Origin of the sequence: Paraburkholderia sp. EG286A, from assembly GCF_040965375.1 — a bacterium.
Taxonomy (GTDB): Bacteria; Pseudomonadota; Gammaproteobacteria; order Burkholderiales; family Burkholderiaceae; genus Paraburkholderia.
In genome coordinates, this window is sequence record NZ_JBFRCB010000007.1 from 1 (window position 1) to 115,343 (window position 115,343).

The 115,343-nt window shown below is 64.3% G+C and carries 96 protein-coding genes and 4 pseudogenes (1 of these 100 running past the window's edge); 43 read left to right on the forward strand and 57 right to left on the reverse strand.

Annotation, left to right across the window (positions count from 1 at the left end; all coding sequences use genetic code 11):
• The 6 genes and pseudogenes from AB4Y35_RS29945 to AB4Y35_RS29970 form a co-directional block, all read right to left on the reverse strand.
• A pseudogene (locus AB4Y35_RS29945) lies at positions 1-463 on the reverse strand (type VI secretion protein VasK); the annotation flags it as partial.
• Positions 460-1,704 carry a hypothetical protein gene (locus tag AB4Y35_RS29950; protein WP_368707236.1) on the reverse strand — a complete coding sequence of 415 codons (1,245 nt, stop codon included), beginning with the start codon at positions 1,702-1,704 and terminating at the stop codon, positions 460-462. The gene AB4Y35_RS29950 and the pseudogene AB4Y35_RS29945, both read right to left, overlap by 4 nt.
• A gap of 97 nt (positions 1,705-1,801) precedes the next feature.
• Positions 1,802-2,092: a PAAR domain-containing protein gene (locus tag AB4Y35_RS29955; RefSeq protein WP_368707237.1), complete on the reverse strand. Its 291-nt coding sequence runs from the start codon at positions 2,090-2,092 to the stop codon at positions 1,802-1,804.
• Between the two features lie 291 nt (positions 2,093-2,383).
• Positions 2,384-3,616, reverse strand: coding sequence for a WD40/YVTN/BNR-like repeat-containing protein (locus AB4Y35_RS29960; RefSeq protein WP_368707238.1), 1,233 nt, complete (start codon positions 3,614-3,616; stop codon positions 2,384-2,386).
• Position 3,617: 1 nt separating this feature from the next.
• Positions 3,618-4,502 (reverse strand): hypothetical protein, encoded by an 885-nt coding sequence (locus AB4Y35_RS29965; protein WP_368707239.1) that lies wholly within the window; start codon positions 4,500-4,502, stop codon positions 3,618-3,620.
• Between the two features lie 3 nt (positions 4,503-4,505).
• Positions 4,506-7,031 carry a DUF2345 domain-containing protein gene (locus AB4Y35_RS29970; protein WP_368707240.1) on the reverse strand — a complete coding sequence of 842 codons (2,526 nt, stop codon included), beginning with the start codon at positions 7,029-7,031 and terminating at the stop codon, positions 4,506-4,508.
• 234 nt (positions 7,032-7,265) lie between these two features.
• Here AB4Y35_RS29970 and AB4Y35_RS29975 point away from each other — a divergent pair.
• A pseudogene (locus AB4Y35_RS29975) lies at positions 7,266-7,415 on the forward strand (epoxide hydrolase); the annotation flags it as partial.
• Between the two features lie 60 nt (positions 7,416-7,475).
• On the opposite strand, the gene AB4Y35_RS29980 reads toward AB4Y35_RS29975, so the two are convergent.
• The 3 genes from AB4Y35_RS29980 to AB4Y35_RS29990 form a co-directional block, all read right to left on the reverse strand.
• The gene (locus AB4Y35_RS29980; protein ID WP_368707241.1) at positions 7,476-8,594 is read right to left on the reverse strand and encodes a WD40/YVTN/BNR-like repeat-containing protein; all 1,119 of its coding nucleotides are present in this window, start codon (positions 8,592-8,594) and stop codon (positions 7,476-7,478) included.
• 58 nt (positions 8,595-8,652) lie between these two features.
• Positions 8,653-8,922 carry a MoaD/ThiS family protein gene (locus AB4Y35_RS29985; RefSeq protein WP_368707242.1) on the reverse strand — a complete coding sequence of 90 codons (270 nt, stop codon included), beginning with the start codon at positions 8,920-8,922 and terminating at the stop codon, positions 8,653-8,655.
• A 162-nt stretch (positions 8,923-9,084) separates the two neighbouring features.
• Positions 9,085-9,888: a hypothetical protein gene (locus AB4Y35_RS29990; RefSeq protein ID WP_368691361.1), complete on the reverse strand. Its 804-nt coding sequence runs from the start codon at positions 9,886-9,888 to the stop codon at positions 9,085-9,087.
• Positions 9,889-10,045: 157 nt separating this feature from the next.
• Here AB4Y35_RS29990 and gcvA point away from each other — a divergent pair, with 157 nt between their 5' ends.
• Positions 10,046-10,975: a transcriptional regulator GcvA gene (gcvA, locus tag AB4Y35_RS29995; RefSeq protein WP_368707243.1), complete on the forward strand. Its 930-nt coding sequence runs from the start codon at positions 10,046-10,048 to the stop codon at positions 10,973-10,975.
• A 20-nt stretch (positions 10,976-10,995) separates the two neighbouring features.
• Here gcvA and AB4Y35_RS30000 read toward each other — a convergent pair whose 3' ends face one another.
• Together AB4Y35_RS30000 and AB4Y35_RS30005 are read right to left on the reverse strand one after the other, a co-directional pair.
• A complete protein-coding gene (locus AB4Y35_RS30000; RefSeq protein WP_368707244.1) occupies positions 10,996-11,802 on the reverse strand; it encodes a sulfite exporter TauE/SafE family protein in 807 nt (268 codons plus the stop codon).
• Between the two features lie 70 nt (positions 11,803-11,872).
• Positions 11,873-13,006: pseudogene (locus tag AB4Y35_RS30005) on the reverse strand (cysteine desulfurase family protein); the annotation flags it as partial.
• A gap of 325 nt (positions 13,007-13,331) precedes the next feature.
• Between AB4Y35_RS30005 and AB4Y35_RS30010 the strand changes: the two are divergent.
• Entirely contained in the window at positions 13,332-14,447 is a 1,116-nt protein-coding gene (locus tag AB4Y35_RS30010; RefSeq protein ID WP_368707245.1) for a Kelch repeat-containing protein, read from the forward strand.
• Positions 14,448-14,484: 37 nt separating this feature from the next.
• Here the strand turns inward: AB4Y35_RS30010 and AB4Y35_RS30015 are convergent, their stop codons facing one another.
• Entirely contained in the window at positions 14,485-14,748 is a 264-nt protein-coding gene (locus AB4Y35_RS30015) for a DUF6723 family protein (protein ID WP_368707246.1), read from the reverse strand.
• Between the two features lie 215 nt (positions 14,749-14,963).
• Between AB4Y35_RS30015 and AB4Y35_RS30020 the strand changes: the two genes are divergently transcribed.
• Positions 14,964-16,229, forward strand: a complete 1,266-nt coding sequence (locus tag AB4Y35_RS30020; RefSeq protein WP_368707247.1) for a multidrug effflux MFS transporter — start codon at positions 14,964-14,966, stop codon at positions 16,227-16,229.
• A 23-nt stretch (positions 16,230-16,252) separates the two neighbouring features.
• Here AB4Y35_RS30020 and AB4Y35_RS30025 read toward each other — a convergent pair whose 3' ends face one another.
• From AB4Y35_RS30025 to AB4Y35_RS30050, 6 genes are all read right to left on the reverse strand, one after another.
• A complete protein-coding gene (locus AB4Y35_RS30025) occupies positions 16,253-17,881 on the reverse strand; it encodes an FGGY-family carbohydrate kinase (protein ID WP_368707248.1) in 1,629 nt (542 codons plus the stop codon).
• Between the two features lie 18 nt (positions 17,882-17,899).
• On the reverse strand, positions 17,900-18,628 hold the full coding sequence (locus AB4Y35_RS30030) for an SDR family oxidoreductase (protein WP_368707249.1): 729 nt from the start codon (positions 18,626-18,628) through the stop codon (positions 17,900-17,902).
• 34 nt (positions 18,629-18,662) lie between these two features.
• Complete coding sequence (locus AB4Y35_RS30035; RefSeq protein WP_368707250.1) at positions 18,663-19,970, reverse strand: sugar ABC transporter permease; 1,308 nt, start codon at positions 19,968-19,970, stop codon at positions 18,663-18,665.
• 11 nt (positions 19,971-19,981) lie between these two features.
• On the reverse strand, positions 19,982-20,812 hold the full coding sequence (locus AB4Y35_RS30040; RefSeq protein WP_368693874.1) for an ATP-binding cassette domain-containing protein: 831 nt from the start codon (positions 20,810-20,812) through the stop codon (positions 19,982-19,984).
• 60 nt (positions 20,813-20,872) lie between these two features.
• On the reverse strand, positions 20,873-21,931 hold the full coding sequence (locus AB4Y35_RS30045; RefSeq protein WP_368707251.1) for a sugar ABC transporter substrate-binding protein: 1,059 nt from the start codon (positions 21,929-21,931) through the stop codon (positions 20,873-20,875).
• 135 nt (positions 21,932-22,066) lie between these two features.
• Positions 22,067-23,035 (reverse strand): AraC family transcriptional regulator, encoded by a 969-nt coding sequence (locus tag AB4Y35_RS30050; protein WP_368707252.1) that lies wholly within the window; start codon positions 23,033-23,035, stop codon positions 22,067-22,069.
• Between the two features lie 467 nt (positions 23,036-23,502).
• Here AB4Y35_RS30050 and AB4Y35_RS30055 point away from each other — a divergent pair, with 467 nt between their 5' ends.
• On the forward strand, positions 23,503-24,909 hold the full coding sequence (locus AB4Y35_RS30055; protein ID WP_368707253.1) for an MFS transporter: 1,407 nt from the start codon (positions 23,503-23,505) through the stop codon (positions 24,907-24,909).
• A gap of 79 nt (positions 24,910-24,988) precedes the next feature.
• Here AB4Y35_RS30055 and AB4Y35_RS30060 read toward each other — a convergent pair whose 3' ends face one another.
• The 3 genes from AB4Y35_RS30060 to AB4Y35_RS30070 form a co-directional block, all read right to left on the reverse strand.
• Complete coding sequence (locus tag AB4Y35_RS30060) at positions 24,989-25,417, reverse strand: nuclear transport factor 2 family protein (protein WP_368707254.1); 429 nt, start codon at positions 25,415-25,417, stop codon at positions 24,989-24,991.
• 98 nt (positions 25,418-25,515) lie between these two features.
• On the reverse strand, positions 25,516-26,037 hold the full coding sequence (locus AB4Y35_RS30065) for a hypothetical protein (protein WP_368707255.1): 522 nt from the start codon (positions 26,035-26,037) through the stop codon (positions 25,516-25,518).
• A gap of 49 nt (positions 26,038-26,086) precedes the next feature.
• On the reverse strand, positions 26,087-26,923 hold the full coding sequence (locus tag AB4Y35_RS30070; protein WP_368707256.1) for an MFS transporter: 837 nt from the start codon (positions 26,921-26,923) through the stop codon (positions 26,087-26,089).
• A 138-nt stretch (positions 26,924-27,061) separates the two neighbouring features.
• Here AB4Y35_RS30070 and AB4Y35_RS30075 point away from each other — a divergent pair, with 138 nt between their 5' ends.
• Positions 27,062-27,997, forward strand: a complete 936-nt coding sequence (locus AB4Y35_RS30075) for a LysR family transcriptional regulator (protein ID WP_368707257.1) — start codon at positions 27,062-27,064, stop codon at positions 27,995-27,997.
• A gap of 22 nt (positions 27,998-28,019) precedes the next feature.
• Here the strand turns inward: AB4Y35_RS30075 and AB4Y35_RS30080 are convergent, their stop codons facing one another.
• Positions 28,020-29,015, reverse strand: coding sequence for a Gfo/Idh/MocA family protein (locus AB4Y35_RS30080; protein ID WP_368707258.1), 996 nt, complete (start codon positions 29,013-29,015; stop codon positions 28,020-28,022).
• Positions 29,016-29,315: 300 nt separating this feature from the next.
• On the opposite strand from AB4Y35_RS30080, the gene AB4Y35_RS30085 reads away from it, so the two are divergent.
• Positions 29,316-30,965, forward strand: coding sequence for an alkaline phosphatase family protein (locus AB4Y35_RS30085; RefSeq protein ID WP_368707259.1), 1,650 nt, complete (start codon positions 29,316-29,318; stop codon positions 30,963-30,965).
• A gap of 80 nt (positions 30,966-31,045) precedes the next feature.
• Here the strand turns inward: AB4Y35_RS30085 and AB4Y35_RS30090 are convergent, their stop codons facing one another.
• From AB4Y35_RS30090 to AB4Y35_RS30140, 11 genes are all read right to left on the reverse strand, one after another.
• Positions 31,046-31,702, reverse strand: coding sequence for a helix-turn-helix domain-containing protein (locus AB4Y35_RS30090; RefSeq protein ID WP_028203801.1), 657 nt, complete (start codon positions 31,700-31,702; stop codon positions 31,046-31,048).
• Between the two features lie 362 nt (positions 31,703-32,064).
• A complete protein-coding gene (locus AB4Y35_RS30095) occupies positions 32,065-33,456 on the reverse strand; it encodes an aspartate aminotransferase family protein (RefSeq protein WP_368707260.1) in 1,392 nt (463 codons plus the stop codon).
• A 21-nt stretch (positions 33,457-33,477) separates the two neighbouring features.
• Positions 33,478-34,956, reverse strand: coding sequence for an NAD-dependent succinate-semialdehyde dehydrogenase (locus AB4Y35_RS30100; RefSeq protein WP_368707261.1), 1,479 nt, complete (start codon positions 34,954-34,956; stop codon positions 33,478-33,480).
• Positions 34,957-35,085: 129 nt separating this feature from the next.
• Positions 35,086-35,568, reverse strand: a complete 483-nt coding sequence (locus AB4Y35_RS30105; RefSeq protein WP_368707262.1) for an Lrp/AsnC family transcriptional regulator — start codon at positions 35,566-35,568, stop codon at positions 35,086-35,088.
• A 7-nt stretch (positions 35,569-35,575) separates the two neighbouring features.
• Positions 35,576-36,604, reverse strand: coding sequence for a N(2)-acetyl-L-2,4-diaminobutanoate deacetylase DoeB (doeB, locus tag AB4Y35_RS30110; protein ID WP_368707263.1), 1,029 nt, complete (start codon positions 36,602-36,604; stop codon positions 35,576-35,578).
• Positions 36,605-36,609: 5 nt separating this feature from the next.
• Complete coding sequence (gene doeA, locus AB4Y35_RS30115; protein WP_368707264.1) at positions 36,610-37,818, reverse strand: ectoine hydrolase DoeA; 1,209 nt, start codon at positions 37,816-37,818, stop codon at positions 36,610-36,612.
• A gap of 9 nt (positions 37,819-37,827) precedes the next feature.
• Positions 37,828-38,853: a cyclodeaminase gene (locus AB4Y35_RS30120; protein ID WP_368707265.1), complete on the reverse strand. Its 1,026-nt coding sequence runs from the start codon at positions 38,851-38,853 to the stop codon at positions 37,828-37,830.
• Complete coding sequence (eutB, locus tag AB4Y35_RS30125) at positions 38,843-39,835, reverse strand: hydroxyectoine utilization dehydratase EutB (RefSeq protein ID WP_368707266.1); 993 nt, start codon at positions 39,833-39,835, stop codon at positions 38,843-38,845. Before eutB ends, AB4Y35_RS30120 begins: the two co-directional genes overlap by 11 nt.
• A gap of 109 nt (positions 39,836-39,944) precedes the next feature.
• A complete protein-coding gene (locus tag AB4Y35_RS30130) occupies positions 39,945-41,357 on the reverse strand; it encodes a PLP-dependent aminotransferase family protein (RefSeq protein WP_368691386.1) in 1,413 nt (470 codons plus the stop codon).
• A gap of 223 nt (positions 41,358-41,580) precedes the next feature.
• Positions 41,581-43,080 carry a non-homologous end-joining DNA ligase gene (gene ligD / locus AB4Y35_RS30135; RefSeq protein WP_368707267.1) on the reverse strand — a complete coding sequence of 500 codons (1,500 nt, stop codon included), beginning with the start codon at positions 43,078-43,080 and terminating at the stop codon, positions 41,581-41,583.
• 45 nt (positions 43,081-43,125) lie between these two features.
• Positions 43,126-43,986, reverse strand: coding sequence for a Ku protein (locus tag AB4Y35_RS30140; protein ID WP_368707268.1), 861 nt, complete (start codon positions 43,984-43,986; stop codon positions 43,126-43,128).
• 244 nt (positions 43,987-44,230) lie between these two features.
• Here AB4Y35_RS30140 and AB4Y35_RS30145 point away from each other — a divergent pair, with 244 nt between their 5' ends.
• The gene (locus tag AB4Y35_RS30145; protein ID WP_368707269.1) at positions 44,231-47,167 is read left to right on the forward strand and encodes a PAS domain S-box protein; all 2,937 of its coding nucleotides are present in this window, start codon (positions 44,231-44,233) and stop codon (positions 47,165-47,167) included.
• 18 nt (positions 47,168-47,185) lie between these two features.
• On the opposite strand, the gene AB4Y35_RS30150 is transcribed toward AB4Y35_RS30145, so the two are convergent.
• From AB4Y35_RS30150 to AB4Y35_RS30160, 3 genes are all read right to left on the reverse strand, one after another.
• A complete protein-coding gene (locus AB4Y35_RS30150) occupies positions 47,186-48,334 on the reverse strand; it encodes a branched-chain amino acid ABC transporter substrate-binding protein (RefSeq protein WP_368693859.1) in 1,149 nt (382 codons plus the stop codon).
• Positions 48,335-48,410: 76 nt separating this feature from the next.
• Complete coding sequence (locus AB4Y35_RS30155) at positions 48,411-49,643, reverse strand: NAD(P)/FAD-dependent oxidoreductase (RefSeq protein ID WP_368707270.1); 1,233 nt, start codon at positions 49,641-49,643, stop codon at positions 48,411-48,413.
• Positions 49,643-50,974, reverse strand: coding sequence for an amino acid permease (locus tag AB4Y35_RS30160; RefSeq protein ID WP_368707545.1), 1,332 nt, complete (start codon positions 50,972-50,974; stop codon positions 49,643-49,645). The genes AB4Y35_RS30155 and AB4Y35_RS30160 overlap by 1 nt, the downstream gene beginning before the upstream one ends.
• Positions 50,975-51,341: 367 nt before the next feature.
• On the opposite strand from AB4Y35_RS30160, the gene AB4Y35_RS30165 reads away from it, so the two are divergent.
• Both AB4Y35_RS30165 and AB4Y35_RS30170 read left to right on the forward strand, forming a co-directional pair.
• Complete coding sequence (locus AB4Y35_RS30165; protein WP_368707271.1) at positions 51,342-52,769, forward strand: PLP-dependent aminotransferase family protein; 1,428 nt, start codon at positions 51,342-51,344, stop codon at positions 52,767-52,769.
• A 334-nt stretch (positions 52,770-53,103) separates the two neighbouring features.
• Positions 53,104-53,640, forward strand: a complete 537-nt coding sequence (locus tag AB4Y35_RS30170; RefSeq protein ID WP_368707272.1) for a hypothetical protein — start codon at positions 53,104-53,106, stop codon at positions 53,638-53,640.
• Between the two features lie 136 nt (positions 53,641-53,776).
• On the opposite strand, the pseudogene AB4Y35_RS30175 reads toward AB4Y35_RS30170, so the two are convergent.
• Positions 53,777-54,211: pseudogene (locus AB4Y35_RS30175) on the reverse strand (EAL domain-containing protein); the annotation flags it as partial.
• Between the two features lie 199 nt (positions 54,212-54,410).
• On the opposite strand from AB4Y35_RS30175, the gene AB4Y35_RS30180 reads away from it, so the two are divergent.
• Entirely contained in the window at positions 54,411-55,877 is a 1,467-nt protein-coding gene (locus AB4Y35_RS30180) for an MFS transporter (protein ID WP_368707273.1), read from the forward strand.
• Positions 55,878-55,887: 10 nt separating this feature from the next.
• Here the strand turns inward: AB4Y35_RS30180 and tssJ are convergent, their stop codons facing one another.
• From tssJ to tssB, 13 genes are all read right to left on the reverse strand, one after another.
• Positions 55,888-56,418 (reverse strand): type VI secretion system lipoprotein TssJ, encoded by a 531-nt coding sequence (tssJ, locus tag AB4Y35_RS30185; RefSeq protein WP_368707274.1) that lies wholly within the window; start codon positions 56,416-56,418, stop codon positions 55,888-55,890.
• A gap of 13 nt (positions 56,419-56,431) precedes the next feature.
• Positions 56,432-57,544, reverse strand: coding sequence for a type VI secretion system baseplate subunit TssG (tssG, locus tag AB4Y35_RS30190; protein WP_368707275.1), 1,113 nt, complete (start codon positions 57,542-57,544; stop codon positions 56,432-56,434).
• Positions 57,541-59,352, reverse strand: a complete 1,812-nt coding sequence (gene tssF, locus AB4Y35_RS30195; protein WP_368707276.1) for a type VI secretion system baseplate subunit TssF — start codon at positions 59,350-59,352, stop codon at positions 57,541-57,543. The genes tssG and tssF overlap by 4 nt, the downstream gene beginning before the upstream one ends.
• Before the next feature lie 18 nt (positions 59,353-59,370).
• On the reverse strand, positions 59,371-60,954 hold the full coding sequence (gene tssA / locus AB4Y35_RS30200) for a type VI secretion system protein TssA (protein WP_368707277.1): 1,584 nt from the start codon (positions 60,952-60,954) through the stop codon (positions 59,371-59,373).
• The gene (locus AB4Y35_RS30205; protein WP_368707278.1) at positions 60,951-64,514 is read right to left on the reverse strand and encodes an ImcF-related family protein; all 3,564 of its coding nucleotides are present in this window, start codon (positions 64,512-64,514) and stop codon (positions 60,951-60,953) included. The genes tssA and AB4Y35_RS30205 overlap by 4 nt, the downstream gene beginning before the upstream one ends.
• Positions 64,511-65,746 (reverse strand): hypothetical protein, encoded by a 1,236-nt coding sequence (locus AB4Y35_RS30210; protein WP_368707279.1) that lies wholly within the window; start codon positions 65,744-65,746, stop codon positions 64,511-64,513. The genes AB4Y35_RS30205 and AB4Y35_RS30210 overlap by 4 nt, the downstream gene beginning before the upstream one ends.
• A 3-nt stretch (positions 65,747-65,749) precedes the next feature.
• The gene (locus AB4Y35_RS30215) at positions 65,750-66,013 is read right to left on the reverse strand and encodes a PAAR domain-containing protein (protein WP_368707280.1); all 264 of its coding nucleotides are present in this window, start codon (positions 66,011-66,013) and stop codon (positions 65,750-65,752) included.
• A 281-nt stretch (positions 66,014-66,294) separates the two neighbouring features.
• Complete coding sequence (locus AB4Y35_RS30220) at positions 66,295-67,080, reverse strand: hypothetical protein (protein ID WP_368707281.1); 786 nt, start codon at positions 67,078-67,080, stop codon at positions 66,295-66,297.
• Positions 67,081-67,204: 124 nt separating this feature from the next.
• A complete protein-coding gene (locus tag AB4Y35_RS30225; RefSeq protein ID WP_368707282.1) occupies positions 67,205-68,092 on the reverse strand; it encodes a tetratricopeptide repeat protein in 888 nt (295 codons plus the stop codon).
• Between the two features lie 11 nt (positions 68,093-68,103).
• A complete protein-coding gene (locus AB4Y35_RS30230) occupies positions 68,104-70,851 on the reverse strand; it encodes a glycoside hydrolase family 19 protein (RefSeq protein WP_368707283.1) in 2,748 nt (915 codons plus the stop codon).
• 8 nt (positions 70,852-70,859) lie between these two features.
• On the reverse strand, positions 70,860-73,199 hold the full coding sequence (locus tag AB4Y35_RS30235) for a type VI secretion system Vgr family protein (protein WP_368707284.1): 2,340 nt from the start codon (positions 73,197-73,199) through the stop codon (positions 70,860-70,862).
• Positions 73,200-73,281: 82 nt separating this feature from the next.
• Positions 73,282-74,814, reverse strand: coding sequence for a type VI secretion system contractile sheath large subunit (tssC, locus tag AB4Y35_RS30240; RefSeq protein ID WP_368707285.1), 1,533 nt, complete (start codon positions 74,812-74,814; stop codon positions 73,282-73,284).
• A gap of 67 nt (positions 74,815-74,881) precedes the next feature.
• Entirely contained in the window at positions 74,882-75,394 is a 513-nt protein-coding gene (gene tssB / locus AB4Y35_RS30245; protein WP_368707286.1) for a type VI secretion system contractile sheath small subunit, read from the reverse strand.
• Positions 75,395-75,902: 508 nt separating this feature from the next.
• Between tssB and tssK the strand changes: the two genes are divergently transcribed.
• The 12 genes from tssK (at position 75,903) to AB4Y35_RS30305 (ending at position 89,646) form a co-directional block, all read left to right on the forward strand.
• Positions 75,903-77,255: a type VI secretion system baseplate subunit TssK gene (gene tssK, locus AB4Y35_RS30250; RefSeq protein WP_368707287.1), complete on the forward strand. Its 1,353-nt coding sequence runs from the start codon at positions 75,903-75,905 to the stop codon at positions 77,253-77,255.
• Positions 77,252-77,983, forward strand: a complete 732-nt coding sequence (locus AB4Y35_RS30255) for a DotU family type IV/VI secretion system protein (protein WP_368707288.1) — start codon at positions 77,252-77,254, stop codon at positions 77,981-77,983. Before tssK ends, AB4Y35_RS30255 begins: the two co-directional genes overlap by 4 nt.
• Entirely contained in the window at positions 77,980-79,758 is a 1,779-nt protein-coding gene (locus tag AB4Y35_RS30260; RefSeq protein WP_368707289.1) for an OmpA family protein, read from the forward strand. Before AB4Y35_RS30255 ends, AB4Y35_RS30260 begins: the two co-directional genes overlap by 4 nt.
• A 92-nt stretch (positions 79,759-79,850) precedes the next feature.
• A complete protein-coding gene (locus AB4Y35_RS30265; protein WP_266229202.1) occupies positions 79,851-80,336 on the forward strand; it encodes an Hcp family type VI secretion system effector in 486 nt (161 codons plus the stop codon).
• Between the two features lie 153 nt (positions 80,337-80,489).
• The gene (tssH, locus tag AB4Y35_RS30270; protein WP_368707290.1) at positions 80,490-83,216 is read left to right on the forward strand and encodes a type VI secretion system ATPase TssH; all 2,727 of its coding nucleotides are present in this window, start codon (positions 80,490-80,492) and stop codon (positions 83,214-83,216) included.
• Between the two features lie 13 nt (positions 83,217-83,229).
• Positions 83,230-83,661, forward strand: a complete 432-nt coding sequence (gene tssE, locus AB4Y35_RS30275) for a type VI secretion system baseplate subunit TssE (protein WP_368707291.1) — start codon at positions 83,230-83,232, stop codon at positions 83,659-83,661.
• 155 nt (positions 83,662-83,816) lie between these two features.
• On the forward strand, positions 83,817-84,887 hold the full coding sequence (locus tag AB4Y35_RS30280) for a LysR family transcriptional regulator (RefSeq protein ID WP_368707292.1): 1,071 nt from the start codon (positions 83,817-83,819) through the stop codon (positions 84,885-84,887).
• Between the two features lie 100 nt (positions 84,888-84,987).
• Complete coding sequence (locus AB4Y35_RS30285) at positions 84,988-85,644, forward strand: hypothetical protein (RefSeq protein WP_368707293.1); 657 nt, start codon at positions 84,988-84,990, stop codon at positions 85,642-85,644.
• A gap of 63 nt (positions 85,645-85,707) precedes the next feature.
• Positions 85,708-87,027 carry an MFS transporter gene (locus AB4Y35_RS30290; RefSeq protein ID WP_368707294.1) on the forward strand — a complete coding sequence of 440 codons (1,320 nt, stop codon included), beginning with the start codon at positions 85,708-85,710 and terminating at the stop codon, positions 87,025-87,027.
• A gap of 68 nt (positions 87,028-87,095) precedes the next feature.
• Positions 87,096-87,797, forward strand: coding sequence for a DUF2848 domain-containing protein (locus tag AB4Y35_RS30295; protein WP_368707295.1), 702 nt, complete (start codon positions 87,096-87,098; stop codon positions 87,795-87,797).
• Positions 87,798-87,844: 47 nt separating this feature from the next.
• Complete coding sequence (locus AB4Y35_RS30300) at positions 87,845-89,227, forward strand: amidase (RefSeq protein ID WP_368707296.1); 1,383 nt, start codon at positions 87,845-87,847, stop codon at positions 89,225-89,227.
• Positions 89,228-89,307: 80 nt separating this feature from the next.
• Positions 89,308-89,646: a DUF2322 family protein gene (locus AB4Y35_RS30305; protein ID WP_368707546.1), complete on the forward strand. Its 339-nt coding sequence runs from the start codon at positions 89,308-89,310 to the stop codon at positions 89,644-89,646.
• Positions 89,647-89,695: 49 nt separating this feature from the next.
• On the opposite strand, the gene AB4Y35_RS30310 is transcribed toward AB4Y35_RS30305, so the two are convergent.
• The 3 genes from AB4Y35_RS30310 to AB4Y35_RS30320 form a co-directional block, all read right to left on the reverse strand.
• The gene (locus AB4Y35_RS30310) at positions 89,696-91,135 is read right to left on the reverse strand and encodes an MFS transporter (RefSeq protein WP_368707297.1); all 1,440 of its coding nucleotides are present in this window, start codon (positions 91,133-91,135) and stop codon (positions 89,696-89,698) included.
• A 162-nt stretch (positions 91,136-91,297) separates the two neighbouring features.
• Positions 91,298-92,449: a CaiB/BaiF CoA-transferase family protein gene (locus tag AB4Y35_RS30315; RefSeq protein WP_324151328.1), complete on the reverse strand. Its 1,152-nt coding sequence runs from the start codon at positions 92,447-92,449 to the stop codon at positions 91,298-91,300.
• A gap of 16 nt (positions 92,450-92,465) precedes the next feature.
• Positions 92,466-93,416: a hydroxymethylglutaryl-CoA lyase gene (locus tag AB4Y35_RS30320; protein ID WP_368707298.1), complete on the reverse strand. Its 951-nt coding sequence runs from the start codon at positions 93,414-93,416 to the stop codon at positions 92,466-92,468.
• A gap of 127 nt (positions 93,417-93,543) precedes the next feature.
• On the opposite strand from AB4Y35_RS30320, the gene AB4Y35_RS30325 reads away from it, so the two are divergent.
• Entirely contained in the window at positions 93,544-94,473 is a 930-nt protein-coding gene (locus tag AB4Y35_RS30325; RefSeq protein WP_368707299.1) for a LysR family transcriptional regulator, read from the forward strand.
• A 9-nt stretch (positions 94,474-94,482) separates the two neighbouring features.
• Here AB4Y35_RS30325 and AB4Y35_RS30330 read toward each other — a convergent pair whose 3' ends face one another.
• Positions 94,483-95,430: a LysR substrate-binding domain-containing protein gene (locus tag AB4Y35_RS30330; RefSeq protein WP_368707300.1), complete on the reverse strand. Its 948-nt coding sequence runs from the start codon at positions 95,428-95,430 to the stop codon at positions 94,483-94,485.
• A gap of 180 nt (positions 95,431-95,610) precedes the next feature.
• Here AB4Y35_RS30330 and AB4Y35_RS30335 point away from each other — a divergent pair, with 180 nt between their 5' ends.
• The 10 genes from AB4Y35_RS30335 to AB4Y35_RS30380 all read left to right on the forward strand — a co-directional run bounded on the left by AB4Y35_RS30335 (position 95,611) and on the right by AB4Y35_RS30380 (position 104,816).
• Positions 95,611-96,678, forward strand: a complete 1,068-nt coding sequence (locus AB4Y35_RS30335; protein ID WP_324140556.1) for an ABC transporter substrate-binding protein — start codon at positions 95,611-95,613, stop codon at positions 96,676-96,678.
• 49 nt (positions 96,679-96,727) lie between these two features.
• A complete protein-coding gene (locus AB4Y35_RS30340; RefSeq protein WP_368707301.1) occupies positions 96,728-97,798 on the forward strand; it encodes an ABC transporter ATP-binding protein in 1,071 nt (356 codons plus the stop codon).
• Complete coding sequence (locus tag AB4Y35_RS30345; RefSeq protein WP_368707302.1) at positions 97,785-98,657, forward strand: ABC transporter permease; 873 nt, start codon at positions 97,785-97,787, stop codon at positions 98,655-98,657. The genes AB4Y35_RS30340 and AB4Y35_RS30345 overlap by 14 nt, the downstream gene beginning before the upstream one ends.
• A gap of 12 nt (positions 98,658-98,669) precedes the next feature.
• Complete coding sequence (locus AB4Y35_RS30350; RefSeq protein WP_324140553.1) at positions 98,670-99,467, forward strand: ABC transporter permease; 798 nt, start codon at positions 98,670-98,672, stop codon at positions 99,465-99,467.
• Positions 99,464-100,606: an NAD(P)/FAD-dependent oxidoreductase gene (locus AB4Y35_RS30355; protein ID WP_368707303.1), complete on the forward strand. Its 1,143-nt coding sequence runs from the start codon at positions 99,464-99,466 to the stop codon at positions 100,604-100,606. Before AB4Y35_RS30350 ends, AB4Y35_RS30355 begins: the two co-directional genes overlap by 4 nt.
• Positions 100,607-100,613: 7 nt before the next feature.
• Positions 100,614-100,988 carry a (2Fe-2S)-binding protein gene (locus tag AB4Y35_RS30360; RefSeq protein ID WP_368707304.1) on the forward strand — a complete coding sequence of 125 codons (375 nt, stop codon included), beginning with the start codon at positions 100,614-100,616 and terminating at the stop codon, positions 100,986-100,988.
• Positions 100,978-102,408, forward strand: coding sequence for an FAD-dependent oxidoreductase (locus AB4Y35_RS30365; RefSeq protein ID WP_368707305.1), 1,431 nt, complete (start codon positions 100,978-100,980; stop codon positions 102,406-102,408). Before AB4Y35_RS30360 ends, AB4Y35_RS30365 begins: the two co-directional genes overlap by 11 nt.
• Positions 102,401-103,582: an NAD(P)/FAD-dependent oxidoreductase gene (locus AB4Y35_RS30370; protein WP_368707306.1), complete on the forward strand. Its 1,182-nt coding sequence runs from the start codon at positions 102,401-102,403 to the stop codon at positions 103,580-103,582. The genes AB4Y35_RS30365 and AB4Y35_RS30370 overlap by 8 nt, the downstream gene beginning before the upstream one ends.
• A 55-nt stretch (positions 103,583-103,637) precedes the next feature.
• On the forward strand, positions 103,638-103,991 hold the full coding sequence (locus tag AB4Y35_RS30375) for a RidA family protein (protein ID WP_368707307.1): 354 nt from the start codon (positions 103,638-103,640) through the stop codon (positions 103,989-103,991).
• A 159-nt stretch (positions 103,992-104,150) separates the two neighbouring features.
• Positions 104,151-104,816, forward strand: coding sequence for a DUF2278 family protein (locus AB4Y35_RS30380; protein ID WP_368707308.1), 666 nt, complete (start codon positions 104,151-104,153; stop codon positions 104,814-104,816).
• A gap of 62 nt (positions 104,817-104,878) precedes the next feature.
• On the opposite strand, the gene AB4Y35_RS30385 is transcribed toward AB4Y35_RS30380, so the two are convergent.
• A complete protein-coding gene (locus AB4Y35_RS30385; RefSeq protein ID WP_368707309.1) occupies positions 104,879-107,089 on the reverse strand; it encodes a TonB-dependent siderophore receptor in 2,211 nt (736 codons plus the stop codon).
• A 352-nt stretch (positions 107,090-107,441) separates the two neighbouring features.
• Between AB4Y35_RS30385 and AB4Y35_RS30390 the strand changes: the two genes are divergently transcribed.
• Complete coding sequence (locus AB4Y35_RS30390; RefSeq protein ID WP_368707310.1) at positions 107,442-107,747, forward strand: hypothetical protein; 306 nt, start codon at positions 107,442-107,444, stop codon at positions 107,745-107,747.
• A 129-nt stretch (positions 107,748-107,876) separates the two neighbouring features.
• Here the strand turns inward: AB4Y35_RS30390 and AB4Y35_RS30395 are convergent, their stop codons facing one another.
• The gene (locus AB4Y35_RS30395) at positions 107,877-108,359 is read right to left on the reverse strand and encodes a hypothetical protein (protein ID WP_368707311.1); all 483 of its coding nucleotides are present in this window, start codon (positions 108,357-108,359) and stop codon (positions 107,877-107,879) included.
• A gap of 205 nt (positions 108,360-108,564) precedes the next feature.
• Between AB4Y35_RS30395 and AB4Y35_RS30400 the strand changes: the two genes are divergently transcribed.
• Positions 108,565-108,849, forward strand: coding sequence for a hypothetical protein (locus AB4Y35_RS30400; protein ID WP_368707312.1), 285 nt, complete (start codon positions 108,565-108,567; stop codon positions 108,847-108,849).
• Between the two features lie 155 nt (positions 108,850-109,004).
• On the forward strand, positions 109,005-110,120 hold the full coding sequence (locus AB4Y35_RS30405) for a linear amide C-N hydrolase (protein WP_368707313.1): 1,116 nt from the start codon (positions 109,005-109,007) through the stop codon (positions 110,118-110,120).
• A 21-nt stretch (positions 110,121-110,141) separates the two neighbouring features.
• Here the strand turns inward: AB4Y35_RS30405 and AB4Y35_RS30410 are convergent, their stop codons facing one another.
• Positions 110,142-110,567, reverse strand: coding sequence for a VOC family protein (locus AB4Y35_RS30410; RefSeq protein ID WP_324156224.1), 426 nt, complete (start codon positions 110,565-110,567; stop codon positions 110,142-110,144).
• A gap of 102 nt (positions 110,568-110,669) precedes the next feature.
• Between AB4Y35_RS30410 and AB4Y35_RS30415 the strand changes: the two genes are divergently transcribed.
• The 6 genes from AB4Y35_RS30415 to AB4Y35_RS30440 form a co-directional block, all read left to right on the forward strand.
• Positions 110,670-111,563 (forward strand): LysR family transcriptional regulator, encoded by an 894-nt coding sequence (locus AB4Y35_RS30415; RefSeq protein WP_368707314.1) that lies wholly within the window; start codon positions 110,670-110,672, stop codon positions 111,561-111,563.
• 37 nt (positions 111,564-111,600) lie between these two features.
• Entirely contained in the window at positions 111,601-112,203 is a 603-nt protein-coding gene (locus AB4Y35_RS30420) for an alpha/beta fold hydrolase (RefSeq protein WP_368707315.1), read from the forward strand.
• Positions 112,204-112,341: 138 nt separating this feature from the next.
• Positions 112,342-113,463, forward strand: a complete 1,122-nt coding sequence (gene alr / locus AB4Y35_RS30425; RefSeq protein ID WP_368707316.1) for an alanine racemase — start codon at positions 112,342-112,344, stop codon at positions 113,461-113,463.
• Positions 113,464-113,594: 131 nt separating this feature from the next.
• Positions 113,595-114,665: a fatty acid desaturase family protein gene (locus tag AB4Y35_RS30430; RefSeq protein WP_368707317.1), complete on the forward strand. Its 1,071-nt coding sequence runs from the start codon at positions 113,595-113,597 to the stop codon at positions 114,663-114,665.
• 43 nt (positions 114,666-114,708) lie between these two features.
• A complete protein-coding gene (locus AB4Y35_RS30435; RefSeq protein ID WP_133179390.1) occupies positions 114,709-115,017 on the forward strand; it encodes a non-heme iron oxygenase ferredoxin subunit in 309 nt (102 codons plus the stop codon).
• A gap of 177 nt (positions 115,018-115,194) precedes the next feature.
• Positions 115,195-115,343: the start of a SpoIIE family protein phosphatase gene (locus AB4Y35_RS30440; protein WP_368707318.1), read on the forward strand. Its footprint extends 1,084 nt past the window's final position; the window shows 149 of its 1,233 coding nt (coding positions 1-149); it begins with the start codon at positions 115,195-115,197; its stop codon lies beyond the right edge, outside the window.

Here is a 115,343-nt window from a genome sequence, read left to right on the forward strand (position 1 = left end):
CCTGCTTGAGCCCGGGCGCGACCTGATCGACCCGCTCGTCGCTGCCGTCGACCATCAGCCAGCGCAGACGGTAGCGCCAGAACCAGCCATGAGCGACACGTAGTTCCTCGGCCATGCGTTGCAGCCGCGCGTCGCGCTTCGTAACTGGCGCTGCACTCGTTGATTTACCATCTTTTCCGTTGTCTTGACGGAAAACGACACCCGCAACGTAGTGTGCGCCGACCCGTGTTGCGAACACGTGCAGCAGCACCACGACAAGCAGAATGCCGAGAATCCAAAGGCTGAGCGTTTTCTGCCTGTCCAGGGTCGTTACATTGACCACTTCACCAAAGACCCACACGATCACCAGCGCAACTGTGGCCATCAACAGGGCAAATGCGGGAATCGCCCAGGTCAGAAGCGAACGTGCCGCTGGAGATGGCGGGACGACGCTCTCGGGAGTTACAAGAGGTTCGGTACTCATGACGTTTGTGGATGAGCTTGCAGGATAGCTGCCTGACAGGTGGCAGACGTACGGTTCAGGATGAATTGCGGCGCGTCCGAGTCATGCTCGGTTGCTGCCGTAATGGCAAGCCAGTCGGCCGCCAGGCCCGCATGACCGAGGACACTGTCAGGCAAGCGACGGGCTTCGAATTTTGTCAACTGGTCCAAACCGGCGCGGCGGCATGCCTGGGTAACGTGCGTCTGCTCCTGGGCGTCGAAACCGGTTAGCCACGCGTGCTTGATTGCCGGCGAAGTTACGCGCCCCCAGAGCGTCGCAAAGGCGAGACCTTCGGGCAGTTCCAGCGGCGGCACGGCAATCGGTCGGTGAAGCGTTGCGCAAAGCGTTAGCCCATGAGGCAACGCGACAGTCTGCGGCAGGAAAAGCAGAGCTACGCCCGCCTCGGCGCTATCCTCCGGCGGTTTTTCGTGCAACTGAACCGCGACTACCAGCAGCGGACGCGCTTCTTGTGCATCGAGCCACGCGTCGACGGGCATCAGCCCGTCGGCAGCGGCCACCGCTTTGCAGTCCGGCAGATACAGGTTCATCGCGCCGATAACCGTGCGTAATTGTTTTAGCGCGTCGCCGGGAGTTGAGGGGTCTGCCACTACCAGCCGTACGGCGGGAGGCATTCCAGCCTGTAGCAGAGGTCGTATCGTCCTCACGAGCGGCACAAGTAGTTGCGCGTAAAGTCTGCCAACGCGATCAAGCGGTACCTGCTGAAGCACCTGAACAAGCAACGGATCGGCTGAGGCGGTATCGGAATCGTCAGATAGCCGCGTATGCCTCGCAGTAGCAGAGCCGTCCCTGAGCGGCTGGGCCTTGAGTAGCGGTTTCCCTTCCGCAATTGTGCTCGCGAGCGTACCGTTCTCGACGGGGAGCTGGTAGCTATAGTCGAGTACGCGAACTGACATCTGCCCGCGCTCGATAAGGCTGCGACGACGCTGCTCGCGATGGTCGTTGTAGAACATCGCATGCAGATAGGCGCCCTCGTAGCCCGAGCGGGCGACGATGAGGATTGCAAGGAACAGGACATGAGGAAGGCCCGCAACTGGAAGCCAGAACATCGCCCCCCGCGCGGGCCGGTTATGCGGCCAAAGCAGGAGTATCGCGCCATCGACAACGACGACGCAGACGAGCCATACGACGAACCATGTGCGTAGTCCCGGGCCGCGCGGAGGATAGGGCTTTGGCGGCCCAAGCTGTTTCAGGTCAACCGGCATCGACGGGCGTCTCTCCTGTGCCGGTCGTATCCAACGACCCAAACGCGCGGCAACCGCGCGCGCGGCGCGGGTAATATTCAGCGGTCTGCATGGTTGATCAGGCGCAGGAGACCGAGGTCGTCTGTGACGGAATCAGCACCGGCGGCGGATCGCATCGGCACAGACACAGATCGTCGGCAAGCGCCGGGCGTTTTCCGTCAGGACCGATCTCGTTCGCCCGCGCGCCTGCGCAGCCAATACGCCCGTAGGTACTGCACTTCGGACACCAGACTGGATCGTCCTCGTAGGCCGCGATCTTTCCATCGAGCATGTCTTTACGCGCAGGCGTCTCGACCTGGCCGCCGACGTTCGTCTCGTCGCCGTTTCGGATATAGGGGCGGTTGCTCACGGACTGTTTTCGAATATAGGTGAAGGGGTTGCCGAGTTGTGGTCCGGGTCGAGTAGCAACGTTGCATTACTTGGCAACCTGCTCAAACAAATATGCGCAACGCCCTTACCATCTGTACGCCCACGATAGAGTTGGTGACCGTCGTGATCGTAAACGGCGTACGGAGTATTCGCTGCTGGAATGTCCCCGGGGACAGCCCACGTATTGTTTATTTCAAAGCAGGCCTTGTCTGTCTTGGCATGACCCAGTGTCGGAACTAAAACCAAAGCGGCGACAGCCAATCCTAGCGGGCTAAAAAGTACGTTTTTTGAGGGTGTAAGCATAAAGGGCATATTGTGTATTGGTCTGCGAATCGAACCAGCCGCCTTGAGGCATCCCGTCATCAATATCTTTCCATGACTTGCCGTAGTCCTGGCTGTAGAACGTGATGCTGTGCGGTGCCCCGGCGCGGCTGGAGTCTGTCGCATGGACAAGCAGGACGCCGTGCTTACCCACACTGAGGCCCTCGACGCCATAACGCTCGTCAAAGGTGTGCAACTGCTCGACGGTTGGAGTCTTGTAGCTCGCCCATGTCGAGATTGCGCCGGTTCGCTTACCTTTGTCGTTGCGGTCGTCGTAATTCTGTGGAGGACCGAGGCGCGACAAGACGTAGACGGAATACGTCCGGCCAGGCTGCTCGTCGACTGAAGCAAGACTGTTGACCACCCGATTCGGCAGTACGACGTCTGGCTCGAAGCGCGTCTCGTCCCACTGAAGCCGGTAGACGACGCTGGACAGACGTACTTCGCCAAGCATCCCGACGTAATAGGCAACCCGCAGCGTTCCGTCGGGGCCAAGGTCCACGGCATCGAACGTTTTGCGCGGCTGGCGATAGTCGGTCGCCATCGGCGGCAGCGCGATCTCCTGCCACGTCTGGCCGCCGTCGGCGGTGCGCCACACATGCGGTCGCCAGCCGATTGCATAGCCGCGCTGCGAATCGAGAAATTTGAGGTTGCTGATATTGCGATCTTCAGGCCACTTCAGTTGCGTCCACGTCTTTCCACCATCGATCGAGCGCCAAAGCTTCGCGATTTGCGGCGAGAGGCCATTGTCAGGCACGGGAATCTTGTAATCCATCCATCCCGTACTAACGTAGTGCGTGTTCCAGTCCTTCGAGTGCCACCATGCGCTGTTCTGTGCCTGCTGCTGGAAAGAACTCGTCAGGCCACCGTCCAGAGTCCCACGGTAAAAATTTACCGTTTCCCGGTTGAGCAATTCTGACGTGTCGTTCATCCACAGCTCTGTCGGCTCAGCAACTTCCGGATTTTTTCGCTCACTCCTAGGCTTGAATGTGATTTCTGGTGCGAGAGATTCGAGGGCCATCACCTCGTTGCCGCGCAGCCGGAATGGTTCGTCGAAATTAGAGTTGCTGTTCTTTGCGACAGTTTCCCAGCGAGGTGTTGTCATTGCCTGATATCCATAGGTTGCGGCAGCCGCCAATACCAGGCTGCCGAGAAGCAAACTCCAGCGCTTGTGATTGCGCATATTATTTCGCCATCAGACGGCCAAGCGCCTTGCCAACAGGATCGTCTATGTCAGAGTCCCGGAGTTGCTGCGGAAGGACAACCTTCGCGCTGTCGTACGCCTGCCCCCACGTACGGCCATCGCCCCATTCCTGTATGTTCGGCTGCATCAGGATGTTCGCCAGGTCGTATGACGGCAGGTAGGCAAGGCCACCATCGAGATAGGCCAGCGGGTGCGTCTTGAACGCAAACGTCTTGAAGGTCTCGTCGTCCAATTCAAGCTGAAACTGCCGAACATGTGGGTACTGCTGAACATCCATTTTGAAGCTGCCATTGCCGGGCTTCTGGCTTTTCAACTCGATCACGTTTCCTCGCATATTCTGCTCCAGCCCCCGCTCCATATTCTTCTGTAACCACCATCGCGCGTTATCCAACCAATCCTTTCCCGAATCGCTCAATCTCGGTTTTAGCTTTGCGCCATAGTTCGAACAGTAGTAGTAGCCGTAGCTAACGTAGTACCCAGGCGGTTTGTGACCACAGCCGATATGGCGCATCATGAAATTGCTATGGCGCGACCAGTCCGAATCGGTACATTTCGGCGGAATCAACTGCTCGCGACGATGGAGAAGGCGGTGAACAAGTTCCTTGTCCGTCCAAGGGTCCCACGAGGTCGCGAATGCCTTTACGGTTTGCCACGCGCTGGACGTGCTGACCTTCTCTACCGTTTCCGGATACGCGCATCCGAGCGGACGATAGTAATACTCGCACGTGCCGATAATCGAATCTGCGGCTGGCGTTACGTGCAAATCGCACTTTCCTTTATCGGCCTGGGCGCGCTGCGTATAGCCAGACGGCGTCATATAGGACCGGAAAACACCTGTAACATTGGTATCGTCGCTTTCAGCCATGGTTCAGTTATCCAGAAGTTTGAGTACCGCGTCCTGCGGGACGTGGCTTTGCGCGAGCGACGTTTCACCCTTTTCGTTCGTCACGCCTTCGGCGATCAGTTTGCCCTCGGAGAACAACTGGTATTTAGAATTGCTCGCGGGAATTCTCGTGCCGCTCCAGTTGACTACGAACGCCTGATTGAATGCGCCGCCTGAACCTGGCAGAGCAGGTATGGCCGCTGAGACGCTCTGTGGCCCGAGCTTCGCGTAGGATGCCGAATGGATTGTCCGGTCGCCTGTGGTACCGTCCTCGATACCCGACGGCGTAATACGGAAATAGGACCCGCCGCAGACGAACAGGATTTCTTCCTTCGCCGTTACCGTCACTCGACCATTGGCACTCGAAATGCTCATCCCGTCGTGCGAGATCAGGCTCATTTCGCCTTGTTGCGCCTGCACGTCGACCTTACCGTTTGCAGCCAGCGCCTTGATGCCGTTCTGCAACGCGAAAAGGGAGACGCTTTTTCCCGACGCTATAGTGAAGTTATGACCAACGCTAAAATCCGTATTCCCCCCGGAGGTCGCGGCGATATGCTCACCTCCGGCGAGCTGAATGGTCTGCGGTGTGACCAGGCCGATTCCCTTCGGGGCCGACAGTAGAATGACGGCCTGCTTCAGGTCCCGAAACGCGCTTTCGAGCTGCTGCTGCTGTGCCTTGAGTTCGGCCAGCTCCGCCGTTGCCTGCTGCGCCCCTTCGCGAAGGGAGGCCGCTTCCGCCTGGGACGCTTCGAGCTGACGGATAGCCGCTTCCATCTCCAGGTGCGGCGTATCCGGTCCGGCCGCCGCGTCCGCAGAGAAGAACAGCCCCTTCGCCGCGCGCATCGTCGCCCAGTCCCGGGTTGTAATCTCGGTCCCCGTACCGCGAGGGAGCTTTTCGCCGTTGAGCAGATATCCCTGGTTGATCGCAGACTGGCTGTAGACCGTCGCGATACGCGCGCTTTCCTTGCCCTTCAGGTCATTGAAAACGATCTCTGCCCCGAGAAGCGGCGAGCGCCAGATCGCGTAACTAAACAGCGCGTCGGTGCTTCGTACGACATCAGGGTGCGAAAAATCGTGCAGGGCTCCAGTTATATGGAGACGATCGATATCGCCGTGGGCCCCGTCGAGCAAAACCTCGGTGGTGGGAAGCAGCGGCGAATGGAAGCCGCCCTGGTAGGACGATGACGGACGCAGCAGGCGCAGGTTCAGCAGCTTGTTATTGGCATTTCTCGAGCCCTGCAGGAACTTCGGTACAACGGGATAACGCCCGTATTCGTCCACGTATGCGTAGGGGGTCGAGTCCAATGTCGTGACCACGCCGACGACAGGCCCCGTCAGAAATCGCCAGTCCCGCTCGTAGTCAAACACCGGCCGGTAGGTCAGTTGCGCGGGCATCGCCTTGAAGCGCGCAAAGGCGGGCTTCGTGCGGCTTCCCTTCATCTTGAACGACGTCACCACGAAGCCGTATTCGGCACTGGGCATCTTCGTATTGGTCAGCTTGATCACCACGCCCGGCGCAATGCCCTTCGCGTCGCTAGCGCCAGCGAGCGTCACTTGACGCGCGATCTGCTCGTCGCGTCGCGCCTGAGCGAGCGTCTCGCCCTGCTGCTGCGTGAGATGGAACTCCGCGCTGCGGCTGATCTGCCCGAACACCGAACGGTCGTCCGCCTCCGCGGAGACTTTCGCCATGGCCCTGAGTGGGTCCTCCGGCGTCCGGTAGTTCCGCTCCCAAACTTCAATCGCCGCGGGCACCAGGGCGCGCTGCTCGTGAACTTCCTGCGCCGCCTCGTGCAAGTTGCTGTGCAGTCCCGCGCTGGCCAGCAGCGGCAGGTTGATCGACCGGATATAGGCACGCGGGTTGTCCGCGAACACGAGGATGTCCAGCAGCCCGTTCTCGCCGCGCTCCTGCCGGTAAAACCAGAAAACGCCCTTGCGCTTCGCATGACGTGCGATGAAGTCCCAGACGGACTCCTCGTACATTACGATCTGCTGCATCTTTTCCTGCGGCCCTTCGAGATGGAACTCGACATCGAAGGCGTCAAAGTTTTGCCCGTCGACCAACTTCTTCCTGACCATCTCCTCGAACGTGACATCGTCGAGCACATCGGAGTGGACCATGCGCTTGCCGAGCGCGGCAAAGCGCGGCTCGATGCGCAGCTCGTAGGCCGCCTCGTCGCGGCTTGTGCGGATACGCTTCCAGCGCGTCACCACCCCATTGAAGGTGGCCCCCGCATGATCGACGGGCGTCGTCCAGCTCGCCGAGGGCACCGCGGCGCGCTCGTCGACCTGCAGGCCCGCGCGCCGCCCGACGTAGTCCTTGCCGTCAATGTCGAGGCGCGCAGACGTGACCGTGACAATGACGACGTAGTCCTTGCAGAATCCGCCGCGCACCTTGAAGTCGAGCACATCGAGATCATTCTCCTGCTTGCCGATCCACAGCCTGAAATGCTGGGTCAGGCGCACGCTCGGGTGACGCAGCGCATCGGTAAAATTCTTCGAGAGAGCATTCATTCGACGCTTTCCTGTGCGGTTGAAAGGAACGAAAAAACAAAATCGTTGCGTCCGCAGCTATCGAGCGAAAAATCTAGGACTGCTCCCACAGTCCGTCAATCGCAAAGACCCGACTCCATATGAAATTTCCGGCACTTTTGCCTGGCATCATCAAATAGGATTCCTTCTCTTTTTTGAGATTCGAATGCGCGATAGGGAAATCGGTAGCTAATGGCGCTCAGCGGGTGTGACTCAATCGCGCTGGCGAGCTGTCTGTTCGATCACGGCGATGGGTGTATCCAGCCGACGGCGGCGCTGACTTCGGCTGTATACGGGCGCGACGTCGAAGGTGAAGCGGCGGGAGCGATGACGCGCGACGATCTGCTCGACGACATCACGGCGTGGGACAGCCCCAACTGTTCGCTGCGCGCGTAGCGAGGCGGGTTCGGATGCGCCCGCTCACCGTCACCCGAACCGCACGCAATACACCGGCGGCAAGTGCGCCGAAACGAGTTGCCAGTTTTCGCCGCCGTCGTCCGAGGTCCAGAGCGCGCCCGTGGTCGAGCCCATGGCGAGGCGCGTGCCGGAGTCGTCGATATCGAGTCCATGCCGGTACACGAGGTCGTACGCCGGGGCCGCCGGCAAGCCGTTCGACAAGCGCTCGAAGGTGCGCCCGCCGTCGCGCGTGCGCGTGACGACGAACCGGCCATCCACAGGAACGCGGTACTGGTCTTTTTGGGCCGGCACGAACCACGCGGTATCGGGCTCGCGCGGATGCACCACGACCGCGAAACCGAAGCTCGACGGCTGCGCTTCGATGCGCCGCCAGTGGGCCGCGCCATCGGTCGAGCGGAAGATCGCGCAGTGATGCTGGGTCCACAGCACATCCGGATTCGCCGCGCATTGCACCACGCGGTGCGGGTCCTGCGCGTTGGGCTCGCCGCGCCGCTCGGGTGGCATGTAGTCGGCTTCCATGCCCTCGGCCGTGAGACGCCAGCTCGCGCCGCCGTCGCCGGTCTGCCAGACGCCGCCGCACGACACGCCCACCGTCACATGCTGGCTGTCGCGTGGATCGACAATCACCGAGTGAATGCCCGGCGCGTCGTAGCCGCCGCCCGCCCATTCGCGCCGCTCCGGGCGGTCCCACAGCGGCCGGTTGAGTTCCCAGCTGTCGCCGCCGTCGGCGGAGCGGAACAGGCCGCCAGGGATCGTGCCCGCCCACAGCACGCCCGGCTCGTCCGCGCCGCCCGGTTCGAGCGACCAGATCTGCTGGAGCGACCACGGCGCGGGCAGCCGGCCCAATGCGTCCGGCTCGCTGGCCGCAAGCTCCTCCGCAGGCTGGGGCGGATAGACGGGCACCGCGCATTCTTCCCAGTCCGCCACGCCCGCACGCCGGCGATGCAGCTTCACGCCGAAGTGGCCCAGGTTGAGTGCGGCATAGAGCGAGCCGTCGCGCGCGTCGGGCATCACCATGCTCACCGGCTCGCCGACGAATTCGGGTTCGCCGATTGTCCAGCCGCCCACTCCATCGGCTTGCAGTACGAACAACCCCTTGCGGGTTGCGATCAGCAGTCGATCGCTCATCTCGTGTGCCCTCCTGTCGAGCCAGAGTCAGCGCTCTGGTCCCATGCAAAGCGGCGGCTCATCCGCCGGACAGCGCCTGCACGACGTACACCCGGCTCTGCTCGCCGAGCACGTCGCTCAAATGCTCCCGGTCGCGCAGGCGAACGCCGTCCACGAACACCGCCAGATGCTTACGCAACGCGCCCTGATCGTCGAGGATATAGCCGCGCAAACGAGGCTGCTCGGCAAACACGGCATCGAACGCTTCGCGAAGCGTGTGCGCGTCGATCTCGCGCTCGGGCGTCGCGACGTGCCGCTGAATCGAAGCTGCGAAGAAGAGGTGCGCCATGGCGGGCCGACGGTGCGGAAACGGCCGCATCCGCCGGTTCTGTAGTGTAGGCCATCCGCCGTGGGCGTCGAGTCGTTGGCGCGGCCCGCAGCCAACTTCCCGCGATGCGGCGCAGCACGCGCGGCGCGGCCCATCCAGGCCCGCCGGATGTAAAGCCGGCCGTTACGGCGCGCTGCCTTCGGGCTTGGACTTGCCGTGCAGGCACGGCGTCGGCAGGCGCATGCGATACAGGGAAATCGCCTGGATCGTGAGCACGCAGAGAATCGCGGTCCCGTAGGCCGCCAGCAGATTCCAGTGCGTGAGCGTGAGGCTCAGCACGAAGAAGAACGACGCGAAACCCAGCAGTCCCGTGGTCATGCCGCGCATCAGTTGCTGCGCTGCCTCATGACCGATCAGGCGGTGCGCGAACACCGCGAGGATGATCGCCATGAACGGGAACGACGCGAGCACGCCGCTCGCCTCGGGTCCGACGTAAGGCGCGATCAGTGTCACGCTCACCACGAGACCGGCGATGAGCACCATGCGCGACGGCAAATCCCACCACGGCGGCGTGAGGCGCACCGTTCTTGCCGGCTTGTTGGGAATCAGGTTGAGCGCAAGAGCAATGGCCAGAATGGCGAACAGATAAAGACCATGCGTAGGCAGCGCGCCCCATTGCAGCACGAGGGCCACGAGGGCGAACGTGGCGCCTGCGCCCGCTAGCGCCACCTTCCACCCGCGCGCCGCGAGCCGGCAATAGACGACGCAAAACGCCGCCTGCGCAGCCGTTGCGACGAGCGAACCCGCCGTCGCTTGCGCGGCGAACGCCGGTCCGTGCTCCAGCGCGAGAAAAACCGAGACCGGCCCCGAGGTGAGCGGCAGCCCCACGAGCAACCCGCCGACCGCTTCGCCCCAGCGGCGAGCGGCGAGACTGGCGGCCAACAGCAACAACGGCGTAAAGACGAGCTTGAAAAGCAGAAGATCCATGATGAGCGACGCAATGCGGAAAATGCCAACTGTCAGGAATGCGCCGCGGGCATAACACGGGTTACGTTACGTCCTGCGGCTTTGTGCCCATATTGAAGCCCGTCAACGTGGCTGACAAACCATTTGTCGTCATATAATGCGTGAGCAAAACTCACACGTGACGCACCTACCCGGCTCCATGTTCGACCGCCTTCCCCCGCTGCAAACCCTGCGCGCCTTCGAAGCCACCGGGCGGCTCCTCAGCATGACGCTGGCGGCGCACGAGCTGCACGTCACGCATGGCGCCGTGAGCCGGCACATCAAGACGCTCGAAAGCCATCTGGGCGTGGCGCTGTTCCAGCGCCTCACGCGTCGGATCGTCCTGACCGAGGCGGGCGCCGAGTTCCTGCTGGCCGTGAACCACGCGCTCGCCGAACTGACCAAGGAGTCCGAGCGCCTGCGCACGCACGACAGCGTCACGCGCCTGAAGATCAACGCCAGCGTGTCCTTTGCGAACCGCTGGCTGGCGCCGCGCCTGCATCGCCTCAAGGCCCGCCATCCGGAACTCGACGTCCACCTCGACGTGACCGACAAATACGTCGATCTCAACGACTCGGATGTCGACGTAGCGATTCGCTACGGCAGCGGACGCTATCCGCGCGTGCTGGCCGAGCGCATTCTCGACGAAACCGTGACGCCGGTTTGCAGTGCTGACTATCGAGCGAAGATGGGCGGCATGGCATCGGTCGAGAGCCTCGCGCGCTGCACCTTGCTGCACGAGGGCGGCATGCTCGCGAACTGGGAACAATGGCTGGCGCTGGCGGGATTGAGCGGCGTGCGCAGCGATCGCGGCACGGCCTACAGCCATGGGAGCCTCGCAATCGAGGCGGCGATCCGCGGAGAAGGTGTCGCGCTGGGGCGCAGTGTGATCGTGGCGGATGACATCGCGGCCGGCCGGCTCGTCGCGCCGTTCCCGCAGTTGCGTCTCGAGTCCGAGCGCGGCCATGACCTCGTCTATCGCATCGGCAGCCGCGACGACCCCAAGGTGCGCGCCGTGCGCGACTGGCTCGCCGACGAAATCCGCGTCTTTCTCGCCGAGGCCGGTTGAGCGCGAATCGAGCGCAAGGCTCAGTAGCCGAGTGCCACCTTGGCGAGCATGCCGCACGCCACGCACACCAGAATGGCGGCGAAGCCCATCTGCGTATGCCGCGAGGAAACGCGGTGCGAAACGTGACGCCCCAGCATCATGCCGGCGACGGTCGCGACGCTGAACCACAGCGTGAGGTCGAGCCGCAGCGGCACGCCGTGCAGCACCGTCGCCGCCACGCCGCCGGAGCCCACTAGTGCGATGACCATCAGCGACGTCGCGACGATGCCGTGCATGGAAATATTCGTGAGCTTGCGCAGCATGGGCACGATGATAAAGCCGCCGCCCACGCCGAGCAGGCCCGTCATCAGACCCGTCAACGCGCCGGTCGAGGCCAGCGCGAGCGCCGTCGCCTTCGACCACACGAGTCGGCCGGTGTCGGGATTGACGCGGCCCACGCAAAGCGGCGACGCTTCGGGCAGCGCGCGCTTTTTCCCGATGGTCTGACGCAGCAGCCGCACCGCCACGAACAGCATCACGCCGGCAAAGAGCGCGAGCAGCAGGCGCTGCGGCATGGCTTGCGCGAGGCGCACGCCGAGCCACGTGGTCGGCACGCCCGCGAGCGCCATGCAGAACGCCGCGCGATAGCGCACGAGACGCTTGCGGAAGGCCTCGAGCGCGCCGATCCCGGCGCTGCTCGCCACGGCGATCAAGGCGACCGGCGTGGCCTGCTGCATGGGCCAGCCCATTCCCACCACGATGGCCGGCACGGCCAGAATACCGCCGCCCGCGCCCGTGAGTCCCAGCATCGCGCCGATCATGGCGCCGAGTACGAGTGAAACGATCATCGGGTTTCGGTGTTCATCGTGACCTTGTCCGTCAGGCTCAGGCGGGCACAGCGGCCGGCAGACACGGCGCCACGGCGCGACGAATGCAGTCCACCGCGAAATCGACGTCTTCCGGCTTCGTGAAGCGCCCGAGGCTCAGGCGCACCGTGCGATTTGCCGCCTCTTCGCCAACCCCGATGGCCGTGAGCACGTGCGACGGCGTGCCCGCCGCCGAGTTGCAGGCCGAAGTCGACGAGATCGCGAGGTCGCCGGTCAGCAGGAACGGGAAGAAGCCCGGCAGATCGATCGTGAGGCTCAGCGTGTGGGGAATGCGCTGCGCGCGCGCGGCGTTGAGCGTGACGCCCGGCAACGCGAGCACTTCGGCCAGCAGGCGCTCGCCCAGCCGCGCAATGCGCTCGCTGTCCGCTTGCAGCGCTTCGCGCGCAATCACGCACGCCACGCCCATGCCGACGATCTGATGCGTGGCCAGCGTGCCCGAGCGCAGACCGCGCTCGTGGCCGCCGCCATGCATTTGCGGCGCGATGCGCTCGAACGCCTCACGGCTCACGTAGATCGCACCGATGCCCTTCGGCCCGTACACCTTGTGCGCCGACATCGAAAGGAGGTCGATGCCCATCGCCTTCACGTCGATGGGCGTCTTGCCGAGCGCCTGCGCCGCATCGACGTGCAGCAGCGCGCCGGCGGCATGCACCACGCGCCCAATCGCCGCGACGTCCGTGAGCGTGCCCAGCTCGTTGTTGACCAGCATGAGCGAGACGAGCCCGGTGTCGGGCGTGAGCGCTGCGGCCACGGCCTGCGCCGTGATTTCGCCGTGCACGTCCGGTGCGAGCCGCGTGACGGTCATGCCGCGCGCTTCGAGACTCGTCATCGTATCGAGAATGGCCTTGTGCTCGAGCTGGCTCGTGATGAGATGGCGCTTTTGCGTCGCGCGGTCCGCATAGCCCTTGAGCGCGAGATTGTTCGACTCGGTCGCGCCGGACGTCCAGACGATCTCTTCTGCATCGGCGCCGATGAGCGCCGCCACGTCCTTGCGCGCCTGCTCGACGAGCCGCCGCGCCCGCTGGCCCGCGCCATGCGAGCTGGAGGCAGGGTTGCCGAAGTCGCCTTCCATGCCCAGACAGCCGAACATCGCCTCGATCACCCGCGGGTCCGCCGGGGTGGTCGCGGCATAGTCAAAGTAACGCAAATCGCCCTTCTCGCTCATCTTCGTTTCTCGCACAACGGAATTTCGAAAAATGCTACGCGTCGGGCGCTAAAAAATGGTTCCAAAATTAAGCGGATTCTCCAAATGGCGGAGTATCCAATTCTCCCCGACCGGCCCGTCGCGAAATGAAATTCTCGACACGCCCGACGATGCAGCGTGGCGACGCGGAGACGATCGCGCCCTCAATCGGGCATGCACACTCACGCAAGGTGGGCGACAGCGTAAGCGAGTACCGTGTCCACTGCGCGCCGCGCGAGTGAGAAAAGCGCCGGAAAAAGCGCGCTCGATGCCGTCCCGCCTCCCGCCCACCTCCGCGAGGTTCGCCATGCCGCTTTCCCGTCGCCGCTTCCTCGAACTGAGCCTCGCCGCGGGCAGCACCGCCTGGTACGAGCAGCGTGGCGCGATGGCTGCGGAGGACATGCAGGCCATGCCCGAAGACCCGCAAGCGATGCAGACGGCCCAGCGCGGCGGACTGTACGCGAGCCTGCGCGACCCCAATGCCACGCAGCTGCCGCCCGCAGCGTTCACGCAGCGCTTCTTTTACTCGAGCGCGCCGCGCGCCACGCCGCAAGGCGCGTGGGCCACGGCCGCGCCCTTGCCATTGCCGCGCAGCGAAATGGCGTGGGCGACGAGCGAGGGCGAGCGCATGCACGTGATCGGCGGCTATGGCGCGGGCCAGGTCGCGCGAGCCTATCACCACGTATTCGATGCGGCGCTCGGCGCCTGGCGCAACGCCGCGCCCGTTCCGCGCGGCGCGAATCATATCGGCGTGGCGGCGCTCGACGGTGTGGTCTATGCGATGGGCGGCTTCGTCGAGCAGAACCGCATCGCCGTGCCCGACTGCTACGCCTATGTCGTGGCCGACGACCGCTGGCACGCGATCCACCCGCTTTCGCGCGGCTCGCGCGGCGCGATTTCCGTCGTGGCGCACGACGGCCTGCTGCACGCGATCGGTGGCCGCGACACGCGCTCGGTGGACTGGCACGAGGCGTACGACCCGCAGAGCGACAGCTGGAAGACGCTCGCGCCCATTCCCGGTCCGCGCGACCACACGGCGGCCGTCTCGCTCGCGGGCTGGATCCTCGTGGCCGGCGGCCGCATGGATACGTTCGACTTCAACACCGGCATGCACGTGGCCTACGACGCGAAGCGCGACGCCTGGGAAGAACGCGCGCCCATGCCCACACCGCGCTCCGGTCACGGCGGCGCGGCGTGGCGGGGGCGGTTCTTCTGCATGGGTGGGGAAGGCACGCGGCGCGTCTTCGGGCAGAACGAGGGCTACGATCCGGCTAGCGATTCATGGCAGGCCTATGCGCCCATGCTCACGCCGCGTCATGGCATGGGCGCGGCGGTCGTGGGCGATGCGATTCATGTGGCGGGCGGCGGCCCGATGAATGGCGGCGTGTTTCAGAGTTCGGTGCACGAAGTGTTTGCGCTTTGAGCCTGGGCATGCTCCGCCTTCGGCATGCAGGGCCGGCTCACCCTTCGGGCATCGCGATGTCCGCGCGAATCAGCTCATCGGCGAGCGTCAGTGCCTGTTGCCTTGCCAGCGGCCCCGTTGCGCACGGCCCCGGACGCGGACAGCCGTCGAACGGATAGATGAGCCGCCCATCGGTCTTGCGGCGAATCCGCAGCAATCCGTAGTAGCGGCCCGCGCCGTCGATCTGCTCGCCGCAGAAGACTTCGTAGTCTTCCGCACTAGTCGGGCGGCGCGCGGCCTCTTTCGGCCTTTTCTCTGGCATGTCGGCACTCCGGGGGATATCCAGGGCGAGATATGCGGATGCCCAGCAAGCGCCGCGCCTGAGAGGGGCGTCGCACGGAAGTCGGCGATAACGGGCACAATACGCGCCTACGCCGCCGCGCCGGACGCTGTGTTCGTGATCCGAACGCGCTTTCCGAACAGGCAGCCCGGCCGCTCCCGCGCCGCCGCACCGGAATCCGCCCTTCTCACGCTGTCATGACCCACGATCTGCCCGAACGTCCAGCCACCGCCGCACGCCCGGCGAACTCGCCGCGCTTCCTGCTGTTCCTGATCTGCCTGTTCGCCTCCGCCGGACAGCTCGCCATCGACATCTACGTGCCCGCACTGCCGGCCATGGCGCGCTACTTTGCGACGTCGCCGCAGGCGATCCAGTCGAGCGTGTCCGTTTATCTCGCCGCCTACGCGTTCGGCCAGCTCATCTTCGGGCCGATTTCCGACGCCCTCGGGCGCAAGCGCGTGCTGGCCTTCGGGCTCGTGATCTATACGCTCGGCTGTCTGCTCTCGCTGGCCGCGCCGAATCTGGAAACCTTCGTCCTTGCACGCTGCCTGCAGGGCTTCGGCATCGCCGCGACCAATCTGCTCGCCAAAGCCATCATCACCGACTCGTTCGTGGGCACCGCGCTCATGCACGCGTTCACCTACATGTCGATTACGTGGGGGCTCGCGCCGATCATCGCGCCCGTGATCGGCGCGCATCTGCAGGAGCTGTTCGGCTGGAAGGCCTGCCTCGTGTTCCTGCTCCTGTATTCGCTGGTGATGTGGGCGCTGCTGTGGCGCTTTCGCGAGACCTTGCGGCAACCGGTGCGGCTGGAGCCGCGCACGCTCATCGCGAACGCGGGCAAGGTGCTCGCGAGCCCGGTGTTCCAGAGCTGCTTTCTCGCCCAGGGCCTGTGCTACAGCATCCTGCTCGTCTTCAACGTCGTCGGGCCGTTCATGGTGCAGAACACGCTGCACCGGCCGCCCACCTTCTTCGGCTATCTCGCGCTCGGCATCGGCCTGATGTATTTCCTGGGCGGCCTCTCGAACCGGCTCCACGGCCCGCGCCTGCCTACCCCGGAGCAACGTCTGCGTGTGGGGGCGCGCGTGATGGCGGGCGCGTCGATCGCGATGCTCGTGCTCGCGCTCACGGTGGGCCTGCGCGTGTGGACGCTCGCCGTTCCGGTACTCGTGATGGGTCTGTGCGCGGGTGCGATGTACCCCACGCTGATGGCCAAGGGCAATTCGCTGTTCCCGCATATCGCGGGCTTGACGAGCGCGATTCTCGGCTGCGCGCTGCTGCTCGTTTCCTCGGCGATGATGGGGCTGGCCGGCTTTGTCTCCGTGCACGTGCTCACGCCGCTCGCGGTGTTCTTCGTGCTGCTCGCGCTCACCGTCGTCGTGATGGTGACGAAGCTGCTGCGCCATCTCGCGCAGAGTCAGGCTGCCGCCGCGCTCGCGCAGCGCAGCGGCGAGGCGGCCTGAGCCACTAGCTACCAATCAGGCCATTATCGGATCGCGCGCGCCACGTCCTGCAACTGCGTGAAGGCGCGGAAACGCGCTTCGTGCAGCGCCGCGATCTCGCCTGTGGCCGGCGCGTAGACCTTGCTGATTTGCGACATCGCGGCCATCGCCTCGCGCGCGTTTTCGTATAGCCCGCCAGCCACGGCGCCCAGCATGGCCGCGCCCAGCAGGACGGGCTCCTCGGCGTGGGTGGCCAGCACGGGCTTGCCCGTTGCGTCCGCGAGCAGCTGGCGCACGAGGTCGAGCCTGCCTGCACCGCCGCTGATCACGACCTGCTCGATCGGCGCGCCCGCCTGGGCCTGCACCTCGATGATCTGCCGCAGCCCATAGCCGATACTGCCGATGCCCGCGACATAGAGCGCGACGAGGCTCTCCATGTCCGTCTCCATGCCGAGTCCCGCGATGACGGCCCGCGCGTGCGGATCGGCGAACGGCGCGCGGTTGCCGAGGAATTCCGGCACGACATGCAGGCCTGCATCGTGCGCGAGGCGCACCGCGCCCGATTCACCCTGCGCAGCCTGAACCGCCAGCCCGGCAAGCATCGTCGGCAGCGACTGGCCTTCGCTCGCCGCGCGGCTCGCGGCTTCTGCAGCGAGCGGATGCATCGTGAGCAAGCGCTCGATCGCCGCGCCCGCCACCGACTGCCCGCCTTCGTTGAGCCACGCACCGGGCACCATCGCCGCGTAGTACGGCCCCCACACGCCGGGCACGAACACGGGGTCGCGCGTGGTCGTCATCGTGCATGACGAGGTGCCGAACACATACGCGAGGCACGCCTCGGGCTGCCCTTGCGCGCCGACCGTGCCGATGCCGCCCGCGTGCGCGTCGATCACGCCCGTCGCGACGGCGGTGCCCGCGCGCAGGCCGAGCTGCGCGGCGGCCTCGGGCGTGAGCCCGCTGCCGAGCGGCGTGCCCGGCTCGACGATCGTGCGGCCGATGCGCGCGAAGCCTTCGTCGGCAAGCACGCCGAGACCCACGGTGCGGAAGTAGCTCTCGTCCCAGCGCTGCTCGTGCGCGAGATAGGTCCACTTGCAGGTCACGGTGCAGGTGGAGCGCGAAAGATCGCCCGTGGCGCGCCACGTGAGGAAGTCGGTCAGGTCGAAGAACTGCCAGGCCGCGGCGAACACCTCGGGCCGGTTTTCCAGCAGCCACAGTAGCTTGGGCGTCTCCATCTCGGGAGAGATCTTGCCGCCCACGAAGCGCAGCACATCGTGGCCCGTGGCGTTGATGCGCTCGGCCTGCTCCACGGCGCGATGGTCCATCCACACGATGATGTCGCGCTCGGCCACCTCGGACGGGCCAACGGGCAGCGGCGTGCCGCCCTCGCCCAGCACGACGAGCGAACAGGTGGCGTCGAAGCCGATCCCGGCGATCTGCTCCGGCGAGATCGCGGCCTGCGCGAGCGCGTCCTTCACCGCCTGGCACACGGCGTTCCAGATCTGCGTGCTCGATTGCTCGACGATGGCGCCGCTCTCGTGAAACACGCTGATGTCGTGTTTCGCCGACGCCAGCATGCGTCCGGCGGAATCGAAAATGCCGGCGCGGGCGCTGCCCGTGCCCACATCGACGCCGACGGTATGGCGTGCGCCGCCGGCCTGGTGATTTGAGGTCATGGCTGGTTGACTGTGGGTTTACAGATCGACACTGTTCGGCAGGATCACGAGGTCGCGAATGGTGACGTTGCGCGGCCGCGTGAGCATGAATACCACGGAATCGGCCACTTCTTTCGGCTGCATGAGACTGCCCTGGGCCAGCGCTTCGTCCATCTTCGCCTTGGGCCAGTCGTCGAGCAAGGCCGTGACCACGGGGCCCGGCAGCACCGCGCCCACGCGCACGCCGTGCTTCGCGACCTGGCGGCGCACGGTGTGCGTAAAGGCCTGCACCGCGAACTTCGAGGCCGTGTAAATGGGCTCCCACACCACCGGCACGACGCCCGCCACCGAACTCGTGAAAATGATGTCGCCCGACTTCTGCGCGATCATGTGCGGCAGCACCGCATGCACCGAGCGAAACGCGGCGTTGATGTTCAGGTTGAGCATGCGGTCCCACTCGTCGGGATTGCCGTTCGCCACCTCGCCGCCGACATACGCGCCCGCGTTGGCGTGGAAGATATCGAGCCCGCCGGCGAGATCGAGGATCCTTGGCAGCATCGTCGGATAGTCCGCGGGGTTGAGCAGGTCCATGGCGAGCGGCAGCGCGTTGGGCCCGAGCTCCGCGCAACATTTCGCGAGCCGGTCCGCTGCGCGGTCGATCAGCACGACTTTCGCGCCTTCGTCCACGAGCGCGCGCACGCACGCGAAGCCGATGCCGGACGCCGCGCCCGTAATGGCGGCGACCTTTCCCTTGATCGATTCAGACATGGGTGACTTTCTCCTTGAATCAGGTTCGAACGCCTTAGGCGCGGCCGTGCGAAACACGCGACTGGCGGGCGAGCGAATCGACGATCACCGCAATGGCCAGCACGGCGCCGGTAATCATGAAGCGCAGCGACGACGACAGGTTCAGCAGCGTCAGACCGCTCGCAATCGACTGGATCACGATGATGCCGAGCACGGCCGACCATGCGCTGCCGCGCCCGCCGAACAGGCTCGTGCCGCCGATCACGGCCGCCGCGATGGCGTTGAGGTTGACGTCGCCGGTGCCGGCCTGCTGGCTCGCCGAAGCAAGGCGCGCCGCCGTCAGCACGCCGCCGATGGCGGCGAGGCTCGCGCACAGCACGAAGGCGCTCGTATAGATCGCGCCGACCTTGATACCCGCGCGCCGCGCGGCTTCGTGATTGCCGCCCACGGCGTGCATCGAACGGCCCCAGCGCGTGCGCGTGAGCGCGTACTGCATGACGACCGCGAGACCCAGAAAGAGGCCGAACATCAGCGGCACGCCACGCCCGCGGTTGAGATAGGCCACGACGATTTCGAAGAACACGGTCAGCGCCGCGGCGCGCCCGAGCAGGCCTGCGACCGAAGGCGCCGAAAGCCTGGCCGCATGGCGGCGCGTGCGCGTGCGCAGGCCGAGCAGCAGGAGCACGATACCGGGCAGCAGCGCGATCACGTGTGAGACGACCGGCGGGATCACCATCAGTTGTCCGAAGTTCACCATCGCCGAGCCGTAGGGCAAATTGATCGACCCCGTCGAGCCGAGCACATAGAGCTGCATGCCGAGGATGGCGAGCAGCCCCGCGAGCGTCGAGACGAAACTTGGCATGCCGATCCAGTTGAGCAGCAGCGCATACAGCGCGCCGATCACCGCGCCCACCGCGATCGCGGCAACGATGGCGAGCAGCACGGGCCAGCCGTCGTTGACCCACAATGTGCCGACCAGCGCCGAGGCGAAGCCGCTCATCGAGCCCACCGAGAGATCGATCTGCCCGAGCAGCAGCACGCAGACGATGCCGAGCGAAATGACGCCGACCGTCGAGCAGTCGAACAGCATGTTCACGAGGTTGTCGGCGGAGAGAAACACGGGGTTCAGGCTCGTGAACACCGTCCAGATGATCACGAGCCCCGCGATGACCGGGAGCGAGCCGAGGTCGCCCGAGCGCACGCGGTCGACGAATGCGGACACGCTCTCGCCGATTCCGCTCGCATGCTTCACGCGCACGTCGCTGCGGTCTAGCAGCGTGGATGGCTTCGCATCGGGCTTTGAATCGGCCTTTGGGGCGTCCGGGTTTTCAGGCTGCGGAGCGCCATGGATAGTCTTGCTCATGATCGTTCCTTTCATTGCACGTCCTGTTGCGCCTGGCGGCGGCCCGCGCGGCGCGACACCGCGTTTTCGGTCGCCCCGGTGATCGCCGCCACGAGTTCGGCGTTGGAGGAGTCGGGATAAAAGATCCCGTTGTTACGGCCGAGGCGCAGCACGACGATGCGGTCGGCCACGGCGCGCACGTCTTCCATGTTGTGGCTGATCATGATGACGGCGTGGCCGCGGTCGCGCACGCGCTCGATCAGGTTCAGCACCTCGGCGGTCTGGGCCACGCCGAGCGCGGCGGTCGGTTCGTCGAGCATGATGAGTTTCGGGTCGAGCAGCAGCGAGCGCGCGATCGCCACGGTCTGGCGCTGGCCGCCCGAGAGCGAGGCGACCACGTCGCGCACGCTGGGAATGCGCGCCGAAAGCTCGTTGAGGAGCGTCCAGGCCTTCACTTCCATCGTGACCTCGTCGAGCCGGTACGGGCTCAACTCGCGGCCGAGGAAGATGTTCGCCACGACGTCGAGGTTCTCGCACAGCGCGAGGTCCTGGAACACCGTCGCGATCCCCAGGTCGAGGGCCGTGCCCGGATCGGACAGGTTCACCGGCTGGCCGCGAAACGTGATCGTCCCGGCGCTCGGCTGGTGCACGCCCGCCAGAATCTTCACGAGCGTCGATTTGCCCGCGCCGTTGTCGCCGACGAGGGCGACCACCTCGCCCGCATGCACGTCGAGCTCGATATCCGTGAGGGCCGAAACCGCGCCGAAGTGCTTCGAGACGCCGCGCAGGCTCAGCACCAGCTCGCCGGGCGCGCCGTGTGCCGTGGCGCGGTTCGTTGCGCGGTTCGTTGATTCGTCAGTCATGAAATGGGTACCTCTTCGTTGCTCTCAGGGCCCGGCGCGCGCCGGGCCCAGCCATGCGTATCAGCCGCCGATGCCGAGCTTCTTGCAGCCGTCGGCGTAACGGCCCGTGCACAGGTCCGACGCTTTCGCGAAGCCCTTGTCCACCACCTCGGCCTTGATGTTCTTCTGCGTGATGACGGCCGGCTTGAACAGTTGCGTGGGCGTCTTGAAGAGCGTCGTCTCGCCCTTCACGGGCTTGCCGTCGAGGAAGCCCACGGCCACCTTGGCCGCCGCACCCGCCACGATCTCGCTGGGCTTGAGGATCGTGTTGTACTGGTCGCCCGCGATGATCAGTTGCAGGCCCGCCGTGGTCGCGTCGTTACCCGTGACCGGCGGCACCGGATTCATGCCCGCCGCCTTGAAGGCCGCGATGGTGCCGCCCGCCGTGCCGTCGTTGGCGGCCACGACGCCCACGATCTGCGGCCCGAAGCGCGTGACCTGCCCGCTCACCCACTGCTGCGCCTTGGGCGGCGCCCACTCCGGCGTGTCGTACTCGGAGAGCGTCTTGTAGCCGCTGCCCTGCAGCCCTTCGTGAATGCCCTTCTTGATGAGCCCCGCGGCGGCGTCGGTCGGCGAGCCGTTCACTTCGAGCACGCCGCCCTTGCTCCCGGCCACGCCCGACTCTTTCAGATGCTGCACGAGCGACTGGGCGATGGACTTGCCGATTTCCTCGTTGTCGAATGAAACGTAGTAATCGGCCGGCGTGGACGGCACGGGCCGGTCATACGCGATGACCTTGATGCCCTGGCTCTGCGCCATATGCACGAGCGAAGCTGCGGCCGTGGAGTCCACCGGATCGAGCACGATGACCTTCGCGCCCTGCGCGATCACCGAATTGAACTGTTGCTGCTGCTGCGAGGCATCGGCATTCGCGTTCTGGTAGAGCACCTTGCAGTCGGGGCAGAGCTTGCCCATTTCGGCCTTGAAACCGGGGAAATCGTGCTGCTCGTAGCGCGTGGAGGCCTGGTCGGGCATCAGGAACGCGACCGTGCCGCTCGGCGCGGCGCAAGCCGACGTGATGCCCGCAAGGGCGAGACTGAGTGCGGCGGCGCCGATCAGTTGGGTGTGAAGTCGGGTCATTGGGTGTCTCCGTTTTTTGGTTGAATGCCGGGTAGGGTTGCCGGTGCTGTCGTGCTGCCTGGTGAACGTGTGAGTTCGTCCTGCGCAATACCTGACATGCGCACTGCGTTTGAAAGTGTCTTGCTGGGCGATCCGCTAGCCGATCGCGGGCGCGCCGTACACGGCTTCGCTCTTGCTGGCCGCGCTCGCGGCGTTGAGCCGCTGATACGAGCGCCAGCGCGACGGCGACATTTCCTTGATCAACAGGAACTGGCGGTTGAAATTCGAGAGGTTGTTGAAGCCCACCTGATAGCAGATGTCCGTGATGTTCAGTTCGCCCGACATCAGTAGCTGGCACGCCAGATTGATGCGCAGCTGGTTCACGTAGCGGACGAACGACACGCCCGTATGGCGGCGGAAATAGCGCGAAAACGCGCTTACGCTCTGCCCGGCCAGTTCCGCCAGCTCCGTTTCGCGCAGCTCCTGGGAGAGATTCTTGCCGATGAAGGCGAGCACGTGATTGATGCGCGTGCCCGCATAGCGGGCCGGGTCGGCCCGATACGCCTCGCTGGCGAGCGCCGCGGGCTCCTCGCTTTGCACGAGCAGATCGAGCAGGTCGATGAAGAGCGTGACGCGCCGCATGCCCTGTGCGCCCAGCATCTCGCGCAGGATCGGCTCGGCGGCCGCGCCCGTTGCCGGCGTGAACAGCAGCCCCCAGCGCGACGCGTCGAGCAGCCCTTCCACGCGCCTGAATTCGGGAAACGCCTCGATCGCGCGCGCGATGAATTCCGCATCGAACTGGAGGACGAGACAACGTTCGTCCACCGGCTCGTCGTGCGGCACGCTGCTTACCCAGTTGTGCGGCAAGTTCGGGCCGATCATCACGAGATTGCCGGGCGCGAAGCTGCCGATGAAATCGCCCACGAAATACTTGCCCGTGGTCGAGGTAATGAGGTGGATTTCGTACTCGGGATGGAAGTGCCAGCGCACCGTTCGATAGGGGTAGCCGTGCGACCAGACCTTGAACGACTCGTCGCGCGGCACGGCGACCAGTTCGAGGTCAGGCTGGGAATGTGTGGCGCAAGGCGCGCTCGCGCGCGTCGTGGCTGCCCCAATGGTTTGCATCTCGACTCCTCCTGCACGGTTTTTCTTGTTCTGCGACGGTTGCTCGCGCATAGGCTGGACCTACCCTCGGACCGCGCGCCGCCATGACTGAAAATTACCCGCCGCGGCACGTATCCACCACTGAAAATCAGACCGCAGACTGATACTTTCTTGCATTCGGGTTAGTCCTGGGCCGATTCCAGTGTGCCGGAAGTCAACTTTTGTGCATAGCAACAGCCCTCGCCGGCGAACGGCGAGACTGGTCAACCACCACAAAAACGGCAAATGTTGCTGCCGCATGATTGAGCGCGAAGCCAAAGAGTGGTCAAAAGTCGCCACTTCCCCCGCGCGACGGGTACTCGTGATGCGCAGGCAGGGAAAGTCCCGATGCGAAATCGTCCTATGACATCGGAAACAGAAATTGACGGGACTAACTTGATCGCTCAAGCGCGCCATTCGGGCCGCGGTTCCTGACAAGAGGACGTCTTATGCGATTCGCCGAAACTTGGCATTCCCCCACGCCGGGCCGGTCCCTATGGGACGATACGTCGACTCCCGACCACGACCAGCACGCCGCCCCCACCGGCAGCGCGCACACACTGCCACGCCGCGCCATTACCGCCGCCGCGCTCGGCAACGCAACCGAGTGGTTCGACTATGGCATCTACGCCTATGGGCTCGCCTATATCTCCGCGGCGCTGTTTCCGGGCAGCACGGCAAGCGCTACGCTGTTCGGGCTCGGCACCTTCGCCATTTCATTTCTGATTCGCCCGCTCGGCGGCCTGTTCTGGGGCCCGCTCGGCGACCGCTTCGGGCGCAAGAAAGTGCTCGCGCTGACCGTGCTGCTGATGTCGGGCGCCACGCTGCTCGTGGGCCTGCTGCCGACCTATGCGAAAGCCGGCTGGATCGCCCCGGCCGCGCTCATCGTCTTGCGCATGATCCAGGGCTTCTCCACCGGCGGCGAATATGGCGGGGCAGCGACCTTCATGGCTGAATACGCGCCCGACGCGCGGCGCGGCTTCTGCGGGAGTTTCCTCGAGTTCGCCACGCTGGCCGGCTTTTCGCTGGGCGCCTTGCTGATGCTCGCGGCGTCGCTCGCGCTCGGCAACGATGCGATGCATGCGTGGGGCTGGCGCCTGCCGTTCCTCGTCGCGGCGCCGCTGGGCTTGATCGGCTTCTATCTGCGTTCGCGCATCGAGGACACGCCCGTGTTCCGCGAGATGGAAGAGAAGTTCGAGCAACAGGAGCGGGAGCGCCCGGCCATTTCGCTGGGCACGCTGCTGCGCGAGCATCGCGTGCCGCTCGTGCTGCTGGGCGGGCTCGTGGTTGCGCTCAATGTCGTGAACTACGTGCTGCTCGCGTATATGCCGACGTACATGCACAAGGAACTGGGCGTGAGCGAGAACATGTCGCTGCTCATTCCGCTCATCGGCATGCTCACGATGATGGCCCTGCTGCCGTTCGCGGGCCGGCTCTCCGATCACGTGGGCCGCAAGACGCTCTGGTGGTTCTCGCTCGTCGGGCTGTTCGTTGCCGCCGTGCCGATGTTCATGCTGATGCGCCACGGCGTGGCCGGCGCGCTGATCGGCTTCGCCGTGCTCGGCCTGCTCTATGCGCCGCAGCTCGCGACCATCTCGGCGATGTTCCCGGCCATGTTCCCGACGCAAGTGCGTTACGCGGGGATGGCGATTGCCTACAACGTCTCGACCTCGCTGTTCGGCGGCACCGCGCCGATCGTGAGCGACTGGCTCGTGGACAAGACCGGCAGCCCGCTCGTCCCGGCGTACTACATGATGGCCGCGTGCGCGGTCGGCGCCATCGCACTCTTCTTCGTGATCGAAACGAAGGGCTGTTCGTTGCGCGGACAACAGGTGCCTGGCAAGGCGCAGCAGTAACGGCATGGCGGGCCGCACGCGCCCGTCATGTTCCGATCGAAATGCCCGACCGCGTGTCGGGCATTTTGCTTTGCAGCGACTAACGTTTGAAAATGACCTTCGTCGTCGCGGGATCGATCGGCGAGGACGAATGCTGATGGAAGATCTTCCAGCCCTCGCCCGTTTGCCTGAGCGTTGCGGTGATGCGATTGTCCATCGAGCGCAATTCGTCGCCGTCCGCCGCGACCGCTTTGTAGGTCACGAAGGCGTGGACCACGGCGAGGTCCTGGGAGACGACGGTCTGCGCCTCGCTGAAATCCACGATCACGCGCTCGGCGCCCAGCGAGCCGAACCAGCCCTCCACCATGTTGCGCCATGACGCGATGCCCTCGTACGTCCAGGCGCCCCACATGTCGAAGGCCAGGATGTCGGGGTCGTAGAGCGCGACGAACGCGTCGACGTCTTTGGCCAGTACCGCGGCTTTGTACTGGTGCAGCACCTGCAAGACCGGATCGGCGGCTTTGTCCACTGGGTTGTCTCCTGAACCAGGTTGCGTTGGCGAATGAACGGCTGCTTATTAAAGCAACGCCGCCTGGCCTCTGTCCAGTGAATTCGCCGCCCTGCCTTTCAGGTGCGCGAAGCGTTGGCGAGCACCCGGGCGGCCTTGCCCTGCGGACGCAGCAGCAAATAAAAGGCGGCGCCATGCGTAATCGCCAGCAGCGGCACGACGATCACGGGAATCACGTAGGTCGCGCCCAGTTCTCCCGCGTGTACAGGCACGCCGGCCTGGATGGCGTGGTAGTAGGCAAAAGCCAGATCCACCGCGCCCACGAGATTGAACGCCACGACGAAGAACCAGAACACGGGACGCTTTCTCGCCGCGAGCAGCGCCAGCATGGCCAGCGCCCCCGTTGCGAGGTCCCCATAGCCGGTGGGCACGGCGAAGCTCGCGGGCAAATCGGGACTCACGACGCCCGGCAGCATGAAGACCAGCCCGAAGAAGCGGAAGCTGTGCAGCGTGGCGATCGCGCGCTGTGCGTCGAATGGGTCCATCGACTTGAGCCGGGGCCAGACGTACACGGTAAAACAAAGGAGCCACGCGACATACCCTAGCGCGAGATGCAAACGAAAAATCGATTCCGGTGACATGCTGCCTCCTGCAAGGTGCGTTGCGATGAGTGGATGAAACGGAGCGAGATCATGCGGCGCGACGCCGGAACAGTTGCCGCAGCGAAAGCGCATGCAACAGGATCGAACTGGGCACGACGAACGCGGGCGTCAGTACGTACGGCCAGGTGCCCGCGTTGAGGCTCGGCAGATCCGGCGCGATCAACTGGAACCGGCCGGGCGCCGTGATCATCCCCAGCGTCACGGCGACGGCGAAATCGGCGAGTCCAAACAGGTTCCAGGCGATGGCGGCCTTGCGCCCCTGCGCCGTCCCGCTCGCCACCGCGATGGCCGCCGGCACGGCAAACAGGCCGGTCAGCAGGTCGCCGGTGCCCGCCGGCAACGCGTCCACGCCGGCCATCGCGCCGTGCAGCCACGCTGCGATCGCCCAACTGCCGAACACGCGGTAAAACTGCAGCGCGATGAGCCAGGCCGCCGGCATCGCGTCGAGCACTTGGCCGACCCGCTTCGACAACAGTAGTAGCGGCGCGCCGACCATCACCGGCAGGAATATCGCCAACGGCAGCATTGGCAGCGGCGGCGGTACGGCACTCAGCCGAAAGACGCCATGGATCGCCGCGCTCCAGACGACTGCAAACCAAAGCGCATGCGCCATGAGAATCACAAGCCAGGTCGCGCGGCGCTGGTTCAGCGTCAGGTCGGTGCGTTCGAGCCCGAGCCACAATCCGAGCGCCATGAACATCTGGGCCACGAGCTGGTGCGCCGTGGTTTGAAAACCGCTGCCCGGAATCGCGGGCAGCCAGTACATCACGGCAATCCACAGCAACGTGAGCGGCGCAATCCAGCGCAGGCTGCGCCAGGCCGGGCGCGGCGGGATGATGCCAACGGGAACGGCGGGCGTGCTCATCGACGGTTCTCCAGATGAATGCCGGACTTCGCGGTGGATCCTGCCTGCGCGCGACGCGCTTTGCGCGCGTCATCGGCTGGCACGTTAGGTGTACCATCGATTCCCGCGAGCGACTATTCATCACAATGTTGATGCGCTATGAAGCAGAACTTCACAGTCCGGCAAGGTGCGCTCGATGGCGTGGAGGCGTTCCTGAGCGTTGCCAGGCACCGCAGCTTTCGCAAGGCGGCAGCGGACCTCGGGGTGACGCCTTCGGCCATCAGCCAGGCGGTGCGTGTGCTCGAAGAACGCATCGGCGCGGCGCTGTTCGTGCGCACCACGCGCAGCGTCGGCCTGACCGAGGCCGGCGAACGGTTTCTCTCGCGCGCCAAGCCCGCCTTCGAGGAACTGGTCGCCGCGAGCGAAGTCGCACGCGACCTCGGCCAGCGCCCTACGGGTTTGTTGCGGCTCTCCGTGCCGCGCGCGGTCGTGCCGTTGCTGCTGGAGCCGCTGCTCGCTTCGTTCTGCCAGGCGTATCCCGAAGTGGAGGTGGAAATCGCCGTGAGCAAGGAGGTGGTCGATCTCGCGGCGGAAGGCTTCGACGCCGGCATCCGGCTCGGCCAACTGGTGGCCGCCGACATGGTGGCGGTGCCGCTGACACCGCCGTTTCGTCTCGTCGTCGTCGGTAGTCCTGCCTATCTTTCCACCAACAAACGACCCCGCCACACGGACGATCTGCGCGAGCACGCCTGCTTGCGCTGGCGGCGCTCCAACGGCGCGCTGGCTTCATGGTCATTCGACGACCACGGGCACGCCATGGAGATCGCCGTCTCCGGACCGCTGATCGCCAGCGATTTCCCGACCATGATGGGCGCCGCGCTCGAAGGCATCGGCCTCGCCCAGCTACCCGAGCCGATGGTTGCCGACGCGGTGAAAGCGGGCAAACTCGTGCGCGTGCTCGACGCCTACGCGCCGATGCTGCCGGGCGTATTTCTCTGCTATCCGAGCCGCCGCCAGATCATGCCCAAGCTGCGCGCGTTCATCGACCATGTGAAGAGCCGCAAGGCGGGCGCGGGTCAAGCCAAAAACCGTTGAACCCACCCGCGGCGCTTCGACGTCAAGCGATGCTTTCCCACGCGCCCGAGCGGGCCGAACGGAATACGGCGTCGATCACGCGCATGTTTGCGCTGGCGTCTTCCAGCGCAATTGCCTGAGGCGTGCCGTTCAAAATCGCCTCGGCAAAAACCGCCGCTGCCACGCCGTACTGATCGCATACCGGCAACTCCAGCCAGCGATCCGCTTCTCCCTGCTGGCTCAACAGCAGCCGCGTCGGCCGGTCATTCGGCGCGTTGAACGGGATCTCGACCTCGATGCGCCCGGTCGTGCCGTGAAACTGCATGCGCTGGTAAGGATGAACCTGGGTGGAGTAAAAGAAACTCGCTTGCACGCCGTCGAAATCCATCAGCACGGAGCCAAGCCGGTCCACGTCGAACGACGGGTCGCGCTCCATCAGCGCGACCACGCGCTTCGGCTCACGCCCGAGAATGAGGCGCGAGGTCGTGATCGGATAACAGCCGATATCGAGCAAGCCGCCGCCACCCATATCGCTATGGTTGCGAATGTCCTGCGCATTGGTGTTGAAGTAGGTAAAGCCACCGGTCACCGCGCGCAATTCGCCTATCGCACCCTCTTCGATCAACGCCTGCACCTTGAGCCACTGCGGATGCGTGCGCACCATGAAGGCTTCCTGGATGTACCGACCGCTCTTGTCGCGCGCGGCGATCAAGCGCTGTGCCTGTTGCGCATCGAGCCCGATCGGTTTTTCGCATAGCACATGCTTGCCGGCCTCGACGGCCTTGATCGTCCACTCCACGTGAAGATGATTGGGCAACGGTATATAGATCGCATCGATTTCGGGGTCGGCCAGCAGCGCCTCGTAACTGTCGTACGCGTGCGCGAGTCCGTACTTCGCCGCGGCCGCCTGGGCCTTCTGCGCTGAACGCGAAGCAATCGCTTTTACGCGGCACTTCGGTGCGTGGTGCATGGGCACGACGACCTTGTCGTTGATCTTCGACGTACCCAGGATACCCCAGACGATTTCATCCTTTGCCATGACGTTCCCTTTGAATTCGATGATGTGATGCCCGGAATGGACTGAATGGAACTCACTCTTGACGAGCATTGCAAACGAGCGCTGCACAGTGAACGGCATACGCTCGAATGCAGGAGTTTACACCCGCGAAAACCCTCACCTCTCACGCTGGCGAACGCGTCTTGCAACAACTGATAACAACTGACGGCGAGATGAAAGCATGGCGTCACGAGAGATTCGCCTTCTAGCCCCACATTGCTCGGGCTGTGCGCAGGTCCCTCGCAGTTCCCCACAAATGCAAACCAAAAAACGAGGTGAAAGATGGAGAATACGACCCGGTGGTCGCGGTTAGGCGCAGTCGTTGGCGCGGGTGCCATGGCACTTGCGGGTGTGCACACAACGGCTTACGCAGGCGACATGAAGGATGTGAAGCACGTCCTGCTCATCAGTTTTGACGGCCTGCATGAACAGGACGTGACGCGTTGCATCGGCAGCAATGCCTGCCCCAACCTCGCGCTGCTCGCGAAGTCGGGCGTGACCTATACGAACGCCCATACGCCGCATCTGTCCGACTCGTTCCCGGGCCTCACGGCGCTGGTGACGGGCGGCTCGCCGAAGAGCGCAGGCCTCTTCTATGACGTGTCATATGACCGTACGCTCTACGCACCGCTCGATTCGCACTGCAAGGGCCCGCAAGGCTGGAACGTCGTGTTCGACGAGACGACCGGCATCGACGGCGAGAACGGCGGCGCGCTGACCCATCTCGACGGTGGCGGCGCGTTCAATCCGCAAGCCATTCCCTACGCGAAGGTCAATGGCGTTTGCACGCCCGTGTACCCGCACAATTACATCAAGACGAACACGGTCTTCGAAGTCATCAAGCAGAACATCCACGGCGCGCGCACCGCGTGGGCGGACAAGCATGCGTGGGGCTACGACTGGGTCAACGGTCCTTCGGGCAAGGGCGTGGACGATCTGGCGCGCACCGAGATCAACTCGATCGACCCCAAGACGGGCACGTATTACCTCGACACCTACACGCATACCGAAGTCTTCGACAACATCCACGTGCAGGCGCTGATCAACGAGATCGACGGCCTCGACTCGACGGGCAAGACGAGCGCGCCGGTGCCCACGATGTTCGGCACGAACTTCCAGACGCTCAGCGTCGCGCAGAAGTCGCCGGTGGCAAACCAGGGCGGCTATCTCGACGCCGACTTCACGCCCGGCCCGCAGGTCGCGGCTGCAATCACGTACCTGGACAACTCGCTCGGCCGCGTGGTGCAGGAACTGAAGCAGCGCAATCTCTACTCGTCGACGCTCATCATCGTGACGGCCAAGCACGGCCAGTCGCCGACCGATCACTCGAAGCTGGTGAAGAACGGCGACACGCTCACGAAGCTGCTCGAGGCCAATAACTATCTGGACTCGACCGGCAACTTCGGTCAGAACAACACGAAGACGGGCAACCTGAACGACGGTTCGGGCCTCCCGGGCACGGGCATGGTGCAGACCGACGACGTGGGCCTGATCTGGCTGCGCGATCAGAGCCAGAAGGACGCCGTGGTGAAGACGCTGCAGGCGAACCTGAGCTGTAACGCGCCGGGCATTTGCGCGGACGGCCCGCAGGCGTACATCCTCACGGGTGACCGCCTCGCCGACTGGTTCGGCAATCCGTCGAACGGCCGCACGCCGGACATCATCGTGCAGCCGAATCCGGGCGTGATCTATACGTCGAGCACGGCGAAGGATGAAGAGCACGGCGGCAACGCGCCCGACGACAGCCATCTGGGTCTCGTCGTGTCGTTCCCCGGCATTCACCACGCCGGCCGTACGGACGACCACTACGTCTTCACGACCCAGGTCGCACCGACGATCCTGAGCGCGCTCGACCTCGATCCGCATCTGCTGCACGCGGTTCAGCTCGAAGGCACGCATCGCCTGCCGGGGCTGGGTCTCGACGAGAAGTAAGGAGAGTTGGAAGCCGCGCAAGGCGCGGCTGGCGGCGGCAGTCATCGGACGGTCCGATGGCTGCCTCGTCAGCGGCCCGCCTAGACCGTCTGCAGCCCTTCGATATCGCAGATGCGGATCAGCTTGCCCTGCGCGTCGATCAGGCCGCGCTTCTGGAAGCGCGACAAGATCCGGCTCACGGTTTCGAGCGTGATGCCGAGGTAGCTGCCCATATCTTCACGCGACATGCGCAGACGGAACTCCGCCTGCGAATAACCGCGCTGCCAGTTGCGCGACGACACGTCGAGCAGGAAGGCGGCCACGCGCTCTTCGGCGGTGAGCGAGCCCAGCACCATCATCTGCGAGGCTTCCTGGTTGAACTGGTCGCCCATGAGCCGGTGCAGCCGGTCCTGCATCGTGCCGCTTTCGCGGCACAAGCCCTTGAGCGCGGCGTAGGGAAGCGTGCAAATCGAGCTGTCTTCGAGCGCAACGGCGCTGAACGCGTGCACGTCGGTGGCGATGCCGTCGAGCCCCAGCGCGTCGCCCGCGAGACGCAGCCCGGTGATCTGCTCGCGGCCGTCGCGATTGACGATCAGCGTCTTGAGCGAGCCGGAGCGCACGGCGTAGAGGCTGTCGAAGCGGTCGCCCGAGCGATACAGCGCCTCCCCGCGGCGCACCTTGCGCGCCCCGCAGATCAGCGCCTCGAGCTTCGGCAGGTCTTCTGCCGGCAGGCCTTGCGGCATGCAAAGGTGGCGCATGGCGCATCCGGAACAGCGCGCGCTGGGCGGCGTTCCGGCGAGAGGAGCGCGGCTGCTTTGGCGCACGACGATAGCCGATCCTGCGACGGGTGAGAGCATCGAACGACTCCTTCTTTAACATTTTTTAAGATTTCGACGCATTGTCACACCATGCGCGTGCGTCAATGTGGTGGCAAAATGCCGCGCACTAGAACCGCGGGCCTTTGAGCCTTGTCAGGCAGCGGTTTCGCGGCCTGTTGCGCAAGCGCAAGCGACCGAAAAGCAACACCTGCGCAAGCCCAGCGGGAACGAAAAAAACCGCCGTACTGGCGTACGGCGGCTCGCGACATTGAACCGTCAATGGTTGACGCGCGCTGCGCAGCTTACCCCGCCACCAGACTGCGCTCGGCCACCTCGTCTACGGCCTGCTTGACGATCCCGACGATCTCGTCGGCTTCGGCTCGCGTCATGACGAGCGGCGGCGCGAAGCCCAGGATGTCGCCATGCGGCATGGCGCGTGCGATCACGCCGCGCTGCAGCGCCGCCGCCGAGACCTTCGGCCCGATCTTCAGCGCCGGGTCGAACGGCTTGCGCGCCTCCTTGTCGGCCATGAATTCCAGCGCCGCCAGCATGCCCACGCTGCGCACCTCGCCCACGAGCGGATGCGCGCCGAACGCCTCGCGCAGCTTCGCGCCGAAGTACGAGCCGACCTGCCCGGCGTTCTCCACGAGCTTTTCGCGCTCGAGGATCGCCAGATTGGCGAGCGCCGCCGCAGCACACACCGGGTGTCCGGAATAGGTCCAGCCGTGCCCCATCGGCCCGTGCTCCTGCGAGCCGCGCGCGATCACGTCCCAGACCTTCTCGCCCACGATCACGCCGGAGAGCGGCGCATACGCGCTCGTGAGGCCCTTCGCGACGGTGATGAGATCCGGCTCGATGCCGAAGTGCTGCGCGCCCATCTTCGAGCCCAGACGCCCGAAGCCGCACACCACCTCGTCGGAGATCAGCAGGATGTCGTGCTTGCGCAGCACCGCCTGGATGGCCGGCCAGTAGCCCCTGGGCGGCTCGATGATGCCGCCCGTGCCCATCACCGGCTCGGCGATGAATGCGGCGACCGTGTCCGCGCCTTCGCGCGCGATCAGCTTTTCGAGCTCTTCCACGCAGTACGCGACGAACTGCGCCTCGTTCATGCCCGCGGGTGCCTTGCGATACCAGTGCGGGCAGACCGTATGCTTCACGCGGTCGATCGGCAGATCGAAATGCTGATGGAAGCTCGGCAGGCCGGTGAGGCTGCCCGTGACGATGCCCGAGCCGTGATAGCCGCGGTCGCGCGAGATGATCTTCTTCTTGTTCGGGCGGCCCAGCACGTTGTTGTAGTACCAGACGATCTTGACCTGGGTTTCGTTCGCATCCGAACCGGACATGCCGTAGTACACCTTCTTCATGCCGGCCGGCGACCAGTCGATGATGCGCGACGACAGCTCGATGATCGCATCCGACGAATGGCCCACATAGGTGTGGTAGTAGGCAAGCTGCTTCGCCTGCTCGTACATGGCGTCGGCGACTTCGGTACGGCCATAGCCGATGTTCACGCAGTAGAGGCCCGCGAAGGCGTCGATATACTGCTCGCCCTCGTGGTCCTCGATGCGGATGCCCTTGCCGCCGCGCACGATCTTGCCCGGCAGCGCGCCGCTCTCGTGGTCGTAGGCGTGCGTGGACGGGTGCATGAAGTGCGCGCGGTCCTGCTCGAAGAGTGCGTCGATGCGTTGAGTCATGTAGTCCTCCTGATTTCCGGTTCAGGCCATGGCCGCGAGCGGCAGGCCGAGATTGCCAAGACAAAAATATTTGGTTTCCACGAAGGGCTCGAAGCCCTCCGCACCGCCTTCGCGGCCAAGACCCGAGGCCTTCATGCCGCCGAATGGAATGGGCGCGCCCGTGAACTTCACGCCGTTCACCGAGACCATCGCGAAGTCGAGCCGCCGCACCAACTGGAAGATCGTGTCCATGCGCGTCGCGCACACGTAGGCCGCGAGGCCGTATTCCGTGTCGTTCGCCCTGGCGATCACTTCGTCGAGCGTGTCGAACGCGCAGACCGCCGAAATGGGCGCGAAGTTTTCCTCGTCGTACACGCGCATGCCGGGCGCGGCATCCGCGATCACCGTGGGCTCGTAGTACCAGCCGCCCAGCGCATGCGGCTGGCCGCCCGCCACGATGCGCGCGCCCTTCTCGCGTGCATCGGCCACGCGCGCGGCCGTGCCGTCGAACGCGGCCTGGTGCATGAGCGGGCCCACGTCCACCTCTTTCTCGAACGCGGGGCCGGTCTTGAGCGCGCGCACCGCGGCCGCATAGCGCTCGACGAACGCTTCGTAAAGCGGGCGCGCCACGAAAATACGGTTCGCCGCGCAGCAGTCCTGGCCCGAGGTCTGGAATTTCGCCCCCACGGCGATCCTGACGGACTGCTCGAGATCGGCGTCTTCCGTGACGATGAACGGTGCGTTGCCGCCCAGTTCCAGCGCCACCTTCTTGATGCCCGCACGCGCCGCCGTCTGGGTGACGAGCGAGCCCACGCGCGTCGAGCCCGTGAAGCTCACGGCACGCACGCGCGTGTCGCTCACCAGCGTTTCCATCGCCATTTGCGGCTCGCCGAGCACCACGTTGTAGACGCCCGCCGGAAAGCCGGCTTCCTCCGCGAGTTGCGCCAAGGCGAGCGCCGAATACGGCGTTTCGTGCGCAGGCTTGACGACGACCGTGCAGCCGGCGGCGAGCGCGGCGGCGGCCTTGCGCGTGATCATCGCCACCGGAAAATTCCATGGCGTGATGAGCGCCGCGACGCCCACCGGCTCCATCACCGTGCCCAGATGCGCACCGTCGATATGGGTGGGAATCGTCCGACCTGCCAGGCGTTTCGCCTCATGCGCGTACCACTCGACGAAGCTCGCCGCATAGCGGATTTCGCCGCGCGATTCGGCCAGCGGCTTGCCCTGCTCCAGCGAGAGCAGTGCCGCCAGATCCTCCTGGTGCCGCACGATCCGTTCGTGCCAGCGCAGCAGTGCCGCGCTGCGTTGCGTCTGCGAGACCCAGCGCCACGATTCGAAGGCGCGCTGTGCTGCGTCGACTGCACCGGTGATCTGTGCGCGCACGAGCATGGGCACGTGGCCGATCACCGACTGGTCCGCGGGGTTCTGCACGGCCACGGTGGCGGCGCTGTCGCTATGCACCCAGCGGCCGTCCACGTAGCACAGCGATTTGAACAGAATGGGGTGTCCTGGCAGCATCTCGTCTACTCCTTGTCAGGTCTGTCGATATGCAATCCATTCTGGGGCCGGCCGCATCGCGAATTTTTTGGTTTTCGGCCCCGCGCACTTGCGTTTTTTTTGGAACCGCCGCGCGCGGGCGCGAAAAATTCACGCGCTTTCCAGGGCCCACGCAGGCGCGTGGCCGGGCGCGCACTTCACCACCTTCGTCACGATGTAGGTGAAGTAGCGCTCGATGCCGAGATCCTCCATCAGCAGCGCGTCGATAAAGCGCTGGTAGTGGTCGATATCGCGCGCCATCACGTGCAGCACGTAGTCCACTCCGCCGCCCGTCGCATAGCACTGCATGACTTCTTCTGCCGCGCTCACGCGTTCTTCGAAGCGCCGCATGTCGGGCGCGGTATGGCGCGATAGCGTCACTTCCACGACGATACGGCTGCCACGCGTCGCGCCTACCCAGTCCACCTCGGCGTGATAGCCACGTATCACGCCGCTTTCCTCGAGCTTGCGCACGCGCTCCCAGGCCGGCGAAATCGAAAGATTGACCTCTTCGGCGAGCTTCGATTTCGTGATGCGGCCATCGCGTTCGAGGATGCGCAGGATGGCGAGGTCGTAACGGTCGAGCTTGATCACGACGCGCTCATGCCGCCACGGGCAGGTTGCGTTCGACGACGTCGGCCACCACGGCCACGGTGTCGCCCGCCTGCACGAGCCCTGGGAAATGGCGCGCCGCGAGCAGCCCTCCGCGTTGCGCCCGATATTCCACAGGGCGCGCGCCGGTGCGATTGATGTCGTGCACGCGCGCGAGCAACTCGCCCGCCTCGACCGTATCGCCGAGATCGCGGCACATCTCCAGCATGCCGCGATGCTCGCTCGTGGTGTAGCAAGTGCCATCGGGCATGTCGAGCAAGGTGGTCGTGCGCGGGCCGACGCCGCGCTCGCCGGCCTTGCGCTCGATGACGCCGGCGTGCGCAAGAAAGCCGCGCACGCCGCGATCCGCAATCGCCACGCTCTGCGCGGTGGAAGTGCCGCCGCCGCCCAGTTCGGTCGAAACGAACACCTTGCCCGCTTCCTCCACGGCGCTGTCGAACAGGCCGACGCTGTCGAGTTCCAGCATGCGCATCGAGTACGGCGCGCCGAATGCCCGCATCGCACGCTCGCAGCGCGCCTGCTGATCGCCATCGGGCAGCACATGGATCGCCGCGAACGGCACGAAGTCGAGCGTGCGCCCGCCCGCATGAATATCGAGCACGTAATCGGCACGCGCGAGCAACTCACGCTGGAAGTAATCGGCGATCTTTTCGGTCACGCTGCCGTCGGGGCGCCCCGGAAAGCTGCGGTTCAGATTGCCCGCATCGATCGGCGAGGTGCGCGTGCCCGCACGAAACGCGGGATAGTTCATGTACGGCACGATGATCACGCGGCCGTTCACGTCCGCGGCCTGCAGCGCGCCCGCCAGCTTGGCGAGCGCGATCGGCCCTTCGTATTCGTCGCCGTGATTGCCGCCCGTGAGCAGCACGGTCGGCCCCTCGCCGTGCTTGACGACGGTGAGCGGAATCATGATCGCGCCCCACGCGGAATCGTCGCGCGAATAAGGCAGCCTCAAAAAGCCGTGTTGCACGCCATTGGCGTCGTAATCGACGGTCGGCGTAATCGGTGACGCACGCATCGGCCCTACTCCTTCACGAACAGTTTGCGCGGCGTGGTGCAGAACGTTTCGACGCCGGTTTCGGTAATCAGGATGCTTTCGGTAATTTCGAGGCCCCAGTCGTCGAGCCACAGACCCGGCATGAAGTGAAACGTCATGCCGGGTTCGAGGACCGTGCGGTCGCCCGGGCGCAGGCTCATGGTGCGCTCGCCCCAGTCGGGCGGAAAGCTCGCACCAATGGGGTAGCCGCAGCGGCTGTTCTTCTCGATGCCCGATTTGCGCAGCACCGCAAAGAACGCATTGGCGATGTCCTCGCACACGTTGCCGGGCTTCGCGGCGGCGAGGCCGGCCTCGATGCCTTCCACCACGGCCTTCTCCGCATCGAGAAAGTGCTTTGGCGGCTTGCCGAGATAGACGGTGCGCGACTGCGGGCAGTGATAGCGGTGGTAGCAGCCCGCGATCTCGAAGAACGTGCCCGCGTTCGCCGTGAATGCCGAGTCGTCCCACGTGAGGTGCGGGGCGGCGGCATCGGCGCCGGTGGGCAGGAGCGGCACGATGGCCGGATAGTCGCCGCCGTGGCCTTCGACGCCGGTAATGCCCGCTTCATAGATCTGCGCAACGAGGTCGCACTTCCGCATGCCCGGCTCGACCACATCGAGAATGCGCGCGTGCATCTTCTCGACGATGCGCGCCGCAACGCGCATGTACTCGATCTCGCGCGGCGACTTCACCGCGCGCTGCCAGTTCACGAGCGCGGTGGCATCCACCCAGCGCGCCTTGGGCAAATGGCGCTGGAGCGACGCGTAGGCCGCCGCACTGAAGTAGTAGTTGTCCATCTCCACGCCGATGCGCAGCGTGTCCCAGCCGCGCGCGGCGATGACTTCCGTGCTCAGGTAGTCCATGGGATGACGCACGGGCGACTGAACGTAATGATCAGGATAACCGATGATATTGCCATGCGACATGAACGCCGTGCGCTTCGCGCCGTTCGCGTCCTGGCCGCGGCCGAACCAGACGGGTTCGCCGTCCATGGTTAGCAGCACGCATTGATGGACATAGAACGACCAGCCGTCGTAGCCGGTCAGCCAGTTCATGTTGGTCGGGTCCGTGACGATCAGCAGATCGATGCCTTCGTCCTGCATCGCGCGGCGCGTCTTCGCAATGCGCGCGTCGTATTCGCTGCGTGCGAACACGAAGCGCGGCGCCACCTCACTCTTTTCAATTGCTGCGGACATCTTTCCCTCTCAAGGCGTGACTGCGTTGTGAAACACCGCGCCCGCACCGGCCGCGCGGGCGCGCTGCAAGGCGAGAACGGCAATGGCGGTGTCCTGCGCCCCGGTGCCGGTGAGGTCGCAGATCGTGATGTCGTTGGCGTGCACGCGGCCCTCGCGGCGGCCCGCGATCACTTCGCCCAGCTCCGTGAAGCCGCGATCGGGCGCAATCTTGCGCGCTTCGATCGCGTGCCTGAGTTCGCCGAGCACGCGCGTTTGCTGCAAGCGGTCGCAGACATAGCGCGCCGCTTCGAACACCGAAGGCGCGAGTTCGTTCTTGTACTCGGCGTCGGAGCCCATGGCCGTGAGGTGCAAACCGGCGTGCAGGTCCGCCGCGTGAACGAGCGGCGCGCGGCTGGGGGTGGTCGTCACGGCCACGTCGGCCTGCGCGAGCGCGTCATGCACCGAAGCGGCAACGCGGGCGCGCACGCCGTGGCGGCGTTCGGCTGCGGCGGCGAAAGCGGAAGCGCGCGCCGTATCGCGGGCCCAAACGCTCACGCTCTCGATCTTGCGCACCAGCATGAGCGCATCGAGTTGCAGGCGCGCCTGCTCGCCCGCGCCGATGATCGCCGCATGGCGCGCATCGGGACGCGCCAGCCAGCGCGCGGCTACTGCGCCCGCCGCGGCGGTGCGCACGGCAGTCAGATAACCGTTGTCGAGCAGCACGGCTTCGGTAAGACCTGTGCGCGCAGAGAGCACCAGCATCAGCCCGTTCAGGCTCGGCAGGCCGAGCGACGGATTGTCGAAGAAGCCGGGGCTGATCTTGATGGCGAACTGTTCGAAGCGCGGCAGATACGCCGTCTTCACATCGACCTCGCCATGCCGCTCCGGCAGCGCGAGGTTGAGGATGGGCGGCATGACAACGGCTTCGGTTGCGAGTGAAACGAATGCGGATTCGACCTGATCGATGGCCGCCAGATCGAGCGGGACCAGTTCGCGCAGTTGCTGGGCACCCAGCAACGTGACCGGCGGCAATTCAGGTGGCAACTCAGGATGCATTTCCAACCTCCGTCACGAGACGGCGGTGCACCGTCATGTCGATGTTCGCGCCGCTCACGACGATCACGAGCGGGCCTCGGCTGCGCTCGATCTGCCCGTCGAGCAACGCCGCCATGCCCACCGCGCCCGCGCCTTCCACCACGAGACGCTCTTCGCGGTACGCATGGGCCACGCCGCGCCCGATCGAGGGCTCGCCGAGCAGGATGACTTCGTCGGCCAGCGCGCGGGTCAGCGCAAAGGTGTGGCGATTGTCGAGACCGATGCCGCCGCCCAGCGAATCGGCCAATGTTTCGCTTTCCTCAACGTCGACGGGATGGCCCGCCGCGAGGCTCGCATGCATGGCCGCGCCGCGCGCCATCGACACGCCGATGGCGCGCACGTCCGGCCGGATCTGCTTGGCAGCAAACGCCACGCCGCTGAAGAGTCCGCCGCCCGACAGCGGCACCACGAGGGTCGCGGTGTCGGGCAGCGCTTCGAGAATTTCGAGGCCGATGGTGGCCTGTCCGGCGATCACGCGCAGGTCGTCGAACGGCGGCACGAACGCATAGCCCTCCTCGCGCATGAGACGCTGCGCTTCGATCTGCGCTTCGTCCTGGCTCTTGCCCGCGATCACCACGCGCGCGCCCAGCGCGGCCACGGCTTCGACCTTGTTGGGCGGCACGAGCAACGACATGCACACGGCCGACTCCATGCCGAGCGCGTGGGCCGCATACGCGAGCGCACGGCCATGATTGCCGGTGGATGCGGTGACGACGCGCTTCACGCCCGACTCGGCGAGATGCGCCACGGCGTTGGTCGCGCCGCGCAACTTGAAGCTGCCCGTGGGCTGCACGGTTTCGAGCTTGAAGTAGACCGGCACGCCCACGCGCGCCGACAAGGTGGGAGACGCCACGAGCGGGGTGTGCGCTACGCGGCCTTCGAGGCGCTGGCGCGCGCGGTAGACATCGGCAAGCGAGAGTGACGAAAGCGAAAGCGACGACATGAAATGCACGTTCCTTCCAGTGAATCTGTGCAATCCAGTCTAATGAGCCAAAACGGGCTTTCTAATGTCCTGGTACAATCCGCGCGTCCGGCCTGGCGTTCGCCATCGTCTAGTTGAAATCGTGCACGTGCGGATACTGCTCGAACACGCCCGCCATGGTCTGCAGCGCGTTGCGGCACGCGGTGTCCGACGCTTCCGCGCCAAGGCTGATGCGCACGGCATTGGGACGCGGCGTACCGCCCACGAGAAATGGGTCCGGCGAGGTCACGGCAATCTGGCGATTGCGCAATTCGCGCACGAGGCGGTCCGCCTGCCAGTAATCGGGCACGCGCAACCAGGCAGACAGCGCATTGGGATGCGCGCCGAGCACATAGTCGCCCAACGCTGCGCGCACCATCGCCTGGCGCGCCGCGAGCCGCTCGCGCTGCAGCTCCACGAGGCGCCGCGCGGTGCCGTCCATGATCCAGCGCGTGGCGATTTCCGCAATCGGCGAGGTCGCCATCCAGCTGCTCACGCGCAGCACGCTTTCCACGCGCAGCGCAAGGCGGCGCGGCATGGCGAGATAGCCCGTGCGCAGGCCGGTGAGCACCGATTTGGTCATGCTCGTGCAATAGAACGCCAGCTCGGGAATCAGGCTCGCGATCGGCGTATTGGCTTTCGCGGGCAGCGCGCCATACACATCGTCCTCGATGACGTACACGCCATAGCGCTCCGCAATGCGCGCAATCGCGCGGCGGCGCGAATCGGGCAGGACGGCCATGGTGGGATTGTTGAAGGTCGGCGTGCACACGAGCGCGCTCACGCGCTCGCTGTCGCACATCTCCTCGAAATGCTCGGGACGGATGCCGTATTCGTCGATTTCGAGCCCCTTGAGCGTGAAGCCCAGCACGTTTGCCGAGCCGATCACGCCGTGGTCCGTGAGGCTTTCGCAGAGCACGGTGTCGCCGGGACCGACCGTGGAGGCGAGCGCGAGGAAAATGCCATGCGCCGCGCCATTGGTGATGAGGAGCGATTCGGGTTTCACCGGCATGTTGAGCGAGGCGAGCCACGCCGCGCCCGCCTGGCGATGATGCTCGAAGCCCGCGATGGGGCGAAACGAGCGAATCCACGGCTGATCGTCCAGCGTGGCGAGCGTCGCGCACACGTCGCGCCACGCAGCGTCGTGCTGCGGCGTGTGAACGATGCGCGCAATGGAAAAGTCGACGATCTCGCGCTCGGCCGTGTCGAGAATGTAGTTCGACATCGACTCGGTCACGCGCGCGGCGACGAAGCTGCCGCGCCCCACCTCGCAGCGAATCAGGCCCTGCCTTTCGAGTTCCTTGTAGGCATTGGTGACCGTCTGCACGCTCACGCCCAGTTCCGCGGCCACCTCGCGCTGCGGCGCGAGGCGCACGCCAGAAACGAGCGCGCCGCGCTCGATGTCCTGTGCAATCGCCTTGACCAGCCGTTTGTATTTGGACTCCGCGCCGTGCGCGGCCCCGACCGCGTCACGCCACTCGCCCGAAATCGTCGCCCACGCCATCTCGATCCGCTCCTCGGTAAGCGTTCATGGTCGCTCAGAAACGGGGCGGAAAATAATTGTCTCAGGACAATTGCGGGTAAAAAAAGGACAATCGGGTCCGGAAAATTGACACCGCATGCGTCGGTCAGCACCCTGGTTTCGCGCGCCGCGCTCGCGCTGCGCAAGCGAACCCACTTCGGAGGCGACGAGCTGGCGAGCCCGGTTGGCATCTGACGATATGCTTTCACTTCCCGCCGAGTGGTTTCCACATGGAGGCCGTGATGCGTTGGCGCGCCTTTTCGTAGCCGCTCCACGGATCGGCGCGCAGCGCGTCGAGCCGCTCGCGCACGTTCGCGACGTTCCACTGGTCGCCGCTGGTGAGCGCGTGCAGTTCTTCCCAGTCCACCGGCACCGACACGCCGAGACCGGGCCGCGCCCGCGGCGCATAAGCCGCGGCCGTGCTCGCGCCGCGGTTGTTGCGCAGATAGTCGACGAAAATGCGGCCCTTGCGGTTTTGCGGCCCCATCTTCGCGCTGAAGCGCTCGGGCAGCGTCGCCGCCATGTGGCTCGCCACCGCGCGCGCGAAGTCCTTCGCCTCGTCCCAGCCGGCATGGCGCGTGAGCGGCACCACCACGTGCAGGCCCCGCCCGCCACTCGTTTTGCACCATGCCTGCAGGCCCAGCGCGTCGAGCAGTTCGCGCGTGAGCTGCGCGGCCTCGAGCATGCGCTCCCATGCGAGCGAGGGATCGGGGTCCAGGTCGAAGACGATGCGGTCGGGCTTTTCGATGCTCGCCGCGAGCGCATTCCAGGTGTGCAGTTCGATCGTGTCCATCTGCGCTGCGCCGACCAGCGCCTCGGTGGAATCGAGCGTGAGCAGCGGTGCATGGCCCGGATCGAGGCCGGCGTGCTGCGTGGCATGCGGAATCTGCAGCGCGTTGGCGTGTTTCTGGAAAAACAGTTCGCCGCCCACGCCCTTGGGGGCGCGCGCAAGCGCGACAGGCCGCCCCTCCAAGTGCGGCAGCAGCCATGCGGCAATCGCTTCGAAGTACTCAACGAGATCGATCTTGCGCAGTCCGCTTTGCGCGTCGATCACGCGCTCGGGATGCGTGATGCGCACGCCGGCGACCTCGGCTTCGTTGCTTGCCCGGGTGCGCTTTTTCGACACTCTCGATGCTTTCGACACTTTCGACGCGGCAGGTTCGTCCTCGACTACGTGGAAGGCGTCTTCGGACGCAGCCTCGTCATCGCGCTGCTTGATCAGCAGCCAGCTCTCCTGTTTGCCGTCGTGCATGGGGCTGCGCACGAGCGCCCAGCCGCCGTGCAGCCGCTCGCCCTCCAGCGTGAATTTGAGTTTGCCTTGCGCATAGCCTTCGCGCGCGCCGCGCAAGCCGCCCTCGGGGCGCCACACGCCGTGGTCCCAGATCGCCACCGTGCCGGCGCCATAGCTGCCTTCGGGAATGCGCCCTTCGAACGAGCCATATTCGAGCGGATGATCCTCCACATGCACGGCGAGCCGTTTCACCGTCGGGTCGAGGCTCGGGCCCTTGGGAATGGCCCACGACTTGAGCGTGCCGTCCAGTTCGAGGCGAAAGTCGTAGTGCAGCCGCCGCGCGTCGTGACGCTGGATCACGAACGCCCCTTCACCGTCTCGCGGCCGCGCGCTGTGGCGAGCGGCCCTGCCGCGCGGCTCCGGCGTTTCATCGAAGCGGCGCTTCTGTTCGTAGACTTCGAGCTTGTGCTTCATCGTTCGCCCCTCGTTAGTGCGCGATCTGAGCCGCACGCGCGTTCATCACGCCGCGCGCCGTCCGCGCTTCGGCGCCGGTTTCCCGGGCGGCACACTCGCGCCACCCTCGCCGCGCTTGCCGAGACTGCGCTTGAGCAGTTCGGAAAGGTCGACGATCTCCGCGCCGCGCCGCCCGGCCGCAGGCGCCTCGACGTGCGTGAGTTCGTGCGCCTTGCCTTCGCGCGCCTTGCGCCCGGCCAGTTCGAGAATCGCGTCGCGGTAGGTGTCGCGATACGTTTCGGGGTCCCAGTCCGTGCTCATGTCGTCGATGAGCTTGCGCGCCATTTGCAATTCATGCGTGCTCACACCCGCGGCTTTTGCACCCTTGGGCAGGCGCTTCACCGCGTCGAACTCGCGCACCTCGGTGGCCCACCGCAGCGTTTGCAGCGCAAGCGCGGGGCCCGCCGCCACGAGCGCCGCCAGATGCTGCCGGCTGTGCAGCACGACGCTCGCAATGCCGATCTTGCCGCTCGCCGCGAGCGCGTCGCGCAACAGCGCATAGGTCTTGCCCGCGCGCTTGTCGGGGGCGAGCCAGTACGGCGTGTCGAGGTAAAGAAAGGAGACCTGCGCCGCCTCCACGAACGCGAGCAACTCGACCGTCTGCGTCGATTCGGGGCTCGCGGCCTGGATCTCCTCCTCGGACATCACCACGTAGGCGCCCTTTTCATATTCGTAGCCGCGCACGATGTCGGCGTGCTGGATTGGCTTGCCCGTGCGCTTGTTGATCTGCTGGTAGCCGACCGGGTCCAGCGTGCGCCGGTCGAGCAGGTTGAAGCCGGTACGCTCGCTCTGCGTAGCCGGGAACACTTCGACCGGCACATACACGAGCCCAAAGGTGATGGCACCTTTCCATATCGCGCGTGGCATGCTCGTTTCCCCCTCGTCGTTCGCATCGTGCCGGTTTCAAGCAAACGCAGTGCCCACCGTGCTTTGCGGCCCACCCCGGGGGATGCGGCGTTCAAAGGGCCGCAACAAATGCACCGGCCTCTCGCGGTTTTCATCTACGGGAATACGCGATGCGCACCCGCGAACACAATGGGCGCCGTCGGCGTTCGCACCTTGCACCCAGGATGCGAATGCAGGCGCGGCGGACGACTAAAGCGGAGGCAGCATGCAAGAGAACGGCGCACCTGCGCTCACGGTCGAGGAAACGCTGATCACCGAAGCACTGGTGAACCGCCCGAACCGACTGGCCGATTACCAGGGCGAGAGCCGTGCGCTTGCTGCGCTCACGCAGGAAATGGCGAGCAATCCTTCAGGTGTATTGCCTATGCTCGCGCGGCTCGCCCTCGCGCTTTGTCGCGCCGGGTCGGCCGGCGTGAGCGTGCCCGAGCGCGACGGACCCACGGCCCGGTTCCGCTGGGGCGCGGTGGCCGGCGAACTGGCCGGCGACGTGAACCGCACGCTTCCCGGTGACGACTGCGCGAGCGGCGTGACCGAGGGGCGCAATACCATGCTTCTGTTCGACCGCCCGGCACGCTGCTTTGCTTCGTACCGTGCGATCGCCCCGCCCATCCGCGAGGCGCTGCACGTGCCCTGGCGCGTCAACGGCACGGTAGTCGGGACCGTCTGGGCCGTGACGCACAGCGCAGAAGGACATTTCGACGCCGAGGACGCGCGGTTGCTGCAAAGCCTCGCCTCCTGCGCGAGCGCCGCACACCAGTTGACGAGCGCGCTGAGCGACGCCCAGGACGCGGGCCACAATCTCGCGCAGCAGGTGGCCGAACGCACGCGCACGCTGCAGAACATCAACACGAAGCTCCACGACGAAGCCGGGCACCGCAAGCAGGTCGAAGACGCGCTGCGCGAGAGCGAGGCCCGCCTGCAGGCCGCCATCTCCATCGAAACCGTGGGCGTGCTGTTCTTCGATCTCGACGGCGGCATGGCCGACGCCAACGGCGCATTCGAGCAGATGAGCGGCTATAGCCGCGAGGACTTGCGCGCCGCGGCGCACTGGGACCGGCTCGTGCCGCTCGAATTTCTCGGCGTCACGACGCGCGCGGTCACCGACCTCGCCACCACCGGACGCACACAGCCTTATGAACGGCAGCTGATCCGCAAGGACGGCACGCGCTGGTGGGGCCTTTTCGCGCCCACGCGGATCTCGGGCACGGGCATGGCCTCGAAGTGCGCCGAATTCGCGCTGGACATTACGGAGCGCAAGCGCGTGGAAACCGAATGCGTGGATAGCGAGGAGCGCTTTCGCGCACTGGTGGAAGGCTTCGCGCAGGCCGTCTGGGAAGCCGATGCCCTGGGTCAGGCCGAATCGGTCTCGCCGGGCTGGTCGGACTATACCGGCCAGCCCGGCGAAGAGTGGCTCGGCGAAGGCTGGGCCAACGCCGTTCATCCCGACGACCGCGCCTACGCGCTGGGCCAATGGAAGGACGCGATCGCGGCGCAACGTGTGGTGAACGCGGAATATCGCCTGCACGTCGCCACGGGCGGCTGGCGCTGGACCAACGTGCGCGCCGCGCCGATCTGGAATCCGGACGGCACGGTGCGCAAGTGGGTAGGCATGAATATCGACGTCGACGACCGCCGCAGCGCCCAGGAAGCGCTGCGCGAGAGCGAGGCGCGCTTTCGCGCGCTAGCCGAGGCGTCGCCCGCACTGATCTGGCAAATCGACACGCAAGGCAACACCGTCTATCTGAACCAGCGCTATCTCACGGCGATCGGCCTCACGCCCGGACAACTGCTCGAAACCGGCTGGCACACCATCGTGCATCCGCGCGATCTGCCCGGTTTTCTGTCGCGCGTACAAGCCGCGCAGCTCGACCATTGCGCGTTCCAGAGCCGGCTGCGCGTGAAAATCAAGGATGCGGGCTGGCACTGGTTCGAGACCTGCTGCGCGCCGTGGTTTTCCGCGAACGGCGAGTTTCGCGGCCACGTGTGTGTCTCGATCGACGTGACCGAAGCCGTGAACGCCGAAGACGCGCTCAAGGAAGCCGACCGGCGCAAGGACGAATTCCTCGCCACGCTCGCGCACGAGCTGCGCAATCCGCTCGCGCCGATTGCCAATGCACTGCACCTCATCCGGCGCAGTGCGTTTCCCGCGGACTCCGCGCCGATCCTCGACATGCTCGATCGCCAGGTCCATCACATGGTGCGGCTGATCGACGACCTGATGGAAGTGTCGCGCATCACGCGCGGCAAGATCGGCCTCGTGAAGGCGCCGGTGGCGCTCGCGGAAATCATCGAGAATGCCGTCGAAACGAGCCGCCCCGCCATCGATCAGGCGCACCATGAACTGAGCATCACGCTGCCCGACACGCCGCTCGTGCTCGACGCCGACCGCGTGCGGCTCACGCAGGTCTTCGCGAACATGCTCAACAATGCGGCGCGCTACACCGACACGGGCGGCCAGATCCGGCTCGACGCCACGAGCGAAGGCGAGTGGGTCGTGGTCGCGCTGAGCGATACGGGCATCGGCATGTCGGCGGGGCAGATCGATCAGGTGTTCGAAATGTTCACCCAGGTCAGCCGCCCCGCCGATCGCAACCAGGGCGGCCTGGGCATCGGCCTCACCATGGTGCGCCATCTCGTGCGCATGCACGGCGGCACGGTCGAGGCGGCGAGCGCCGGGCCCGGCAAAGGCAGCACCTTCACCGTGCGCCTGCCGCTCTCGCAGCAGACGCCCGCCGAAGCGCGCGAGACCCCGGCGAGCGTGGCCCGCGCCGCGAAGCCGCTCGCGGGCAAGCGCGTTCTCGTGGTCGACGACAACCGCGACGCCGCCGACTCGCTCGCCATGGTGCTCTCGGGCGAAGGCGCGCAAGTGCGCGTGGTCTATGACGGCGCCGCCGCGCTCGGTGCGCTGGCGCAGTCGGTGCCACATGCGGTCGTGCTCGACATCGGCATGCCCGGCATGGACGGCTACGAAATCGCGCGGCAGATTCGTCAAAGCCCGCGCTATGCCGGCCTGCAGATCATCGCGCTAACGGGTTGGGGCCAGCACGCCGACCGGCTGCGCTCGCGCATGAGCGGCATCGACTCGCATCTCACGAAGCCGGTCGACTTCCACACGCTGTTCGAGCTGCTGGTCGCGCGCTGAACGGCCCCCGCGCGCCCTTCACACGCCATTGCCTCCGAGCGTCTTGAGGCTCTTCCACTGGCCCTGCTGGACCTCGAAGAGCGTATAAGGCGGCTTGATCAGGTCGCCGTGCGGATCGAACGCGATATTGCCCGTTACGCCCACGACCGTGACCTTCGGGAAGCTCGCGACGATCTTTGCGCGGTCGAGCGAATCGGCGTCGCGAATCGCCTTGATCATGGCGAGCGCGGCGTCATAGGCGAACGGCGCATACAGTTCGACATCCTGATTGAAGCGCGCCTTGTAGCGCTTCGCAAACGCCTGCGCAGAAGGCAGCTTGTCGAGCGCCGGCCCCGGTTCGAGGTCCTGCGTGCCCTCGCCCGCCGGGCCCGCGATCTGCAGGAAGGCATTGCTCTTCAATGCGCCCGCGCCGAACAGGCGCGCCGGCATGCCGAGCGTGCGCATCTGCTTGGCGAGCATCGCGCCCTGTTCGTCGAGGCCGCCAAAGAAAATCACGTCGACGTTCTTCTGCTTGAGCGACGTGAGAATGGCGCGAAAATCCACGGCCTTGTCGTTGGTGAATTCGCGGTCGACGATATTGCCGTTGGCCTCCTTCGCGCCTTTCTCGAACGCGTCGGCGAGCCCCTGGCCAAAGGCCGTGCGGTCGTCGATGATGCCGATGCGCTTCGCCTTCAACTGCTCCACCGCGAACTTGCCGGCGATCACTCCGCCTATGCCGTCGTTGCCCATGGTGCGAAACACGTTCGCATAGCCCTGCTGGGTCAGCGCCGGGTTGGTCGAGCCCGGTGTGATCATCGCGACGTTCGCGTTGTGATACACCGTCGAGGCGGGAATGCTGCAACCCGAGTTGTAGTGGCCGATCACGCCGACCACGCCGTCGTCCACGAGCTTTTGCGCCACCTGCACGGCCACGTGCGGATCGGCCTGGTCGTCCTGCACGTCGAGCACGTACTTCACCGGCTTGCCCGCGATCACGGGATGTTTGGCGTTCTCCTCGTCGATCGCGAGCTGCGCGCCGTACTGCAAGTCCTTGCCGACACGCGCCACCGGGCCGGTGAGCGGACCGGCGAAGCCGATCTTCACAACCTCGGGGTCGGCCGCCTGCGCGGGGCCGTGCAAGCCCATCAGCCCGAGGGCCATCGTTAGTACGAGAGTGCGGCGGTTCATGATGCTCATCCTCGCTGGGAGACTGTTGCGGTGGGTGTTACGTGGCGGTTGGCTGGAAAGTGGCTTGAATCGGGGGTTAAAAGCGTCGCGGACTATACGGCGCGAGATCGAGGGGGGGCGCACGCCTGGCAACGAGATCGGCGACCACGCTGCCCGTCACGCCGCCGAGCGTCACGCCCAGATGCTGGTGCCCGAACGCGTAGATCACGCGCGGCGAGCGGCTCGACGCGCCCACCACGGGCAGCGCGTCGGGCAGGCTCGGCCTGAAGCCGAGCCAGTCGCTGTCCGGCTCCGGCAGGCCGGGCAGCGCCTCCTGCGCGGAGCGCGTCAACAGGCGCAGCAGATCCGCGTTCTTGCCCGCGCCGTTGGCCGCCAGCTCGACGGTGCCCGCCGCGCGGATACCGCCGTCCATCGGCGTCATGTAGAAGCCGCGCTCGGCCCAGCCGCACGGGCGCGAAATCCGTTTAGCGGTGCCAGGAAAACGCACGTGATAGCCGCGCTCGACGCCTAGCGGCACCGCGTCGCCGCATTGGCGCGCGAGGCGGCCCGAAAACGCGCCTGCGCAGACAATGGCCTGCTCCGCGTCATGGGCCTCGCCCGCCGTATCGATCAGCTTCACCGCGCTCGGTGCGGGTTCCAGCGTCTCGACGGCCACGCGCCGGTGCACCAGACCGCGCTGCGTCAACATCGTGTGCAAGGCCTGCAGAAAGCCGCGCGGATCGGTCAGAAACCAGCTGCCCTTGAAGAGCGTGCCTTGCGAGAAGAGCGGCGCGAGGCCGGGCTCCAGTTGGGCGATCTCGCCGCGCGCGAGCGTTTCGAACGCGACGCCGAGCGAGCGCCGCAGCTCGAGCGCCGGCTGCGCGGCCTCGAACGACGCCGCGCTCGAATACAGGTAAAGGCATTCGCGTTCGCGCACGAAAGCCGCGAGCGTGTCGACGGCCAGCATTTCGCGGTAGCCTTCGAAGGCGCGCGAGAGCAGTTGCGCGAGCGCGTTCACGCTGCCCGCGTAGCGGCGCGGCGTGGCGCTCAGCAGGAAGCGCGTGAGCCACGGCGCGAGCCCCGGCACGTCGCCCCAGCGGATACGCAGCGGGCTCGTCGACGAAAACAGAAAGCGCGGAATGTTGCGGAACACGTCCGGGTTGTTCACGGGAATGCACGCATAGTTCGCGAACGTGCCCGCGTTGCCGTAGGAGGCGCCCTCGCCCGGCCCCTGCGCGTCGTACAGCGTGACGCTGTGCCCGTCGCGCATGAGCCAGTACGCGCACGACAACCCCACGAAACCCGCGCCGATGACAGCCACTTGCGCCATTACTTCTTCCAGTTGGTTGCGGGCTCACGGAACTCCTGCACGTGAGTCCTCTTGCGTGTGACCAGGTATGCCGCCGACACCACCGCCAGGCTCGCGAGACTCGCCATCAGCTGGCCCGAGAGCGCGTGGTCGAAGCCCATCGCGCAGAGCACGCCGGCAATGGCGGCCACCACGGCCCACGAAAGCCAGGGAAAGAGCCACATCCTGAACGTGAGCCGTTCGGGCGCCGTTGCCTCCAGGCGCCGGCGAATCACGATCTGCGCAACGGCGATGGAGAGATACACGAACAGCATGATCGCGCCCGATGCACTGACGAGATAGAGGAACACGCCCTGGGGCGAAACGATCGCCGCGACGATGGCCACGTAGCCGACGATGCTGCTCGCGAGCACGGCGAGGCGCGGCACGCGACTCTTCGAGAGCGTGAGCAGCGCGCGCGGGGCGTCGCGGCGCTCGGCGAGCCGGAACACGATGCGCGAGGACACATAGAGCCCGGAGTTCAGCGCCGAGAGTACGGCCACCAGAACGATTGCATTCATGATGTCGGCGGCGCCCGGAATATGCATGGCTTCGAGCGCGGCCACGAACGGCGAGTAGCCCACCTTGATGCTCGCCCACGGCACGATGCACGCGATCACGAAGAGCGAGCCGACATAGAACGTGATGACGCGCAGGATGACCGAGCGCGTCATCGAAGCCACGTTGCGGCCCGGGTCGTCGGATTCGGCAGCGGCAATGGTCGCGATCTCCGCGCCGCCCACCGCGAAGATCACCGTGGGCACGCCCGCGAAGATCGACATCGCACCAAACGGCATGAAGCCGTGGTCGCCGCTCAGGTTGTGCACGGTCTGGTGCCACGAACTGAACCCGAACAGGTAGCTTGTGCCCACCACGATGAACACGATGATCGCCGCCACCTTGATCGACGCGAACCAGTACTCGAATTCTCCATAGGATTTCACCGAGAGCAGGTTCACGGCCGTCATGAGCGACAGGAGCACGAGCCCGATCACCCAGACCGGTGCGGGAATCCAGCGCTGCAGGATGCCCGCGCCCGCCACCGCCTCCACGGCGACCACGATGACCCAGAAGTACCAGTAGAGCCAGCCGTTCGTGAAACCGGCCCAGTCGCCGAGACCGATGCGCGTGAACTCCGTGAACGAGCCGACGCCCGGATGCGCGAGCGCCATCTCGCCGAGCATGCGCATGACGAACAGCACCACGATGCCCGCCAGCAGATAGCTCAGGCAGGCCGCCGGCCCCATCGCGCTGATCGTGGCGCTGCTGCCGACGAAGAGCCCCGCGCCGATGATCCCGCCGAGCGAAATCATCGTGACGTGCCGCTTGCGCAGCGAGTGGCCAAGGGGGGTGGATGTTGCGCCTGAAGCGGGTGTGGGTTGCCGGGTTGCCACGAGCCTGTCCTCCTGTAATACAGTGCGTGTTGCGCCGAACTGCCGACCGAACAAAACCTTGAATTCATACTCACACAATAATTTTTTGTGTGCAATTAAAAAGGCTTTGTGTGGAGACCAGGATCTTCCCTGGAGAATGCTCTCCCGGCCCATGGCGCAGGCAGCCAGGTTCTTGCCAGATATCGTATTATTGGGTTAAAGATGCGGAAAGCGGCACTGGTGACGCATCTCACATCAGCATGGCAATGTGGCAGACGATCGAGTTTTGTATGGAGTTACTACTTGCATGAAAGCCGACGATTACCAGACAAAATCGGGTGACGATATCCAGACAAAAGGTCGTCAAGCCACGTATCTGGAGGTCTCCCGCAATCTCGAGGAGCAGGTGCGCAGCGGTCAATACCCGCCGGGCAGCCGCCTGCCGCCGCAGCGCGATCTGGCCGTCGAACTGGGCATCAACGTCTCTACCGTATCGCGCGCGTACAAGGAGTTGCAGGCGCGCGGGCTGATCGTGGCGAGCAAGCGGCGCGGCTCGATCGTCACCGGCGGGGCCATGCCTGCCGTCGGCGCGGCGGCGCAGCGCGGCAGCCAGGCGAGCAACGCTGAAGCGAATGGCGTGGTGGACCTCACCGTCAACCGGCCGGCGACCGGGGAATTTCTCGCGCAGCTCGCCCGCACGATGGCAGCGATCTCGCGCGACCCGCGCTTTGCCGAAACCCAGGAATACCAGCCGCCCCAGGGCGCCGAATGGGCGCGCGCCGCGGGCGCGCAATGGATCGCCGCGCCCGGCTTCACGCCCTCGCCCGAGAATCTCGTGGTGACGAGCGGCGCGCAGCACGGCCTCTATGCGGTCCTGAGCAGCCTGATGGGACACGAAGGCGTGATCCTTTCGGACAAGCTGACCTACTACGGCCTCAAGGCGCTCGCGCCCGTGTTCCAGTTCGAGCTGGTCGGGATCCCGAGCGACGCCGAAGGCCTCCTGCCCGATCAGCTCGAAGACGCCTGCCGCCGCATGCCGGTGAAGGCGATCTTCACCGTGCCGAACCTGCAGAACCCCAGCGTGGTCACGATGAGCCTCGAGCGGCGTCTCGCGCTCGCGGAGATCGCGCGGCGCCATCACGTTGCGATCATCGAGGACGACGTGTACGGGCCGTTGCTGCGCAAGCGGCTGCCGACCATCGCGAGCCTGTGCCCCGATCTGACCTTCCACGTGGCCTCCACCTCGAAGGTGCTCGCGCCGGGGCTGCGCATCGGCTATCTGCTCACGCCGCCGCACGGTGCGCCGCTCGCGGCCGAAGCCGTGCGTACGACAGCGTGGATGCCCGCGCCGCTCACCACGCTCATCACCACGCGCTGGATCGAGGACGGCACCGCGCAGCTCATCCTCGAAGCGCAGCGTGCGGAGCTGCGGGCGCGGCAGGAACTCGCGCTCGAGATCCTGCCGCGCGAACTGCTCAACAGCGACCCGGCGTGCATGTTCGTCTGGCTGCGCGTACCCGCGCCCTGGCGCTCCGACGACTTCGCCGCCAACGCGCTCGCGCGCGGTGTGAACACCATGCCCGCCTCGGCGTTCGCGGTGGACCGCTCGACGCTCGAGCACGGCGTGCGCATCAACCTCGCGTGTGCAACCTCACGTGAGCAACTGGCGCGCGCGCTGAAGGTTCTCGCGCGCACGCTGCAGGACCGCCCGCGCGCCCTCTTCGGCACGATCTAGACCGCACCCGGATTTTCCCCAATGGGCTGGTGTCGATGGGCTCGCCTGAGTCGCGAGCCCATCGTGCATGCGCACGACCATGCGCAATTTCTTCCGCCGCGGGCGCGCTTCGCGCAACCCGAATCGGTCATTACGTCCGCGATGTTAGGCAACGACGTTGCACGCCGTCTGAGCTCTGGTGGACTTTGCATCCATCTGCGTGACGTGCGCACACATTCGGCTAGCAGGAAGCAAATGAGGTACTAGAATGCATTGGTGCAGTGATGCAAAGGCAGTCAGTTCGGCAGAACGTTCGACAGTTTGATGTTTCGAGTTCGTCATTGGAGGCATGCTCATGACGTGCCTGAACGAAAAGATTGTCGGTGCAGCCTTTTTGATGCTGAGCGGTTATGCATTCGCTCAGAGCACCGGTGTGAACATTCCCGAAACCATGACGGTCGCCAATATCCCGTCCATGCCGATGGAAGTGGTTCCAGCGCTGCCACCGGAACCCCTGGCGTACCTCCACCGGTACGAAATGGAATATCAGGCGAATCAGCCAAGGCCGTTTTACGCGGAAGTCGAAAGTTTTTATAGCGCGCCGGTGGCACAGGACAAATACCATTACGACTTCGTGAAGTCCGCGCCCGGCAGCAGTTACGGTGCGCAGCAGGCTGCGCGGCCAACTTCAGATTATTTGCAGATGGGCCCTTCCACGGCGCCGCAAATCTCGATTCTGCAGGTGCCGGACAGCACGTTGAACATCGGCGCCCAGCCTCAGCGCAGGCTTTCGCTGACCGTAGACGAGTGGGTGTTTTCCGCCACCGCGCGCGTCGCCATTCTTCATTCGCATAGCACTGGCGCAACAGTTACGGTGCGGCGCGGTTTCTAATTAGATCCGCGTATTTTAATTTGCCGTCGAGCCGAGAATTAGCGTAACCGGAATCAAGTGCGCTTTTGCGGGCAATTTTAGGTAAGGATTGCAGACTTCCCGTAAGCCGGTATTTCGCAACCGCTTACGGGATTCGTTATTCACGACAAGCTCGCACCTGTTCGCGCCAGCGCAACGGCGACGACACCGCATAACGCACGAGGCTCGCGTCACGCTGCATTTCGGCAATGCTCGCAGCCGAGCCCGGCCGCCGGTAGAAATACCCTTGCGCGTAGCGAATGCCCAGTCGTTGCAACATCTCGTGCTGCGCCTCGGTCTCCACACCCTCCGCAATGATCTCCATGTCGAAGTGGCTGGCCAGCGCCACGATCCCCTTGACGAGCTGATCGCCGCGCCGCTCGAGTTGTCGTACGAACTGCCCGTCGATCTTCACGTAGTCGAACGGAAAGCGCCCGAGCGTGTCGAGGTTGCTGTGGTGCGTGCCGAAGTCGTCGATGGCGAATTTCACGCCGCGCGCCTTCAGCGTCTCGAACACCGCCTCGGTGCGGGCGCGCTGTTCGAGCAGGAAACGCGGGTGACGTGCAGGGAGCCCATGCCCGGATCATGTCCGGAACGGGGCGCGCCATCCATGCACAGGTGCTTTTGTATGAACAGATGATACGTTACGTCAGCCGTTTCCTCACAGGCTGATTTTTCTGTTTTCGCGCGCGCCCGCATCCCAGGAACGGCGCATGCTACAAGGCATCGCGTGCTGAACCGCGCCCTACCCGATGAATCCTCCCAATACGACCGAGACGACTGATAAGCCTCCCATCATCGAAACCAGGCTGCCCGCGCGCCTCGATCGCTTGCCGTGGGGCCGCTTTCACGTGCTCATCGTCGTGGCGCTGGGCGTCACCTGGCTGCTCGACGGTCTCGAAGTCACGCTGGCCGGTGCGGTAGCAAGTGCGCTGAAAACGAGCCCGGTGCTGCATCTCGACAATGCGCAGGTGGGCCTGGCCGGCAGCGCGTATATTGCCGGCGCGGTGTGCGGCGCGCTCGGTTTCGGCTGGCTCACGGACCGGCTGGGCCGCCGCAAGCTCTTTTTCATCACGCTCGCCGTGTATCTGCTGGCCACCGCCGCGACAGCGTTTTCATGGAGCTTCGCGAGCTTCGTGGTGTTTCGCGCGATCACCGGCGCGGGCATCGGCGGCGAGTACGCGGCCATCAATTCGACGATCCAGGAGTTCACGCCCGCGCGCGTGCGCGGCTGGACCGACCTCAGCATCAACGGCACGTTCTGGGTGGGCGCGGCCATCGGCGCAGCGGGCTCGCTCGTGCTGCTCGACCCGCATCTGCTGCCCGCGGACTGGGGCTGGCGCGTGTGCTTTTTCATCGGCGCAGTACTCGCGCTCATCATCTTGCCCATGCGCCGCTGGATTCCCGAAAGCCCGCGGTGGCTGCTCACGCACGGCGAGCACGACGAGGCGAAGCGCATCGTGGAGGGCATCGAAACGCGCTTCCGCGATGTGGGCCACACGCTGGAAGACCCGCCAGGCGACCCACTGCGTCTGCATGCGCGCAGCCATACCCCGCTGGGCGCGGTGTTTCATGCCATATTCGTGCGGCACCGCCGTCGCGCGCTGGTGGGTCTATCGCTCATGACCGCACAGGCCTTCTTCTACAACGCGATTTTCTTCACCTACGCGCTCGTGCTCACCGAGTTCTATCACGTGCCGGGCGGCGACGTTGGCCTCTATCTGCTGCCGTTCGCGCTCGGCAACTTCCTCGGTCCGATCGTGCTGGGGCGGCTCTTCGACGTGATTGGCCGGCGCACGATGATCGCCGCGACCTATGCGCTCTCGGGCGTGCTGCTCACGGCGAGCGGCTGGTTGTTCGAGCAAGGCATGCTCACCGCGACGATGCAAACGGGCGCGTGGATGGTGATTTTCTTTTTCGCCTCGGCGGCGGCGAGTTCCGCCTATTTGACCGTGAGCGAATCGTTTCCGCTGGAGATTCGGGCGCTTGCCATCGCCGTGTTCTATGCGTTCGGCACGGCGCTGGGCGGCATCATCGGCCCGGCGTTCTTCGGACGACTGATCGATACACACCAGCGCAGCGAAGTGTTCACGGGCTACGTGGTGGGATCGGCGCTCATGATCGCGGCTGCACTCGTGGCCGCGATCTGGGGCGTGGACGCGGAGCGCAAGTCGCTCGAACATGTGGCCGCGCCGCTTTCGGCTGTGCGGGAGGAGTGAGCTGGCTGCGTTACTGCGTTGCCTTCTGTGAAGGTGCGTCGGCCGCGAGCAGCAACTGGTTCACGAGTTCGAGCTTGAGCGGTTTGTCCGGATCGAGCTTCTTCTTTTCGATCACGTACTTCCACCCATTGCCACTACCAGGATTTCGATAAAACGCGACGATCGCCACGTATTGCGTATCGCCCTTCATCGCCTGTGTCAGGCTTGCGGAAGCCCCGGGGTTGAGCGCGGCCGCCATGCTGTCCTGCAGGTCCTGCGCGAGAACGGTGCGATCGTTCTTCAGCAGATCGTCGTAAGAGGCGCCATCGAAGAGCTTGCGGTCCTTGAGTTGATAGACGCGCACGGCGACCGAAGTCGGACGGCCGGCATCATCCGGATTCAATGCCTGACGCGCGGCGAGATCGACGTTGAGCACCTTGAGCTTCTTGTAGAAGACCGCGTGAAGAGCATTCGACGTGGTGTCGGAAACAGCCTGCCACGCTCCGCAACCCGACAGCAGGAAGACAGATGCGGCGGTGGTCACGGCCAGACGGATAAACATGAGAGATGCCCGGTTATGCACGTTGCGGACTCAGGTAAGGGTTCGGCGCCGGAGTGGGAAACGCCGCGACGACCCCGAGTGGAATAGTGATCATGCGTTCTTCTTCGGAGGGCAGGACCGTTGTCCAGCCAAGCCGCGGCGCGGGTTCGGCGGCGGCCGAGCCGATTGCCGGCAGTGGCGCAATCCTTGAGGACACCTGCATACGCAGATGGATGTCGGCCTTCACGCCCACATACAGCTGCACGAAAGCCATCAGTTCGCGGTTGAGCCACGCTCCGGGCAACAGGGCGTGCGCCTGCTGTGCGTTGCCCGGACGCAGCGTGGCCCGCGCGGCACGACTGCGATAGGTCAGTCGCTGGCCCAGCACGTAGCCTCCCCCTAGCCCTTTCTGCGCGCCAGCCATCACGGGTTCCGGTGGTGTCGCCGGGCATGAAGTCAGCGGCCGCAGCTTGCCGGTTCCCGTGATCGCCGGAAAAAACTCGTCGACGCGCACGTCCACACCCGGCAAGGCCAGTGCAATGACGCCCGCGAGCCCTTCTGGCGTACGTGTTTTCTGGGTCAGCAGGCCCAGCAGCGCGAGCATGCGTGCATCAGGCAGCCCGGCGCGTTTGGGCTTGTCACCCCAGCCGAACCCAACCAGACACAACAGATTGAGCGAATGCGGGTCGGTTGCGCCCGGACGAAAACTCTCCACATAGCGGTACTTTTTCCACGCACGGTAGAGCATCGTGACGAAGCGGTGATTGAAGCAGTCGAGAAATGACTCGACGACCTCATGTCCCTGTTCGCGCAAAACGATGTCGTCGATCGTGTGTGACGGCATCGCCGCGTCGACGCCGTAGAGGCCCATGAACGTCGTGCGCACAACAGGCGTCTGATGCCGTCTGGACTCGTCCCATGCATCGCCGAAGTCGACTGTGGCGACTTCGCTCGCGGGAAACCCGGCGCGCGGCCACGAGCCGAAACGCACCGACTCGTGCTCCGGCGTATCGCGGGTTCCGAACCCGGGACGATCGGTGGCGCCGACCTCCAGCAGGCGGCACAGTTGCATGAAACTCATCTGCGGCGCACGGGCCAGCAGGGACGCGACCAGCGGTTCGAGATTGGGAGGATCCTGAGGCTTCATAGCGGTGCGCGTTGTGCTTTGCTGCGCGGCCAGACAGTGCGGGTCTGCGACGGCAGGCTCACGATCGAGAGCTTCGTGAACAAATTGATTTCCGCATACAGCGCGAAGAACTGGTGCAGCAGTTCACCAAAGAGCATGACGTCGCCCTCGCCGGCGAACGCCTGCGCATCGAGCGTCACTTCGATCAGCACCCCGCGCTCGACCGCGCCGCCCGACACCTCCTCGAGCAGCTCCTGCGAGACCCAGAGAATGGCGGCAAGGCGCCGGCGGTTCAGCTCATCGTCAGTCCAGTCGTAGAGCGCGAGCGCGCCGCGCAGCACCTCCGCATTCATCATCGAGAGGAAGTTCGGAGCGAGATGCGAAAGCACGCGCCACTGGAACCGGTCGCCCGTGGGCGGATACAGCGGCAGCGTGGGCGCGACGAGATTGCGCACGCCCGTGACGTTCGGCGTGCTCGCGGCGAGTTCGCTGATGCTCGCCTCGCGCAATCCCTTGCGCGGCAGCATGCCGTTGGTGCCCGTCACGCGCAGCGAGAGGCTTTCTTCAGGTAGCGTCTCCAGCGTTTCCCAGGCATGACCGCCAAGGATCACCCAGGTCTCGTGCAGCCCGGAGACCCCGAGCCGCACGCGGCCATGGAAGTACCGCTCCGGCGCCTCATGCCGGAGCATGCCCCCGCGATGCCTGAACGTGGCAAAGGGGACATACTCGTAGCGCTCGGCCGTCTCGTGATCGAACGTCTCGATCGCATCGACCGAATAGGTTTCGACGTGCTCCCCGTGATGACCGGCTGGCACGACGCGATACTCGGTTTCGTGATGGTCGATTTCGATCGGTTCCGCGTCGAGTTCGAAGAGGTTGATCACCGGTGCGCAAAACAGTCGAATGTTCTCGCTGGTGAAACGCTGGTCTGATGGGTAAGCCTCATTGAGCACGAATTCCAGCTCGAAGCGGGTCGCTTCCGGGAGGAGCTTCGCGACGTCCAGGCCGCACAGATCGACGAACAGAAACTTCTCGCGAAAGGAAAAATATTCGAGCAGGAGCTGAAATCCGGAAAAGGCAGCATCGGCTTTGGGCCACAGCCGTTCCTCTGTCGAGAAACCCGCGGGCTCGATCGTGATGCCGGGCAGCGGCACAGGCTCGCCGTCGCGCACCTGTGGAATGCGCCAGAGAATCGTGTCGACCTGGCGCGTGAGTGCGAGGTGCATGGAGAACGCCACCGGCAGATCGGCGTTCAGATGCAAGCGCACGCGCGAAAGGTCGGTTTCCTCGCGGCGCGCCGAATGCTGCAACTCGAAGCCCAGCCGAATGACCGAGCGGCCGTCATGGCGCACGGCAGGTCCCGCGTGCGTGATGGCAAGCGGCTGCAGCATGACCGCCTGGGTGGTCCGGTATAGACATTGCACGGTGCGTGCCGTCGTGCCCTCGCTGCCCGCGGGCGGCACGCTGATCGGCGCCGAACGCACCGGTACGCCGGCCGGCACGACCTCAGTGCGCTGGAGTTTCTCCCGCAGGGGAATGAGTTCAGCGATCGAAAGCGATGGAATCATGCGCAGATAGTGCGGCCACAGCAGGCTCACGAGCCCTTCAGTGAGCTCCGGCAGTTCGTCATCGAGCTTCTGCTGAAGGCGCCCTGCCAGAAACGCGAAGCCCTCGTGGAGCCGCTCGACATAGGGATCGCGGTCGCCGACGCGGTCGAGGTTGAGCATGCGCGCGCGGTCGGGATGGGCCTTGGCGAACTCTTTGCCAGATTCACGCAGGTAGCGCATCTCGGCTTCGTAGTAGCGCAGGATGGGATCGTCATTGTTCATCTATTTTCCAGAGCAGACTCACGCGATCGCCAGCGCGCGGGCCGGGTCGAGCCGGATCAGTTCGGCCTGCAATTCACCGATACGGCGTGCGAGCAAGGGCTTGTCGGTATCCTTGCGGTTGGTTGCCGCTTTGAGCGCACGCAGCAACTGGGACTTGACCTCGAACACGAGAGAAGGCTCCCAGCGCATGAGCGGCAACGATTGTGCGGCCGTGTCCAGTTCGACAAGCAGCGCAACTGCCGTATCCGCCCGACCGGCATGATCGGCGAGACGCGCCATTACGAATCGCTGAAGATAGCGGTGCCGTTCGGTCCGCATCCCTGGTAGCGCTTCGAGCCACGCAAACGCTGCTTCTATACCGTCGCGCCCGGCCAGATCCCGCGCCTGCGCCTCGATCTCCGGCCAGTCGCCAGCGCTCTCCACATCACTGTCTGCGGATACCGGCAGCGGTGCCATGCCCTCGCCCGCTTCGAGGTCGCGCACCACGGCGTGGCGCGCAATCCATTCGAGCGTCGTATCGTCGGCGAACGGTGTGCCGTCGCTGAACGACAACCGCTCAATCCCGGGAAGTCGTTCGAGAAACAGGGCGAAGTCTGCGCGCAGCAGCTCGCGCCATGCGCTGTAGGGCGCGCCGAGGTGGTCGAGAGCGGTATGCTGGAAAAACTGCAGATCGAACCACAGATGATTCACGCCTTCCATGAACGTACCCTCGACACGTTCCAGCAGTTCATGCCACTGCTTTTGCAGCACGAGCCGCTTCATCTGCTGACGCAACTCCGCACGTGGGGCCGTGAGGCGCGTGTGCGAAGCGGCATCCGACGGTGGCACCTCGTGCAACGTATCCCAGCGCACGCTGCGCACGAGGCGCACCGATGGCAGATAGCCGTTTTCCTGCTCGTGCAGCCATGCCGCCATCGTGCGGGCCTGATCGAGCAGGTCACGCGTCGAAGTGATCGGTCCGATTGATGGATTTGCCGTAGCGGGCAACGGGGATGAAGAAATCGCCTCTTCTCTGGAATCCGAACCGTTCTTGCGCTCGAAGCGTGAGACAAGCGGGTGCAGGTTGGGTCGTGCGGTCTCAGGCCAGACGCCGGTGAGCGCCACCAGTACGTCGAGTGCCGCGAGCGCCCGCTCGAGGTCGCTCGGTGCAAATTCTCCGCGGCTATCGAGGAGTTCCATCACGCGCGTGGTGGCCAGCATTTCAAGCGCGCCCTTCTTCGCTTCGGCGCGCGCGGGCAGCACGGCTTCGCCAAAACGATCGACGAGCGCGGCGGCGAGTTCCAGACCGTCAGCGAAGCCCGCAGGTCCATCCTCGCGCAGCCGCGCAAACGCATAGTAGCCCGCAAGACGCAGATCCTTGCCGGTCTCCTTCAAAAGCTGCTCGCAGGAACGCACGATCAAACTCTCGTCGATGTCCGAAAGTTTGCTCGCCTCATCCTTGAGGGCGAAGAACGCATCCTCGTAACCGGGATCGCGGCCAACGCCCGCCTCGCCCGCGAGCGGCTGCAGCCAGGGCGCCCACGCATCCAGACGCGCGCGGACAAGTTCCCCGGCATCTTCACGCGCCGGCAACAGGCTTCTGAACAGTTCTCCGAGCTTCATTGGACCTCCGGCGCGGAACCACGGGGCAACGGCATGGCCGCCTGTTTCGCCGCGGCCAATGCGGCCGGCGGCAACGGCGGCGGACTGCTCGTGGCGATCCTGGGACCTGCCTTCGCGCCGCCGCCTGCAAAGATCCTGGTGGGCAACGTGAAGTGACGGAGTTGCAGCACGCCGAGCGGTCCCGCACCGCCGTCGCTGCGTAACTGGACCTTGAGCGGGATGCCCTGACTCGAGTCTGGCGTCCATGTCAGCAGATAGCGCGCGTTGTCCTGCTGGGACGCCTTTGCACGCTCCAGCAAACGGATCGGCCCGAACCGCCCCTGTGCGTCGAGGGCCGAGCGCAGGCCGCCCTGATCCGTCTGCCATTCGATGTGCGACAGGTTATCCAGCGACTGGCCCGGCCACTCGAACGGCACCCATTCTTCCTGCTGGTTGAAGTAGTGCAGATCGTTGTTCGAGAACACGATTCGCATATCCGTAATGCCCGGTGTCGCGACGCCGCGCAAATCAAAGCGGATATGGGCATCGCCGGACGGGAACAGCACGATCCCGACGCGCAACAGCCGGTTCAGACCGTCGAGGAAGCCCGGATCGAGCATGAGCGCGCCGTGATCCGCGCCTTGTGCGGCCACCCACCTGTCTCCCTGACGCTCGACAATGCCGGCCAGTTGCGTCGCGACGAACTGTGCGATCACGCCGCTGTCGGGACGCATGAAACGAACCATGTCGGGTATCGAAGCGTCGTTATCCGAGTCTGCGAATGGATAACGGCCCCCAAAAGCCTGATTCCAGTCGGCCACGATTGAATTGCGCCAGATGTCGTTCAGACTGGCCGCCGCCGGCTGCACGACCGCCTGCCAGGTCTGATTCAACGGCGCCTGCAGCATCTGGCCGAAACCCGCCCATTGCTCGCCGAGACTGGCGGCCACACGGCTCGCGTAGTCACGGCTGTCCGCGATGTCGGACGTCTTGCCCTGCAACACGGACTGCGCGGCCACCCGCGCCATCGCCTCAGTGTCGGCGCTGTTTGCCATTTGTTGCAGCTTCAAGCGCATCGACGTCACGCGTTCGAGATAACGGGCGAGACTCAGGTCCGAAGTGGACGCGATCTGCGCGGCGGTCTTGCCGGTTTGCGCCGGCGCGCCGGTTACGAGGTCGCTGCCCGTCAGACGCAGGATCGGCCCGAACGCGTCCGCGAGCGGGGCGAGTTGGGGCTGCGCCCGCTTCGACGGATCCTTTTCGTCGTTGCCGACCAACTGCTGCGCCTTGCTGATCAGGGAATCCGAGAGCGATTGCGTCGCTGCGCCCGCGCCCGCCTGATACACGACTGCGTTCATGAGTGCGACCAGCGGAGAGCGTTGCGGGTCGCCGAGAAGCGTGAGCTGATCGGCAGTTGCCGACAGTGTCGGGGCGGACTGCCAGCGCAGGCTGTTGAGGAACAGCTCCCATGCACGCGCGTAGTCGTCGAAGTACCGTTGTCGCAGTTCGCCTTTCAGGGTCGACGACGCCTGGCTTCCGGACTTCGCATCCGAAAGCACCCAGTCGCCAGCGACGTTGCCCTGCTCGCTCGCTTCGTCGATCGCCTTCGAGATACGTTGTTCCCACGCGTCGCGCGTGAAGATGCCCGGGATCGTCTGCGTCGTGTTGAAGAGGCCGCGTCCGGTGGTATCTCCGAGCAGTGTGGGCAGAGAGACCGGTGGGTATTTCGGTTGCGCGTCGTCAAGGATCTGTTGATAGACCGCATCCGTCGAGTTCTGGATGCCGCGCACGCCGATGATCGTCTGACGGGTGGCCGCGACCAGGCTGCTATCTGCCGCAATGGCAAGCGCGCGGCTACCGGTCGACGCTTGCGTCCCGATGTGACTCGCCAGGAACGCAATGGTGTGCTGACGCAGATCGTCCCATGTCCCCGATGTGACCGATGAGTCGGATGGGCGTACCGGAACGGCGGTCGCGAGGAGTTGCGGTGTCAGGAAGGACGCCGCGGCCCGCTCGGGCTTCGCGAGCATCAGATAGGCTTTGAGCGTGTCGTAGGCGGCCTGCGCCTGCGCGCTGCCGCCGCTTGCGATTTCTTCATCCGACATGGAGGCGAGTTGGCGCAGACGGTCCTCGAACTTCTGGCGGATCGGGCTGACGAGGATGCGGCCGGCGGCATCGGCATAACTGGGCCGGAAGGCGGCTAACAACGTGCGGTCCTGATTCAGGCCAAAGCGAGTCATCAACGGTGCGCCTTCGCGCTGGCGCACTTCGAGCGTATCGATTTGCTTGTCGAGGCTGTCCAGTGTCTGCATTGCCTGCGTGGGACTCTGGGTGCTCGCAAGTCTTGCGATCGTGTCATTGGCGGCGCTGATCGTTGCGCGGTTCGTGAAACCCGACACCATGGTGCCCACGGTCCAGAGGCCAACGGCTGCCGTGGCGATCCATGCGGCTGTCGTCGAAAATGAAAAACCGACGCGCCGGCCGTGCACCTTGCGGCTGTGGTCCGCGATGGTTTGCCAGATCGAGTGGTGCTGAGGGGACGCGCTCTCCTCTTCGGACTCGCCGTCTCCTTTATTGCTTTCGGTTGGTGGGGCTAGCTCGCGCTCCTTGAACAGCGGCGCGAACAGGAGACCGTGCACGGCGTGGCGCCAATGCTGCGCTGTGCGCAAGACGAGTCCCGACAATGCGCTGCCCACCCCTTCGATATGTTGCGAAAGCTCGGACGGATAGCGGTCTCGATTGTCCTGTGCAAGGCGTGCAACGCCAACGTCGGCCAGCGTGCGGGTGAGACTATAGAGCGATGCTTCAATACCGCTGGCGTTGACGCGAGAGTTTGCCCAGGTAAGGCCGATGGCTTCATCCGGACCCGTCGGCTCGGTGCCGAAATCCGTCACGTTGAGCAGGTACGCGGGTGCTGCCCAGCGCAGTGCGCGGGCGTGGCGCGCGAGGCGTTGGCCGGGCCCGTCGTTGTCGAACGGGCTTTTTCCCGAGTTGCGATTGCGCGTGACGGCGACGATCGCATCAACGGGGCGACGGCGGCGCAGGCGGCGTATCTGGTCAAGCCAATCGATATCAAGTGTATTGCTCGTCTGCTTCGCGTAAAGCAAAACAACATCGCCAGTGAGCACGTAACCACCGTCAACCAACCCGGGGGCGAGACGTTTAACAAGCGGCTCATCGCCAGCCACAAATATCCATCGCTCACGATAGCGCCAGCGCCAACCGTGACGGTTATACAAGGTTTCGCGTAGCGCGCTGCCGTGATCGACTGTCACCTCCACCTCCTCCGGATCACCCTCCCCGACAGGCACCGCACGTTTGACCGAGTCGTACTTCGCAAACCATCGTGCGGCCTTGAGAGTGGCAATCCACAGCAGCAATCCCTCGAAGAGCTTGAACGATAGCAGTACGACTAGCCAGATACACACCAGCGAAAGTCCAGCGATGAGCCGCTTCTCAACAGTCCATCCGTGCAGGGATCCAAATATCAACATCGCAATCAGGAGTACGACGAAAACGATGGTCGCAGCAGCGCCAAAGAATAGGCCGACTGGCAGGGTTTTGGATCTAATTGCGTTCATGTCTTTTTCTTGCACACGAGGGCAAGCACATCGTCACCTTCTCTGCAAAGTACGAGCTGCGGCTCACCCGTCGTTTGCGCGTTTTCTGCAGCAAGTGCGAGGGTCAGCCACGGCCCCACACTCGAGCAATCGCCCACCGACGTCTCTAGCGGGAACCAAGGTGTGTGGTCCGTGAAAGCCGAACCTTGACGCACGGCGCCAATTTGGTCGAGATGCAGGCCGTGTGACCAGACCGCACTCAGCTTCTCAAGTGCGGTCCGCCCCCAGCGGGCAGCAAGTGCGAGTGTCGTCGCCGTTTCATCGAGTGCTCCGCTAGCTGGGCGATGCAGGCATAAGCGTGACGGCACCGAAGACGAAAGTTGTGGATGCCCCACCAGCAGGGCAACACCGGCCTCCGCAACACCGTCGGAAAGTAGGGCGCTTATCGCATTGCGAAGCTCTATCGCGATAAGCAAACGCGGGCTTTGCGGGTCGCGTCTGTCGCACCACCCGTCGACGCGGAACAACGATACCGCTTCTTCTGTACGTTTCACGTCAATCTTCAAACCCGGCGCGCGGGCTGCGGCATATTCGCGCAACTGTGCCTCAACTGCGCCAACGTGCCCGACAGGGAAAACGGACAACTCGGCCAGCAAACGGGTGTCGCGTGGCAACGACGTTAGCGTCGAAGCTAGACGTTCCAGAAGACGGGCAAGCAGCCATGTGATCACGGCTTGTTGACGCGCATATTCGCTCAACTCATTGCCAGGAGAGAACGTTACGTTTGGAAGCACAAGCCAGCGCGCGAGCACCTGTTTATCGCCAACGGTCGCGCTCGGCCGCGGCTCCATCCTCAGCCCCCCACCGAGTACGCTATCGACGGTGTTTTCCTTCATATCCGATGAAAAGCACCATGCGTGACCAAGGACTGCAAGCGGACGACTCGCCCTGTCATGGCAGTCCTGTTCGATCCGCTCGCTGACCTTGTTGGTCACAATTGCCTCGTTGCGACAGGCGTAGCCATACCCAAGCCGCGCGAGAAGCAAAACAGTGAACGCTACGAACGGCAAGCCAGCCACGCAAAGACCAAATAACAATGTGTTCGTTGGCCAGCCTGTTGGCCAGAGAAGAATTGTCAGTGTGGCGCCAGCGCCCATGATCAGCACGAACAGCAAGAGCCAGGCAAGAATAGAGAGCCGTGGCGCTGGTGGCACATCAACCTTTGGCGGCACACGGTTGAAGTCAATCGGCATTGGTTAGCGCACTCGCACCCCATCGGTCGAGGCAATCAGTGCCGCGCCGCATTGCGTATGATTCCCTTCGCACGCGAGAGGCGTACTTTGGTCCTTCATTCTGCCGCCGCCCTCCACGATCATGTTCTCACCGTGTATCGGACACGATACCCTGTCGTACAAGCGTGCTGCACGACGCCCCCTTACCTTGATCCGATCGGAGCCAGTAAGGACCTTGCCGCCATGACTCGTCGCATCGCCTTCGTAAATGAGTTTTTTCATTAGCATAACTACCTATTATATAAAATAATGCTGAAGGAAATTCGCGCCCTTAATGTCATCGAGCTACGGTGGCGAACGGAGACGAAATTTTAAACGGCAATTGTCGGGATCATGGATTCTCAGACTTCACTTCCTTTGCCTTCAATCAACACCAAGTGCCTCAACCATTAACGAGTGGTACTCGGAGAAACGGAAATTTTCAGCGTCTTCCACGCCGTTAACCAGCGATGACGATCAAATATAGTTACCCACATTTCAGTCGCCAGAATTATTACTTTCAATCCAACTTAATTCATCTTCTTGTTGACACCAAGTGCATCACACATTAACCAGGCCTCCAATGGATTTTTTCCACCATAATAGTTAATTTTGCACCAACCAGCGGTCGTCTTTTCAACCACGACCTGATCTCCTTCGATCAAATACTCTCTCGTCCGATCCTTAATATTAGGAGATTCATGTAGATAACTCCTTTTTATCACCTGAGCGGAAATATTACCATCCCGAACCATTAATGAGATAAAAGGAGAATACATAGCCCTCATAACATCACTCCTCGATTGATAAGGGAATTTATAAATCCTGCGTTTGCCATCTGATAGCCAGCTATAATCGACCCCAAACCACTCAGAAGCGCGCTCAGCTCGACGCAGACTGCTCCCAACCAGATCAAAGACAGCAATCGAGAAGAATATGCCAGAGGAATTGGGCTCCACAAGAGATTCCCGTATTTTCATCGAATGGATCACGAATAGCATTTCCTTTTTATCTCGGCCAACACTCAACGCAAATGCGTCAATAATTTTCCCTGGCGAATCATCATACAGGAGGCCTCGCCCATCTGACCTTACGGGAGCTGCTCCATCTGAAATCCAATACAGAGAAATCGCGTCTGCATCGATCGGCGTCCGAGTTTTTGGGTCTACCGCTCGTTCACGAACGAAGCAAATTGTTCCGTTACTTGTACTCACAGGCGGATAGCTCTGCGCGAGGTGGATATCCGAGCACGTATTCTTTGCCCACGCAGAACCACTTATAATGACAACTACCAGAAAAGTCCAAATTTTAATCATCAACGCATCTCGGGGAAATTTGTCGCCTCGACCTTCGTCACCCCAGTAAATGCTTTGTCTGTCGACAACTGACAACCCCATAGACCGAGAATAAATCAATCGAAACGAATCGTCGATGATCAGGTTACTTAATTCGTTCCCAAACCCTTTGTGGAATCTCGTTCCCGAGGTTGAGAACGGTCATTTGCTCACTGTATCGACGATAGAGATTTTTAGCCTTTTCTTTGAAGCTATTATCCCAGTAAGCATCGGCGAGATTCAATTTCGCAACAACTCGATCAGGGAAATCGGAAACGATCGTCTCCAGCACTTGGATAGCTTCATACGACCTTCCATTCCTAGAAAGATAGAATGCGAGATCGTTTATATCTCCCACATTTTCTCGACTGAGGTGACCGGATATTTCGGACACGTCATAATCTTGCATTTCTCTCAAAAATATCCGAAGCGAGTCTCTATTTTGCTTTGCACCTTTGAACTTTCTGATTTCACGAGATATCTCGCTGGCCACTTCAGATGGCGACTCATATGTAAATGCGCCGACATCACCAATGGTGGCGCAACCCTTCACACGACTTACGCGCTCGGATGATACAACGGCCCCTGAAGATACATCAGCTTTCTCACCGATTATCTCTCGGATGAGGCACCAATTTTTTTGATTTGCATTCCATGCATATACATTTTTATAGATTTGACCGCCCTGACCAGGGCAACTGCCGTCAATTACCACACGATTTGTGTCTTGTATTGCATACAAAACCATCGCGCTGCATTTGTCGTATTTTGAAACCTTATAGTCTATAGTCTTACCGATGCTCGGCGAATAATATCTAATTTTCAATCCCATCCCAGATGAATCGACCGTGTATATGAATTTCCCTGACGCAATTCCGCCCTCAAAATTTCCAGAAATAATAAATGGAGAATTCACACCGGCTACAGCGGTGCCCGTCAATAAATTTACATAGCATGCTAGCCATATCCCGATGACTCGAAAATAAATATTCACGATTTATCCAATCAAACGCCACTTAGGGATTGCAATCTTTTTTCGACGAAAGGTCGGATTGGACCCGTAACTCGGTACCATCCGCGATCTTTAGGACTGCCGTGGCTATCGACAGGCCTTCCGGCAGCGTCATCAAGTTCAAGATATCGTCTATATCCTTTAATTGCCTCTGCCGCAGTTTTATGAAATATTCCAGTCTTCGAAAGACCAGGATCATTCCACATACCCCACGCGCATGAAGCTCTCTTCTCGTTATATGCCCTGCTCTCTTCGAAAAGGTAGACACCATTTCTATTAAGTACCAAACAACTTCTTACACCCAAGGCGTCAATTGCCCTATTTAGATAATTGAGACGGTCATCGTAGCCCGTATATGCACCATTAATGGATCTTGTGACCCACATAAAATCATCTGCATTGCTCGGATCAATTAAACCAGCAAGAACCGCATAGAACCACGCTGCAGACAATACTGAATGCGGTGCCATTTCGAGTTTCTTCATCGCCGTCAGAGTGGAGGTTACGTCTTCTCCCGAATATGCCTCGTATGCCAAGTAATTCGCTTCGTAGGTTACTTGGATTAACCCGCGTCCGCGCCATGGGTCGTATGACTTCGCGTCTTTTCCGGATTCCACGGTGGCACTAAACTCCGCACTTTCGTGAAGTATCTGAGCCAAGAAATGTGCACGTGAAATGCAGGAGTCGAATTTATATTTGACAAAAGTGTCATTTATAGCGTCGATGTATTCGTTGAGAATTGATTCACTGGCGCGAGTTGCAATGCGTTGTAATACGGCCACGGATATTGGCGTATCTTTACAGCTACAGTGGCCGCTCAGGAAATTCCCCACAATCGCAATCGGATTGATGTGGTACACATCCGGCCCGGGAAAGCCCGGTACACCGGCTTTCACCTCATCCCACCACACAAGTTTCGGAATGCGCTGCTGATCCGCTTCCAGGGCCAGCTTCGATTTCGCGTCCGACCTCTCCCCAAGGGCGCTGTACAATTCCTGCCACTTCGACGGATTTGACCATTCACTCTCGTGTTTCACGATCAGGCGTGACGCCCCCTGCATCAGCCATGGATAGCCGTCCGACTCCGTCGTCGACATTGCACTGAGTTCATCGGCCGCCTGCTTGCCATTACCTGTTCTGAATACGGCGTCATACACCTGTTGCATTAGTGGGCTGAGTTTCTCGCGCGATGCGGGCTCCGGGACCTCGTCTTTCGACATGTAGTCGATCCATTGCGGCGTGGTCGCGAAGATCGTGTGTGCGGTGTCATGGGGTTCAGCAGGCAAGACATTGAAATCGACCCACTTCTGCGCGAATTCACGTGTCACCATGCCACCGCCCGGGTGATTCGCCTCCCGAACCCAACCTTTAATGGCGTGACCAAGGGCGTTGGCAGCCTCGACCTGGTACCAGCTCACTTTGCGCTTGCTGATGGGATCTTCGGTTTTTTCCGCGCACACGTTATCCTTGTTACGCCCAAGTTCCGCAAGTGAGTACACCTGTATAACGGCGGTCTTGTTTGACTGCGCATCCGTGCCGGCGCTGAACTGGTCGCCAGCGCCACGATGGTAAAGAATTGTGTCCCGATCAATCCGGAGGAGCGTTGGCCCGGGCGGCAATCCCAGCTCCTCCCATTTATCCTTCAAGGCCCCGTTCCGCGAAATCCATTCCTGACCGTAAGACAGGAATTCCACGATACTGTCATCGCAAAAGACTTCAATGTGCACCCGCCGGTCTCTGGTCACATTTCCAGCGAGCGGGTCGAAACGGCCAGGATGTCCCATGATGTCACCAGCCTTGACGGGGATACCCACCTTGTTACTTTGCTGCGCACCAGTTGCGTCCGCGCTGGCCGTTGGCACAATCACCTTGTCGAACATGGTGGCGGGGACGCTCTGTTGCGCGACGGGACCACCATTCTCCTGTCCCAGGAAAATCCAGCCACCGATCGCTGTGGACGGATCGACATATCCGCCGGCCTCAGTCGGATAAAGCAACGCCCCCTGCAGGTCTGTCAGTTGTCCCCACGGAGACTTCCCCGTCGTTTGAACCTTGCCAACGGTCACGCTCGCACGCTGAGGCAAGATACCGATAATCTGGCCATTCGGCTTTTTTCGGACGCGTAGGCCTATCTGTGACGGATCTGTACTTTGCCCCGCGCGGGCTGCGGGCACGTTCTTCGCACAGTCAGTGATCGTCCACTGTTGCTGCCAGTATGAGGGCTTCTGCCGCCTCGGAAAATTCACGTCGTAATCTTCATTGGCCATCAGGTGCATGTAGAGACTGTAGAACTGCAGTTTCCTGTTGCCTGGAAACTCCATCTCGTGTCGCACGAGAGCGAAGCCGGTACTGTACGCCGCCTGAATCGTTGCCCCGTCCGATGCCGCCACCTCACTAACCGGATAGGCCTTGTTCGCGCGAAACGCAATCAGTTCACCGTCGGCGATCACTGGCACACCCGCGTCGAGAGCCAGTGACTGGCCAGCACCAGACTCCGTGATATGAATCCCGCCATGCCACATGCCCTGGCTGCTGACTAGATACGAGCCGCCCTTCTCATGCCCGGCCAGAATTTTGTAGATTTCGTGCTCGTCGGTGAAGCGCGCTGCAGTCGTGGAATTCGCATGCGCCTTGCGCAGGAGAGGAAACACGAACGGAAGCATCTTCAGTTTGGCCCTCACGGGCGATTTCGGATCCTTCGGTGCTGGCTGCGACTTCTTCGGTGCGGATTTGTTGGCCATGAACGTGCTTATTCGGAGAAACGGAAATTTGCAGCGTCTTTCACGTCGTGGAGCGGCGATGACGACCAGGTTGGAAACTTGAAGTTGCCACCGTTAGCATCGTCGATCGTCAAATTGCCTTTTATCTCGATTTCACCGGCAGGACTGCCGAGAATTATCTTGCCGCCAGCGAGCTTGATGTAGGCCCCTGAACCATCGCCGATCGTCACACCTTTCCGACCGATGATAAGCATTTCGTCATCTGAAGAACTGATCGTCATCTTCTTCATTGACATGAGTTCCATTTCATCCGACTGTGCCTGAATCTGCACCGTTCCTTTCGCGGCAAACAACTGGATTCCAAGCTTCGCCGCAAACAACGAGATAATCTCGCCCGCGGCCATTGCGATGTTCTTCGCCACGCCGAGATCAAAGCCTCGTCCGGCCGTAAGGAACATCTGCTTTCGGGTCGCAATCAGAAGTTTGTCGCCGCTCGCGATACCAGTACCGTCAGGAGCGGTTGCCATGACAACTGCGTTCCTGAGCCCCTTGAGATTTTGATCGACGAGAACGCGGTGTTGCTCGACATCTGGAGGCAGCGCTTTGGCTGCACTTGCGGACTCTTTGAGCGACTGCATGATCTGCTTGGATTGCTCGAGCGTCGCGTCGCCATCCTGTATGGCGAGTTGCGGGCCACCGGCACCGGCCTGATCCTCGGCAGTGACGAGCACACCCCTAGCTCCACGAACTGACACGTACCCGTCCGATCGCAGCTCCGCGCCCCGCCCCCGCTCCTTGCGATCACCATCAACCATATGCCCGAGATTCAATTCGCTGGTCTGAAACGGCGTGGTCAGGTGGATATGCTCAATACCTTCCTTATCCTCCATCCGCAATTCATTCTGCGCAGCCGTGCGAATGAGGTTTCGGGTGTTGTTGAGGTTATTGACGAGATCGGGATGCAAACTATCGTGCATCGCGCCGATGATGATCGGACGGTTAGGATCGCCCGCCGTGAACTCCAGCGCGACCTCCGCCGAATCGATCAACGGAAAGTGATGACCATAGTTGTCGCCGCTATACGGCTTGGCAAGGCGCACAGGCCGGCTTGTGCCGCCGGGGCTCCACTCGTCCAGGTCGAACGGCAGCTTGATGACATACCAGCCTTGCTCGGTCAAGTACGAGTATTTGTAATCTCCGGGCGACGTAATGCGGGCCGGGAGAATGCCCGTGATGACCTTTGGTTTGACGTCAGTCATCGAGGTCCGCCAGACGCGGTCTGACGGAATGCCCTCGAACGTCACCCGATACGACTTATTGCGCGCGCCGTGCGAGCGCACCGATGTGATGAAGATCCCATGTTTTGCGTCAACCTGAACCGGGTCGACCTTCATGACTTCACCGGCCTCCAGCCAGAATGGATTGCCCATCCCCGAGAAGATCACCTGGCCGGCGAGATGCGCCTCATGACGCAAACGCGCGATGCGCTGACCTTCCTCGGGCGTTTCATAGTGTTCGCCCCAGTGATAGTCGACCGCGTTCGTCGTCGTGTCGCCTCGTGCCGCGTTTTCCTCGACCAGCAGCGATACATCGGCCTGGCGGTGGTTGTAGTCATGCAGCCGCACTGCTTCCGGCACGCGGTGGGTACGGCGCGTGAGCATCTTGATCGAGTCAGCCCCGACATTTGCAAGGCCCGAATGGCGACGATAAGGCACCGTACGCTGCTTGCGCGAATACGCGTCGAGATCGTCGCCGAACACCACGACGGCGTAATCTTTTGTCTGCTCCCAGCGAAACCAGATGCCCTCTTCCGCGCAGATGCGCTGGATAAACGCGAATGTGGTCTCGTGGTACTGGGTGACGTACTCGTGCCGCTTGTATTGGCCCCGCAACTTGAACACAAAGTCGACACCCGCCCGATACCCATAGTGACGCAGCGTATCGGTAATGATCTCCTCGACTGACTGCTTCTGGAACAAACGACTCGTCACGCCGCGATTTAGGTCAGCCAGCTTCGGTTCGAGGCGCACGCGGTAACGCGTTTCATCGGCGGACGTCTCTAGCTCGTCGAACTTCGTGATGATGCCGTGAATGGTGTACGCCGGCGGCTTCTTGCTGAACTTCTCCGCATTCTCTCCGTACATCCGGTGAAGGTCCCCGAGGTTCGGATCAATGGGATCGATCGCAAATCTGGCCGGGCGCCCCAGCACCTGGTCCATCGGAATACCCGCCGTCGGGCTCGTGAATTGAATCTCGTACCAGTACAACTGGCTGACCTTATCCTCGCCAGCGAATTTCAGGATCGAGAACGGCGCGGGATGCGGCGCCAGCTTCAATTCATAAGCCTGCAGAGGCATGACCATCGACATCGAATCTCTCCCGGATACACAATGACGGCAAGAAACTGCCGGGGCGCCCGACGCCCCGGCAGCGAGTACTTGAAACGTCAGATCAGCTCTTGGCCTTCGGCATCTGCGACACCAGCGAAAGGCCGATGTCCATGCCCTCGACCTGGAAATGCGGGATGATGAAGAGCTTGATGCGGAAGAACCCCGGGTTGTCCTCGATGTCTTCGACCGTGACCTTTGCCTCGCGCAGCGGGTGCGACGCCTGCAGTTCGTCGCCCGGGTCCTTCATCTCGGTCACCAGACCCTTGATCCAGTTGTTCAGCTCCAGCTCGAGCAAGCGTCGATCCTTCGTCGTCCCGATGTTTTCGCGCTGGATGAGCTTCAGGTAGTGCGCAATGCGCGACAGCAGGAAGATGTACGGCAGGCGCGAGTTGATGCGGCTGTTGGCCGTCGCTTCTTTTGTTTCGTAGAGCGCTGGCTTTTGCGCCGAGTTCGCCGAGAAGAAGCAGGCGAAGTCATGGTTCTTGTAGAACGAGAGCGGGATGAAACCCAGGTTCGCGAACTCGAACTCACGCGTTTCCGGAATGAGCACCTCGGTGGGAATTTTCGGCTGGGCGCCGGTCCCGAGGTCATACAGATGGACCGGCAGGTCTTCGACCTTGCCGCCCGCCTGCGGACCACGAATCTGGACACACCAGCCGTTGTTCACGAAGCTGCGCGTCATGTTGGCTGCGAACGCGAAGGAGGCGTTCACCCAGAGATACCGGTTGTGATCCGGGCCCTTCACCGCTTCTTCATAGTTGAAGGCGCGCACCGGCACCGTATCCTTGCCGTACGGCAGGCGGCCCAGCACGCGCGGCATGGTCAAGCCTACGTAGCGGGCGTCATCGGTGTCGCGGAAGCTCTTCCACTTGATGTACTCGGCGCGGTCGAAGTAGTTGCCGATGTCCTGGATGGCAGCGACTTCTTCCATCGTCTTCTTGCCGAAGAACGCCGGGCCCACCGAGCCGATGAACGGCATGTGGGCTGCCGCCGCGACCTTCGAGACGTTGCGCAGCAGGGCGATGTCCTGCGGCGAGTTATCGAACTCAAAGTCGCTGATCATCGCGCTCACTGGCTGGCCGCCAGGCGTGTCGTATTCCTCAATGTACGTGAGGCGATAGAGGCCGCTCTGGATGAGTTCGGACGCGTCCTCGAAATCGCGTTGCAGCGCCTCTTTCGAGACGTCGAGCAGTTCGATGCGTGCATTGCGGCGGAAGTCGGTGCGCGAGACCAGCATCTTCACGCCGCGCCAGCGACCTTCGAGCGCCTGGAATTCGGGCGCGTGCATCACCGCATCAAGCTGGCGACTGATCTGGCGATCGAGTTGCCCGATATGGAAGTCGAGCAGCGACTTGTCGAGGCGATCGACCGGCTGGCTCGACTTCGCGACCAGTTCGAGAAACGCGCCCATGCCGCGCGCGATGCGCTCGTCGGCCGAAGCTTCGGAGAGTGTGTCGCCGTCGCGGAACGCTTCGAGCGGGCGTGCCTCGGCGACGGGTTTGAGATTGATCCTGCTACACAGCGCGGCGTACACGCTGTCTCCCTCGAGCACAACGGTCTCGGTTGCACCCGTGGCGGCTTTGTTCTGGCTCATTGCGGTTCCTGTCTGCGTTTGAAACACAAGCTGATTGCGAAAAGCGGTGAATGCCGCCTTGGCGCGCTCAGGCATGCCCTTCTGGCTGGGTCGCAGCCGTCGCGATCTGCGCCAGTTCGCCGCGCAGTTTGTCGGACAGACGCTTGTCCTTCAGGACCTTCTCGAATTCGCGGCGGAATGTCCCGTTATCCAGCAGATTCGATTTGAGGTCGCGCAGCAGGTTGCGCATGGCGAGCAGCGCCTGGAGTTCGGGAATCTGTCGGGCCACCTGCTCCGGATCGAAGTCCTTCAATGAACGGAACGAGAGGTTCACGGGCAATTCGCCGCCATCTCCAGCCAGCGTATTTTCAACGCCAAACTTCAAATTCGGCGCATAATCGCCGAGCACGGCATCGAAATTGTTTTTATCGATGTTGACCTTCTTTCTGGCGGCGAGCGGTGCATTTTCCGCGCCCGCGCTAAAATTAGCGGCAACAAGCAACTTGAGCGGCAGTTCAACTTTCTTCCGGGCTCCGCCCGTGTGAAGATCCAGGGTAATCGATACGCGGCTTTTTGGGATTTCTCTCTGAAAGCTATCCATAGTATGCCTAATTAATTAATGTTCACGATTGCGCAGAACTGGACGGTCGCGATGCGGTGTCGCGCGCTGCATGCGCGGTCCTTCGCCACATGCATGCTCGCAGGGATCTAGTACCGAAGGCACCCCATGGCGTGGTCTCCATTCGTGCGACCTGTTTGCGACGGCCCATTAAATCTGATTATGTACATGTCGTCAATTGGAATTTCTTTTCGACTTTATCTCTAAATATTCAATTGTTAATTTTTTGAATCAGATTCTTGAATATTTCACGATAACCAAAACAATCAATATCAACATTCGAGATTGACATCCATCATGTTATTTTTCAGAAACAAATATCGAGATACGCGATCAGCATATTATTTTTATGCGAGTTGTTAACGTTTGTCAGAACTCAAATCCAATTCGATACAAACTCCGGTTTACCTTGTATAAAGCCGTTCGACTTCCTCGATTGAAGTCACCGTAATGAAAGAAAAAAAGTACGAACCACAAGAGACCATCGCCTATGCGTATCCATAAACCTCTCTGGCACGACGGCCTGATCCTTTCGCAGCAACACTTCCAGCAGATGGAGCGCGCAACCGAATTCGCCGTACAGCAGTTCGTGGCCGCGGCTTTTGCCGAGCCGTGGGGCACGCTGGGTGTCGTCGTGGATGAAGAAGCGCTCAAGACGGGCCGGCTGAAACTCGAGCAGCTCAAGCTGCGCCTGCCCGACGGTACCCCTTTCGACTCGACAGTCAGCGACGCGATACCCGGAGGACGCGATCTGACGCAGGGTATCCCGGCGGACCGCCAGAGCTTGATCGTTTATGCCGCGCTCGCGCTGCCCGACGCCAATGGCAACAACTGTCGTTTTGACGAAACAGCGCTCGCGCGGCCGCGACGCTCCTATCGCGAGTTCGTGAAGGTCGTGGATCTGAATGGTACAGCCGAGACCGAGATCGCGGTCGAGCGCCATGCGCTGCGCCTGCTCTTTGATTTCGAGCCGCATGCCGATGACACTGTCTGCGCTATTGCGCGCCTCACGCGCGCAGCGAACGGCCAGTTCCAGGTCGATCACCGCTTTGTGCCGCCGTGTCTCACGCTGGACAGTCATCCGCTGCACATGGAGCGACTCAACCGCCTCGCGGACATCCTGCAGGCAAAGAGTCTCGTACTTGGCGCGCGTCGCAGCGAACGCGTCGAGCAGGTTACCGAATACGGCGTTGCCGACGTGCAGCTGTTCTGGCTGCTGCACTGCATCCATACGGCGTGGCCGCAAATACGGCTCTTCCTGTCACATCCCGCGCGGCCACCTGAGCAGCTTTATGTCACGCTCGCCCAACTGGTCAGCGCCCTGACGACATTCTCTACCGCCGTGCAGCTTGCCGACATTCCCGCGTGGGACCACGCCTATGCCGACGATGTGTTCGCAAAGCTGGAATCGATGATCCGGGAACTGCTCGATGCAATCATTCCGTCCCGCGTGATCCCTATTGGTCTCACGCGCAAAACCCCGACGACATGGGCTGGACAGTTCCTTGACGAGCGCATCGTCGATGGTGTGTCCGACTGGTACCTGTCTGTCAACGCGCGCATGACTGCATTCGATCTGGTCGAACAGTTTCCGCGTCTGTGCAAGATCGGCGCACCGGATGATGTCGAACACATCGTCAATTCTGCATTGCCTGGCATTCCGCTCAAGGCGGTCCAACGTGTGCCCGGCGCCATCCCCGTGCGACTGGACAACCAGTATTTTTCGCTGGACTCCAGCGGTCCCGCATACGAGAGGATGCTCGCTGCGAGAGCCTGCCAGATCTATCTGCCGGGGTCGGTCGCTGATGCCTCGCTTGAACTTTACGCGGTGCTGCGCTCATGAAAGTCCTGAACGATCGCCACGACGCGTCCGCGCGACTTGCGTCGGAGCCCGACTTTGGCCGCGCGAGCACACCCGGCATCCGGGACCTGCTGCGTGACACCGGACTGCTCGTCACCTCACTCGGCGACGACGGAACCGTAAAGGATGCGGAGAAGTTCCGCAACGACTGCCGCAAGCTGATCCAGAGGTTCTCGGACGCCCTCACGCAATACGGCTATCCCGAAGACGTCAAGCGCGAAGTCTCGCTCGCGCAGTGCGGCCTGATCGATGAAACGGCGCTGCGGAATCTCCCTGAAGGCAGCCGGGCAGCGTGGGCACTCAACCCGTTTCAGGTCGAGCGGTTCAAGGTGCACGACGCAGGCGAGTTCGTCATTGACCGGATCGAGGCGCGCCTGCGAGAAGCGGCACCGCATGCAGACCTGCTCGAAGGTTACGCCGCGATGCTCGGCATGGGCTTTAGGGGGCGCTATGCGCTCGAGGGGGAAAGCAAGCTCGTCGAACTCATGGGCGCGCTCAACGCACGCCTGAAGACACTTCGACCGCATGAGGCGCAGTCGTTTATCTCGGATCGAGCGGGACGCCCGCTTTTCGACTGGTTCCATCGGCTTTCGCCATGGGTTATAGCCGCGGTCGTCTGCATGGTTGCGGCAATCATCTGGAGTACGTGGGCCGTCGCACTCAACGGGCAGGTCACACACATTCCGCCGGTAAAGGTTGTGCAGCCGTGAAGTCAGACCTGCCCCTGCTGACTTCGGCCCCCAACGATGCGCAGCTTCGCGGCCACGAAGGACTCGACTACCCGTTCCGGCTGCAGGTTCTTGTTGGGACCGCTCTGGCGCTCATCCTGGTCTGGTGCGTGGCGCGAGTCGGCCCGGTGCTTGCGTGGCTGTTCTCCGGCGTGGTCGTGTTTGTCGCCATGCTGCTCGCGGTCCTGTATACCCGGCGAATCGCCATCGCGCGCAGCCAGGGCGCGCAGGTTCTTTCCGCACTTGGGCAAGCAACGGCCGGCATACCCGTCGACCTCCGTACCCGAATGCCACTCGTGCTGGTGACGGGCGATGATCTGCCCGCACTGTTCAACAGGAATGAAGGCGAGCGTTTCACCTACGTCGGGGAAGGCGCAATCTGGTTACGCGTGGACAGCCCCAAAGATCTGGCGCGTCTGGCCATCGCCGTGAAGCAGTGGCGTGACGGGCGCGCCCCCGATGGCGTCGTGGTCTCGGTTGTGCCGGCAAGATATACGGATGTCGATCTTCTAACCCAGTCATTGCGCGCGGCACGTCAGGCACTCGCCGACGCCGCGCGCTTGCTCGGCGCGCGCGTTCTTCCCGGCTATGTCGCGGTGTATCAGCGACTGACGACCGAAGCCGCGGGGCTTGCCGGGCCGCAATGGCACGGTGTTTCGTCGGCCTCCCGAATGATTGACGCGCAGCGATTCGAGACCGTGATACGGGCCGCAGAAGACGAGATCATGGGCGCACCAAACCGCAATGTGGCGGCCACGCGGGCCGCGGCACTTGCGTCGCTCATCGGCTGGACACAGCGCGTCGTGCTGCACGCGCTTACAGACCCGCGGCAGCCGGCTATGCCCCTGGCGCTGTTCGGTGCCGGCTGGATCGACTGCGGCCCCGCGGGCCGTGCAGGCAGCCCATGGAGCGTGGATGTGGAAATGCAGACGAGCGTGGTGCGCAACACGGCGCCGGCGTCACCTGCGCCATGGCCGCTACCGCAGCCGCTGATCGAGGCCCTGCCCGTGCGGCACTGGAGATCGCCCCGGCTCGTGGCGCTGATCCATGCCCTTGCGATGTTCGCGTGCGCGGCCGGCGTTGCGTTTTACTGTGCCGGAAAAAACAATCAAACGCTGCTCTCGCGTATTCAAGCCGATCTTGGGCGTTACTCGATGATTCCGGCCGACCACGACGTGGCACGGCGCGAAGCGCTTAAGACTCTCGTGAATGATCGCGACGAACTCGACCGCTACGCACGAACGGGGGTCCCGCTCGATCTGTCGTTCGGACTGTACCGCGGCGCGAAACTAATCCCGGCGCTCAACAACGCGATTGCCTCCTATCAGCCGCCCCCGCCGCCGCCAACGGTTATTACGCTTGACAGCATGTCGCTGTTCGACAGCGGCAAGGCCCAACTCAGAGACGGCTCGACACGGTTCATGGTCAACGCGCTCGAGCTGATCAAGGCGCATCCGGACAAGCGGATTCTCGTGGCGGGCCACACCGACAACATCGGCAAGCCCGATAGCAATCTGCTGCTTTCAACCGCGCGCGCCCAGTCCGTGCGCGACTGGCTGGTTGATGCCTCCGGCATCCCGGCGACGCAATTCGCGATCCAGGGCTACGGTGACACCCGGCCACTTGCGGAGAACGACACGGACGCCGGGCGTGCGAAAAATCGACGTGTAGAAATCACCCTCGTACCTGACGCGGTGCAGACCGCGCCGGCGGCTGCCGCCACGCAAACGGTAGCGCCCGGAGCGGGGCCCAGGTAGGGAGCGTTTGCCCCCGAAGCCCAGGCTTCGGGTTTCGCGGGCCCGGTCACTGTTTCCGGGCAATTCGTAGTACGAAAAAATGGAGTTAAGCAATGGCAATCCCGTCATACATGTGGCTCAAGGACGATGGTGGCGCTGACATCAAGGGGTCGGTGACTGTTCAGGGGCGCGAGGGCAGCATCGAGATCACGCAGTTCAACCACGACCTGCACATTCCGACCGATGGCAACACCGGCAAGCTGACCGGCACGCGCGTGCACGCGCCGATCACGCTCGTGAAGGAAACCGACGCGTCGACGCCGTATCTCTACAAGGCGGTAACGAGCGGCCAGACGCTCAAGTCGGCCGAGATCAAGTGGTACAAGATCGACGACGCCGGCAAGGAGAAGGAATACTTCAACACGAAGCTCGAGAACGTGAAGGTCGTGGCGGTCCGGCCGAAGATGCTCGACATCAAGATCCCCGACTACGAAAAGCACAACCACCTCGAGGAAGTCGAGCTGCGTTACGAGACCATCACGTGGTCCTACAAGGACGGCAACATCATCCACAAGGACACCTGGAACGAGCGCTCCTGAACCTTGCTTCCCGACGCTGGTCCGGCGGTCGTCACGGCATGACGGCCCCCATTTCGCCAGTCCGCGCACGCGGACTGGTGCTTTTTGCTGCATCGGACGGCCACTTCCAGAGGCCGCCCCCTTGCCCTCTGCGCCCGCACAGGCAGCCACGACATGACCCTGTACAACGATCGAAGCACACATTCCCGGGATATCAGCCAGCTTCTGCGCAGGCTCAATCCGCATTGCACGGCGGCGCTCGAGGCAGCAGCAAGTCTGTGCCAGACACGGCTTGCTGATGAAATCACGGTCGAGCACTGGCTACTCAAACTGCTCGAAGCCGGCGACGGCGATGTTGCCGCTATCCTTGACCACTACGATCTGGACGTAGACCCCCTATGGAACGCGTTGCTCGGCGCCATCGAGCACACCCCGCGCAACCTGCGCGGCCGGCCGGGCCTCTCTCCGCAACTGGCCGCCGTCCTGCAGGACGCCTGGTCCCATGCGCTCAACGCCCGCGATGCACATGAAACGACGATCCGCTCGGGACATGTTCTGCAAGCCATCGTCGAGGCGCCGCACGTGCTGCGCACACGCTCCACCTGGCCGCTGCTATCCGTAAGCAGCGCGCAGATCCAGCGTTTGTTGCCTCGTCTGGGATCGCGCACGAGCGAAAACCCGCCCGAACAGCCGGAACCGCAAACGACCGCTGTCACCACGGCGCCAGCGGCCGGTAGCGCGAATCTCGCGGAGCCGACAAACGCAACGCCGGCGATCGTACGCAGCGTCGACGGTGACGCCCTCGCCCGCTTTGCGATCGACATCACCGGCAAGGCGCGCGACGGCCAGATCGATCCGGTCTTTGGCCGCGATCGCGAGATCCAGCAGATGGTCGACGTGCTCGCGCGCCGGCGGAAGAACAATCCCATCCTCGTCGGTGAGCCGGGTGTGGGAAAAACAGCGCTCGTCGAGGGCCTCGCGCTTCGTGTGGCCGAAGGCACGGTGCCCAATGTGATCCGCGACGTGCGTATCCTCACGCTCGACCTTGGCCTGCTCCAGGCGGGTGCCGGCGTGAAAGGCGAATTCGAGCAACGTCTGAAGAATGTGATCGACGAGGTGCAGGCATCGAGCGTGCCGATCCTGCTCTTCATCGACGAGGCGCATACGCTCATCGGCGCCGGCAATGCCGCCGGCGGCGCCGATGCGGCCAACCTGCTCAAACCCGCGCTCGCGCGCGGCGAGTTGCGCACGATCGCGGCAACCACCTGGTCGGAATACAAGGAATACTTCGAGCGCGACGCCGCGCTCGAGCGGCGCTTCCAGATGATCAAGGTGGAGGAGCCCGATGACGACGCAGCGTGCCTGATGCTGCGCGGGCTCAAGAGTCGTTATGCGCAGTACCACAACGTGCACATTCGCGATGACGCGCTCGTGGCCGCAGTCAAGCTGTCGCGCCGTTACATCCCGGCGCGCCAGTTGCCGGACAAGGCGGTCGACCTGATCGACACGGCTGCGGCACGCGTACGGATGGGGCTCGAATCGCCCCCAGCCGACCTGGAGCGCGCACGCGCGGCCGTCTCAGCGCTGGAGCTGGAACGCTCGACGGTGGAAGACGACGCTCGGGCGGGCATCGCGGAGATGAAGACGCGTCAGGCGGAACTTCGCGCGGCACTCGTCGAGGCGCAGGCCGCGCTTGAGACGTTGCAGCAGCGCTATGACCAGGAACTTGCGTCCGTGCGTGCACTGCATGAACAACGAGCGTCTGCATCGGGTGGCGAGCCCGGCTCCCTCGCGCAGGCACAGCAAGCGCTCCAGCGCATCCAGGGCAAGGCACCCCTGATTCACGCAGACGTGGACGCCCAGGCAGTTGCGCGCGTGGTCGCCGAATGGACCGGCGTGCCCGTTGGGAGTCTCGTCGAGGACGAACTGCAGAGCCTTCTCACGCTCGAGGCGCAGCTCGCGAAACGGGTCGTCGCCCAGGACGACGCACTTGTCGCGCTTGCGGAAAGCCTGCGCACCGCCAAGGTCGGATTAAAGAACGAGCATGCACCGCTCGGCGTGTTTTTGCTCGCGGGTCCCTCCGGTGTGGGCAAGACCGAGACCGCACTCGCATTGGCCAATCTGCTGTTCGGCGGCGCGGCGGCGCTCACCACGATCAACATGTCGGAGTATCAGGAAGCCCACACGGTTTCGCAGCTCAAGGGCTCGCCGCCGGGTTATGTCGGTTATGGCCGCGGCGGTGTGCTCACGGAGGCCGTGCGACAACGCCCGTACAGCGTCGTGCTGCTCGACGAAGTCGAAAAGGCCCATCGCGACGTGCTGGACCTGTTCTACCAGGTGTTCGATCGAGGAGCGATGCGCGACGGAGAGGGACGTGAAATTGATTTTCGTAACTGCGTGATCCTGATGACCTCCAACCTCGGCAGTGCGCAGATCGACGAGTTCACTGCCGACCATCCGGACAGCGCGCAACCCGAACTACTCGAGGCCATCCGGCCACAGCTCGTTGCCCACTTCCAGCCGGCGCTGCTCGCGCGTTTCCAGACGCTGGTGTACAAGCCGCTCGACGCCATCGCACTCGGCGCCATCGTGCGCATGAAGCTCGACAAGGTGGCCGAGCGCCTGAAATGTCAGCACGGTGTCGAACTGGATTGCGGCGACTCCCTGATTTCGGCGATCGCCGAGCTTTGCCTTGCCCGTGATTCTGGCGCACGCAACGTCGATGCCTTCCTCAACCAGCACGTACTCCCGGCGGTGTCGCGTGAGCTGCTCACGCGCATGGCGAGCGGCACATCCCCGGCGCAGATCGTCCTGTCGAGCTCGGCTGAAGGCGGCCTCGCGATTGATTTCGTGGATCAGGTTGAGCCGGTCGCAGCCACGACCGAAACCACGTCCGGCTAACGGAGACCTCACCATGCCGACAGGCCCGTCCCTCTACGACATGCTGCTTGGCCACATCAATGGCGAGGCACTCGGAAACCACGATGACAACACGCTCGAAATCCTGAGCATCCAGGCAAACATCGGGCGAATCCTGAATACTCGGGCGGGTGCGCTCAAGCATGTGCCCGACTTTGGATTGCCGGACCTGACCGACGTCTACAAGAACCTGCCGGCGTCAGTCCACGATTTGCGCAACCAGATGGAGAACACGCTGCTCAAGTTCGAGCCGCGTCTGCGTTCGATCGACATCGAGATCAGCGACAAGCCCGATCCCGGGCTCCTCGTGAGCTTCACGATGGTCTGCCATCTGAGGAAAGCCGGGCTGGTTCGGTTCGGAACCTACTTCGAGCCACCCGGGCGCATGCGTGTCGAGCGGCTCGTCATTCGCGAGCCTGAGTGCTAGTTCGTTTTCGATCATCGTAAAGTCCTTCAACGATCACTTTATTTTGCAGTCCAACGCAACCCAGGTTATACATCGCCAGCTGATCCGGGCGCACGAACGATAAACACCCTGCAACGCGCTATCATGCGTCCTCGCCGTCCGCCCTTCACCTGATCATGAATATCCGGTTTCTCGAAACATTCATCTGGCTAGCGCGCCTGCAGAACTTCCGCCTCACCGCGGAAAAGCTCCACACCACGCAGGCGGCCGTGTCGAGCCGCATCGCTTCGCTGGAGGAGAACTTCGACGTGCGCCTCTTCGACCGCAATTCGCGCTCAGCTACGCTCACGCCCGCGGGCCGCAAGATGCTCGCGTACGCCGAACGCATCGTGAATCTCGGCGAGGAGATGCGCCGGGAAGTAGAAGACACAAGCGGAGGTGGAGGCCTCATTCGCATCGGCGTGGTCGAGTCGATCGTGCATAGCTGGTTTCCTGCGCTGATGGCGCGCGTGCGCGAGCGCTTTCCGCATCTGGAGATCGAGGTCACGAGCGACACCACGATCCACCTCACGCAATTGCTGCGAGCCGACGCCGTCGATCTGATCCTGCAAACGCACGCGCTAGGCGACCGCGAGTTCGCCGACCTGTCGCTGTGCGAATTTCCCATGCGCTGGGTGGCGAGCCCCACGCTCGGGCTCTCGGGCCAAAGCGTCGATCTTGCGCGGCTCGCCGAATTTCCCATCGTCAGCTTCTCGAGGAACTCTGGGCCGCATATCGCCCTCGAACGCGAATTTGCGCGCGCGGTGGAACGCCCAGTGCGTATCAACTGCATCAGTTCGGTGGCAGCCATGATCCGGCTCGTGGCCGATGGCTTCGGCGTTAGCGTGCTGCCGCCCGCCATCATCCAGCGCGAATTGCGCGAGGGGACGCTCGAAGTGCTTGACGTGGAAAGTGGCTTCGTGCCGCTGCCGCTCGTTGCGAGCTATCGCCTGCAGATTCATCCGTTGCCCGCGCGCATCGCCGAACTGGCCGCGGAGCAGGCTCAAGCGTTTGTGCTCACTTTAGGGTCGGAACTCGGCGGCGGGGAGCCAGCCAGATCCGCCAGCATCGCGCGCCGCCCGAAAACCCCAGCCCGCGCCGCAGGCGCTGCAAAGTCCGCCACAAAAACCGCTGCAGAGTCCACGAAACCCTCGCGCCAGCGCGCGGCAAACCCGTCACGCGCCCCCAGCGCCAAAAACGGGCGATAAGAAAACCTGTTCACAGCGTATTTTTTTTCTTGTTGGACCGAAGCGGCCCGCGCTCGCCACACTGCGTCTATCCGATTCAACGTATGCGCAGGAAGACCCGATGAGCACGACACCGAACGCCCAGCCCGGCCAGCTTTGCATCTGGACCGATACCGACCCGCAGGCCGAAGCCGACTTCAACACGTGGTACGACCGCGAGCACATGCAGGAGCGCGTGGGCATTCGCGGCTTTCGCCATGCGCGGCGCTTTCTCGCCAACGACGGTCACGCGCGCCGCTATCTCGCGCTCTACGTGACGGAATCGCTCGATGTGTTTCGCAGCGACGCCTACCGGCAGGCCTTCACGGTGCAGACCGACTGGTCGCTGCGCAACTTCGCGCGCATGAGCGACACGCAGCGCCGCGTGGGCGAGCTTGCGTTCGAGGCCGGTGCAGGCGAAGGCGCTCACGTCGCGATCTTCGTGGCCGCACCGCAGACGCTCGCCGCCGCCAACTGGCGCGATGCGGCCGTTACCGCCACGCACGAGCCCGGCGTCCATGCGGTGCGCGTATTCCGCACCGAAGGCACGCTCTCCTCGCCGCTTGCAACCGGCGACGATACGAGCACGGCGCGCGCCGTACAGGAAGATGCGGTCGTGTTCGTGGAAGGCAGTTCGAACGCTGCGGCGCGCGCCGCCGCCGAACAGCTCGCGCAAGCCGCGGGCGTTGCGCGCGACACGGTGCGCAGCTTCGACATGCTCTGGCGCCTCGCGGCGTGACGCAACAGAGGCCCCAGGCGCTTCACACAACGCTACACGCAACACACGGCCCGTCCAACGACTATGGAGACCCCGATGAACTCTCTCGCCCAGGCCTCGACGATCGGCAGCACCCGTGCCGGACGCGGCCGTCTTGCGAGCGCCAGCATGATCGGCACGTCGCTCGAATGGTATGACTTCACCGTCTACAACACGCTCGCCGCGCTGGTCTTCAATCACCTGTTCTTCCCTTCGGTCGATCCGCTTGCAGGCACGCTGCTCGCGTTCTCGACCTATGCCGTGGGCTACGTGTCACGGCCGCTCGGCGGCTTCATCTTCGGCAATCTCGGCGACCGGCTCGGGCGCCGCGCCGTGCTCATGATCACCCTCGTGCTCATGGGCATCACCACGGCGTTGATGGGCGTGCTGCCCACCTATGCCACGGCCGGCATTCTGAGCCCGATGCTGCTCGTCGCGCTGCGCTTCGTGCAGGGCATCGCGCTCGGCGGCGAATGGGCGGGCGCGGTGCTGCTCGCCGTGGAGCACGGCGACCAGAAGAAGCGCGGCCTGAACGCTTCGTGGGCGCAAGTCGGGCCCTCGTTCGGCACGCTGCTCGGCACGGGCTTCATCGCCGTCATCACGATCTCCGTGTCGTCCGATGCGTTCCTCTCGTGGGGCTGGCGCGTTCCGTTCCTCGCGAGCCTGCTGCTCGTGGCCTTCGGTATCTGGGTGCGCAGCAGCGTCGGTGAAACGCCGCAATTCGAGAAGCTCAACGAAGCGCACGCCACGGCAGAGGTGCCCGTACTCGAAGTGTTCTCGCAGCACTGGCGTCGCCTCATCGTGGCAGGCGGCGCGCGCATCGGCTCCGACGTGCTCTACGCACTGCTCGTCGTGTTCACGCTCACCTATGTGACCACAGTACTCAATCTCTCGCGTCCGCTCGCGCTCACCGCCGTGCTCGCGGGCACTGCCTGCAACGCCCTTGCGGTGCCGTTCTTCGGCGCGCTCTCCGACCGTTTCGGGCGGCGGCCCGTGTACCTCGGCGGCGTGATCGCGGGAATCGTCTGGGCGTTCGGCTTCTTCATGCTGATGAACACCTCACAACCCGCGCTGATTGTGCTCGCCGTCATGATCGGCCTCGTCATTCACGCGGTGATGTACGGTCCGCAGGCCGCCTTCGTCACCGAGCAGTTCCCGACGCGCGTGCGCTATGCCGGCTCTTCGCTCGCCTATACGCTCGCCGGGATCCTCGGCGGCGGCTTCGCACCGCTCATCATCGTTGCGCTGTTCCGCAGCTGGCACAGCACCGCAGCCGTCTCGCTCTACGTGAGCGGCGCACTCATCGTCACCGGCATCGCCCTGATCGCCGCACGCGAAACAGCGCATCGCCCGCTGCAGGACTGACCTCCGGCTTTCCTCCCGGCGCACCAGGAAGTGCGCCGGGTGCGCTCCACCTCTCTCGAACTACCATCATGACGACGCTTTCCTTCACCGTCCTTCCGGCCGGTGGCACAGCCACGCCGCTTTCTCTCGACATCGACACGCTCGTGATCGCCGGCTGGGCTGGCCGAGATGTCCACGCGATCCAGCACCACATCGACGAACTCGCCGCGCTCGGCGTGGCGCCGCCTTCGAGTACGCCGCTCTTCTACCGCGTGGGTCCGGAGCAACTGAACCAGACCGAGACCGTGGACGTGCTCGGCACCCACACGAGCGGCGAGATCGAGTGCGTGCTCGTGGCGAGTCCGCTCGGCACGCTCGTGACAATCGGCTCCGATCACACCGACCGCAAGGCCGAGGCGTACAGCGTGGCGGTGTCCAAGCAGGTATGCCCGAAGCCGCTGGGCCGCGAGGCGTGGCGCTACGAGGACGTGGCCGGCCACTGGGACCGCCTGACGATGCGCGCCACACTCGTCGCCGCGAACGGGCAAACGCGCGCCTACCAGAGCGGCGCCGTGGACGGCCTCCTGCCGCCGCCCGACCTGTGGCGCCGCTACACGGAAACGGGCGCGCTGCCGCCGGGCAGCGCGATGTACAGCGGCACGCTCTCCGTGAACGGCGAGATGGCGGCGATGGACTCGGGCGACGCGTTCGAACTCGAACTGCACGACCCGGTGCTCGAACGCAGCCTGCGCGCGCGTTACGCGGTTCGCGCTCTGCCCGTTGTCGCCTGAAGCGGCCCGAGCTCTCATCCTTTTCCCCGAACACGCGTAACGCACCCATGTCATTCCTCCCTGCCGCGCCCCTCTCCCAACTCGCCGCCGACCTCGACGCGGCCCACACGACGAGCCGTGCGCTCGTGGAAACCGCGCTGGAACGCATCGAAGCCGCTGGCGGCAACGGCGACCACGCGTTCATTGCCCTCGACTCGGAACGTGCCCGGCGCGAGGCTGACGCCCAGGACGCGCTGCGCCGCGCGGGTGTGCGGCTCTCGCCGCTCGCGGGCCTGCCGGTCTCCATCAAGGACCTGTTCGACGTGGCGGGCGAACCCACGCGCGCGGGTTCGCGCGTGCTCGACGACACACCGCCCGCCGCCTTCGACGCACCCGCCGTGGCGCGCCTGCGCCGCGCCGGGGCCGTCCCGCTCGGACGCACCAACATGAGCGAGTTCGCCTTCTCGGGGCTCGGTCTCAATCCGTGGCGCGGTACGCCGCGCTCGCCGTGGCGCGACGGCGACGAGGCATGTGTGGCAGGCGGCTCCTCGTCCGGTGCGGCAGCCTCGGTGGCGGGCGGCATGGCCGCGGTCGGACTCGGCAGCGACACGGGCGGCTCGTTGCGCATCCCCGCCGCGTTCTGCGGCCTAACCGGCTTCAAGCCCACGGCTCGTCGCGTGCCGACAGCGGGCGTGTTCCCGCTCTCGACTTCGCTCGACTCGATAGGCGCCATCGCCCCGAGCGTGGCGTGCTGCGCGTTGGTGGACCGCGTGCTTGCGGGCCTGCCCACGGACGGCGACGCCGCGCGCGTGCGCCCCGCGGCGCCCAGGGGCCTGCGCCTCGCGGTACTTTCGAACTACGTGACCGAAGGCATGGACTCGCATGTCGCCCGCACGTGGGAAGCCACGCTCACGCGCCTCTCGCGAGCGGGCATGCAGCTTACCCCGCTGCACCTGCCGCTGCTGGAGGCGCTGCCCGCCATCAACCGCTTCGGTTTCTCGCCGATCGAGGCTTACGCGACGCACCGCAGCCGGCTCCATGCGCACGCTCAGCGCTACGACCCGCGCGTGCTCGCGCGCATCCGCCTGGGCGAAACGGCGAGCGCAGCCGACTACATCGACCTGCTCGCCGCGCGCGCCGCCACGATCGCGCAGGCGCGCGCGGCACTTGCGGACTTCGATGCCCTCCTCATGCCGACCGTGCCGATCGTGCCGCCCGCCATCGCGGCGCTCGAAGCCGACCCGGCACACTTCGCGGCAACGAACGCACTCGTCCTGCGCAATCCATCCGTCGTGAATTTCCTCGACGGCTGCGCGATATCGCTGCCGTGCGCGCCGCGCGGCGAGGCACCGGTGGGCTTGAGCGTGGCGGGGCTCGCCGAAAGCGACGCGCACGTGCTGAGCATCGCCGCCGCGATCGAAAGCGTGTTGCAGAGCGCGAACGCCGCCTGATGCACGGCGCCACCCGCCCCGATCGGCTAAGATACGGCTCCACAAAAGCCATTTATCGAACCAACGGAGTGTTTTCAGTGATTCAGGCAATTCAACCGGGCGCCGTCTTCAAGGACAATCTCGCACTGCTGCCGGGCATCGACGGCATCGAGCGCATCGATCTCGTGGACGCTCAGGGCAACGTCGCCGCGAGCATCGAAAACATGCCCGGCAAGCAGGGCTCGCTCGCGGTCTACCACTATCTGCGCGAAGCCTTCGGCACGCTCGACTCCAACGCCGCCGAGCATGGCCTCGCCGTGTTCGCCGAGCACACCGCTGACGCGCGCAACCGTCCGGGCGCACATCGGAACGTCGATCGTCTGCTCGAAATCGCGGCGGGCGGCCCGACGCTGCGCATCGACGTGATCGCCGCAGCCTGAGCGTTGCCTTCGCAGGCGTGCCAGCCGGCACGCCTCCTTCCCTGACAACTCAAGCCGAAAGCTCTTCCAGCCGCACGCCATTCGTGCGCGGCCCGAATCCGCCGATGGAAATCATCACCGCGAGCATGCACACGGTGATGCCGGCGAACACACCGCTCACGCCAAAATCGCGCAGCAACGCGGCGATGATGAAGCCCGACATCATCGCGCCCACGCGGCTCGCGGAATAGACGATGCCGTTGGCGCTGCAACGCACCGCCGTGGGGAAAAGCTCGGCCTGGTAAGCGTGATAGCACACGGAAATGGTCTGCCCCGCAAGACTGATCAGGACACCGAGCGAAATCAGCGCGAGCGGTCCGCGCGCCTGCGAGAACAGCAACCCGAACACGATCACCGCGAACGCCGAGCCGACGATGAGCCACTTGCGCTCGATGCGATCGGCCACGAGCATCGCGAGCAGCGGCCCGCACGGCAGCGCAATGGCGATCACGACCGCGTAGAGCAGGCTCTTCGTGACGGTCACGCCCTGCCCGATCAGAAGCGTGGGCACCCAGTTCGCGAAGCCGTAATAGCCCACGGCCTGGCACAGGTTGAACGCGATCAGCATGATGAGGCGCGCCCGATACGGCGGCTTCCAGAGTTCCGCGAGCGAAGCGCGCCGGTGCGCGGGCAGCACGAGCGTGGGTGAAGGCTCGGGCAGGAGCTTGCCGCTTTCGCGCACGGCGCGTTGCTCCATCTGCGCGATCACCCGTTCGGCCGCCTCGGTTTGACCGTGCGTGACGAGCCAGCGGGGACTTTCCGGCACGGCGCGGCGCACGAACCACACGATCGCCGCTCCGAGCGAGCCGGCGAGCACGACCCAGCGCCAGCCGTCGAGACCGAGCGGCGCCTGCGGCACGAGCCACCACGAGAGCAACGCCGAAATGGGCGCCGCGGCGAACATGATCGCCTGATTCAGCGCCATGGCGCGCCCGCGCATCTGCTGCGGGACCATTTCCGTGACATAGCTGTCGATGGTGACGATCTCGATGCCCACACCGATGCCGGTGATGAAGCGCCACAGGATCAGCCCCTGCGAGGTATGCTGAAACGCCATCGCCACCGAGCCCACCGAATACCAGAGCAGCGAGAAGGTGAAAACGCTTCGTCGTCCGAATCGGTCGGGCAGCCAGCCGAAGCAGAATGTGCCGATGAACAGACCCGCGAAGGTCGCGGCCACGAAGGCCCCGATGCCGTTGAAGCCGAAGAATGCATGCGTGGTGGTTTGCAGCATGCCGCTTTTTGCCATGCCCGGCGCGATATAGCCCGTAAAGATGAGATCGTAGACCTCGAAGAAGCCGCCCAGCGAGATCAACATGACCAGCATCCAGAGCTGGCGCGTGGCGGGCAGGCGGTCGAGCCGCGCGGAAAGCGCTGCCGCTGCGCGATTGCCTGCGGGTGGGGCCGTGACGGCGTCGAGCGGGGCGTCCGCGCCGAGGGTTCGTTGCATGCTTGTCTCCGTGACGACGCCTCGCCGGGCGTCATTCTTGTGAACGCCGGTCCGCGAGCGCGCGGCGCGTGCGAGCTTCTGATGGCTCGTGGCACGCGCAACCGTATGGCAGACCAGCGAGGGAACCGCGAACGTGCTGCTGTTACTGCGTCTGCCCTCGGCTCAGGGCGCTGCGTGTGACTTCAGGGCCGCCAGCACCGCTTCGGTATGCTCGCCCACCTTGGCTAGCGGCTGGCGCACGCCGGGACGGCGGCCACCCATCATGAGCGGCAGCAGCACGACTTCGGTCGTGCCGCCGTCGTCGGTCTGCATCGGCACGAGTCCGCCGCTCGCCTTGAGGTGTGGATCGTCGAGCAACTGGTCGGGGCGCACGATCGGCGCGTACGGAATGCCGGCCGCTTCGAGACGCGGCATGAGTTCGGCCACCTGCTGCGTGGCGAGCACGGCGCCGAGGCGCTCGAGCAGTTCGGGCCGCACCGCCACGCGCAGCGCGTTGTTCGCGAAGTGCGGCTCGTCGGCGAGCTGCGGGCAGCCGATCACGTCGCACAGCGTCACGAACTGCTTGTCGCTCACTGCGCCGATGAAAAGCTGTTCGCCCTCGGCAAGCGTGAACACGTCGTACACGCTCCAGGCCGACACGCGCGAAGGCATGGGCGGCGGCGCTTCGTGCGTCATCGCGTACTGCTGCATGTGCTGCGCACTCAGGAACACGCAGTTCTCGAACAACGCGCTCTGCACCTCCTGGCCGCACCCGGTCGCGTCGCGCTCGCGCAGCGCGGCCAGCACGCCGATCGCGCCGAACATGCCACCCATGATGTCGTTCACCGAGGTTCCGGCGCGCAGCGGCCGCCCCGCAGGCCCGGTCATGTACGAGAGGCCGCCCATCATCTGCACGACTTCGTCGAGCGCGAGACGCTTTTCATAGGGGCCGGGCAAAAAGCCCTTGTGCGAGACGTAAATGAGGCGCGGATAGCGCTGCGAGAGCGTGGCGTAATCGAGGCCGAGCTTTTCCATCAGGCCGGGCCGGAAGTTTTCCAGCATCACGTCGCACTCGCCGATCAGCTCGACGGCTGCCGCACGGCCCGACTCGGTGTTGATGTCGAGCACCACGCTCTTCTTGTTGCGGTTGAACGAGCGAAAAAAGCCGATGCCGAGGCCCGGCAGATTGCGCGTCTTGTCGCCGCCGGGCGGTTCGATCTTGATGACTTCGGCGCCGAGGTCCGCGAGGATCATCCCGCAGGTGGGGCCCATGACCATGTGCGTGAATTCGACGACACGCACGCCCTCGAGCGGCAAACGGTTTTGCGTATTCATAAGGATCTCAAACTAATCAGGCGTGATGCGCGATTGCGCCAAAGGTTTTCGGCAGACCGGCACGCCAGAGCGTGCCATGCAGCGTTTCGCCCTCCAGCCACTGGGCCACGCGCGCGCGCAGCGCCAGCAACCGTTCGATGTCGATGCCAGTGTCGATGCCCATGTCGGCGAGCATGAACGCGAGGTCTTCGCTCGACGCATTGCCGCTCGCGCCCGGCGCATGCGGACAGCCGCCGATGCCGCCGAGCGTGGCATCGAAGCGGGTCACGCCCGCTTCCAGCGCAGCATAGACGTTGGCGAGCGCGAGGCCGCGCGTGTCGTGAAAGTGCGCGCAGCACAGCCGCTCGCCCGCGATCTCGCGCGCGGCCTCGAAGAGTTCGCGCACGGCGGCGGGGTTGGCGTAGCCCACGGTGTCGGCGAGACTCACGCGGTCCGCGCCCGCATCGAGCAGCGCCTGCATGCAGCGAAGCACCTCGGCCGGCTCGACGCGCCCTTGCAGCGTGCAGCCGAACGCCGTACCGATGCCGCCTTCGATCAGCGTCTTCGCGCCGCTAGCGTCACGCGCGGCGCGTATGCGCGCCACTTCGGCCACGACTTCATCGGGCGTCTTGCGCAAGTTCGCGAGGCTATGCGCCTCACTCGCGGAAAGGGGCACGAGCAGCAGGTCCGCTTTCGCATCCAGCGCGCGCTCGGCGCCCTTCAGGTTCGGCACCAGCACCGAGACGAAGAGGTCCGGCAGTGTCTTTGCGTAAGCGACGAGTTCCGCCGTATCCGCGAGTTGCGGCAGGAGGCGCGCAGGCACGAACGAACCCACCTCGATCTCGCGCTGGCCGGCTTCGTGCGCGGCGCGGATCCATTCGATCTTGTGTTCGGTCGGCAGCACCGTCTGGATGCTCTGCAGGCCGTCGCGCAGGCCGACTTCGCGTATGACGGCGCGCGTCCGGGCCCACTGAGGTAATGGGGGCATGAAGGTGTCTCCGTTTTTGTCTCCAGCGATGTGCTAACTTTAGGCATTCCACAAAATACATAAAGCGGTATTTTGGAAGCTTCAAGATTCCAATACGGAAACACAGAGAACGCAGCAAGGAGACACCGTGCACGACATCGACCTCAAGACCCTGCGCCTTCTCGTGAGCGTGTGCGAGCACGGCAACATGGGGCGCGCGGCGCGCGAGGAGCATATCGAGCCCTCCGCCATCAGCAAACGCATCGCCCAGCTCGAAAGCGAATTCGGCGTGCCGCTGCTCACACGCTCGCGCCGTGGCGTGCAGCCCACCGCGGCGGGCCTCGCGCTCCTCGAACACGCGCGTAGCGTGATCTTCACGCTCGAGCGCGCGGCCAGCGACGTCGCGGCGCTCGGCAGCGGCCTCTCGGGCAGCGTGAGCGTGTGCGCCTCGGCGTCCGCGATCGCCGAGGCGCTGCTCGACGATCTCGCGTCGTTCATGCGCTTGCCCGAGTACAAGAACATTCGCGTGAACGTGGAAGAGCGCACCTCGCACGAACTCGTGGAGCGCGTGCGCGACGGCGCGGCCTCGGTAGGCGTGTGCTGGGACAACGTGGACCTCGGGGGGCTGCAATCGCGTCCCTGGCGCGAAGACCGGCTGGTGCTTGCCGTGCATCCCGAGCACCCGCTCGCGAAACGCCGCACCATCGCCTTCGAGGAGACGCTCGATTACGAGCACGTGGGCCTGCCGACCTCCACGGCCGTGCATACGATGCTGCGGCAGTCGGCGGCGCGCAGCGGGCGCACGGTCGCCTATCGCGCGGTGGTGTCGACGCTCGACGCGGCGTTTCGCGTGGTGGCCGCCAATCTCGGCATCAGCGTCGTGCCCCAGGAGGTGAGCAACACCTACCGGCGCATCCTCGACGTACAAACCATCCCCCTCACCGACGCCTGGGCGCGGCGGCGTTTCATCGTCTGCTTTCGTGCGTTCGACACGCTTCAGCCGGCGGCGCAGCGTATGGTCGAGCATCTCGTGGAGCGCGCGGCGCAGAAGAAGCGCGGCGCGAAAAGCGACGCCTGATCGCGCGCCTCAAGCCGCCGCTTTCTTCGTGCGTTTGCGCGTGGCCTCGCGATCGGGCGCTTTCATCTGAGCAATCAGACCGTCGTGGTGTTCGCGCAGCACCTCGACGAATTCGGCCACGAGACGCTCGCGCGGCCGGTTCGGCGGAAACAGCAGGTACGTGGGGAACAGCACCGCCGGCGAGAACGGCCGGATCGCAATGTCCGGCCCCGCGAAATCGCGCGCGACGATGGGATGCGCGAGTGTCACGCCCATGCCGCAGCGGACCATCTCGCAGCAGATCGCCGTGTACTGCGCCTCGATGGCGAGCACGCGCTCCACGCCCGCACGCTGGAACACTTCGTCCATTTGCGTGCGCGTGCCATCGCCGTGGCACAGCGAGATGAACGATTCTCCTTCCAGATCGGCAGGCCGGATCATGGCCTTTTTCGCGAGCGGGTGCGACGCCGGCATCACGCACACGGCCGCAACCTTCGAAAGCAGTTCGACCTCGCAGTTCGACGCTTCGCTGATGTACACCGCCACACCCAGATCGCAGAACTGCGAACCGGTCCAGTGGTTCACCGTGCCCGACGTATTCACGTGCAGCGAGACCGTCACGCCCGGATAGAGGCGGCGGAACTTGTCAATGGCGTGCGGCACGAGCGTGAGCCCCGCGGATGGCATGGCGGCAATGCGCAAACGTCCGCTGCCGAGATTGCGGATTTGTGCGGCGGCGGTACTGAGGCCTTGCAGGCCCACATACGCGCGCTCGACTTCGCGAAAAAACGCATTGCCCTCGCTCGTGGGAATCAGGCGGATGCCCACACGCTGAAACAGCGTAAGGCCGGTCTCGCGCTCCAGTTGCCCGATCAGGCGGCTCACGTTGGGCTGGGAGGTGAAGAGCGCTTTCGCCGCGGCCGTCATCGAGCCCGACACCATCACCGCGCGAAACGCTTCGACGTGCTTCAGATTCAAGGTGGTCTCTCCTGGGCTTAACCCTGATTCATCCGCCAGGGCCTTACCCTGGTCCATATCATTCCCGTATAGGTTGGCATTTTATTCGTATTGGACGATATGGCCAGCCCGGCACAGACTGCGATGCATCGGCGCACTGTCCGGTTCGCCGTTCCCCACATTCGAATGGAGATCGTCGTCATGAAAGCCGCGATGCGCCGTCGTTCAACCTTCCCTCACAAAGCCGCATTCGTCGCACTCGCCGTCGCCGGCTCGCTCGCCGCGGCCTCGCTCGCCCAGGCCGAAACCACGCTGTACGTCGCCAACGTCGGCGGCTCCAACGAACAGCTCTATCGTCAGAAGATCATCCCGGCGTTCGAAAAGGCGCATGACGTCAAGATTGTCTACGTAGCGGGCAATTCGAGCGACACGCTCGCCAAGCTCCAGGCGCAAAAGGGCCACGAGCAGATCAACGTCGCCGTGATGGACGACGGCCCGATGTATCAGGCGATGCAGCTCGGCCTGTGCGGCAAGCTCGACGACGCCCCGGTCATGAAGGACCTCTATCCGCTGGCACACATTGGCCCGACCGCCGTTGGCGTGGGGATGGTCGCCACCGGCATCGGCTATAACGAACAGGCGTTCAAAAAACTCGGCCTGCCCGCGCCCGATTCGTGGAAGTCGCTCGAAGACGCACGCGTGAAGGGCAAGCTCGGCGTGCCGCCCATCACCAACACCTACGGCCTGCATACGCTCGTGATGCTCGCGCGTCTGAACGGCGGCGGCGAGAAGGACATCGACCCCGGCTTCAAGGCCATGACGAAGCAGGTCGCGCCGAACGTGCTTTCGTGGGCGCCCACGCCCGGCGAAATGGATGGCCTCATGCAGTCCGGCGACGTGATCATCGCGCCCTACGGCAGCGGCCGCGCGGTGGCGCTGCAGAACACCGGCTTCCCGCTCAAGTTCATCTACCCGAAGGAGGGCGGCGTGGCGCTGCAGGTGGCCGCATGCTCCGTCGCGCAGAACGCACAGCCGCAGCTCTCGCAGCAGTTCATCCAGTTCCTGCTGAGCCCCCAGGTGCAGGCGCAGCAGGCAGCGGACATCGGCCTTGGCCCCGTCAACAAGACCGTCAAGCTCACGCCGGAAGTGGCAGCGCGGGTGCCGTACGGTCCCGACCAGATCGCGAAGCTCACGGCGATGGACTGGAGCACCATCAACGAGCATCGCACCGAGTGGACCGAGCGCTGGAACCGTTCGGTCGAGCGCTGATGCGCGCGCTCCCTGACCCGCACGCAACGCACAGCGAGGACCGACGCTCATGAGCTTCCTCACCCTGCAAGGCATCTCGAAGCGCTACGGCGACTTCACGGCGATCGAGCACATCGACCTCACGGTCGCGCGCGGCGAGTTTCTCTCGCTGCTCGGCCCCTCGGGCTGCGGCAAGACGACGACACTGCAGATGATCGCGGGCTTCGTCACGCCAAGCACGGGCCGCATCACGCTCGACGGCCGCGACATCACAAACGAGCGGCCGGAGAAGCGCGGCATCGGCGTGGTGTTTCAAAGCTACGCGCTCTTTCCGCATATGACTGTGGCCGGTAACGTGGGCTTCGGTCTGGAGATGCGCAAGATGAAGCGCGCGCAACGCGCGGAGCGCATTGCCGAGGCGCTCGAACTCGTGCGTTTGCGCGGGCTCGACGCGCGCTACCCGAAGGAGCTTTCGGGCGGCCAGCGCCAGCGCGTGGCGATCGCCCGTGCGCTGGCCATGCAGCCCGAACTCCTGCTGCTCGACGAGCCGATGTCGAACCTCGACGCCAAGCTACGCGAAGAGATGCATATCGAGCTGCGCGCGATCCAGAAACGCCTTGGCATCACGACCCTGCTCGTCACGCACGACCAGGTGGAAGCGATGACGATGAGCGATCGGATTGCCGTCATGCACCGCGGCACCATCGCGCAGTTGAGCACGCCGTTCGACGCTTACGAGCGCCCGGCCACGCCCTTCGCTTCCACCTTCCTTGGCCGCACCAATACGCTCGCGGGCGAAGTGCTGCGCCGCAATCCGCGCTGCGCCGAGGTCGAGGTAGGCGGGACGATGCTGCACGTGCCCCACGAAGGCCGCGAGGTGGCGGGTGCCGTGAACGTGTACATCCGCCCTGAAAAAGTGCATCTGGCCAATGGCGACGCGCGCCTCACGGGGCGCGTGACGACGCGCGTGTTCGTGGGCAATCAATGGCTGCTCGCCGTGGAAACCTCGCTCGGCAAGCTGCATGTCGCCCAACCCAACCACGGCGCGCCGCCGCCCGAGGAAGGCCACGAAGTCGGACTCGCCTGGACCGACGACGATCTGCGCGTGCTCACGCGGGAGGGCACCCATGGCAACGCTTGACGACTCGCGCGCAGGCACCGCGCCGTGGCTGCTCTCCGCGCCTGCGCTGCTGCTTTTTCTCGCGCTGCTGCTGGTGCCGCTCCTGCTCACCTTCGTGCTCTCGTTTCATGTGTTCAGCGACCTCGCGGGTGTGCAACGCGGCTGGACCGTCACCAATTACCTGGAGGTCCTGAGCGATCCCTACTACGGCGAAATCTTCCTGCGCACGGCCGGACTCGCATTCGCGGTCACGCTGCTTTCCATCGTGCTGGGCGTGCCCGAAACGCTGGTCCTCGCGCGCATGCGCAGGCCCTGGCAATCCGTTTGCCTGCTGATCGTGCTCGGCCCGCTGCTGATCTCGGTGGTGGTCCGCACGCTCGGCTGGCAAATCCTGCTGGGCAATAACGGGGTGCTCAACAATGCGTTGCAGGCGCTGCACATCACCGACGAGCCCATTCGTCTCGTCTTCACCATGACGGGCACGATCATCGCCCTCACGCACGTGCTCGTGCCGTTCATGGTGATGTCGGTCTGGGCGACGCTGCAAAAGCTCGATCCACAGGTCGAATGGGCCGGGCGCTCGCTCGGCGCCTCGCCGCTGCGCGTGTTCCGCCGCGTGATCCTGCCGCAGATCATGCCGGGCGTGCTCTCGGGCTCGATCATCGTGTTCGCGCTTTCGGCCTCCGCGTTCGCCACGCCCGCGCTGATCGGCGGACGCCGCCTGAAGGTCGTCGCCACGGCGGCTTACGACGAGTTCCTCGGCACCCTGAACTGGCCGCTGGGCGCGAGCATTGCCGTGCTGCTGCTGATCGCCAACGTGGCGATCGTGATGGGCTGCAGCCGTCTCGCCGAACGCCGTTTCAAGCACATCTTCGACTGAAGGGGCTCCGCCATGAAACGCAACGGATTCCTCGGGCTCGCGTTCAACGCGCTCTTTCTCGCCTTCATGCTCGCGCCCATCGTCGTGGTGCTGCTCGTGGCCTTCACGGACAAGGGCTATATCTCGATGCCGTTCGACGGCGCCTCGCTGCGCTGGTTCCGCGCGATCTGGCAAAACGGTGACATCGTCTCGGCGTTCTGGCTCTCGGTGCGCCTCGCGTTCGCCGCGGCCACCATCGGCGTGGCGCTCGCGGTGCCTGCCGCGCTCGCCATCGCGCGCTACCGTTTTCCGGGCCGCGGCGCGCTGGTGAGTTTCTTCCTCTCGCCGATGATGATTCCCGCCGTGGTGCTCGGCATCGCGTTCCTGCGCTTTCTCTCGCTGCTGAACCTGAACGGCTCGTTCTGGGCGCTCGTCGCCGCGCACGTGGTGATCGTGCTGCCGTATGCGCTGCGTCTCGCGCTTTCTTCGGCGGTCGGTCTCGATCGCGACGCCGAGCGCGCGGCGCTTTCGTGTGGCGCGAGCCGCTTCACGGCATTCCGCCGCGTGGTGCTGCCGATGATCCGCACGGGCGTGGCGGGCGGCTGGGTGCTGTCGTTCATCCAGAGCTTCGACGAGCTCACCATGACCATTTTCGTCGCGACGCCCGGCACCACCACGCTGCCCGTCGCCATGTACAACCAGATCGCGCAGACGATCGATCCGCTCGTCACCTCGGTGTCGGCGGTGCTGATCGTCGGCACGATCCTGCTGATGCTGCTGCTCGACCGCATGGTCGGGCTGGACCGCATCCTGATCGGAGAAGCCCGATGACACAGAACTCCCCCGCGAGCCCCGACGTGCTCGTGATCGGCGGCGGCCTCGTGGGCTCCGCCGTGGCCTACGGGCTCGCCCGCGAAGGCGCGCGCGTGAGCGTGCTCGACGAGGACGACGGCGGCTTTCGCGCCTCGCGCGGCAACTTCGGCCTCGTCTGGATTCAGGGCAAGGGTTACGGCCTTTCGCCATATGCGCGCTGGTCGCGTAGTTCGGCGCAGCGCTGGCCGCTGCTCGCGCAAAGCCTCGCCGACGAGGCACGCGTGGACGTCGCGCTGCGCCAGCCTGGCGGCTTTCATATCTGCTTCTCTGATGAAGAACTCGCCGAGCGTCATAAACGGCTCTCCACCCTGCAGGCCGAGATCGGCGATTATCCGTTCGAACTGCTAAATCATCGCGAATTGCGCGAGCGGCTGCCCGGCATCGGCCCCGCGGTCGTTGGCGCGAGCTATACGCCGATGGACGGTCACGTCAACCCGCTCAAACTGCTGCGGGCGCTGCATGTCGCGATGCAGCGGCGCGGTGTACGGCTCGTCTCCGGCGAGCGCGCCGAACGTATCGTCGCCGGGTCGGGCGGCTTCAGCGTGCAAGGCCGGCGCGGCGTGTATCACGCTGCGCGTGTCGTGCTCGCGGCCGGCCTCGGCAATCGCGTGCTCGCCCCGCACGTGGGCCTGAACGCGCCCGTTGCGCCCAACCGCGGCCAGGTGCTCGTAAGTGAACGCGTCGAGCCGTTTCTGCGCTATCCGACCATCAACGTGCGGCAGACCGACGAAGGCACGGTGCAGTTCGGCGACTCGATGGAAGAAGCCGGCTTCGACGACTTCACCACCACGCCGATCCTGCGCCAGATCGCGGCGCGCGGCGTGCGCGCGTTTCCCATGCTCGCCCATGTGCGGCTCGTGCGCATGTGGGCCGCGCTGCGCGTGTACAGCCCCGATGGCTTTCCGATCTACGACCAGTCCGAGGCGCATCCGGGTGCCTTCGTCGTCACCTGCCATAGCGGCGTGACGCTCGCCGCGGCCCACGCGCTGCGCATCGCGCCGTGGATCGCGGGCGGCCCGATGCCCGCCGAACTGCCCGCTTTCTCCGCGCGCCGCTTCGCGACCGAAGCGGCTGCCGAACCGATCCTCGCTCACTAATCCCGCCATGACAGCTCAATCTACCCAGGCGCCCGCGCCGCTGTTCAAGACGCTCTCCGACGCCGAAGCGCGCGTCGATATCTCGTTCAACGGCCAGCCGCTGTCCGTGCCCGCCGACCGCTCCGTCGCCGCCGCGCTGCTCGCCGCGGGCGTATCGCGCTTTCGCGCGACGCCCGTTTCGGGTGCGCCGCGCGCGCCGTTCTGCATGATGGGCGCGTGTTTCGAATGCCTCGTGGAGATCGACGGCGTGCCGAGCCGCCAGAGCTGCATGGTGCCCGTGCGCGCGGGCATGCAGGTCCGCTCACAGGAAGGCGCGCGCGACCTGCCGCCCGAATCCGGCACGCATGCCGGCACGCTCGAGGAGAACGCTCATGCCCGGTGATTATCAAGGCGATGCCAAAGCCGATTTCAATGCGCAAGCCGTCGACGTCGTCGTGGTCGGCGCGGGTCCCGCCGGGATGAGCGCGGCCACCCGTTCGGCGCGTGCCGGACTCTCAGTGGTCCTGATCGATGAGCAGGACGCCGTGGGCGGGCAGATCTATCGCGCGATAGGCCGCGCCGACGCGCGCCGCAAGGAGATACTCGGCCCCGACTACGCGGCGGGCGACGCCATCGCCCAGGCGTTCGCGCACTCCGGCGCGCAGCATGTCGCCCATGCCTCCGTCTGGCAGGTCACGCGCGAGCATGCCGTTCATTACCTCAAGGACGGCAAGGTGGGCAGCTTCCAGGCGAAGCGTGTGATTCTCGCGAGCGGCGCGTTGGAGCGGCCGTTTCCCATTCCGGGCTGGACCCTGCCCGGCGTGCTCACGGCGGGCGCCGCGCAAATCCTGCTCAAGAGCGCGGGCGAAGTGCCCGCCTCGCCGCCCGTGCTCGCGGGCTGCGGGCCGCTGCTCTACCTGCTCGGCTGGCAATACGTCCGGGCCGGCGTGCCGATTCGCGCGCTCGTCGACACCACGCGCCACGAAGACCGCTGGCGCGCGAAGCGCCACCTGCTTGCCGCGCTGCGTTCGTGGCCGTTCCTGAGCAAGGGCCTGCATCTGATTCGCACGCTGCGCGAGGCCAGGGTGCCCATTTTCGAAGCCGCCGACGACCTCGCCGTGGAAGGCCGCCAGGGCAGTGACGGCGTGCAGCGCGCAGCCGCGCTCACGTTCACGTCGCAAGGCCGCGCACACCGTATCGAAGCCGATGTGATCCTGCTGCACCAGGGCGTGGTGCCCAACACGCAGTTCACCCAGGCGCTGCGCGCCACGCATCGCTGGGACAACGGGCAGCTTTGCTTCACACCGCAAACGGATGCATGGGGCGAACTCGACGTGCCCGGTATCTTCGTGGCCGGCGACGGCGCGGGCATCGGCGGCGCCCAGGCCGCGGCGCAACAGGGTGTACTCGCGGCGCTCGCCGCCGCCGCACAGCTAGGCTCGATCGATGCAGCCACGCGCGATCGCGAGGCGAGCCCCCATCGCGCGGAACTCGAGCGCGTGATGCGCATCCGTCCCTTCCTCGACAGCCTCTACCGCCCGCGCGATGCGAACCGCATCCCCGCCGACAGCACCATCGTCTGCCGCTGCGAAGAAGTCACGGCGGGCGAGCTGCGCGGCTTCGTCGGCCTCGGCTGCCTCGGCCCGAACCAGGCGAAGTCGTTCGGCCGCTGCGGCATGGGGCCGTGTCAGGGACGCATGTGCGGCCTCACCGTGACCGAAGTGATCGCCGAGGCGCGCAAGGTGCCGCCGGCCGAGGTGGGCTACTACCGCATCCGCCCGCCGATCAAGCCGCTCACGCTCGGAGAACTCGCCGGTGAATGACGCCCGAACTCCTCCCACGAGCGCCGTGCAAGAAGCGGACGTGCTCGTGATCGGCGGCGGCCTGCATGGTTCGAGCAGCGCCTTTCACATCGCGCGACGCGGCGCGAGCGTGATCGTGCTCGAAGCCGACTACGTGGGCCGCCATTCGTCGGGCGTGAACGCGGGCGGCGTGCGCACGCTCGGCCGCCCGCTCCCCGAGATTCCGCTTGCCCTCATGTCGCGCGAGATCTGGCACGCGCTGCCCGACACGATCGGCGACAACGGCGGCTTCGTTCCCTCCGGACAACTGAAGATTGCCGAAACCGAGGCCGAGCTGGAAGAGTGCCGCGAGCGCGTCGCGCTGCTCGAATCGCGCGGTTTCACGCACGAGAAGCTGATCGACCGCGAAACGGTGCTCGAACTCGAACCGGCACTGGCGAAGCACGTGACGGGCGGCATCTGGGTCGAGCGCGACGGCTATGCGCTGCCCTTTCGCACCACCACGGCGTTTCGCCTCGCCGCGCAAAAGCACGGCGCGCGCTTTCACGAAGGCACGGCGGTCACGCACATCGAGCCGCGCGGCGAGCGCTGGATCGCGCAAACCCCGCGCGGCACCTTTGCCGCGCGCAAGCTGCTCGTCACGGCGGGCGCGTGGTCGGGCGAGCTGGCGCGCCAGGCGGGCGAGCCGGTGCCCGTGCACCCCGAAGGGCTCATGCTGATGGTCACGCACCGCGTGGCGCCCTTCTGCCGCGCGACGCTCGGCGCAACGGGCCGGCCGCTCTCGTTCAAGCAGTTCGACAACGGCACGGTGGTGATCGGCGGCAAGCTGATCGGCATCGCGGATCTGCCGGGGCGCCACGGCGAAGTCGATTTCATGCGGCTAGTGAAAAGCGCGCAGACCGTCGTCGATCTGTTTCCGCATCTGCGCCATCTGGGCGTGAATCGCGCATGGGCCGGTGTGGAAGCGTTCACGGCCGACTCGCTGCCGATCATCTCGGCGAGCCGGCGCGCCGCGAATCTCTACTACTCGTTCGGCTATTGCGGCAGCGGCTTTCAACTCGGGCCCGCGTGCGCGCGCCTCGTTTCCGAACTCGTGCTCGACGGCGCGCCTTCGCTTTCGCTCGATGCGTTCGCGATCGACCGCTTCGAGCGCGCCGCAGTGCAGGCGCCGCTGGCCGGCGTTGCCGCGCATTGACGCCATCGCTTCCCTCACCCTGTCTCGCCCTTGCGGCGAAGGAGCTTGCAGACACATGAACGATATCGTTCGTATCGAAACCAGTCAGCGCATGAGCCGCGTCGTGAAGGCCGCCGGACTCGTGTTCGTGGGCGGCCAGACGTCGGCCGATCCGTCGCCCGACGTGAAGATCCAGACCGCCGCCGTGCTCGCGAAAATCGACGGCTTTCTCGCCAAGGCCGGCGTCGACAAGACCCGGCTCGTCTCCACACAGGTCTGGCTCGCCGATATCGCGCGCGACTTTGCGGGCATGAACGAAGTGTGGGACGCGTGGGTGCCCGAAGGTTGCGCGCCCACGCGCGCGACCGTGCAGGCGCAGTTGGCGTCGCCGCAACTGCTCGTGGAAATCGCGGTCGTGGCGCTGGGTTAAGCGCCGCGCATGAGGCTGCCGGCGCCGCCATGAAAGCGCGTCGACAGCCACAGTCGAGCAACCGTAAAGCGACGGCTCGGCATCGCGCGCACGCTGTAAGCGCAAGTTCACGTTCGCGCGGCACAATGGCGAGTCCACCCGAACTTAGAGGAGCGCGCGATGGCCCTTCCTTACGGCTACGTCAAGGCGAAAATTGTTTCCGCGCCGCAGTTGAAGGCCACGCGGCGGCCACACGAAGTCCAGTATCACCTGCACTTCGGCGTGACGGTCGATGGCGCGCGCTGGGACATCGCTGTGAACGTGGGCACCACGGACGCGGACGACCTGCTCAAGTACAAGCTCGTGTTCGACTTCAACCACAACGTGCTCTCCACGCTCGAGGGCGCGGCCGAAGGCTCGACCGATCTCACGGGCACCGACGCGCTGCCGGCCATCGACTTCGAGCGCAGCGACTTTCTCGCCAATACGGGCGCGTGGCGCAACAGCGACGTGATGGACGGCTCCGACCAGGTGGAGCCCGTCGCTTCGCTGCAACGCCTTCTGTTGCGCGCGCAACAATCGTCGCTAGACGTCTACGTGTTTGGCCGTTTCTACAGCGAAGGCGACGGCATCCACGACGTCCACATGAACCAGGGCTCGAAGGGCGAGTTCATCCACAAGGCAGGCAACGACGCGAACGACCACAACGACATCTGGCAGGACGGCGCGCTGCTCGTGGATCTGGGCGACCCCGAATGGGCCTTGTATGTGGCGGCGTTCGATCAGCAATACGTGCCCACCGACAATCTCGGCAACCCCACGCCGGATTCGCAGCCGATTTCGTAAACGGCGAGCGGGCGCATGCCGGAATCCCGCCATGCGCCCGCTCGTTGAAGCGGATCGAACGTTTAGAAGTCGATCTTCGCGTTGAGGCTGACCGTACGCGGATCGCCCGGCGCGATGTAATCGGAGTACTGGAACATCCAGTAACGGCGATTCGTGATGTTGTCGATGGCCGCGCGCAGCGTCACGTCGTGGCCGCCAATGCGCGTGAAGTAGTTCGCGCCCACGTTCACGAGCATATAGCCGCCCGTTTCCAGATTGTTTGCCGGACGCACCTGGGTGCTGCCCGTGAACTTCGCATCCGCGGCCAGCTGCAGGCCCTGCACGTAAGGCACGTCGTAAGTCACGCGGCCCGCGGCGACGAAGGTCGGCGCGCCGGCTACGCGATTGCCGTTGTACGACTGGCCCTTCGCATACCACGTATCGAGCAGCGTGACGCTGCCGGCCACCTGCCAGCTTCTGCCCAGCCGTACGCTGCCGGCCGCCTCGACACCTTCGTAGATCGAATTGCCGTCCTGCACGTAGACGTTGTCGGCATTCGCATAGGCCGCGCCGCGCTCGATGCGGAACAGGGCCGCCGTCGCGCTCCAGCGCTCGTGTTCGCTCTTGATGCCGATCTCGTACTGGCGCGAGCGCAGCGGACGCAGCATCGCCCCGCCGTTCGCGTAGATGCTGTCCACGATCGCGCCCTGCTCCAGCGCCTCGACGTAGCTCGCGTACAGCGTCGTGTTCGGCTCGAGCTTGTACATGAGCGCGAAGGTCGGCGTGAGCACGCCGTTCTGGCTGTACTGGGAGGTCTTTTCGCCCGTGGTTGCGTAGTTGTTCTGACTATAGTTCGTGTAACGCAGGCCCGCGAGCACCGACCAGCGGCTCGTGATCTGCATCGTGTCGCTCACGAACGCCGAGGCCTGCGTGATATCGCTTGCGCGGTAGGTTTCGAGCCCGCCGCCCGAATAGAAGCGCCACGGGTTGGGCTGATACAGATTGCCGTTGCCGAGCACCGTGTAAATGGAGTTCGACGCGTAGTTGTTGGTCTGGTGCTGGTACGCGCCGCCAATCACGAGTTGATGCGTGAACGGCCCGGTCTTCACCTTGCCCTCGAACATGCCCTGCCAGTAGATGTCCTGGTGGCCTTCGTCGCCGTTCCAGCGCGCGTCGGTGTAGTCGCCTTGCTGGTTGAGCAGCGTGAGCGTGCTCTCGTTGCGGTCGCGCGCCGACTTGCTGTAGCTACCCGAGGTCGTGAACGACCAGTCGGGCGTGAGCTGGTAACGCACGCCCGCCGTGTAGAGCTGCAGGTTGGTATTGATGTGCTGGTCGGTGCCGCCGAGCAGGTTGCTGCCGCCGCTGATCACCGCGGGCAGGCTCGACGCCGTGTAGCTGCCCGTGTAGATCGCGGGCGTCTGGCCGCTGGAGCGGATCGTCTGGTAGAGCGCGTTGAACCACACCTGCAGGTCGCGCGTGAGCTGGCCGTCGAGCGCGAGCGAAACCGAGTTGCGGTTGATATCGCCGGCGTTATAGGTCTTGCCCGCTTCCTTCGTGTAGTTCAGGCGCGCGCCGAACATGTCGTCCGGGCCGAAGCGGCGGCTCAGGTCGACGTGCGTGCTCAGCACGCCGTCCATGCGATAGCCCACATCGAGGCTCGTGACGGGGTCCTTCTCCGGCCGCTTCGTCACGTAGTTGACGAGGCCGCCCGGCTGCGCGAAGCCGTACATGAAGCCCCCCAGGCCCTTGAGCAGTTCCACGCGCTCGAGTTGCTCGTAGGGCATGGTAATGCCGTACGAAATGAACGGATTGCCGTCGATGCGAAAGCCGTTCTGCCAGTCCACGGGCAGGCCGCGAATCGTGATGTAGGTGGCCCACGCGTTATAGGCGTTGCTGTTGTTGGTGACCGAGGCGTCGCCGGCAAACACATCGCCGAGCTTGTAGACCTGGCGCTCGGCCAGATTCTCGCCCGTCACGACGGTGGTCGAGAACGGCGTGTCGAGCTGCGAGCGCGTGCCGAGCGCGCCGCTGTTCACCGGCGTGCTCAGGTTCAGCGGCGAATCGGCGACCTGGCTCGCACTCACCTTCACGGCGGGCAGCGCCTGGTCCGTGCCGGTCGTACCGGTGGCGGCAGCCTGAGGCGGCGCCTTCTGGGTTGCGCTCGTCGCGGCGCTGTCCTGCGTCGACGTTTGGGCAACAGCGGCTTGAGCCGCCGCGAAAGTAAGCCAGGCCGCAATATGCAACGGCCGCGGCAGCGTGCGTCGCGCTTGCCGCGCGTGTTCTCGGTTGTTCATGTCGTTTTGGAAGGGTCGTCTCGCCAGTGCTTGCCAGGATACTTCAATGAGAAGCATTCTCATTTTCACTGGCGGGCGATATTAACAAACCCTTACGACTTTTCCTAGAACCCGCGGCTCATTCGTCAGATTTGATGAATTCCCTCGAAATACTGCTCAAAACGGACTCAAAGCGGCCAGATAGTGTCTATTTCACGCAATAATTTCCGGAAGTCGTCTGAATTGGACAGCTGGACGAAAGGTGGCGCACCCGTGCCCGGCTTGCTGCTTTGCGTGATGCCGGCGCCTGGAAATTCGCTAAGCCGCGACATAAAATACAGGGCCAGTCAGTGCATTCACGTGGTGACCGAGTATGAGACACGCTACGTTCCCCGTGCTGATCGTTCTGGCTTCGGTCCCGGCCGCATGGGCCATGGGCCTCGCCGCGGCGAACGAAAGCACGGATCTGCCCTCTCCCCAGAGCGCGGCACCTGCCACGCTCCATTGGCCTCCCGCCTCCCCCTCGTCCATCCCGCCGGGCATTTCGCGCGCCGCGTTGCATACGGGGACTCAGAAAGACGACAAGACGTATTTCGAAGCGCTCCCGGGCGGCGATAAAAAGCTCGACGATGAAGGTGCGCCCCTGCGCGGCGATCGTTTCCACTGGCAGCAGCCCTAGCACTCACACGCTGCACGTCCGCACGCCTGCACGCCTGCACGCCTGCACGCGTACAATCATCAGTTTTCCTGATTATTGTTGCGGGCCGCCAGAGTCGACTGGCGGCCCTGCTCTCACAGTGTTGCGCGCTTACGCTTTCACTGCCGGCGTGTGCGGCGGCACGACCGCGGGCGGTTGTCCCGATGCAGGCGCCGGCGCATGCCCCGGATCGACGACGATCACCGGCCCCGGCATCGCCCACGCGGGCACCGCGAACAGCACCGGCATCGGTGTGGGCATCGCGAACTGACCGCTGAATGCCGCCTGCTGGAGTTGCTGCATCTGGGCCTGCATGGCCCACATCTGCGTGGTCATTGCGCGCATCTGCTGCAGCGCCCACGCGGGCGGCGGTCCGCCGCTGCTGCTCTGAACCTGAATGCTGCTGGCGCCGTTCGGGCTATGCCAGCTCCACGTACTGATCTTGAGCGGGCCTGCCGAGGTCTGGACCACATGGGTCTCGCCCTGAGCCGGAACGAGGTGGCCGTCGACGTTGACGAAAAGCGGCTGGGCCGCCAATGCGAGGGCCGGTGCGCACACCAGTGCGGCCGCCGCCATAGCAGTGCGAAAACGCATCTCATCCTCCATTGTTCGAGTCTCCAAGCGCGGTTTGCGCCGGGAGGCGTTTTCTACTATGTCGAGCAAGACTTAAAAATCGCTTAAAACGCGTCTGCGCATTGGCATTAATCCACCGTTAAGAATCCGCTCCTATGCTCGTTTTGCGAGCCGCCAGGCCCTTCGCAGGCGGCGGCATCGCGGCGAACACGATGGAGGTCGGATCATGAAAACCGGAATCTATGCAACCGCGCTCGTTGCGGCGCTAATCTTGCCGGCCGCTGCCTTCGCGCAAACCGGCAGCGCCTACGCCCAGCTCGATTTGAACAGCGGCCCCGCGGCGCATGCACAGCTTCCCGCCGACGTGCACGCCGCCGAAGCCCGCGTCGCGACGCGCAGCGGCGCCGACGATGCAACGCTGTGGGGCGTGGGCGGCGTGCCGGGCGGCACGTCGCAGTCGGGTACGGGCGCGCACTCGCATTCGCGCGCCGTGCTTTATCTGCACCACTGAGCCGCCGATAAACCGACAGCCGGCCAGCGACAACCGCACCTGGCTATCCGCGCCGCATAGCGCGTGCGGGAGCATGCTTGTGCTTCGGCCATGTTGGAACGGCCGAAATCGCCTTCCATGACATGATCGGCGCGTCCTGCAACTGGAACGCCATCATGTCCCGTCTGGTTCGTTCGCGTCTGCGCCTGAAAGGCTGCACGCTTGCCGCTTCGCTCGCCTTGCTGACCGCGCCGCTCCTCATCGACCCGGCGCTTGCCTGCACGCGCGCACTCTACGTGGGCGACAGCGGCCTCGTCATCACGGGGCGTTCGATGGACTGGTCAGAGGACATGCGCTCGAACCTCTGGGTCTTCCCGGCCGGGATCGAACGCGACGGCAACGCGGGACCGCGCTCGCCACACTGGCGCTCGAAATACGGCAGCGTGGTGGTCTCGGGCTACGACATCGGCAGTGTGGACGGCATGAATGAGCGCGGCCTCGTGGCCAACGCGCTCTATCTCGCCGAAACCGATTACGGCAAGCCCAACTCGGGGCAGCAGCCGCTCGCCATCAGCCTGTGGGCGCAATACGTGCTCGACAATTTCGCCACCGTCGGCGAGGCCGTGAATGCGCTGGGCCACGAGCCGTTCCAGATCATTGCGCCACCGCTGCCCGACGGCAAACCGATCACGATCCACCTCGCGCTATCCGATTCGCAAGGCGATTCGGCGATCCTCGAATATCTCGACGGCAAGCTCGTGATCATGCACGACAAGGCGTACAAGGTGATGACGAACTCGCCGATCTACCCCGAACAGCTCGCGCTCGACACGTACTGGAAAGGCGTGGGCGGTCTCGCCTTTCTGCCCGGCACGAATCGCGCGGCCGACCGTTTCGTGCGCACCTCGTTTCTGCTCGACGCCATTCCCAAGAAGCCCGACCCGGCCTATATGGCGGGCGTGCCGCAGCAGAACCCCAACTATCAGGCCGTGGCGAGCGTGATGAGCCTCATGCGCTCGGTGAGCGTGCCGCTCGGCATCACCACGCCCAACATGCCGAATCTCTCGTCGACGATCTGGCGCACGGTCGCGGACCAGACGAACCGCGTCTATTACTTCGATTCCGCCACGCGCCCCGACACCTTCTGGATCTCGCTGAGCAAGCTCGACCTCAAGCCCGGTGCGCCCGTGATGAAGCTCACGATCGATTCGGGCCAGGTGTATTCGGGCGAGGTGTCGGGCAATTTCGTGACGACGCCGTCGTTCAGGTTCATGCCTGCGCCCGCGCCTTGACCACCTTGCGGCGAGTCGCGCTTATTTGGCGAACAGCTGGCCAATGTCCTTGAACGCCTTGAATTCGAGCGCGTTGCCGCACGGGTCGAGCAAGAACATCGTGGCTTGCTCGCCCACCTGCCCCTTGAAGCGCACGTAAGGTTCGATCACGAACTGCACGCCGAAGGTCTTGAGGCGCTCGGCCAGCGCCTCCCAGTCGCCCCAGCCCAGCACGACGCCGAAGTGCGGCACCGGCACGTCGTGGCCGTCCACGGGGTTCGTGTGCGCGTGGTCCTGCGAGGCCGTTTTCGGGTGCTCGTGAATCACGAGCTGATGGCCGAAGAAGTCGAAGTCGACCCACTGCGCGCTGGAGCGACCTTCCGCGAGGCCGAACACGCGGCCGTAGAAGTCGCGCGCGGCTGCGAGGTCATAAACGGGAATGGCGAGGTGAAAGGGGGAAAGCGACATGCGTGTCTCCACTGTCTTCGAAAGCGATCCCGCCATGGTAGAGAGGCCGAATCAAAAACAAAATCAATATATAATTTTCTAATATACAAATATTCTTGATGAATGATACGCGAACTCAGAACCCTCGTGGCCGTGGCGAGAGAAGGCACGTTCGCCGCGGCGGGACAGAAGATCGGCCTGACCCAGGCCGCCGTGAGCGCGCAAATGCAGCGACTCGAGGCGGAGCTGGGTTTCGCGCTGTTCGACCGCGAGGGGCGCGCCGCGCGTCTGAACGCGATGGGCCAGCAGATCCTCGCCCAGGCGCACGAAGTCATCCGGCTCTATGAAAACCTCAGTTCGAGCGCGGCCGGTCCCGCGGCGACCGGGCGCGTCGCGCTCGGCGCAATCGCTTCCGTGCAGCGCGCGCTGGTGCCCGAGGCGCTCGCCGAATTCCACCGCCGTTGTGCCGGCTGCCGCACGCGCGTGATCCCCGGCGTTTCGATGGAGCTTCACAATCTCGTGGATGCGGGCGAAATCGACATGGCGGCCATCATCCGGCCACCCTTCGCACTGCAAAGCGACTTGCGCTGGACCACGCTCGCACGCGAGCCGTTCCGGCTCATCGTGCCGCGTCACGTGAAAGGCCACGACTGGGCCGAGCTGCTGGCGACGCAACCCTTCATCCGCTACGATCGGGCATCGTTTGGCGGGCGCCAGGTCGACCGCTTCCTGCGCCGCATGCACTACACCGTGCAGGACCTGAGCGAGCTCGACGAACTGGAGGCCATCGTCGGGCTCGTCGCGAACGGCGTGGGCGTCGCGCTGGTGCCGCAAACGTCGGCGTGGCGGCGCTGGCCCGCCAGGGTGCGCGCGATCGATCTCGGGCAGCACACGTTCCACCGCGACGTCGGCCTCGTGCATCGCGCGCCCGGTACGCTGAGCGAGCCTGCGCGCCTGCTGATCCAGCTGCTCGAATCGCGCGCCCGTGAGCAACAGCCGGCGGACGAGGCGCCATGAACCCGGCATGCCTTGCACGCCCCCTGGAGAAACACACGTGAGCACTCCCGAACAATTGCTTTTCCTGCCCGGCGCCTCCGGCAACAAGGCCTTCTGGCAACCGCTGTCCGATCGGCTCGCCACGCCGGCAGCGCGCCGCTTCGTCGGCTATCCGGGTTTTGGCGGCGAACCGCCGGACCCGGCGGTCGCCAGCATCGACGCCATCGTGCAGCGCGTGCTGGCCATGCTCGATCGGCCTACGGCGCTGATCGCCCAGTCGATGGGCGGCGTCATCGCCGTGTGCGCGGCGCTCGAGAAGCCGCAGTTCGTCACGCATGTGGTGCTCTCGGTCACGTCGGGCGGTATCGACACCGCGGCGCTCGGCGCGCAGAACTGGCGCGCGGGCGACACGAGCGCGTTCCCCGAGTGGTTCGTCTCGTTCCATGCGGACCTTTCGAACCAGATATCACGCATCACCCAGCCGGCCCTGCTGCTTTGGGGCGACAACGATCCCTTGAGTCCCGTCGCGGTCGGCGAGCGGCTCAACGCCCTGCTCGCGAAATCCACGCTGCACGTGGTGCACGGCGGCGAGCACGATCTCGCGAGCGTCCATGCCGAGGCGTTGGCACCGCTCGTGGATGCGCATCTGCTAGTGGACTGATCGGCTACACGGCGGGCCGATCGAAGCGACAGTCGTTTCAACCAAATTCGTCCAGAAATACATTAAATATAACTGGACGAAAATCAATACGATTGCACAAACCACTAGACCGTCGCCGTCCAACCCACAGGAACGCCTATGCCGCGCCCCATCGTCGCCCGCATTCAACCCGACGCCATCCGTCACAACCTGCAGCTGGCGAAGCAGAGCGCCGCCGGCTCGCGCGCCTTCGCCGTGATCAAGGCCAATGCGTACGGTCACGGCATCGAGCGCATCTATCCGGCGCTCGCGGGCGCCGACGGCATCGCCCTGCTCGACCTCGATGAAGCCGTGCGCGTGCGCGAACTGGGCTGGACCAAACCGCTGCTGCTGCTCGAAGGCGTGTTCGAACCCGCCGACATCGAGCTGGCCGCAGCGCACCGGCTCACCGTGGCCGTGCATTGCGACGAGCAGCTCGATCTGCTCGCGGCAGCGAAGCCGCAGCAGCCCATCGATATCCAGCTGAAGATGAACTCGGGCATGAACCGCCTGGGTTTCCGTCCCCATGCGTATCGCGCCGCGTGGGAACGCGCACGCGGCATTGCGTCGATCGGCGCGATCGGCCTCATGACGCACTTCGCGAACGCCGACGACGGCCACATCGACTGGCAGCTCGACACCTTCGACGCGGCGGTGCAGGACATTCCCGGCGAGCAGTCGGTGTCGAATTCGGCGGGCGTGCTCTGGCACCCGCGCGCGCATCGCGACTGGGTGCGCCCCGGCACGATCCTCTATGGCGCGTCGCCCACTGGCGTGGCGCGGCATCTGGAAGGCTTCGGGCTGCGTTCGGCCATGACGCTCACGAGCCGCATCATCGGCGTGCAGACGCTCGCGCCGCAGGAAACCATCGGCTACGGCCGCACCTTCGCGGTCGACCGGCCCATGCGCATCGGCGTGGTGGCGTGCGGCTATGCGGACGGTTATCCGCGCCACGCGCCCACCGGCACGCCGATTGCCGTGGATGGCGTGCGCACGCGCGTGGTCGGCCGCGTCTCGATGGACATGCTCACGGTCGATCTCACGCCGTGCCCGCAGGCGGGCATCGGTTCGAGCGTCGAGCTGTGGGGCGACCACGTGCGCGTGGACGACGTGGCCGAAGCGTCGGGCACCATCGGCTATGAGCTGATGTGCGCCCTGGCGCTGCGCGTGCCGGTGGTCGTGGCCGACGGCGCGGATACGGCCCGCGCCGCACAAACACACGGCGAGCGCGTGGCGGCCTGACGACGCCGAAAGCTCGCTGACGAAATTTCGTCAAACTTCCGGTTGAGCCCGGGCCTTGCGTCACCTATTTTTGTGTTGAAACGCGCGGCGCATCGCACGCCGCGCGCCGCCAACACTTCAAGGAGACACACGTGGCCGACCAGGAGACTCACGCCTACGCGCCGCATCATGCGGACTACCGGCTCATCGGCGGTGCAGGCGAACGCGCGCGCGCAGCGGGCCTCGTCAACGCGGACTGGTACCGGTGCGCCGTGCCGCGCCCCGTGATGAAGCAGTTGATGCAGCGCAGCGACGCGCGCGCCATCCGCGACACCGTGATCTGGTACGCGGCCATCGTCGCGAGCGGCGTGCTCGCCGGGTTCCTCTGGCACGCGCATTCATGGTGGGCCGTGCCCGCGTTCCTGCTCTACGGCACCCTCTATTGCAGCCCCGCCGATTCGCGCTGGCACGAAGCGGGGCACGGCACCGCATTCAAGACGCGCTGGATGAACGACGTGCTCTATCAGATCGCGTCGTTCCAGGTGTTCCGCTGCGCAACGATCTGGCGCTGGAGCCACGCGCGCCATCACACCGACACGCTCGTGGTGGGCCGCGATCCCGAGATCGCCGCACCGCGCCCCACCGACTGGCTCTCGCTCGCCCTCAACATCTTTGCGCTCAAGCACGCCTCGCGCGAGCTGCCGCGCATGATCTCCGCTGCGTGCGGACGCCTGGGCGCGGAAGAACGAAGCTTCGTGCCCGCGTCCGAATGGCCCAAGGCCATTCGCGAAGCGCGCCTGAGCCTGCTCGTCTACGCGATGGTGATCGGCGCGTGCATCGGCTTTCGCAGCATCCTGCCGCTGCTCTATATCGGCCTGCCGAGCCTCTTCGGCGCGTGGCTTTATCTCTACTTCGGCCTCACGCAGCACGCGGGCATGCCCGAGAACGTGCTCGACCACCGGCGCAACTGCCGCACGGTGATGATGAATCGCGTGTTCCGCTTTCTCTACTGGAACATGAACTATCACGTCGAGCATCATATGTTTCCGATGGTTCCTTTTCACGCGCTGCCGCGCCTGCACGAAGTCGTGAAAATGGATATGCCGCCGCCCTATCGCAGCAGCCTTGCCGCCTACGCGGAAATCATTCCCGCGCTCGTGCGGCAAACACGCGATCCCTACTATCACGTGGCGCGCCCGGTGCCGGGTCACGCCGAAGCCTGAGCCGTTGCGCGCGCAACCTTCAATATCAATCTGGAGACACCCGATGACCCAATGGATCGACGCTGCCGCACTCGACGATATCGAAGACGAAGACGTCATGCGCTTCGACCACGGCGGACGCACCTTCGCAATCTACCGCGTGGAAGACCAGGTCTACGCGAGCGACGGGCTCTGCACGCACGAGCACGTGCACCTGAGCGACGGCCTCGTCATGGGTCATGTGATCGAATGTCCGAAGCACAATGGCCGCTTCGACGTGCGTGACGGCAAGCCGCTTTGTGCGCCAGTATGTGAGAAGCTCGCCACGTATCCGGCCAGGGTCGAAGGCGGACGGATCTATATTGAAGTGTGATGCACCGAAACCTTGCAAAGGGAAGCGAAAAAAACGCGCAAACGTTAGCGTGGCATTCACCGATCATTACGGTGTATTAAACAAGCGAACTCGAGCGCTTACTCTCGCCCATGTAACGAGAATGACATAAATAGCCATTAGCGTGCTGATTCTCCATATTAATCGGAATGGATAGTCATGCACCCCGCGCTCGCGCAGTTTCGTCGTCCGGGTCTTCCCGTAGGCCCGCGCAGCGCCGGAGAACTGGCTCTGGAAGTGCCGGCCATCGACGCTTCGGATTCGAACTCTCTCGTCATGGAGATCTTCTATTCGAGGCGCGACATGGC

What these genes read in the sequence shown, in the direction of transcription:
- AB4Y35_RS29950 (WP_368707236.1), bottom strand. Translation starts at nt 1,704, where the DNA reads ATGCCGGTTGACCTGAAACAGCTTGGGCCGCCAAAGCCCTATCCTCCG.
- AB4Y35_RS29960 (WP_368707238.1), bottom strand. Translation starts at nt 3,616, where the DNA reads ATGCGCAATCACAAGCGCTGGAGTTTGCTTCTCGGCAGCCTGGTATTG.
- AB4Y35_RS29965 (WP_368707239.1), bottom strand. Translation starts at nt 4,502, where the DNA reads ATGGCTGAAAGCGACGATACCAATGTTACAGGTGTTTTCCGGTCCTAT.
- AB4Y35_RS29970 (WP_368707240.1), bottom strand. Translation starts at nt 7,031, where the DNA reads ATGAATGCTCTCTCGAAGAATTTTACCGATGCGCTGCGTCACCCGAGC.
- AB4Y35_RS29980 (WP_368707241.1), bottom strand. Translation starts at nt 8,594, where the DNA reads ATGAGCGATCGACTGCTGATCGCAACCCGCAAGGGGTTGTTCGTACTG.
- AB4Y35_RS29985 (WP_368707242.1), bottom strand. Translation starts at nt 8,922, where the DNA reads ATGGCGCACCTCTTCTTCGCAGCTTCGATTCAGCGGCACGTCGCGACG.
- AB4Y35_RS29990 (WP_368691361.1), bottom strand. Translation starts at nt 9,888, where the DNA reads ATGGATCTTCTGCTTTTCAAGCTCGTCTTTACGCCGTTGTTGCTGTTG.
- AB4Y35_RS30000 (WP_368707244.1), bottom strand. Translation starts at nt 11,802, where the DNA reads ATGATCGTTTCACTCGTACTCGGCGCCATGATCGGCGCGATGCTGGGA.
- AB4Y35_RS30010 (WP_368707245.1), top strand. Translation starts at nt 13,332, where the DNA reads ATGCCGCTTTCCCGTCGCCGCTTCCTCGAACTGAGCCTCGCCGCGGGC.
- AB4Y35_RS30015 (WP_368707246.1), bottom strand. Translation starts at nt 14,748, where the DNA reads ATGCCAGAGAAAAGGCCGAAAGAGGCCGCGCGCCGCCCGACTAGTGCG.
- AB4Y35_RS30020 (WP_368707247.1), top strand. Translation starts at nt 14,964, where the DNA reads ATGACCCACGATCTGCCCGAACGTCCAGCCACCGCCGCACGCCCGGCG.
- AB4Y35_RS30025 (WP_368707248.1), bottom strand. Translation starts at nt 17,881, where the DNA reads ATGACCTCAAATCACCAGGCCGGCGGCGCACGCCATACCGTCGGCGTC.
- AB4Y35_RS30030 (WP_368707249.1), bottom strand. Translation starts at nt 18,628, where the DNA reads ATGTCTGAATCGATCAAGGGAAAGGTCGCCGCCATTACGGGCGCGGCG.
- AB4Y35_RS30035 (WP_368707250.1), bottom strand. Translation starts at nt 19,970, where the DNA reads ATGAGCAAGACTATCCATGGCGCTCCGCAGCCTGAAAACCCGGACGCC.
- AB4Y35_RS30040 (WP_368693874.1), bottom strand. Translation starts at nt 20,812, where the DNA reads ATGACTGACGAATCAACGAACCGCGCAACGAACCGCGCCACGGCACAC.
- AB4Y35_RS30045 (WP_368707251.1), bottom strand. Translation starts at nt 21,931, where the DNA reads ATGACCCGACTTCACACCCAACTGATCGGCGCCGCCGCACTCAGTCTC.
- AB4Y35_RS30050 (WP_368707252.1), bottom strand. Translation starts at nt 23,035, where the DNA reads ATGCAAACCATTGGGGCAGCCACGACGCGCGCGAGCGCGCCTTGCGCC.
- AB4Y35_RS30055 (WP_368707253.1), top strand. Translation starts at nt 23,503, where the DNA reads ATGCGATTCGCCGAAACTTGGCATTCCCCCACGCCGGGCCGGTCCCTA.
- AB4Y35_RS30065 (WP_368707255.1), bottom strand. Translation starts at nt 26,037, where the DNA reads ATGTCACCGGAATCGATTTTTCGTTTGCATCTCGCGCTAGGGTATGTC.
- AB4Y35_RS30070 (WP_368707256.1), bottom strand. Translation starts at nt 26,923, where the DNA reads ATGAGCACGCCCGCCGTTCCCGTTGGCATCATCCCGCCGCGCCCGGCC.
- AB4Y35_RS30075 (WP_368707257.1), top strand. Translation starts at nt 27,062, where the DNA reads ATGAAGCAGAACTTCACAGTCCGGCAAGGTGCGCTCGATGGCGTGGAG.
- AB4Y35_RS30080 (WP_368707258.1), bottom strand. Translation starts at nt 29,015, where the DNA reads ATGGCAAAGGATGAAATCGTCTGGGGTATCCTGGGTACGTCGAAGATC.
- AB4Y35_RS30085 (WP_368707259.1), top strand. Translation starts at nt 29,316, where the DNA reads ATGGAGAATACGACCCGGTGGTCGCGGTTAGGCGCAGTCGTTGGCGCG.
- AB4Y35_RS30090 (WP_028203801.1), bottom strand. Translation starts at nt 31,702, where the DNA reads ATGCGCCACCTTTGCATGCCGCAAGGCCTGCCGGCAGAAGACCTGCCG.
- AB4Y35_RS30095 (WP_368707260.1), bottom strand. Translation starts at nt 33,456, where the DNA reads ATGACTCAACGCATCGACGCACTCTTCGAGCAGGACCGCGCGCACTTC.
- AB4Y35_RS30100 (WP_368707261.1), bottom strand. Translation starts at nt 34,956, where the DNA reads ATGCTGCCAGGACACCCCATTCTGTTCAAATCGCTGTGCTACGTGGAC.
- doeB (WP_368707263.1), bottom strand. Translation starts at nt 36,604, where the DNA reads ATGCGTGCGTCACCGATTACGCCGACCGTCGATTACGACGCCAATGGC.
- doeA (WP_368707264.1), bottom strand. Translation starts at nt 37,818, where the DNA reads ATGTCCGCAGCAATTGAAAAGAGTGAGGTGGCGCCGCGCTTCGTGTTC.
- AB4Y35_RS30120 (WP_368707265.1), bottom strand. Translation starts at nt 38,853, where the DNA reads ATGCATCCTGAGTTGCCACCTGAATTGCCGCCGGTCACGTTGCTGGGT.
- eutB (WP_368707266.1), bottom strand. Translation starts at nt 39,835, where the DNA reads ATGTCGTCGCTTTCGCTTTCGTCACTCTCGCTTGCCGATGTCTACCGC.
- AB4Y35_RS30130 (WP_368691386.1), bottom strand. Translation starts at nt 41,357, where the DNA reads ATGGCGTGGGCGACGATTTCGGGCGAGTGGCGTGACGCGGTCGGGGCC.
- ligD (WP_368707267.1), bottom strand. Translation starts at nt 43,080, where the DNA reads ATGAAGCACAAGCTCGAAGTCTACGAACAGAAGCGCCGCTTCGATGAA.
- AB4Y35_RS30140 (WP_368707268.1), bottom strand. Translation starts at nt 43,986, where the DNA reads ATGCCACGCGCGATATGGAAAGGTGCCATCACCTTTGGGCTCGTGTAT.
- AB4Y35_RS30145 (WP_368707269.1), top strand. Translation starts at nt 44,231, where the DNA reads ATGCAAGAGAACGGCGCACCTGCGCTCACGGTCGAGGAAACGCTGATC.
- AB4Y35_RS30150 (WP_368693859.1), bottom strand. Translation starts at nt 48,334, where the DNA reads ATGAACCGCCGCACTCTCGTACTAACGATGGCCCTCGGGCTGATGGGC.
- AB4Y35_RS30155 (WP_368707270.1), bottom strand. Translation starts at nt 49,643, where the DNA reads ATGGCGCAAGTGGCTGTCATCGGCGCGGGTTTCGTGGGGTTGTCGTGC.
- AB4Y35_RS30160 (WP_368707545.1), bottom strand. Translation starts at nt 50,974, where the DNA reads ATGATTTCGCTCGGCGGGATCATCGGCGCGGGGCTCTTCGTCGGCAGC.
- AB4Y35_RS30165 (WP_368707271.1), top strand. Translation starts at nt 51,342, where the DNA reads ATGAAAGCCGACGATTACCAGACAAAATCGGGTGACGATATCCAGACA.
- AB4Y35_RS30170 (WP_368707272.1), top strand. Translation starts at nt 53,104, where the DNA reads ATGACGTGCCTGAACGAAAAGATTGTCGGTGCAGCCTTTTTGATGCTG.
- AB4Y35_RS30180 (WP_368707273.1), top strand. Translation starts at nt 54,411, where the DNA reads ATGAATCCTCCCAATACGACCGAGACGACTGATAAGCCTCCCATCATC.
- tssJ (WP_368707274.1), bottom strand. Translation starts at nt 56,418, where the DNA reads ATGTTTATCCGTCTGGCCGTGACCACCGCCGCATCTGTCTTCCTGCTG.
- tssG (WP_368707275.1), bottom strand. Translation starts at nt 57,544, where the DNA reads ATGAAGCCTCAGGATCCTCCCAATCTCGAACCGCTGGTCGCGTCCCTG.
- tssF (WP_368707276.1), bottom strand. Translation starts at nt 59,352, where the DNA reads ATGAACAATGACGATCCCATCCTGCGCTACTACGAAGCCGAGATGCGC.
- tssA (WP_368707277.1), bottom strand. Translation starts at nt 60,954, where the DNA reads ATGAAGCTCGGAGAACTGTTCAGAAGCCTGTTGCCGGCGCGTGAAGAT.
- AB4Y35_RS30205 (WP_368707278.1), bottom strand. Translation starts at nt 64,514, where the DNA reads ATGAACGCAATTAGATCCAAAACCCTGCCAGTCGGCCTATTCTTTGGC.
- AB4Y35_RS30210 (WP_368707279.1), bottom strand. Translation starts at nt 65,746, where the DNA reads ATGCCGATTGACTTCAACCGTGTGCCGCCAAAGGTTGATGTGCCACCA.
- AB4Y35_RS30215 (WP_368707280.1), bottom strand. Translation starts at nt 66,013, where the DNA reads ATGCTAATGAAAAAACTCATTTACGAAGGCGATGCGACGAGTCATGGC.
- AB4Y35_RS30220 (WP_368707281.1), bottom strand. Translation starts at nt 67,080, where the DNA reads ATGATTAAAATTTGGACTTTTCTGGTAGTTGTCATTATAAGTGGTTCT.
- AB4Y35_RS30230 (WP_368707283.1), bottom strand. Translation starts at nt 70,851, where the DNA reads ATGGCCAACAAATCCGCACCGAAGAAGTCGCAGCCAGCACCGAAGGAT.
- AB4Y35_RS30235 (WP_368707284.1), bottom strand. Translation starts at nt 73,199, where the DNA reads ATGTCGATGGTCATGCCTCTGCAGGCTTATGAATTGAAGCTGGCGCCG.
- tssC (WP_368707285.1), bottom strand. Translation starts at nt 74,814, where the DNA reads ATGAGCCAGAACAAAGCCGCCACGGGTGCAACCGAGACCGTTGTGCTC.
- tssB (WP_368707286.1), bottom strand. Translation starts at nt 75,394, where the DNA reads ATGGATAGCTTTCAGAGAGAAATCCCAAAAAGCCGCGTATCGATTACC.
- tssK (WP_368707287.1), top strand. Translation starts at nt 75,903, where the DNA reads ATGCGTATCCATAAACCTCTCTGGCACGACGGCCTGATCCTTTCGCAG.
- AB4Y35_RS30255 (WP_368707288.1), top strand. Translation starts at nt 77,252, where the DNA reads ATGAAAGTCCTGAACGATCGCCACGACGCGTCCGCGCGACTTGCGTCG.
- AB4Y35_RS30265 (WP_266229202.1), top strand. Translation starts at nt 79,851, where the DNA reads ATGGCAATCCCGTCATACATGTGGCTCAAGGACGATGGTGGCGCTGAC.
- tssH (WP_368707290.1), top strand. Translation starts at nt 80,490, where the DNA reads ATGACCCTGTACAACGATCGAAGCACACATTCCCGGGATATCAGCCAG.
- tssE (WP_368707291.1), top strand. Translation starts at nt 83,230, where the DNA reads ATGCCGACAGGCCCGTCCCTCTACGACATGCTGCTTGGCCACATCAAT.
- AB4Y35_RS30280 (WP_368707292.1), top strand. Translation starts at nt 83,817, where the DNA reads ATGAATATCCGGTTTCTCGAAACATTCATCTGGCTAGCGCGCCTGCAG.
- AB4Y35_RS30285 (WP_368707293.1), top strand. Translation starts at nt 84,988, where the DNA reads ATGAGCACGACACCGAACGCCCAGCCCGGCCAGCTTTGCATCTGGACC.
- AB4Y35_RS30290 (WP_368707294.1), top strand. Translation starts at nt 85,708, where the DNA reads ATGGAGACCCCGATGAACTCTCTCGCCCAGGCCTCGACGATCGGCAGC.
- AB4Y35_RS30295 (WP_368707295.1), top strand. Translation starts at nt 87,096, where the DNA reads ATGACGACGCTTTCCTTCACCGTCCTTCCGGCCGGTGGCACAGCCACG.
- AB4Y35_RS30300 (WP_368707296.1), top strand. Translation starts at nt 87,845, where the DNA reads ATGTCATTCCTCCCTGCCGCGCCCCTCTCCCAACTCGCCGCCGACCTC.
- AB4Y35_RS30310 (WP_368707297.1), bottom strand. Translation starts at nt 91,135, where the DNA reads ATGCAACGAACCCTCGGCGCGGACGCCCCGCTCGACGCCGTCACGGCC.
- AB4Y35_RS30315 (WP_324151328.1), bottom strand. Translation starts at nt 92,449, where the DNA reads ATGAATACGCAAAACCGTTTGCCGCTCGAGGGCGTGCGTGTCGTCGAA.
- AB4Y35_RS30320 (WP_368707298.1), bottom strand. Translation starts at nt 93,416, where the DNA reads ATGCCCCCATTACCTCAGTGGGCCCGGACGCGCGCCGTCATACGCGAA.
- AB4Y35_RS30335 (WP_324140556.1), top strand. Translation starts at nt 95,611, where the DNA reads ATGAAAGCCGCGATGCGCCGTCGTTCAACCTTCCCTCACAAAGCCGCA.
- AB4Y35_RS30340 (WP_368707301.1), top strand. Translation starts at nt 96,728, where the DNA reads ATGAGCTTCCTCACCCTGCAAGGCATCTCGAAGCGCTACGGCGACTTC.
- AB4Y35_RS30345 (WP_368707302.1), top strand. Translation starts at nt 97,785, where the DNA reads ATGGCAACGCTTGACGACTCGCGCGCAGGCACCGCGCCGTGGCTGCTC.
- AB4Y35_RS30350 (WP_324140553.1), top strand. Translation starts at nt 98,670, where the DNA reads ATGAAACGCAACGGATTCCTCGGGCTCGCGTTCAACGCGCTCTTTCTC.
- AB4Y35_RS30355 (WP_368707303.1), top strand. Translation starts at nt 99,464, where the DNA reads ATGACACAGAACTCCCCCGCGAGCCCCGACGTGCTCGTGATCGGCGGC.
- AB4Y35_RS30360 (WP_368707304.1), top strand. Translation starts at nt 100,614, where the DNA reads ATGACAGCTCAATCTACCCAGGCGCCCGCGCCGCTGTTCAAGACGCTC.
- AB4Y35_RS30365 (WP_368707305.1), top strand. Translation starts at nt 100,978, where the DNA reads ATGCCCGGTGATTATCAAGGCGATGCCAAAGCCGATTTCAATGCGCAA.
- AB4Y35_RS30375 (WP_368707307.1), top strand. Translation starts at nt 103,638, where the DNA reads ATGAACGATATCGTTCGTATCGAAACCAGTCAGCGCATGAGCCGCGTC.
- AB4Y35_RS30380 (WP_368707308.1), top strand. Translation starts at nt 104,151, where the DNA reads ATGGCCCTTCCTTACGGCTACGTCAAGGCGAAAATTGTTTCCGCGCCG.
- AB4Y35_RS30385 (WP_368707309.1), bottom strand. Translation starts at nt 107,089, where the DNA reads ATGAACAACCGAGAACACGCGCGGCAAGCGCGACGCACGCTGCCGCGG.
- AB4Y35_RS30390 (WP_368707310.1), top strand. Translation starts at nt 107,442, where the DNA reads ATGAGACACGCTACGTTCCCCGTGCTGATCGTTCTGGCTTCGGTCCCG.
- AB4Y35_RS30395 (WP_368707311.1), bottom strand. Translation starts at nt 108,359, where the DNA reads ATGCGTTTTCGCACTGCTATGGCGGCGGCCGCACTGGTGTGCGCACCG.
- AB4Y35_RS30400 (WP_368707312.1), top strand. Translation starts at nt 108,565, where the DNA reads ATGAAAACCGGAATCTATGCAACCGCGCTCGTTGCGGCGCTAATCTTG.
- AB4Y35_RS30405 (WP_368707313.1), top strand. Translation starts at nt 109,005, where the DNA reads ATGTCCCGTCTGGTTCGTTCGCGTCTGCGCCTGAAAGGCTGCACGCTT.
- AB4Y35_RS30410 (WP_324156224.1), bottom strand. Translation starts at nt 110,567, where the DNA reads ATGTCGCTTTCCCCCTTTCACCTCGCCATTCCCGTTTATGACCTCGCA.
- AB4Y35_RS30415 (WP_368707314.1), top strand. Translation starts at nt 110,670, where the DNA reads ATGATACGCGAACTCAGAACCCTCGTGGCCGTGGCGAGAGAAGGCACG.
- alr (WP_368707316.1), top strand. Translation starts at nt 112,342, where the DNA reads ATGCCGCGCCCCATCGTCGCCCGCATTCAACCCGACGCCATCCGTCAC.
- AB4Y35_RS30435 (WP_133179390.1), top strand. Translation starts at nt 114,709, where the DNA reads ATGACCCAATGGATCGACGCTGCCGCACTCGACGATATCGAAGACGAA.